The following is a 110,910-nucleotide window of genomic DNA, read 5'->3' on the forward strand; positions in this document are numbered from 1 at the left end:
CAGCAGCCGGGAGCGCGACCATGACGACAGGCAAGATCTTCGCGAATTGGGATGACAACCATTCGAGGCTCTGGAGCCATCAGCCGATCCGGCTCGAGCACACCATGCACCAGCAGCCGGCGTTCTCGATGGACGATCTCGCCATGCTGATCGAGCATTATCCGCGCGAGCATTGCAGCCTGGTCAAGACCGGCGCCAAGGGTTCGAGCCGGGGCTGGCGCGAGGGTGAGATCGGCAGGCTGCGTGGTCACCAGGTGATCGAGGCGATTTCGCGCGGCGGTCTTTGGCTCAACCTGCGCAACGTCACCGCGGTCGATCGCCGCTATCGCGACATGATCGAGCGGATGTTCAGTGAGATCGCAGAAAAGGTCCCCGGCTTCGATGCGCCGACCTATCGGGCCGGCATCCTGATTTCCTCGCCCGATGCGCAGGTCGATTACCGCGCTGATCTGCCGGGGCAGGGCCTGGTCCAGATCTCCGGCCGCAAGCGGGTCTACATCTATCCCAACACGCAGCCGTTCATCCGCCCCGAGCATCTCGAGAAGATCGCGCTGTTCGATGCCGAGGTCGCTATCCCCTACGAGCCCTGGTACGACTGGCACGCCCGGGTGATCGATCTCGAGCCCGGTCAGATGCTGAACTGGCCGCTGAATGCGCCGCATCGCGTCGAGAATCTCGACACCGTCAATATCTCGATGACGATCTCCTATGTGAACGACGACATCCGCCGCGCCCAGATCCTGCATCTCGCCAACGGCATGCTGCGGCATCGCTTCGGCTATGCGCCGCGCAGCCGCGGCATGCGCGGTCCGACCTTCTTCGCCAAGCAGGTGATGCAGAAGCTGCTGCGCGACAGCAAATGGGTGAAGCGCGAGCGCGCGGTGCGTCGTCCGATCGACTTCCGGCTCGACGAAAGCGATCTCGGCAAGATCGTCGACTTGCCCAAGGCGGCGTTGGAGGCCGCGTGAGCGAGCTGCCGGTTGCAGGTGCTGACATGACGATCTTGACGACAGCGGTCGAGAAATTCGGGGCGCGGGTCGCTAGCTATGCGGTCGGCTATCGCGTCGAACTGGTTTCCGATTGGGCGCAGGCCGCCGCCCGCTGGGGTGCATTCGAACCGCTGACCGCGTTCCAGCATCCGCAATGGTATGCGTCGTGGTACCGGGCCTTCGCGTCGACCGACAGGGTCGAGCCGCTGATCGCCGTCGTCGGCGATGCCGCAACCGGTGAACGCGCCGCGCTGCTGCCGCTGATCCGGCATCGGCAGGGTGGCCTCCACATCGTCGAATTCGCCGATCTCAACCTCACCGATTTCAACGCGCCGCTGCTCGGCCCGGCCGCACCGCGCGACGACGTCGCTGCTTGGCAGTTCTGGCGCGACCTGCAGGCCGCGCTGCGCCAGGCGCGCGGCGGTGCCGATCTCGTCCGTTTTCGCAAGATGCCGCTCAAGCTCGCGAGCCGTGCCAATCCGCTGGCACTGCTCGACGATGTCGGACCGTCGGTCGTCAACGGCAATTGCCTGACCATCGGCGACGATCACGACGCCTGGCGCGACGAGCTGGACCGCAAGGTTCGCAAGGAGCTGGGACGGACCTGGCGCGTATTCACGCGTGAACCGTCGGCGACGTTCAGGGTTGCCGCGGATACCGAGGAGGCGCTGCGGCTGCTGTCCAGCACGGAAGTGCAGCAGGGCGCGCGGCTGAACGGTCTCGGCCTCAATTACGTGCTCGACAATGCCGACTGCACCGCCTTCTATCGCGACCTCGTGCGCGAAGGCAGCGGCCGCGGCTATGCGGTGATGACCGCGCTCACCACGAGCGACGCGGTGGTGGCGACGCTGCTCGGCATCCGCACCGGTTCGCGCTACGTCATGATCCGCATCAGCAATGCCGGCGAGAAATGGTCGGCGTGCTCGCCGGGCCGGCTGATCATCGACCGCACCATCGCAGCGCTGCACAAGGACGGTGTGCGGGAGTTCGAGTTCTCGATCGGCAATTACAGCTACAAGCGGCGGTTCGGACCGCAGCGCACGCCGCTAGTCGATCTCGGCGCGGCCCTGAGCTGGCGCGGCCAGCCCCATGCGCTGCGCGACCGCGCCGTGCTGGCGCTGCGTCACTATCCTAGACTCTCAGCCCGGCTGAAGCAGGCGCTCGGCAAGGCGACGCCGACGCGCGAAGAGGATTGAGTTCCGGAATTGCTACGGTCGTAGTTGTGGAGGGTGGGCAAAGCGCTGGCATGCCCACCATCGCCAGCACACTTTGAGTGGTGGGCACGGCGCTTCGCGCCTTTGCCCACACTAGGCAGGACGGCATCCTTCAACCGAGCAATGCAGTCCCTCGCACGCTGTATCAGCCGTGCCACTTGGCGCTTGGCTCAGCCATGCAGCTTCTTCGCCGTCTCCGCGATCGCGCGGCCCTGGTAACGGGCGCCGGCGAGTTCGTTTTCGCTGGGCTGGCGGCTGCCGTCGCCGCCGGTGATGGTGGTAGCGCCATAGGGTGCGCCGCCGGTGACCTCCTCGAGCTTCATCTGGCCGGCAAAGCCGTAGTTCAACCCCACTACGGTCATGCCGAAATGCAGCAGGTTGGTGATGATCGAGAACAGCGTAGTCTCCTGGCCGCCATGCTGGGTCGCGCTCGAGGTGAAGGCACCGCCGACCTTGCCGTTCAGCGCGCCCCTGGCCCAGAGGGCGCCGGCCTGGTCGAGGAAGTTGGCCATCTGCGAGGACATCCGGCCGAAGCGGGTGCCGGTACCGACGATAACGGCGTCGTAGTTGGCGAGATCATCAATCTTGGCAATCGGCGCGGCCTGGTCGAGCTTGTAGTGCGAGGCTTTCGCGACTTCGGCCGGCACCAGCTCGGGCACGCGCTTGATGTCGACGGTGGCACCGGCTTCGCGGGCGCCTTCCGCGACGGCATTCGCCATCGCTTCGATGTGACCGTAGGCGGAGTAATAGAGGACGAGAACCTTGGCCATGATGGCCTCCTTGGTTGAGTAGATGGAGAAGCGTTGGGGGAGAGGCATGCGCGGATGTTCTTCCGCGCATGCAAGGTGAGGTGATCAGGCCGCGTCGACCAGGACGAGCTCGGTATCCTCGAGCGCGGTGATCTTCAGCTTGGCCTCGTCGCGGATCGCAGCACCGTCGCGGGCATTGACGCGGACGCCGTTGACCTCGACGCTGCCGGCCGCCGGCACCAGATAGAGGTGACGGGTCTTGTCGGCGGAATATTCCGCGCTCTCGCCGGCCTTCAGCGTGGTGGCGAGCACCCGCGCATTGGCGCGGATCGGCAGCGCATCATTGTCGCCGTCGATCCCGGAAGCGATGGTGACGAGCTTGCCGGAGCGGTCCGCCTTCGGGAACGGCTTGGAGCCCCAGGTCGGGTGACCGCCCTTCGTCGTCGGCTCGATCCAGATCTGGAAGATCTTGGTCTTGGACGGCTCCAGATTGTACTCGGAGTGGCGGATGCCGCTGCCGGCGCTCATCACCTGCACGTCACCGGCTTCGGTGCGTCCCTTGTTGCCGAGCGAGTCCTGATGCGTGATCGCGCCTTCACGGACATAGGTGATGATCTCCATGTTGGCATGCGGATGTGCCGGGAAGCCCGAGTTGGGTGCGATCTCGTCGTCGTTCCACACCCGCAACGCGCCGTGGTTGACATTGGCGGGATCGTAGTAGCTCGCGAACGAGAAGTGGTGCTTGGCCTTCAGCCAGCCGTGGTCGGCGCCGCCAAGTTCTGCGAATGGTTTCAGTTCGATCATGGTCATTCCCCTTGATGTCGGTGTTGAGCGGTAGCCGGGCGTCCACGCTCGGCGTTGGTGTTGCGATCAGGCGCCGAAGCCGCCGTCGACGTTGAGCACGGTGCCGGTCACGAAGGAGGCTTCCGGGCTTGCCAGGAACACGACGCCGGCTGCGACTTCCTCCGGGCGGCCGAAGCGTTGCAGTGCGTGCTGCAAGCGTTGCGTCTCGGCAAACTCGCCGCCGTCCTTCGGGTTCATATCGGTGTCGATCGAGCCGGGCTGCACCACATTCACGGTGATGCCGCGCGGTCCGAGGTCGCGCGCCGCGCCCTTGGTGTAGCCGACGACCGCCGCCTTGCTGGCGACGTAGTCGGCAAGCCCCGGGAACGAGGCGCGATCGGCCAGCATGGAGCCGACGGTGACGATGCGCCCGCCTTCAACCATCAGCTTCGATGCAGCGCGGATCGCGGTGATCACGCCATCGACGTTGATCGCTTCCTGGCGCGCAAGCGTCGCGGTGTCGGCCTTCGGGTCGTCGACCGCGCCGCCGGTTGCGACGCCAGCGTTGTTGACCAGGATGTCGAGCCGGCCAAAATCCTTGGCGACACTTTTCACCAGCTGATCGACGTCGGCTGACGAAGCCTGGTCGGCCTTGTAGGCGCGGGCATTGACGCCCTTGCCCTTCAATTCGGCGACGACGGCTTCCGCCTTCTCGGGAGAGGCGACATAGCTGATCGCGACGTTGGCACCTTCCGCGGCGAGCGCACGGGCGCTGGCGGCCCCGATGCCGCGCGAACCGCCGGTGACGAGAGCAACCTTGCCTGAGAGCTTCTTGGTCATCGGATTTCTCCATCGAGTGGTTTTGATGGCACTTGGATATGCCTCCGGCTGTGGTATAGAAATAGAAACTATCGAAACTCATTGTTTCCAAATTGGATGAGCGGGGACAGCGGCCATGTCGAAACTGCCGGACTTCGAGGCGCTCGCGATCTTCGCAAAAGTCGTGGAACTACGGTCGTTTGCAGCGGCGGCGACCGAGCTCTCGCTGTCCAAGGCTACGGTGTCGAAGGCGGTCAGCCGACTGGAGGAGCGGCTCGGGGCGCGGCTGTTTAACCGCACCTCACGGCGACTGGCGTTGACGGATGCCGGCCAGAAATTGTCGGAGCGCGCCGCGCGGCTGCTGGCCGATGGTGAGGCCGCGGAGAACGAGGCGCTGGCGCAATCGACCACGCCGCGCGGCCTGGTGCGGCTCGCAGTGCCGATGAGCTTCGGCATCAAGACGGTGGCGCCGCTGCTGCCGGAATTCATGGAGGCCTATCCGGAGGTCGCGATCGATCTGCATCTGAGCGACGCCACCGTCGATCTGATCGGCGAAGGCTTTGACGCCGGCCTGCGCATCGCGCGGCTACCGGATTCCTCGCTGATCGCCCGGCGGCTGTGCGGCATGCCGCGCTACACGGTGGCGGCGCCGTCCTACCTGAAGCGCTACGGCCGGCCGACCCATCCGATGCATCTCGCCGAGCACAAATGCTTCGGCTACGCCTACCTCTCCACCCAGGGTGCCTGGCACTACACCAACGCGGCTGGCGAGCAGGCGAGTGTGCGTCCGGCCGGCCAGCTGCGGGTCAACAATGGCGAGGCCGTGATGCCGGCGCTGCTCGCCGGCCTCGGCATCGCCGATCTGCCGGACTTCATCGTCGGCGATGCGATCGCGCGCGGCGAGGTCGAGGTGATCCTGAAAGGCTGGAAGCAGCCCGAGGCTGCCGTCCATCTGGTCACGCCGCCCGGCGGCCCGCGCCCCGCCCGCGTCGAGGTGCTCGCGGATTTCCTCGCCAGCCATTTCGCCAAGGGGAAGAAACGCGGGCCGTAGTACGTCGTGGCGGATCGATCGAAGACCGGTGCCGGGAACTTGGTTCCGGCGCGCGCGGCCTTCACATTTAGTTGTCCGTGCGAACGATCCTTGGCCGCATTCATTTGCGAGGTTGACGCAAATCGCCGCGCGGAACCCGCGCGTGCGTGGACCGAATCAAAACAAGGGCATTGGGCATGCAGAGGCAGCGGATTGTGCTGAGCTTGGCGATCGCGATTGGCGGCGCTGGCGCTATGGCGCCTGCGTTGTCGCAGGAGTATCGCGGCACATGGGAACAGCAGATGGCGTGCACGCCCGACGTAATGCGCTTGTGCAGCGATCAGATTCCCGACACCAACCGGATCGTCGCCTGCCTGCGGCAGAACACGGCGCTGCTCGGCAGTTCGTGCCGTGCGGTGTTCGAGTCGAATGCGCAACAACAGGCGCAAACCCAGGGGCGCGCACCCCGGCCGCAGATGCAGCAGCGGCCGCGCGCGCCGCAGCAGATGCAGCCGGCCCCGGTCACGCCGTCAGGGCCGTCGCCCTATGATGACGAAGACTAGAGCATGATCCGGAAAAGTGCGAAGCGGTTTTCCCTCGCGACAAACGCCAAAGGCGTTTGCGCGGAGATCATGCTCAAACAAGCAGCTAAAGCGCGCTGATGATTCAACCCGATCTCATCGCGCTTTAGGGCGCGGGACTGACTTCCGTCTGGGGCCGGACCTCGCAGACATCGACCCATTCGGCCGATGTCAATTCCGCCATCCGGTCCGGCGTGATGCGCACCGCGCTGTGCGTCGAGCCCGCGGCCGGCACCACGACGTCGAATGCTTTCAGCGACACGTCGCAATAGACCGGCAGCGGCGACTTCAGTCCGAACGGGCAGACCCCGCCGACTTCGTGGCCGGTGATGTCGGCGACCTCGTCGAGGCCGAGCATCTTCGGCTTGCCGCCGAACACGGCCTTCACCTTCTTGTTGTCCATTCGCGACGTGCCGGCGGCGACGATCAGCACCACGCGGTCGCCGACCCGCAGGCTCAGCGTCTTGGCGATCCGCGCCGGCTCGACGCCATAGGCTTCCGCCGCCAGCGCGACGGTCGAGGAGCTCACGGCAGATTCGATCACGGTGATATCGGGCGCCTTCTCGGCGAAGAAGGCGCGGACGGACTCAAGACTCATTCTATTTAGGACCTTGCTATTCAGGACCTCGCAGACACCAGCGCGGGAAGCTCGGAGAGACCGTGGATACGGTGATCGGGCACGACGCCGAGCTCATCCATCTGGGTACGCAGCGCCTTGAACATCGTCAATGGGGCGATCGTCTCGCTTTCGACGCAGGCCAGCGCCATCGCCTCCGGCGTCACCCGTTCGATCCAGGCGACGGTGAGGCCAAACGCCTTGGCGCCACAGGCGTCCCACGGATTGGAGGAAATGAACAGCACCCTCCGCCGGCGGCACCTTCAATACCTCCTCGATCAGCGTGTAGGCTTCGGGCGCCGGCTTGAACATCTGGTGCGCATCGACGCTGATGGTCGCATCGAGCAGCCGGTCGAGCCCCGAATTGCGCACCAGCGCATTCAGCATGTCAGGGCTGCCGTTGGAGAGGATCGCGAGCTTCTTGTCCTTCATCGCCTCGAGCGCGGCGACGGCATCCGGATACAACGCGAGGTGCTGATACTTGTCGATGATGCGAGCGAAGGTCGCTTCGTCATATTGCAGGCCAAGGCTGCGCAGCGTGTAGGCGAGGGAGGCGCGGGTGACGGCGGCGAAATCCTGATAGCGCCGCATCAGCGTGCGCAGCCAGGAATATTCGAGCTGCTTGATGCGCCAGACCTGGGTGATGATGTCGCCATAACCGGGGAACGCATCTTCGGTGATTTCGGCCACCGACTGGATGTCATAGAGCGTGCCGTAGGCATCGAAGACGATTGCCTTGATGGTCATTGTCATTCCCCTTCGTCCCGACCGCCGCGCGATCGGGACGCCGAGGGCGGTGCAGAGACCGCCTTATATACCCAAAATCTTGCGCGCGTTGGCCTTCAGCACCTTGGGACGGATCTCCTCGCGGATGTCGAGCTTGGCGAAGTCGGCAAGCCAGCGGTCCGGCGTGATGACAGGCCAGTCGGAGCCGAACAGCATCTTGTCCTGCAGGATCGAGTTGATGTAGCGCACCAGGATCGGCGGGAAATATTTCGGCGACCAGCCGGACAGGTCGATATAGACGTTCGGCTTGTGGGTCGCGACCGACAGCGCCTCTTCCTGCCAGGGGAAGGAGGGATGCGCGAGGATGATCTTGAGGTCGGGAAAATCCGCCGCGACGTCGTCCATGTACATCGGGTTGGAATATTTCAGCCGCATCCCCATGCCGCCGGGCATGCCCGAGCCGACGCCGGTCTGGCCGGTGTGGAACAGCGCTATCGCGCCGCCGTCATTGATCGCCTCATAGAGCGGATAGGCCATGCGGTCGTTGGCATAGAAGCCCTGCATGGTCGGATGGAATTTGAAGCCGCGGACGCCGTAGTCCTCTATCAGCCTGCGCGCCTCGCGGACGCCGAGCTTGCCCTTGTGCGGGTCGATCGAGACGAACGGAATCAGCACGTCGAGATGATCGGAGGCGACTTCGAGCATCTCGTGATTGTTGTAGCGGCGGAAACCGGTTTCGCGTTCGGCATCGACCGGGAAGATCACGGCGGCGATGTTCTTGGAGCGGTAGTAGGCCGCGGTCTCCGGCACGGTTGGCGGATGCTTGTGCGGCGATTTGAAGTAATCAGCCATCTGCGCCTGGAAGTCGTCATAGCCGTCGTCGCCATGCATGCCGCACGGCTCCTCGGCATGGGTGTGGATGTCGATCGCTGTGACTTTTTCAATGTCGGGCAGTTTGAGCTTGGGCATTCGGCTTCCCCGCGCGGCGTGTTTGTTGGTGATGGAAAATAATTATACTATATAACGATCTGCGCAAGCGCTCTGGCGCCGACGGCGCGAGCGGCCTGAGCCGAATTTGGTCGGCAAGTCCCGTTTGGACGGCGGATGGTGCCTGACACAAAGGCCGCGGGACGATTCGCTGCCGGTGAATACCGTCATCCAGCGTGACCGTCTGGCGGGGCGTTCGTCTGGATCATTGCCGCGGTCGCCATTTCCCAAGCGATCTCAAGAGTGTGGTGGGTCGATCCGTGCAGGTTCCAGGCTCGGACAGGCCTGAAAATCGACCCGTCTCGGTTGACATTTAACGGTCCGATGGCTTAGAACCCGGCCGTCCCGGGCGGAAGGCCGCTTGTCGGGATAAATCCCATTTTGCCAGCTGTTTGGCATCGATCAGGTACGGCCTCCAACACGGGCCTTTCGAAGTAACAGGATTGTCCCATGAAGGTCCGTAACTCGCTGAAGTCGCTGCGCGGCCGCCATCGCAACAACCGTCTGGTCCGTCGCAAGGGCCGCGTCTACGTGATCAACAAGGTCCAGCGCCGCTTCAAGGCGCGCCAGGGCTGATTGCGCGCGGATCGGCGGCTGATCCCGATCCATCCTTCACAGGTCTTTGACGCCGCGCTGCTTTGCAGTGCGGCTTTGTGCGTCTAGACTTCGGCCATGGGATATTTCCTCTCGCTTCCCCACCGCCGGTTCGCGATCCTGATCGCAGCCCTTCTGGCCGGACCTGTTTTGACCTTGCCTGTCGCGGCCGCCGCGCAGGACGATCCGCGGGTGGTCCCGCCGCCGAAAGCGCAGAAGAAACTGCCGGAAGCTCCGACCAAGCTGCCGAAGGTACCGGCCGACCGCACCCGTGGGCTGGATTTCCTGTTCGGCGCGCTGAAGGCAGCACCCGACGAGGACAGCGCCCGCCACGTCGAGGCGCGGATCTGGGCGCTGTGGCTGCAAACCCCGAGCGATACCGCGGCGCTGTTGATGGTACGGGCCAAGGCCGCGCTCGACGCCCAGAATATCGACGTCGCGCTGAAGCTGCTGGATGCCGTGATCAAGCTCCGGCCCGACTATGTCGAGGCCTGGAACCGGCGCGCGACGATCTACTACCTCAAGAACGACTACGTTCGTTCGCTGGGTGACCTACAGCAGGTGTTGACCCGTGAGCCCCGCCATTTCGGCGCGCTGGCGGGCGTCGGCATGATCATGCAGGACATGGGCGACGACAAGCGGGCACTGGACGCCTTCCGCAAGGCGCTGGCGGTTGATCCCTACCTCGAGAAGGTGCCACAGATCGTCAAGCAACTGACCGAGAAGGTCGAGGGCCGCGACATCTGATTGCATGCGATTGATCGCGATCGCGGTCGAATTGCCGCGAGGGGGCACGCGGCTCGCGAGCTTGCTCGCGGTACGGCCCGGCGAGGAGACTAGTGCAGGAGCTTGCCGCGGGACGCGCTGTCCTGGGCGATGGCAGCATAGAATTGCTGAAGCTCCGCCTCCAGGTGCTCATTCACGAGCAACAGGGCTTTCAGGGCGCCGCGCAGGTCGCCGTTACAGCTCGCCACGATCTGGTCGATGGCCGCATCGCTAGGGTCGGAAATCATGGTACTCCTCCGATTACTTCCCGTTGAACTCGTCTTCCCGTTGAACTCGGCGTGCGGACGCCGGGTTCCTGTGAATTCCGTGCAAAAGCCAAGGCCTGTTCCGGTCGCGTCGCAGGTTCGATGAAGCCGCGCGACTGATGGCGAAATTGCCACCAGCAAACGATGGAATTACTAATGACGCAGGGTTGAACCCGCTATCCACAGGCCAAGCGCATTGTGGACAACTGCGTTCTAAGCCCGGCTGAACCTTATCATTAGGCTAAAGGTTGATTGCCCTCGCCCACACGCAGCCGGCTGGGGAAGACATTTTTATGAAATCGATTGTTGCTGCGACGCTTTGCGTCGCATTGGGCGGCTGCGCGTCCGTGACGCGCGGCACCACTGAAACCATTTCCATTGCATCGACACCGGCAGGCGCGACAGCTGATATCGCAGGATTGGATATACCGACCGCCTGCGTCACGCCGTGCGCGATCCAGGCCAAGCGCAACGCCGACATCGTCGTGACGATCAGCAAGGACGGCTATCAATCGCAGATCATTCCCCTGACCAAGGACATCAGCGGATCCGGCGGCGCCGGGTTCGCCGGCAATCTGCTGCTGGGTGGCGTCGTCGGCATGGGCGTCGACGCAGCGACCGGGGCGGCGCTCGATCACAAGCCCAATCCGGTGATTGTGACGTTGCAACCGACGACGCCTCCGCCGCCCCCACCGCGGCCGCCGCGACGTCGGGAGAAGCCCGTCTCGTAAGCGCGAACTTCGCGCGCTGTTGGACTTCGCGCTGCAAAGCGCGCTAGCATTGAAACCGACGCGCATCTCCGCCGTAGCTCCGCGGTGCGCAAGCCCATTCGGATCGTCTTGATGCTCGCTTTGATCGTCGTGCTGGCGGTGGCCGGGCTGGCGCTGGCGACACAGCTCGGCGTTCAGCTGATCCAGCGCGCCTTTCCGCCACACGGCCGCATCATCGAGGTGTCCGGCGCGCGGCTGCATGTGGTCGAGCTCGGGCCGCGCGATGCCGCGGAGCCGCCGATCGTGATGCTGCATGGCGCAAGCTCCAACCTCCGTGCGATGCAGCCGCTCGGCGTCCAGATCGCCAAGGCACGTCGGGTGATCCTGATCGACCGGCCGGGCCATGGCTGGAGCACGCGCAACTGCGTCGCGGATTCGACGCCCGCGATCCAGGGCCGCATGATCGTGGAGGCGCTGACCAAGATCGGCGTCAGCAGGGCGATCGTGGTGGCGCATTCCTGGGCCGGTGCGCTCGCCCTGCGCATCGCGCTCGATCATCCGGACCGCGTCGCGGGCCTCGTGCTGCTCGCCCCCGTCGCCTATCCGTGGCGCGGCGGCGCCGGCCGCTATAATGACGTGATTTCGACGCCGCTGATCGGCCCGTTGCTTGCGCACACGATCACGCTGCCGCTGGGCTGTCTCGTTGCCGATTCGGGCGCGCGCGGCGTGTTCGCGCCGCAGCCGATGCCGGTCGATTTCATCAGCGACAGCGCGACATTGCTCTTGCTGCGCCCGCGCGAGTTCACCGCCAACGCGCGCGATCTGGTCACCTTGAAGGCCGCCGTCGTCGAACAGGCCCCGCGCTACGCGGAGCTCAAGATGCCGGTCACGATCATCTCCGGCGACGTCGACAAGACGGTCTCGACCGGCATCCATTCCCGGCCGCTCGCTGCCACCGCGCCGAACGCTGGGCTGATCGTGCTGCCCGATGTCGGCCACATGGTGCAGTACGCCGCGCCCGATCTGGTGGCATCCGAGATCGAGGCGATGGCCGAGCGGATGACGCCGCAGATGGTGACGGCGCAATAGCGGTCAGCCGTCTTCGAGCCGCGCGAATGTGATCCGGCAAGGCTTGCGCCATCAGGTGGCGCCAAACATCATATGAGCGCGCGGTTCTCCGATTTCATCAAAGGACGCCTCCCATGCGGATCGACAACATCGCCGACCTCATCGCCGAAACCCTTGCCCAGGCCGGCGTGAAGCGCATCTACGGTGTCGTCGGCGACAGCCTCAATGGCCTGACCGAGGCGTTGCGCAGGCGCGGCACGATCGACTGGCTGCATGTGCGCCATGAGGAGGTCGCGGCGTTCGCTGCGGCTGCCGAATCCCAGATCACCGGAGACTTGGCGGTCTGCGCAGGTTCCTGCGGCCCGGGCAATCTGCACCTCATCAACGGCCTGTTCGACGCGCACCGCAGCCGCACGCCGGTGCTGGCGATCGCAGCCCAAATTCCGTCGGCCGAGATCGGCGGCGGCTATTTCCAGGAGACCCATCCGCAGGATCTGTTCCGGGAATGCAGCCATTATTGCGAACTGGTGTCGGATCCGGCGCAGCTGCCCTACATGCTGGAGAACGCGATCCGCTCAGCGGTCGGCAAGCGCGGCGTCGCGGTGCTGGTGCTGCCGGGCGACGTCGCGATGCGGACGGCGCCGAAGCGCGACATCTCGCCGAATGCCGGGCTCTTGCCGCCGGCGCCGGTGGTGCGGCCGGCCGATGCCGAACTGAACGCGCTGGCCGCGCTGCTCAATGGCGCCAGGCGCGTCACGCTGTTCTGCGGCCGTGGCTGCGCCGGCGCGCATGACGGTCTGATCAAGCTCGCCGAGACTCTGAAGAGCCCGATCGTGCACGCGCTCGGCGGCAAGGAATATGTCGAATACGACAATCCCTATGATGTCGGCATGACCGGCTTCATCGGCTTCTCCTCCGGCTACGCCGCGATGCATGGCTGCGACGTGCTGCTGATGCTGGGCACCGATTTCCCCTACAAGCAGTTCTTCCCGACCGGCATCAACATCGCCCAGATCGATATCCGCTCTGAAAATCTCGGTCGCCGCTGCAAGCTCGATCTCGGCCTCGTCGGCGACGTCGGCGAGACCATCGCCGCGCTGTTGCCGAAGCTGACGGTGAAGACCGAGCGCAAGTTTCTCGACGCCAGCATCGCGCATTACAAGGACGCCCGCGCCGGTCTCGACGATCTCGCCCGCGGTAAGCCGGGCTCGAGCCCGATCCATCCGCAATATCTGGCACGGCTACTCAGCGAGCAGGCGACGGAAGATGCCGTGTTCACCGCCGATGTCGGCACGCCGACGATCTGGGCCGCGCGTTATCTGAAAATGAACGGCCGCCGGCGGCTGGTCGGCTCCTGGGTCCACGGCTCGATGGCCAATGCGATGGCGCATGCGATCGGCGCGCAGGCGGCGCAGCCGGGACGGCAGGTGATCTCGATGTCCGGCGACGGCGGCTTTGCCATGTTGATGGGAGATCTGATCACGCTGACCCAGGCCAGGCTGCCGGTGAAGGTCGTGATCTTCAACAACAGCGTGCTCGGCTTCGTCGCGCTGGAGATGAAGGCCGCCGGCTTCATCGAGACCGGGGTCGATCTGAAGAATCCGGATTTCGCGGCGATGGCCCGCGCCATGGGCATTCACGGCGTCAGGGTCCAGGATCCCGGCGAACTCGAAGGCGCGATCCGCGACGTGCTTGCGCACGACGGACCGGCGGTGCTCGACGTCGTGACCGCGACCCAGGAACTGTCGATGCCGCCGACCATTACGCTCGACCAGGTGAAGGGCTTCAGCCTGTGGGTGCTGCGCGCCGTGATGAGCGGCCGCGGCGACGAGGTGGTCGATCTCGCCAAGACCAATCTGTTGCCGCGCTGATCGCTGATTGCGGTAACACGTCCGCCCTGCCATCTGCGCAGGGCGGACGACGTCCGATACCGCCGATTACTGCTTCTGCTTGCCGTCCTTGTCGAACGACGACACGTAGGCCCACAGATTGTTGGCCTCGGTCTCGTTCTTGATGCCGGCGAAGGCCATCTTGGTGCCGGGGATCTTGGCCTTGGGATCCTTGATGTATTCGAGGAAGGTTTCCTTGTTCCAGGTGATGCCGGAGTTCTTGTTGGCATCCGAATAATTGTAGTCCGGCGCGGTACCGGAGTGGCGGCCGTCGAGGCCGTTGAGCTCGGGGCCGACCTTGTTCTTGGCGCCTTCGCCGATCGCATGGCAGGCGAGGCACTTGTTGAACGAGGTCTTGCCGGCAGCGGCATCCTGCGCCAGCGCGGAGGATGCGGTGGCCAGCGATGTGACGACCGCCAGCGCGCTCAAGGTCTTTAGGTTCATGGGGTTCTCTTCGTTTCGTCCCGGGAGGTAGTGTCTGGTTTGTGGCATGTCCGACTTGGACAGGACAAGCCACGAAACTTTGACAGGTTTCATGACCGCCCGCTTGCCCCAGAGAGAACTCGTCCTTGCCGGGTGGGGCAATCCGACCTTCGGCCGGGCCGACTGAAACAGGTGCAGACCTGATTGATTTGTCGTAACAAATCGGCAAAGGGCAAAAGCCCTCCGAGGGAACATTGATGTCCATCATGATGCCGGCGGCCGATCAGGCCGTGCTTGCACGCCGCGCCGAAATCGTGGCCGCCCTGCGCGCAATCGTCTCGGGCGAGGGCGTGATCGACAGCGCCGCCGAGATGCTGGCCTATGAATCCGACGGCCTGACCGCCTATCGGCAGCCACCGATGGTCGTGGTGTTGCCCGATACCACCGAGCAGGTGGCGAAGGTCCTGAAATATTGCCAGCAGCAAGGCATCAAGGTGGTGCCGCGCGGCTCCGGCACCTCGCTGTCCGGCGGGGCGCTGCCGCTTGCGGATGCCGTGCTGCTGGGCCTCGGCAAGTTCAAGCGGATCCGCGAAATTGACTTCGATAACCGTGTGGTTGTCACCGAGCCGGGCGTGACGAATCTGGCGATCAGCCAGGCGGTCGCCCATGCCGGCTTCTATTACGCGCCCGATCCGTCGTCGCAGATCGCCTGCTCGATCGGCGGCAATGTCGCGGAGAATTCCGGCGGCGTGCATTGCCTGAAATACGGCATGACCACCAACAACGTGCTCGGCTGCGAGATCGTGCTGATGAGCGGCGAGATCCTGCGCATCGGCGGCAAATCGGCCGAGAATGCAGGTTACGATGTGATGGGGATCATCACCGGCTCGGAGGGGCTGCTCGGCGTCATCACCGAGATCACCGTGCGCATCCTGCAGAAGCCGGAGACGGCGCGCGCGCTGATGGTCGGCTTCGCCGAGGTGGAAGCGGCCGGCGAATGCGTGGCCGCGATCATCGGTGCCGGCATCATCCCCGGCGGCATGGAGATGATGGACAAGCCCGCGATCCACGCCGCGGAGGCCTTCGTCCATGCCGGCTATCCGCTCGACGTCGAGGCGCTGCTGATCATCGAGCTCGACGGTCCCCAGGTCGAGGTCGACGAGCTGATCAAGCGGGTCGAGGCGATCGCGCAGGGCTGCGGCTCGACCTCCTGCCAGATCTCGACCTCGGAGGCCGAGCGCAATCTGTTCTGGGCCGGCCGCAAGGCGGCCTTCCCCGCGGTTGGACGCATCTCGCCGGATTATCTCTGCATGGACGGCACCATCCCGCGCGGCGCGTTGCCGAAGGCGCTGGCGCGGATCCGCGAACTCTCCGAGAAATACGGCCTCGGCGTCGCCAATGTGTTCCACGCCGGCGACGGCAATCTGCACCCGTTGATCCTCTATGATGCCAACAAGCCCGGCGAGATCGAGAAGGCGGAGGCGTTTGGCGCCGACATCCTGCGCTGCTGCGTCGAGCTCGGCGGCGTGCTCACCGGCGAGCATGGCGTCGGCATCGAGAAGCGCGATTTGATGCCGGAAATGTTCACCGAGATCGACCTCAACCAGCAGCAGCGGCTGAAGTGCGCCTTCGATGCGCAAGGCCTGCTCAACCCCGGCAAGGTGTTTCCGACGCTCCATCGCTGCGCCGAGCTCGGCCGCGTCCATGTCCACGCCGGCAAGCTGGCGTTTCCCGATATCCCGCGGTTTTAGTACCGCCGTAGCAGTCCGCTCGCGGCGCTCGCATCGCCATATGCAGCACAGGCCCTGTCGGGGTCTGCGATCAGCTCCGCTCGGACTTGCCTGAACGTCTTGCTGGCCGCTGCGGATACTTCGGAGCGGAATTGGCGCGGATCGTAGTCATTGCCGTCGTGGGCCTTGATGGCGGCGTCGAAGGCATTGATCATGGCCATCGCGGCGTTGGGGCTGCCGAGCAGTCTGGCGCCGAGTTGAACGCCCCCGGCACCATCGGTCTCATAGCCGGTGCATCGTTGTTCGAGCACCGCGGCCGCGGTCGCCAGCTGCTCGAGGAACGCCGCCTCGGCGTCGGTGAGCACGGCGGCACGCGCCTGTCCTGCCGCGATCGTCGCGAGCAGCGCGACGGCTGTCAGCCTGATTTTCACGGTGGATCTCCCTGCAGACGTCGAGGCCGGTCGTTACAATTCGACCGATCGTGCTAGCCAGCCGATAACCTTAACCGATGGTTGCGGCGCCATTGGCCAAGCGGCCGCCGCCGCATGCTGCGCAATAGCAGCGCGAACCCGTTTACATGGCCTTCAACTGTTGCTCGGTATTTTCCGGATATGCATGTCTTCGGCGACACCTCGATGCCCAGCATGGCCGATCGGCTGGCGCTTGCGCGCAATCGGCCCGCGGGCTTCGATTACATGCGGATCGTGCTGGCGGCGTCGATCATCGGCCTGCACAGCACCAACGTGACGCTCGGGCTCGGCCGGGCGCTGGAAATCCAGAGCACACTTCGAATCGGCGTCGCGATGATCCTCACGCTGTTCTTTGCGCTGAGCGGCTTCCTGGTGACGGCGAGCCTGCTCCGGTGCAAGAGCCTGATTTCGTTCCTCGGCCTGCGCCTGCTGCGGATCGCCCCCGCACTCGCGGTCGAGACCACGCTGTCGGCCGTCATCATCGGTCCGGCGTTCACCGAACTGCCGCTGGCGCAGTACTTCGCGGATCCGAAATTCCACGCCTATTTCCTCAATATCGTCGGCGACATCCATTACGAGCTGCCGGGCCTGTTCCTGCACAATCCGCTGCCGGAGCTGGTGAATTCCCAGCTCTGGACCGTGCCGTACGAATTATGGTGCTACGTCATCCTGGCGCTGCTTGCGGTCACCACGATCTGCTTCAACCGGGTGGCGTATCTCGTGTTCATGGTGATCGCGCAGATCGCTCTGGTCGGCTACGACATCGCGCGCTGGGACGAGGTGCCGATCCAGCTTCGCCCGCATCTTCTGGTGTTCTGCTTCCTTGCCGGCGTCGGGTTCTACCTCTGGCGCGACAAGGTGCCGGTCCACCGGACCTTGTGCCTGTTCGCGCTGGTGCTGTGCGCCGCCGCCTTGGCGACCGGACGCGGCGACGCGCTGGCGCCGGTGCCGGCCGCCTATATCGCCTGCTATTTCGGCGTGATGAACCCGCGGCGGAGCTGGATCGTCTCGTCGGGCGATTACTCCTACGGGCTCTATCTCTACGGCTTCGTCATTCAGCAATGCGTCGCCGCGTTCGGCCCGCCGGTGCAGCACTGGTATCTGAACGTCCTGATCAGCCTACCGCTCGCCTTCGGTGTTGCGGTGGCATCCTGGCATCTCGTCGAGAAGCATGCGCTTCGGCTTCGTGGCCGGGTCGAGATGTTCGAGACCGTGGCGCTGTCGCGGATTTCGATCGTCGGCTTCTGGCGCAAATCGCACGACCAGGCCGAACGAGAGGCTGTCGTCCAGCCCGGGCCGATCAATCCAGTTCGACCGATCGTCCTTCCGGCCGGTAACTCCTAACTATTGCTTGATGCTAATCCGGTGACGCATCACTTGGATTGCGCTCGTCCGCATCTGCACGCTTTGCGTTTATACCTTGTTAGCTTGTTTCTGGATAGTTGCTGATGGATTAGTTGTTTTGGAAGCGCAATGCAACCTGTGTTCAGTCTGGCCGATCAGTTAGCTCTTTCGCGCTGTCGGCCCGCGGGCTTCGACTATCTGCGAATCGCGCTGGCGGCCACCATCATCTGCCTGCACAGCGCGAACGTCGTCTTTGGCACCGACCGGGCGATGGAGATCCTGGGACATATCCGCATCGGGTCCGCAATGGTCCTTGCGCTCTTCTTCGCCTTGAGCGGGTTTCTGGTGACTGCGAGTTTGCTGAGGTGCAAGAGCCTGATTTCATTTCTCGGCCTGCGCGTGCTTCGCATTTTGCCCGCACTTGCAGTCGAGACGACACTCTCGGCTATCATCATCGGCCCGATCTCCACTGTGCTTCCGCTCGCGCAGTATGTCGCCGACCCGAAGTTTTATGCCTATTTTCACAATATCATCGGCGACATCCACTATGAGCTTCCGGGCGTCTTCCTGCGCAATCCGGTACCTTTTGCGGTGAATGCGCAGCTTTGGACGGTTCCGTACGAGCTGTGGTGCTACGTGATCCTGGCACTGCTCGCCGTGACCACGATCTGCTTCAACAGGGTACTTTATCTGGTGTTTCTGGTGCTCGCCCAGATCGGTTTCGCCTACCACGATATCTACCATTCGGACCTACAATATCTTCATCTTCGTCCGTCGCTGCTCGTGTTCTGCTTCCTTACGGGTGTCGGCTTCTATCTCTGGCGCGACAAGGTCCCATTCAACCGCACCGCGTTCCTGTTCGCGTTGACGCTGTGCGCGGCCGGGATGGCCACTGGATACACCGATGCGTTCATTGTTGGACCCACCGCCTATGTCGCGTGCTATCTCGGGCTCATGAATCCGCGGCGAAGCTGGATCGTGTCCGGCGACTACTCGTACGGGATGTATCTCTACGGAGTCGTCGTCCAGCAGTGCGTTGCTGCGGTGGGTGCTCCGGTTCAGCATTGGTATCTGAACATCCTGATCAGCCTGCCGATTGCCCTCGGCGTCGCGTTCGTGTCCTGGCATCTCGTCGAGAAGCCTGCGCTTCGCCTCAGGGCGCAGGTCGAACAGATCGAGGCGGCGGTGCTCTCCCGGATTTCGATCGCAACCTTCTGGCGCAAATCGCCCGAGCGTATCGAGTTGGATCCGACGCTCGGCAGCAGCCGCGCGCCGGTCTGACATTGCACCGCAGGGGAGGACCTGCGTCACAAGCCCTCCCGCGGCGCCGTGGGTCACAGCAGCGCGTATTGCGTCCGCTCGCGCTTGGCGAGCAGCGGCAGGGCCTGCTCGGCAATGTAGGTCTTGAAGTAGGCGCTCTCCGCATGCGCCTTGAATGCCGCCTCGTCCTGGAACAATTCGTAGAACAGGAATTGCGCCGGGTTGTCCTTGCCGCGGCCGATCAGGAACAGCTTGGTGCCGGGGTCTTTCTGCGCCTCGGGCAGGAAGCCGTCGAGAATTGCCGCAACCTTGTCGGCCTGTCCTTCCTTGGCTTCCCATTGCGCCACCACCAAGAGGCCGGCGGTGTTGATTGCATCGCTGATGGTTCGTGTGCTCATCGCATAGTGCTTCATTGGCAGTCCTCCGTTGCTTTGCTCCGATCGAGCTTGCGACGCGGCCCACGGCGAAATGCCGGCGATCGCCATGATCGCGGCGAACCAGCCGATGGCCGATCGTCGGGTAGGCATCATCGCCGTGGTGGTGACTTGCGAACGTTTCATGATCGCCTCCAGTTGATCCGCGCCAACCGGCTTGCCGGGGCCGCAACCCGAGAGATAGGGGATCGCTCGGCGAACCCGGTTCGGTGACGGTCGAATTGTCGATGTCGTGAAAAGAGTTCGACGATGACCGAAGTGTCGCGGCAGGAGAGGGGGGCACGCCGATCCCGCAACCGCCGGCCAAGCCCGGCTCGAGCCGTTCAGTTCCGGCATCGCCAAGGTGGAGACGTCAGGCGCGGCGAATTCCTGAGCTGGCGGGACGTTCCGGGCGGGGCCGGCTCGGCGGCCGTTCCGCGGCGGAAGGCAGTTACCCTGCCGTCCCGTCGCGATCACTCGTCGCATTCAGAGGCCTGCTCGGCACGCGCATTTGATTTTGGAGTCAAATTTCGATACCGCCTAGCGCGTGGAAACGCTCAGGGTCAGAGACGGCAAGGACGTCGAAGAGGTGGTGCGCGCGGCTGTCGCCAGCGAGCAGCCGCTCGAGGTCATCGGACATGGATCGAAGCGCGCCATCGGCCATCCGATGGCGACCAATGCGGTGCTCGACGTCTCCGTGCTGAACGCGGTCACCGCCTATGAGCCGAACGAACTGATCATCACCGTCGGGGCCGGCGCGCCGCTCGCCGACGTGCAATCCCTGATCGACGCCAAGAACCAGCAATTCGCCTTCGAGCCGATGGATACGTCCGCGCTGCTGGGCAGCGCGGGAGCCGGCACGATCGGCGGCATGATCGGTGCCGGCCTTGCGGGTCCGCGCCGCATCAAGGCCGGTGGGATCAGGGACCATCTGCTCGGGGCGCACGCGGTGTCCGGGTTCGGCGACAGTTTCAAGACCGGTGGGCGGGTGGTGAAGAACGTCACCGGCTATGATCTCTGCAAGCTGCTCACCGGTTCCTGGGGCACGCTCGCGGTCATGACCGAGGTGACGCTGAAGGTGATGCCGAAGCCGGAAGCCGAGCGGACGCTGCTGCTGCGCTCGCTCGACGACGTCACCGCCAACAAGGCGATGACGGCGGCGCTGGGGTCGCCCTTCGACGTCTCCGGCGCGGCGCATCTGCCCGGCTCAGTGCTGCGCTCCGGAACCGGCGCGCTCGCGGTCCTCGCAGCTGCCGGCCAGGCCGTCACGCTGGTGCGGCTCGAGGGGATTGCGGCGTCGGCGGCGCACCGGGCGGCTTCGCTCACGCAGGCGCTCTCGTCCTACGGGGCGGTCGACGTCCTCGCCGACGAGACCTCGGTTTCGATCTGGAGCGCACTGCGCGACGTGGAGCCATTCGCGGCCAGCGGCGCACTCGGCGCCTGGCCGGTGTGGCGCATCGTTTGCCCGCCGGCCATCGGCGGCGCGCTCGGAGAGGGGCTGACGCGCTCGACCGGCGGCGAGGTGATCTACGATTGGGGGGGCGGCCTGATCTGGGCCGCCGTGCCGCCGAGCGCCGACGCGCAGGCCGCGCTGGTCCGGGGCCAGGTCGAGGCGACCGGCGGGCACGCCAGCCTGATCCGCGCCACCGAGGATGTGCGCCGTGCGGTCGATGTGTTCCAGCCGCAGGCGGCCGGGCTTGCCGCGCTCGGCGAACGCATCAGGGCGAGTTTCGATCCGAGGTCGATCCTCAACCGCGGCCGGATGACGCGAGGCAGGGCTGCATGAAGACTGAATTCTCCCTGGCGCAGCTTGCCGATCCCGACATCAAGGAAGCCGACAAGATCCTGCGCGCCTGCGTGCATTGCGGTTTCTGCACCGCGACCTGCCCGACCTATGTCCTGCTCGGCGACGAGCTGGATAGCCCGCGCGGCCGCATCTACCTGATCAAGGAGATGCTGGAAAAGGACAAGCCGCCGACACCTGAGGTGGTCAAGCATATCGACCGCTGCCTGTCGTGCCTCGCCTGCATGACCACCTGTCCGTCGGGCGTGAACTACATGCACCTCGTCGACCAGGCCCGGGTCAGGATCGAGCGCGACTACCAGCGGCCGCTGACCGAGCGGCTGCTGCGGTCGGTGCTCGCCTTCGTGCTGCCGCGGCCCGGCATGTTCCGGATCAGCATGATTCTGGCGAGGCTTGCCCGTCCGTTCGCAGCCCTGCTGCCGACGCCGTCGGTCGGTGCGTCGAACCCGGGTCTGCTGCGGCGGATCAAGGCGATGCTGGCGCTCGCGCCGCACGGCCTGCCGCAGCCGGGGCCGTCTGCCGGAACCGTGTTTGCGCCGATCGGCCGGCGTCGGGGCCGGGTTGCGCTGCTGCAGGGCTGCGCGCAACAGGTGCTGGCGCCACGCATCAATCAGGCCGCGATCAGCGTGCTGACCCGGCATGGCGTCGAGGTGGTGCTGGTCAAGGACGAGCAATGCTGCGGCGCGTTGACCCATCACATGGGGCAAGACGACGACGCATTGGCGCGCGCGCGGGCCAACGTCACGGTGTGGCAAAGGGAAGCGGACACCGAAGGGCTCGACGCGATTCTGGTGACGACCTCGGGCTGTGGGACAGTTGTCAAAGACTACGGCTACCTGCTGCGCGAGGACAAAACATTCGCGGAGCCGGCCAGGCGAATCTCGGCGCTGACCAAGGATATCACCGAGTATCTCGCGGGCCTCGAGCTCGTGCCTTCAACGCAGAAAGGCGACATCACCGTCGCCTATCACTCGGCTTGTTCGTTGCAGCATGGACAGAAAATCACTCAACTTCCGAAAGAATTGCTTTCCAAGAATGGATTCGTGGTGAAAGATGTACCCGAGAGCCATTTGTGTTGCGGTTCGGCGGGGACCTACAACATTCTCCAGCCCGACATTGCGAGCAGATTGCGCGATCGCAAGGTCGCCAATATTGCGCTTGTCAAACCGGACATGATCGCTGCGGGCAATATTGGCTGCATGGTTCAGATTGCCGGCGGTACGTCAGTTCCTGTGGTGCACACGATTGAGCTTCTCGATTGGGCGACAGGAGGTCCCCGGCCAGGATTGAATTGATCGACTGCCACTCGAGCATGATCCGGACCTCAGCCTTGCCCTGACGCAATTTGTCTGACGCAATCTGAAGGACCGGCGCTTCCTCAGCCACAGACGCGAAGCGATCGCGCGGCCATCATGCCCGACAAGCGTAGCGGAGTGTGCCTCTCCCCGAGGTGCGGCTGCGGTCCGGCAAGCGATCACTTCAATGCGCCCGGTGGACCACATAGCGGCAACAGGAGGACCACGATGGCGAAGTCGAAGAAGGCGAAGAAAAGCAAGAAGGCCAAAAAGGCCAAGAAGGCAGTAGCGGCGAAGAAGAAGTCCGCGAAGAAGTCGGCCAAGAAGACTGCGAAGAAATCGGCGAAGAAGACTGCCAAGAAGGCAGCCAAGAAAGCCGCCAAGAAAACCGCAAAGAAAGCTGCTCCGAAGAAGGCCGCTGCCAAGAAGGTCGCGAAGAAGGCCGCCAAGAAGAGCGCTCCGAAGAAGGCCGCCGCGCCGAAGCCGGCCGCCACCGTCGCAGCTCCCCCGGCGCCCGAGCCTGCGCCGCAGCCGGCCTCGAGCTGGGCGACGCCGAGCCACGAACCTGCCTCGAGCTGGGGCACCTCCGAGGGCGAGCACCACTAACCGAACCTGGTTCGATCCCGGACCGGTTCAAACCGATCGAAGCCGCAGCGGACGCCGCTGCGGCTTTTTCCATGCCCGGGATTCGCCCGTGCTTTTACGGGCACGGCGATTCGTCCCAAACGCTGTCAGATCCGGTGGGCTGTTGCCTTGTCCCCACGTCAGGGGGCCTCCTCAACCGGAGCGGGAGCATCAACCTTGTGGTGCAAATGCAACACCTACGGACCAACGTGCGGCGAAACAGCCGGAACGCCTAAAAAGTCGGCAGCTGCATGTCTTTTTGGCTTCACGGTCCCGTGCACGGGCCTCAGATTGGCGACACGCGATTTAGTTGCAGTCCGTTATCGCGCGCCCTGGGGGGCACCGGAGCTGGGCTGTCTGGAACAGTAGATGGGGATCGTCATGAAGAAACTGGCTTTGTTAGCAACGGCGCTAGCAATGATTTCGAGCACGGCAATGGCAGCTGACATGGCGGTGAAGGCCGTCAAGGCGCCGCCGCCCGCTCCCTTCGATCCCTGGGATATCGCCTTCGGCGCCGGCATCATGAGCGACTACATCTTCCGCGGCGTCACCCAGTCGAACCACAATCCGTCGGTCACCGCCTATTTCGAGCCGCGCTACAACGTCAACAAGGACCTGCAGCTCTACATCGGCACCTCGACCGAAAGCATCTCCTTCGCCAACCGCGCCGCCGCCGAAGTCGACGTCTACGGCGGTATCCGCCCGACCTTCGGCGCCTTCGCCTTCGACATCGGTGTCTGGGGTTACCTGTATCCGGGTGGAACCTGCTACTTCGGCGCGCCCACCGACACCGCCGGCAATCCGCTCAGCAACCAGTGCGCCACCAACTTCCTGACGAACGGAAACGTCATGAAGAAGGACGTTTCGTTCTTCGAAGTCTACGGCAAGGCGACCTGGACCATCAACGACAACTGGGCGTTCACCATCAACGAGTACTACTCGCCGAACTTCCTCAACACCGGCGCCTGGGGCAACTACTCGTCGATCATCGGCAAGTATACCGCGCCCAGCACTGTGTTCGGCACCAGCGGCGTCGGCATGTATGTGTCGGGTGAGTTCGGCCGGCAGTGGCTCGGCACCTCCGACAGCTTCTACGGCGTCCCGGCATTCCCGAACGGCATCAAGTATGCCGACTACAACACCTGGAACATCGGCATCGGCTTCACCTACAAGGTGTTCACGCTCGATCTGCGCTATTCCGACACCGACCTGTCGAAGGGCAATTGCAGCGCCTTCACCAGCGACTTCACCGCCGGCGGCACCACCAACGTCACCCCGATCAATCCGGGCGGCACGGGCTCCAACTGGTGCGGCGCGGCGGGTATCGCCAAGCTCTCGGTCGACCTGACCGCGATGTCCAACCTGAAGTAATCTCTCCTTCCGGAGATCGAGAGGGCGGCAGAGCAATCTGCCGCCCTTTTTGTTTTTGGTGGGTCAGGGCCGCGGCTCAGGTCTCACCTCCCCGCCGGGGAGAGGTCGGCGCGAAGCGCCGGGTGAGGGCTCTCGCTCTCTCGATAGACCGTCGCCCCCTCACCCGATTTGCGCTGGATGATGCTTCGCATCACCGGGGCAAATCACCTCTCCCAAGGGAGAGGTGAACCGCGCCCGTGGTCAGTTTGATTCAATCTCACGACGCCCTACGACGCCGCCACCTTGACCGTGTCACGCAGGGCGAAGCGATCGCCGTCGCGGACCAGCGCGACGTTGCGCTGGTGGAAGGCGTCGAGCGTCGAGCGGTGGCCGATCGAAACCACCGTGGTATCGGGCAGCTTCTCGGCGATCAGCTTGTAGAGCGCGGCTTCCGACGGCTCGTCGAGCGAGGCCGTGGCCTCGTCCAGGAACAGGAATTGCGGCGCATGCAACAGCGCCCGCGCGATGCCGAGCCGCTGTTGCTCGCCGAGCGACAGCATCCGATTCCAGTGCGCCTGCTCCTCGAGCCGCGCTGCGAGCTGCGGCAGCCCGACCGCGGTGAGGACGTCGCGGACCCGTCCCGCGTCGAATTGCGGAGCCTCGCCCGGATAGACGACGGCGTCATGGAGCGAGCCGATCGGCAGATAGGGACGTTGCGGCAGCATCATCAGTTTGGCATCGGCCGGGATCTCGACCGCGCCGCTGCCGAACGGCCAGATGCCGGCCACCGCGCGGAACAGCGTCGACTTGCCGGCGCCGGACGGGCCGGTCACCAGCGTCCGCTCGCCGGGGCGGAAGCTGAAATGCTCGGCGGCGACCAGCGGCGTTCCGTTCGGCAGCTTGACCAGAAGCTGCGGCAGGGCGATCTCGCTGCCGGCGGCCGGCTTTTCGTGAATCGCGGCGGGATCGTCGGCCAGCTTTTCGGCGGCCCTGATCGAGTTCTCGAAGCCGTCGAGACGGGTGACGGTCGCGCGCCATTCGGCCAAGGTGCGGTAGGCCGTGACGAAGAACGAGAGCGCATCCTGCACCTTGCCGAATGCCTCGGCGATCTGGATCAAAGCGCCAAGTTGGACCGTCTTGCTGGCGAAATAGGCCGGGCCCGCCAACGCGAACGGAAACACCGCTGAGGCCTGCGCATAGCTGCCTGTGAAGGCGGTCAGCCGCTTGGTCCGGCTCATGATGCCGTACCAGTTGCCGATCACGCGGCTGAAGCGCTCCGACAGCCGCTCCCGCTCTGCACCCTCGCCCTTGAGCAGCGCGATCTGTTCCGAGTTCTCGCGCACCCGCATCAGGTTGAAGCGGAAATCCGCCTCCAGCCGCTGCTGGTCGAAGTTGAGATTGACCAGCGGCGAGCCGATCCACTGCGTCAGCATCGTCCCGAGCACGGCGTAGATGATCGCGCCCCAGACCAGGTAGCCCGGAATTGAAACGTCGACGCCGAACAGCAGCAGCGGCAGGATCGCCGACAATCCCCACAGGATCACCACGAAGGACGCGAGCGAGACGATCGAGTTCAATAGCCCGATGCTGATCGCCAGCGTTTGGCCAACGAACAGCTTGACGTCGTCGGTGATGCGCTGGTCGGGGTTATCGGCGGCATCGCCGACGAGTTGCATGCGATAGTGGTTGGCGCCGCGGACCCATTCGCGGAGATATTTGCCGGTCATCCAGTTGCGCCAGCGGATCTGCAGCCACTGGTTCAGGTAAAGCTGATAGATTTGAAGTATCACCGAAGCTGTGGCGATCAGGGTGAACACGAGCAATTCGCGTTTGAACGTGCTCCAGTCCTTGTCCTGAAGCGCGGTGTAGAAGCGGTTGCGCCATTGGTTGATCAGGACGTCGAGCCCGACAGACACCAGCTCCATCACGATCAGCGTCCCGAGCAGGATGCGGCCCGCCCATTTGTCCTCGGAGTTGAAATAGGGCGAGGCGATGCGCCACACCGTCGCGAGTGTCGAGCGGATGTTGTTCACAGATTATCGTCTCCGGGGAAGGGGCCGCAAAGGCCTGAAGAATCGGGACAATCGGAGTTAGCCTCGACTAAAGTCGTAGGTCTGGCATGCAAGCGTTGGCTTGTCCCGGCGATCGAGTCAACCCTAGCATGACGGCAATGGCGAGGGACGGGGGACCTTCGATTTTTCGCGAGGATGTGAGCGATCCTTACCGATCGTTCATTCGCGAGCCGGGGCTGTAGTTTTCCGACGGACTCCCGCAATCGCACCAGCGCGCCTGCCGGCACCGAGGCCGGCGCGCTGCATAAGAACATGGGGAGGACCCGAGATGAACACCTGGAATCAGATCTACAATCCGCTGGGCAATGCCGGGTTGTCGACCATAGCTGCCGCCGTTCCCGTGGTCACGCTGCTGGTCTTGATCGCCAGCGGCAAGGTGAAGGCGCATATCGCGGCCATCATCGCCGTGATCGTGACCAATCTGATCACGATCTTCGTCTTCACGATGCCGGCCGGCATGTCGATCCGCGCATCGATCCTCGGCATCGTGACCGGGTTCTTTCCGATCGGCTGGATCGTGCTCAACGTCATCTTCCTCTACCAGGTCACGGTGAGATGCGGGAAGTTCGAGCTGCTCAAGCGTGCGGTCGGCGGCGTCACCGAGGACCGCCGCTTGCAGCTGCTCCTGATCGCGTTCTCGTTCGGCGCCTTCTTCGAGGGCGCCTCGGGCTTCGGCACCCCGGTCGCGATCACCGGCGCGGTGCTGATCGGGCTCGGCTTCTCGCCGCTCGCGGCCTCCGGCCTGTCGCTGATCGCCAATACCGCCCCGGTCGCCTTCGGCGCGTTGGGCACGCCGATCCAGGGCCTCGCCTCGGTCACCGGCCTCGATCCCTATATCCTCGGTGCGATGGTCGGCCGGCAGCTGCCGCTGTTCTCGCTGATCGTGCCGTTCTGGGTGGTATGGGCGTTCGCGGGCTGGCGCGGCATGAAGGAAGTGTGGCCGGCGATCCTGGTCACCGGCGTATCGTTCGCGGTCCCGCAATATGTGATCTCGAACTACGTCAACCCCTGGATCGTCGACATCGGCGCCTCGCTGATCTCGATGGGCGCGCTGATCCTGTTCCTCAAGGTCTGGCAGCCGCGGCAGCTCTGGCTGTCGCCGGCGCTGCGCGGCCGCGATGAATCCGCGGCGACGATGGCCGCCGCTCCGCCGCTCGACAAGACGCCGCTGACCCAGGGCGAATTGTGGAGCGCGCTGCTGCCGTGGATCATCGTCTGCATCCTGATGCTGATCTGGGGCAATGGCGCGTTCAAGGCCTGGGCCAACGCCAACTTCACCTGGAACTACGCGGTCCCCGAGCTCGACAAGCTGATCTTCAAGGTGCCGCCGGTGGCCGCCAAGCCGACGCCGGAAGGCGCCGTGTTCAGCTTCACTTATCTGTCGTTCACCGGCACCGGCATGCTGATCGCCGCGATCATCTCAGGCCTCTTGATGGGCTTCTCGCCTGCAAAGCTGATCGCCGAATATGGCCGCACCATCCGCCTCTGCGCGATCTCGCTGATCACGATCTCGGCGATGCTGGCGATCGGCACCCTGACCCGGCTGTCCGGTGTCGACGCCACGCTCGGCCTCGCCTTCGCGGCGACCGGCGTGCTCTATCCCTTCTTCGGCACCTTGCTCGGTTGGCTCGGCGTGGCGTTGACCGGATCGGATACCGCGTCGAACGTGCTGTTCGGCAATCTGCAGAAGATCACGTCCGAGCAGCTCGGCCTGCCGCCGGTGCTGATGGCGGCGGCGAACTCATCCGGCGGCGTGATGGGCAAGATGATCGACGCGCAATCGATCGTGGTCGCCTCGACCGCGACCAACTGGTACGGCCACGAAGGTTCGATCCTGCGCTACGTGTTCCTGCACTCGATCGTGCTGGCCTGCCTGGTCGGTGTGTTCGTGACCCTGCAGGCCTATGTCTATCCGTTCACGGCGATGGTTCTGAAATAACGCGGCGAGGCATCGCCCGAACCAGCATCCCCGCGGGTTGAGAGCCCGCGGGGATTTTGCTTTTCAAGCGGTTTTTCTCGCGCGGCCCAGCTGGCCAAGCGCGGCCTCGTCCCATAGAAGGGCGGCGTCGCAATCCCAGGGAATGGCATGATGTCGATGAAGCGGAGTCTGAACGGCGGCATGGCCGCGCTGGCGGTCGTTGCAGCCGCGCTTGCGTCGGTTCCGGCGCAGGCCCAGGAAGAATTCCCGTTCGGCTTCGTGATGACGCTCGACGCCGCGCGCATGCCGGGCTCCAAGCGGATTCCCTCGATCGAGATCGGCGACAATGGCGAGGTGATCCTCGAGCTGTGGTGCGACGGTGGCAAGGGCCAGTTCTCGGTGGCCGGCAACACCATCGTGTTCGTTCCCGGCACGATGGAGAACCGCAGCTGCACGCCGGAACGGGCGCAGGCCGACAAGGACCTGCTCGCGGCGCTCAGCGACATCACGAGCTGGCGGCGGCAGGGTGATCAGGTCACGTTCATCGGAGCGAAGCAGCTGCGTTACGTGATCAACAGCAATTGAGGCGCACCCTCGCCGCTCAGGGCGTTGCGACCAATCCGCTCGCGGTGGCGACGATCCAGCGGTTGCCCCAGCGCACGATGGAATCGACCCGGCCGAGACCCGGGACGACGTCGCCGCGCGCAGCCATCTTGACGCCTTCCGGTCCCTCGAGCACGGCGGTGCCGTCGCGGACCTCGACCACCGACCATCCGGGGATGGTGCTCGGTCGCGTTTCGGGGGCCGTTGCCAGGGGCTGCTTCGGCCCCAGCGCCATGGCTTGCGCGTTCAGCGTCGTCGGCGCGGCGCCGAGCACTTGCGGACGCGCACTGGCAACGGATTTGGGAATGCTGCCGGTGACTGATGGATCCGCGTTGGATGCCGTCCGCCGCGGGCTCTCGCTCCGGCCTTCCGTTCTTGGGCTCGGCCGCGCCTCTGCAAGATGCGGGGCGGGCGCTTCCTTCTGGGCTACGGGGACCGTGGCAGGAGTTGTGAAGAAGTCGTGCCAGTTGGCGCCCCCGGTCCATCCCAGCACGAAGGCTGCGGCGAGCGCGGTGGCTGCCAAGAGCGCGGTGCCGATGCGGTCGGCGAACGGCTCCCGCAGCAGCAGGGCGGCGTCGTGATTTTCGCCTGAGACGTCCCAGAGGTCCGCCGTCTGCGCCGGCGAATGACCCTCCGTCACATCCGTTGGCCAGATGCTCCCAGGACTGATCGGCTCGCGGTCTTGCATGGCGTGACCTGTGTTCGGTGACGCAAAGGATGATCCTCGAAACTAAATCGAGCCTTAATTTTCGGTGACCGAACTGCGGCAGCACAAAGTCTTTTGGTCGCAGGGTCCCGTAGATTGACGGGGGCGGGGCGGCGGCCGACAGTTGGCCACGATCCGGCCAGCCGGCTCCGAACCGTGTCCAAAAAATGCGCAAGCCCGACGTCAGCATCGGCCCCGAAGACCCGACGCAGCCCGAGGTCCGGCGGCTGATCGCGTTGTCGGATGCCTATCTGGCCGCGTTGTACCCGCCCGACAGCAACCACCTCGTCGGCGCCGCATCGCTCGCCGTCCACGGCACGGTGTTTCTGGTCGCGCGGCGCGATGGCGAGGCGCTCGGCTCGATCGCCTTCCGCATCATCGCGCCCGGGCATGCCGAGATGAAGCGGATGTTCGTGCGTGCCGATGCGCGTGGAGCTGGGCTCGGCCGCCGCCTGCTCGAAGCGCTGGAAGCGGTTGCGCGCAGCCGGCAGATCGCACGCCTCAGCCTGGAGACTGGAATCCGGCAGCCGGAAGCGATCGCGCTCTATCGCGCCGCCGGCTACCAGGACTGTCGGCCGTTCGGCGATTACGCGCCCGATCCGCTCAGCCTGTTCATGACCAAGCGCCTCTGACCGCAACGGGTGCGTGCCGCACCTGGCGGTCGTTTCCGGCCGGGCACTGCACCCGGAGATGCAATGCCGGCCCAGCAGCGTTGGAGTGTGTTCAACCGGCGACGCGTCGGTTCAACCCGCGTAGCCACTCTGCTCGGGCAGACGGATGAGGCCGAGTTGCAGCATTGCGGTGATCGCGTCTTCCTGTCCGAGCTCTTCGGCGATCCGCCCGTCCCGCACGCGCAGCACGGTGGTGCCGGCGAACGTCATCTTGCGGCCGGACGCTGCGGGCAGCGAGCCGAGGCGGAAGTCGCTGAAGGCGGGTCCGGTGTGAGTGCCGCCGCCTTCCCAGCGGCCGACGACGAGATCGCCTTCCGCAACGAGGTCGCCGACGCCCCAGAAATTCAGATCCGGAAACGCCTCGCGAAACTCCGTGATGAACTGCGTGACCGCGGCGCGGCCCTTCTTCGGCTCGTGCATCGGGTAGTGCACCACAATGTCCGGCGTCGCGAGCTCCTCGATGATGTCCGGATTCCACGGGTTGCCCCAGAAGCCCGTGAACCATCGGCCGACCACATTCTTGTTTTGCTCTGACATCTCGTCGTCTCCATTTGCGCGTTGCCGGCATCGCGACCGGCGCTGTGTCGATGCGCGCATTAGGCAATGTGAGACGCTGGTCGGACCACCCGATTCCGGATCGGGTGTGCTGTCAGCATTCAGGCGAAATTCCGCTTGGTCGAGTTGATGCTTGGCGACCCTTCCCGAACGTCGTCGCGCGATCGGGAAGCGGGTGGCTCAGTGCCACACCGACTTGTCGGCGTCCCAGCGCTGGCCCTTGAACTCCTTGAGCAGCGCGTCGATCGCGCCGTTGTCGTCCCTGGTCTCGCTGCCTTCCTCGTCGCTGCTAGAATCGTCGGACAGGTTCAGCTTGGCGCCGGCGCTGTCGTCCGAGGTCGAGACGGTCGGGCTCGAGACCCACAGGATCAGCTTGTCGGAGCTGCCGGGCTTCTCCGGCGAGACAAGCGCGGTGATCTCGTAATTCTGGGTGAGGCCGAGCGCCGGATAGATCGCGCTGGGCCGCTTCAGCACCAGCTTGAGCTTGCCGGTGTTCGCATTCCAGGGTCGCCGAGGCGGATTTTGCGGCAAGCGTCTTCGCCAGCACGCCTGATATCGCGGTTGCCAGCTTGTCCTTGTTGATCTTGTCGCCGCTGGTCCAGTCGCTAGCGGCAAAGCGGATGGTGCGGTCCATCTCGACCACGCCGCTGGTCCAGCCGGCCGCGGTCACGCCGGGCACCGACTTCGCCTTGGCGAGCAGCGCGCCGGCGTGCTCGGGATCGACGGTGAGGTTGATGGTCTGCTCGCCGGAACGCATCGCATCACATGTCACCGACAGGCTCGAGGTGCCGATCTCGACGGCCTCGCCCTTCAGACTCTTGAGGAAATCGGCCGCCGCATCGAGCTTCACCCGCACCCCGATCGATTCCGGCGAGACGTCGGTGAAATCCTTCGGCTGCGGCGTGATGCCGTCCTCGGTGGCCTGGTTGTCCTGGAATTCCTTTTCGCTGAGATCCGAATTGTCGGTCGAGGCGACCTCGGTGACGGTCTGGCCGATCGTGATCTGGCCGCGGAATTCAAACCCGTCGCCGTTTTGCTTGCGGTTCAGCTTGATGGTGACCGGCTGCTTGTCGGCGACGCTCTGGGTGGTGCCGGACAGCGTCTGGCCGTTGATGGTGAGGTTGGCGACGAAGCGGTCCTTGCGGTCCGAGCCCTTGTCGGCGGGATAGCAGACGTCGAGCACCGCCGCGGTCACGGTCTTGCCCTGCCGCGTCTCCTTCAGGACGACGTCGGCATTGCCGTCCATCAGGCCATCGATCGAGGTGAAATAGCGCGTCTCGGGGCCGCCCGCCGGCGTCGCCTTCGATTGCAGTTTGATCTGGGCGACAGCGGGGGCCGAGGCGACGGCAAGACCGAGCAGCAGGAGCGGGAGCGCGCGCATACGATAAGTCCTCGAAGGGCAGAATCGGTTCCGTCGTAACTAGCAAACCTCCATGTCATTGGCCAAAAAAGAAGGCCGCCTGACGGCGGCTATCAATTTCGAACGATCTGACCTTTGGCACTGGCATGCCCGCCCGCAGAACGGCGTCGCCGATGTGCGGGCATGACGAACGGAGACGGGGCTCCGCGTCACGCACGATCATTAAGTTCCTCGCCGTTTTCCAGCCTGCCGCGCAGCGTGCTGACGACGCGGCTCATGGCTTCGATGTCCTTCATCGATAGTCCGTCGGCGAGGCCGTTCACCCAGGGCAGTTGCAGGCGCATCGCCGCATCGAAGGCCTGCTGCCCCTTGTCGGTCAGCACGACGAGCTGGGCACGGCGATGATGCGGGTTGGTCTCGAATGTGACGAGCCCGTCCCGTTCGAGGTCGTTGACGATCCGCTGCACGTTCTGTCTGGCCGCGCCGAGGTCGCGCGCCAGCCACGCCACCGGTTGCGGGCGCTCGGTGGCAACGATGGCGCCGAGAATCTGCCAGCGCGCGCTGGTCAGCCCGAGCCCGGCCACCAGCCGGTCGCCCGATGTGAACAGCAGGCTGTTCAGCCGAAACAGGTCGAGAATCAGGCTGCTCAGGGCTTCGCCCGCCGGCGTTCGTTTTGCATGAGGCATTTGTCACCATATATACCTATTGACATCATAGTGTCAATTATAATATGCACCCATCATAGCGGAATGACATCATAACACCAAATCAACGGAGCCCGCCCATGCCGCAGATGCGCCCCCTCGACCCCGCTTTCCCGATCGATCGCCAGCTCGCGGTCGAGGCCGGCAACGTCGTGCTGGTCAACCTGTTCACCCTCGATGCGGCCGACGAGGACACCTTCCTGAAAGCCTGGCAGGACGATGCCGCGATCATGAAGCGGCAGCCCGGCTTCATCTCGACCCAGCTGCACCGCGCGCTCGGCGACAGCCCGGCCTATCTGAACTACGCGGTCTGGGAATCCACCGCCGCCTTCCGCGCCGCGTTCATGAACCCCGAGTTCAGGGCCAAGCTGTCGGCCTATCCCGCCTCGGCGGTGGCGTCGCCGCATCTGTTCCAGAAGGTCGCGGTGGCTGACATCTGCGTGGCTTAGACATGTATCCGTGGCCGACCTCGGTCATCCCCGTCATTGCGAGCGAAGCGAAGCAATCCATCGTGCCGCATATGCGGAAGCGTGGATTGCTTCGTCGCTACCGCTCCTCGCAATGACGGGGCTGCAGATAATCCACCCCGCGATCGAGTCAAAGACCGCTCAACTATGCACCAGCATGCCGACGCCGAGCGTGGCGGCAGCAGCCAGGAAGGTGATGTCCAGGAAGCGCAGCGGCGCTTTTGGACGGCGACCGGCAGAACCGGAGACGACGTAATAGAGGCCGTAACCCGCGGCGACGACGGCAAACGTCAGTGTCTGCCGGATCCAGAACGTCAGGACGACCGCAAGATCATCGATTCTGTTCTGGGCATAGGCGCCGAGCGCGAGCGCTGCGCCGATCGCGTAGAACAGTGCCAGCGTTGATGTCAGTGATTTGGCGTCGCGGGACATCCGATGATCCTTACAGCTCGCTCGTCACCAGACTGCAAAAAAGAAGGCCGCCCGGAGGCGGCCTTCGATCTCGACATTGAGCGCGATCGGCTCAGAAGCCGCCCATACCGCCCATTCCACCCATGCCGCCGCCGCCCGGCATCACCGGCGCCGCGTCCTTCGGCACCTCGGCGACCATGGCCTCGGTGGTCACCAGCAGGCCGGCGACGGAAGAAGCGTCCTGCAAGGCGGTGCGCACCACCTTGGCGGGGTCGATGATGCCCTTGTCGACCATGTCGACATAGTCCTCGGTCTGGGCGTCGAAGCCGAAGGTCTCCGACTTGTTCTCGAGGATCTTGCCGACCACGATCGAGCCCTCGACACCGGCGTTCTCCGAGATCTGGCGGATCGGAGCTTCCAGCGCCTTGAGCACGATGTTGATGCCGGCCTGGACGTCGGCATTGTCGTTGGAGAGGCGGCCAACCGCCTTCTTGGCGCGCAGCAGGGCGACGCCGCCGCCCGGCACGATGCCTTCCTGCACCGCGGCGCGGGTCGCGTTCAGCGCGTCCTCGACACGGTCCTTCTTCTCCTTGACCTCGACCTCGGTCGCGCCGCCGACCTTGATGACGGCAACGCCGCCGGCGAGCTTGGCGAGGCGCTCCTGCAGCTTCTCACGGTCGTAGTCCGAGGTGGTCTCCTCGATCTGCGCCTTGATCTGGCCGACGCGGGCGTCGATGTCCTTCTTCTTGCCGGCGCCCTTGACGATCGTGGTGTTCTCCTTGTCGATCACGATCTTGCCGGCGCGGCCAAGCATGTTGACCGTGACGTTCTCGAGCTTCATGCCGAGGTCGTCGGAGATCAGCTGACCGCCGGTCAGGATCGCAATGTCTTCCAGCATCGCCTTGCGGCGATCGCCGAAGCCCGGCGCCTTGACGGCGGCGACCTTGAGGCCGCCGCGCAGGCGGTTGACCACCAGGGTTGCCAGCGCCTCACCCTCGACGTCCTCGGCGAGGATCAGGAGCGGACGGCCCGACTGCACCACGGCTTCCAGCACCGGCAGCATCGCCTGCAGGCCGGACAGCTTCTTCTCGTGCAGCAGGATGTAGGCATCCTCGAGCTCGGCGGTCATCTTCTCGGCGTTGGTGATGAAGTAGGGGCTGAGATAGCCGCGGTCGAACTTCATGCCCTCGACGATGTCGACCTCGGTCTCGAGCGACTTGTTCTCCTCGACGGTGATGACGCCCTCGTTGCCGACCTTCTGCATCGCCTGCGCGATCATCTTGCCGATCGCGGTGTCGCCATTGGCCGAGATGGTGCCGACCTGGGCGACCTCGGAGGAGGCGGCGACCGGCTTGGCGCGCTTCTCGATGTCCTTGATCACGGCGGCGACGGCGATGTCGATGCCGCGCTTGAGGTCCATCGGGTTCATGCCGGCGGCGACCGACTTGGCGCCCTCGCGCACGATCGCCTGCGCCAGCACGGTCGCGGTGGTGGTGCCGTCACCGGCGGTGTCGTTGGTCTTGGAAGCGACCTCGCGCAGCATCTGCGCGCCCATGTTCTCGAACTTGTCGTCGAGCTCGATCTCCTTGGCGACGGTGACGCCGTCCTTGGTGATGCGGGGCGCGCCGAACGACTTCTCGATGACGACGTTGCGGCCCTTCGGGCCGAGCGTCACCTTGACGGCATTGGCGAGCACGTCGACGCCGCGCAGCATGCGGTCGCGGGCGTCTCCGGCGAATTTTACGTCCTTGGCAGCCATTGTTTTGAACTCCTGGGAAAAGCGTCATCGCTTGCATAACGGCTTTGCCGTTATTGCTCGAGGAGCGGGCCCTTGGCCCGCGTCTCGAAGAATGAATTGTGGATGCTCACCCTTCGAGACGGCAGCTTCGCTGCCTTCTCAGGGGGGCGGAGAGAGGCGCGATCAGGCCAGCACGCCCATGATATCGGACTCCTTCATGATCAGGAGCTCCTCGTTGTCGAGCTTGACCTCGGTGCCCGACCACTTGCCGAACAGCACGCGGTCGCCGACCTTGAGGTCGATCGGGATCAGCTTGCCGGCCTCGTCGCGGCCACCCGGGCCGACGGCGACGATCTCGCCCTGCGACGGCTTCTCCTTGGCCGAGTCCGGAATGATGATGCCGCCCTTGGACTTCTCCTCGGCATCGATACGCTTGACCACGACGCGGTCGTGCAGGGGGCGGAAATTGGATTTAGCCATGACGTTCCCTCTTGAAGGTCCTCTTGGAGGCTCGGTTTCAGGTCCGGTTCATCGAGACCGGCGTTGAATGCCGGCCCGGTCGGCGCTGGGCAGGACGCCCAACGCATTTAGCAATCGTGGTGCAAGAGTGCTAATTGTGGGCCGGGGAATATGGCTTGGCGCAGTTTCTGTCAAGCAAACGGGTTAAGGCCTTGGTGAGGCCAATATAGGATGGTGGACCAGAAACCAAATCGTAGCGATGACGTAATTTTGTCAGACGTCATTGCTCCGTCTTAAGTTTTACGCTTGGCTGCATGACGGGTGCGGCCGGGACATAGTCGGGGGATACACATGATCAGGTCACTCAACGCGCGATTGGTCGCACGGTTCGCGGCTGTTTCGGCGCTGACGACACTTTTGGGGGCGTGCGGCAGCATGAGCCTGCCGTCGCTGTCGTCGAACCCCGAGCCGGCACCCGTCGAACCGGGCGTGGCCCCGGAGATGCCAGCCTCGATCCGCGCCGACGAGATCGTCGGCCGCTGGGGCCTCGCCTCATTCCAGAATCCCGCCGACCGCGCCCGCACCGAGGCCGCCGCCCGCGGCCAGTGCAAGCAGCCCTACGTGATCGGTGCCGGCCAGAACGGCGGCGTCATCATGCATCTGGCCGACCAGGCCACCCCGCAGGAACTGCGGCTGAAGGGTTCCCCGAGCGGCAAGAACTATATCGGCCCGCCCGGACCCGTGCCCGGCGAGCAGGACCGCGAGATCCTCTCGTTCGACGGCCGGGTCATGATCACCCGCTTCGTCGACAAGGACGCCGCCACCCGCTACGGCAACATGGTCTATGTCCGCTGCGCGCCGCGGGCGTAACGATCGGTGTCATTCCGGGACGATGCGAGCATCGAACCCGGAATCTCGATGTAATAAGGTCTCGATGTAACCCAACTTCGAGATTCCGGGTTCGGTCCTGCGGACCGCCCCGGAATGACGGACCAAATCAAACAAAAACGCCGGCCTTGGGGCCGGCGCTTTGTATTCTTCAGATGTGATCATTCAGTTGAACATCGCGTCGATGTCGTCCTGCGAGGCGTGGCCGGCGTCGCCGTCGAGCTTCGGGCCGTTGAGCAGGCGGGCATCGCCCTCGCGGGTGTCGACGATCGCAGGGACATGGCTCTTGATGGCGTCGACGCCGCCCCAGATGTTCATCATCTCGTTGATGTGCTGCTCGATGAACTTCATCGTCTGCATCACCTTGTTGATGCGCTGGCCGGTGAGGTCCTGGAAGTTGCAGGCCTCGAAGATCGAGACCACGCGCTCCTGAATATCTTCGCTGAGCAATTTCTGCTGGTCGGGGGTTACGTTCTTCGACAGCGCGGTCGCGGCCTGGTCGATCGCCTCGACCGCCTCGAGGATCTGCTGGGTCGCCTGTTCGGTGCCGCCGACCACGGCGCCGAGCTCGCCATTGACCTTGGCCATCTCCTCGCCGTTGAAGCTCTTGCCATGCAGCACGGCGATTTCGCGCTTGGTGCGGCTGATCGCGTCATGGATCAGGTCGAGCTCGACCTTGAGCTTCTCGCACTGCTCGACCTGCGCGCGGTAGGTCTCGAGCAGCGCGTGGGTCTCGGCGACTTCGCGGGCGACGGCGGCGTCGACGCTGTCCCCGGTGCGCTGCGCCGGTGCTGCGGCCATCTGGGCGCGGATCGAGCGAAGCTCGGCCATGATCTCGCGATGCATCGGACCGAGATCGCCGCCGGCAACTTCCGGCTCCGGCATCACGACTTCGCCCATCGCCTGTTCGACACGAAAACGCTTACGCTTCACTGACATGATTTTCATTCCCGCCCCTTCACTGAAGTCCGTTCTAGACAGGGCCGATTTAACGTCAGGTTCACGCCGGAACAGATTGACCACGCGGCGCGCGGCGGCCGCGATACCAGCGATTAACCATGCCGCCGCGGCGTTCACGCAAAATAAACGCTGTCCGGCAAAACCGCGCGTCCTTGCCGGGATGGTGAATCGAAACGGCCGTTACGTTTACCAAACCGATGCGGTTTTCATTGCTTATTGACCACGTGCAACGGCGCAGCGCGCGCCTCGCGCAGTCAGTCACGACGAAACCAGTACAGAGTACGTCGATGTTCAGGAAAACCACGCTTGCGCTGCTCGCCGGCGCTTCTTCGCTTGTTGCAATTCCCCAATATGCCATGGCGATCGACGCGGCGGCTCGGCCCGAGCCCACCGTGATCTACGCCAACCAGGGCGCACCGACGCCGCCGATGCGCACCGCCTATGTGCAGCCGCAGCGCTCCAACATGGGCGGCGGCTTCATCGAATTCCTGTTCGGCGATGCGCCCTCGTCGCAGGGTTATTCGCCGCAGTATCAGCAGCAGCCCGGCTATTACGGCAACCGCCAGCTGCCGCCTATGGATCCGCAGCAGCAGATGATCCGTCAGCAGGAGGAGGCCGCGGGCGATCCGACCCAGCGTCCGTTCGACCCGCGTTATGAGAAGCAGCTGGTCGACTACAGCGGCAAGGAAAGCGCCGGCACCATCGTCGTCGATACGCCGAACAAATTCCTCTATCTGGTCCAGGGCGACGGCCGCGCGCTGCGCTACGGCATCGGCGTCGGCCGTCCCGGCTTCACCTGGGCCGGCACCAAGACGATCTCGGCGAAGAAGGAATGGCCGGCCTGGACCCCGCCGCCGGAAATGCTGGCGCGCCGTCCCGATCTGCCGCGGCACATGGAAGGCGGCCCGGAGAATCCGCTCGGGGCGCGCGCGATGTATCTCGGCTCATCGCTCTACCGCATCCACGGCTCCAACGAGCCCTGGACCATCGGCACCAACGTCTCGTCCGGCTGCATCCGGATGCGCAACGAGGACGTCATCGACCTCTATGGCCGCGTCAATGTTGGCGCCAAGGTCGTCGTGATGTGAGTGTGTCGTCTACGTAGCCCGGATGAAGCGCAGCGAAATCCGGGACGGCGCCGCGGCTAGACCTGTCCCGGATTACGCTTCGCTCCATCCGGGGCTACGAGCAATCAAATAAAAACGGCCGCTCGATCAGAGCGGCCGTTGGTGTTCAGGCGCCACGCATACGCTTACGCGTAGTTGCTATCGTCGTCTCCGCCGCCGTCGAAGCCGTCGTCGTCATTGTCGAAGTCGTCGGAATCGTGGTCGTTGCTGTTGTAATTGTCGTCGTTGTTGTTCGAGGCCTGATCGAACAGGCCGGAGCGCGAGCCGCCGTCGCGGTTGGAGCCGATGTCGTTGACCCCGGCGTCGCGGGCTAGGTCGCTTGACGACTGGTCGCCGCCCCAGGGACGCGAACCGCCGCCGAGGCCGCCGGCATCGGCCAGCGATTGGTGGCCGCCACCCATCATGCCGCGGATGCTGGAGAGCAATAGCCCGCCGCCGACCACGCCGGCCGCGGCCGCAGCCGCCGTGCCGAGGAACGAGCCGCCACCGCTGCCGGGCGCGCCGCCGCCGAAAGCCGGGGGCTGCGGGCCGCCGTAAGGCTGGCCGTATTGCTGGGGCGGCTGCCCATAGTTCTGGCCATAGCCGCCGGCCTGCTGCATCGCCTGGCCCGAGTTCCAGACCGGGCGGCTGCCGCCGATGTCAGGCGCGCGCACCGGCGGCACCGAACCATGCGACTGGCCCTGTCCCTGACCGAAGATCGCATCGCGCATCGAATCGAGGAAGCCGCCTTGCTGTTGCGCGGGTTGCTGCTGGCCGACCGCGGCCTCGAGTTCCTGGATCCGGTCATGGGCGCGCTTCAGCGCCTCGTCCTGCACGAGGGCGGTCTGCACCAGCGCGTAGACCGCATTCGGCGCATTGCGCAGGCCCTGCATGATCGCGGACATGGCCTCGCTGTCGCGCGGGGCATTCTCCAGCTTGGCGAGCCGGTCGAAGAGATCGTCGATCAATTGGCGTTCTTGCGGTGTCATGGCGTTCTCCATCGCGTCGATCGAATCGGCGCGCCGCTCATGTAGGACGGGCTTTGTGGCGCTAGGAGTGGGGGGCCGAATTAAATTTCTGTATGCGACAATACGACCGGATGAACTTCGCAAACGTTGTCAGGCCAGTGTAACTTTATTCAGGGTGAGCAAGGCGGCGAAATCGTCGCTTGCCAGATAGGCATGCTCGGCCTCGCGCTGCGTCGTCAGCGGATCGAGGCTTTTCAGCGTGTCATCGACGAAACCGGGATGGCACATCACGAGCCCGTCCTCGGGCAGGCCCTCGAGGAAGCCGCGCATCAAGCCTGCGAAATCGGTCTCGCGTGTAAAGTCATAGGCGCCGGCGAAGGCCGGGTTGAAGCGCAGGCCGGAGCGCTGCGCCTTGATGCGGAATTGCGTGCTGAGCACGTTCAGCACCAGCGCCTTCGGCGCCGCGAGCTGCCGCGCCAGCGGACCTTCGCGGCCGCATTGCCGCACCCCGGCGTCGGGCGCGCGCTCCTTTACGGCGCGCAGGAAGCCGTCGCGCACCTGCGGGAACAGCTGCGCGTGCTGATGGCCGTCGACAAAATCGGGCGCGCGGCCGAACCAATCGTGGAACGCGTCGAGCTGCGCCAGCACCTCGGCATGAACCAGCTCGGGGTCGAGCCGATGCATCAGCCCGGCGCGCAACAGCCGCGGAAAGGGCAGGAACATGTCGCCGTCGAGCGGGCGGAAATGCATCGTCAGCGGCCGGAACGGCGCGGTCAGCGTCACGTGCAGCCCGATCGCGCAGCGCGGACTTTTCGCGACCGACGCCCTGAGCGCAGCTGCGGCTTCCCGGCCGATCGCCGGCGTCACCATCATCACCGAGGCCGCGTTGAGCCGGCCGCGCTCGATCAGGTCGCGGATCGCGCGGTTGACGCCGTCACTCAAGCCATAATCGTCAGCACACAGCCAGATCCGGCGCGGCGCAGGTTCGCTCATTCGGCAGCGGTCCGCTCGGAGGCAGCTTGCGCCGTGCTGCCGTCGGCGTGCTTCTCGGTATGCTCGGCGACGAAGTAGATCGGCCGCGCCTTCAATTCGGAGAGGATCTTGCCGATATATTCGCCGACGATCCCGATCATGATCAGCTGCACGCCGCCGATCGTCATCATGCCGATCATCAGCGACGGATAACCGGGGACCTGCTTGCCGGTGGTCAGCACCTCCCACAGGATCGACAGACCGAACAGGAAGGCGACGCCCGCGAGCAGCGCACCGAGCAGGCTGGCAAAGCGCAGCGGCGCCACCGAGAACGAGGTCAGGCCCTCGATCGACAGGCCGATCAGCCGGCCGGCATTGAAGGTGGTGACGCCATGCGCACGCGGCGCCGGTTCGTAATCGACGCGGATCTGCTTGAAGCCGATCCAGCTGGCGAGGCCCTTGAAGAAGCGGTTGCGCTCCGGCAATTGCCGCAACGCGGCGGCCGCGCGCGGCGACAGCAGGCGGAAGTCGCCGGCATCCTCGGGGATCTGCTGCCGCGCGCCCCAATTGATCAGCGCATAGAAGCCGCGCACCGACAGCCGCCGCAGCACCGATTCATTGTCGCGATGCGCCTTCGCCGTGTAGACCACGTCGTAGCCGTCATCGATCCAGTGCGCGACCAGCTGCTCGACCAGGGTCGGCGGATGCTGGCCGTCGCCGTCCATGAACAGCACCGCGCCGCGGCGGGCGTGATCGAGGCCGGCCATCAGCGCCGCCTCCTTGCCGAAATTGCGCGACAGCGACACCACCTGCAGGTCGAGCCCATCGGCGGGCAGGCCGCGCGCGATCGCGAGCGTAGCGTCGGCGCTGCCGTCGTCGACATAGACCACCTCGCAGCCGAGGCCGTAGCGGGCGCGCAGCGAGCGGGCGAGGTCGACCAGCCGTTGGTGCAGCGCGCTGAGCCCGGCGGCCTCGTTGTAGACGGGCACGACGATCGACAGACCCTGCGCGGCGGCGGTCTTGGCGGTTGTGGTCAGGCTGGAAACGTCAGAGCCCAGCATCATCGGTCAGGTTCCAGAACTTGAGCGTTTTCCAGCGAAGCGCACGTCCGGCTCGCATGAGGAAAACGCGTCAAAACGAAAGATCATGAACACAATATGGTACCGACCGCCGGCTGTCGCCAACATGAACAGCCCGGTCGACTCATTGTCGCAGGAACGCCTCAAGCTTGGCGAACAGCGGATTCTCGCGGTCGAACACGTAGTCCAGCGACACCACCGAGACGGTCTCGGCGCCGTGCTCGCGCAGGAAGCTGCCGAGCGCGTAGAGCTTGCCCGGTGGGCAGTGCAGCGTAAGCATGCCGGACGAGGTCGGCCCGCCGAACGGGGCGACCACGCCGAACCGGTTGTGGGCCTCGGACAGCAGCGCGTCGTTGCAGCCGGCGAAACGGGTGCGGACCTCGCGATACTTGCTGGCGCGGGCACGCGCGGCGATGTGGTCGAGGATGACGCGTGCGGTCTCGCGAGCGCCGGTCGACCAGTCGGCGTCCTTTGAGGCCACCAGATTGGCCTGGCTGCGCAGCATCACGCCGTCGTCCAGCACCTTGAGCCCGTTGGCGGCGAGCGTCGCTCCTGTGGTCGTGATGTCGACGATCAGTTCGGCGGTGCCGGCCGCGGGCGCGCCCTCGGTGGCGCCGGCGCTTTCCACGATGCGGTAGTCGCCGACGCCATGTTTGGCGAAGAAGCCGCGGGTCAGGTTGATGTATTTGGTCGCCACCCGCATGCGGTGATTGTGCTGCTCGCGGAAGCCGGAGGCGACATCGTCGAGATCGGCCATGGTGCGCACGTCGATCCAGGCCTGCGGCACGGCGACCACGACATTGGCATAGCCGAAGCCGAGGCCTTCGATCATCAGCACGCGCTTGTCGGGATCCGGGATGCTCTCGCGCACCAGATCCTCGCCGGTGACGCCGAGATGCACCGCGCCGCGGGCCAGATTGGCCGCGATCTCGCTCGCCGACAGATAGGCGATCTCGACATTGTCGACGCCCGGGATGATGCCGCGATAGTCGCGCGCGCCGCCGGCCTTCGATAAGGTCAGCCCGGCGCGGGCGAAGAAGCTCTCGGCGTTTTCCTGCAGGCGCCCCTTGGAAGGAACCGCGACGACGAAGGGCGTGCTCATTGGGCGCCTCCGCGCAGGGCCCTGCCGTGCCCGGTCATCGCCTCGATCCAGACCGAGAAGCCGACCGCGGGGATCGGGCTCGCTGATCCGAGCTGCGTCATCAGCCCATCATAGCGGCCGCCCGCGACCAGCGGCTCGCTGCCGTTGCCCCTGGCGTGCAGCTCGAATTCGAAGCCGGTGTAATAGTCGAGACCGCGGCCGAACGCGGTCGAGAACCGCGTCTTCTGTGTGTCGATGCCGCGCGCGGCCATGAAGCCGACCCGGCTCTCGAGCTGGTCGATCGCGGCGGCAAGATCGAGCCTGGCGTCGGCGGCGAGCGCGCGCAGCTGCGCCACCGCGTCGTCGGGATCGCCGGAAATGGCGAGGAAGCGCTTGATGATGGCAACCGCGTCGCGCGGCAGCGCGCCGGCCTTCAGCGTCGATTGCTCGAGGAAGCGGTCGGCGATCTCGGCCACCGAGCGGCCGCCGACATTGGTGGTGCCGGCGATCGACATCAGATCGGTGACCAGCGCCAGCGCCGCCTTGCGGTCGGAGCCGGCGAGCGCGGCGAGCACGCCCTCATATTCGTTGCGGCCCGGCGCGGTCGCCAGCGTCAGCTGCTCGATGTCGTCGGTCAGCGAAACCTTGCGGTTGAAATCCTTGATCAGCCGGCGGCGCCACACCGGGTAGAGCTCGAGCGCGTCGATCAGCGCGTTGAACAGCGCGACGTCGCCGGTGCGGATATCGACATCGGTCAGGCCAAACGCCGTTGTCGCCTCCAGCGCCAGCGCCAGCATCTCGGCGTCGGCCGCGGCGCGGTCCTGGCGTCCGAACGATTCGATACCGGCCTGCATGAACTGGCTGGGCTGGCCGTCGCGATAACGGAACACCGGCCCGAGATAGCTGAAGCCGGCCGGCTGGCCGGCGCGCGTGGAGGCGAGGTAGTCGCGCGCCACCGGGATCGTGAGGTCCGGGCGCAGGCAGAGCTCCTCGCCGCTAGAGTCGGTCGTCAGATATAGGCTCTTGCGGATGTCCTCGCCGGAGAGGTCGAGGAACGGCTCGGCCGGCTGCAGGATCGCGGGTTCGGACCTGAGGTAACCGGCCTGCGCGAACGAGGCCAGCAGCGCATCCGCCCAAGAGGCGGATCCGGCGGCGGATCGTGGTGCGGCAGCTTCGGTCATCTCGACGTCCAATGGCCTCGCAATCGCGTTTCGAGGCCGGTTCCATGGATGGTGTTGGCGGAGCCATTAGCATGCCCGATCCGTGGTTTCGACAGGGATCAGCCAAGTGGCTTAATGATTGGGTTCGTTAACGATTTTGCGACGGCTTGGCTAGGGCAGATGTTTGTTCTCGGCTTTCATCGGACAATCGTGCTGCAGGTTCCGTCATCCTGAGAGCTTGTGACGGATTCGGCTCCTGCGGAGTTTTTGGCGGCTGTTCGTCGCAGCAATTGGCAGGTTTGAGTTCGAGTTCGGCGATGACCCGTTGTTTAGGCTCTGGAGAGGCGGTTGCCTTGCAGGATGTTGTTGACGAGGGCGTACCAGAGCACGACGGCACGGACCTTTTCGATGCCGCGCACGGTCAATTGCCGCAGGTCCCAATTGCGCCAGCGGGCATGGATGCACTCGCAGATCGACCGGGACCTGTATCGGGCCTTGCCCTCTTCGCTCGCCATTCGCGCACGCCAGGCCAACACCCCCGGACCGTCGCCGCGCCGCGGTAGATAGGGATCGGTACCGTGCTTGGATTGAGTGGGCGGACAAAAGATATCGATGCCCTCGGCATAGGCCCATTCGATGTCCTCGGCACTGCCAAAGCCGCCATCGACGAGATGGTCCTTGGGCAACCCTCCGGGCCGCGCACGCTGCCGCTCCAGCATGGGGCGCATCAGGCCGCGATCGGATCCGATGTTGCAAATTCTGGTGTCGACGACGATCTGCTCCCCGGCCACGCTCGTCACCTGCACGTTGTAGGCGGGGCGGAAGCCGCCGTTCGCCATCTTCATGACCCGTGCATAGGCGTCCGTCGTGGAGGCCCGCGGCTCCTTCGGCGTCTTGCCGTTGCCGCGACTTTCTTCGCGCTCCTTGCGCTGCTGCTTGATCTCGGCGAGCGCCGTCTGCGCCGCCTTCACCCGCGCGCTGCGTTCCCGCGCGGCCCGCTCCTTGGCTGCCCGGGCACGCTTATTGCTGGCGTCCGAGCGTGTGTCGACCTCGCGCTTGAGGTCTTCCACCACGGCCTCAGCCTGCGCCAAATGCTTATCCAGCGTCGCCTCGCGCCGGAACGAGGCCGCCCCGGCGCTGGCCCGGACCCGCATGCCATCCTGCGCCAAGGTCTCCAGATCGACGAGACCGGCCTTTGCCAACGCTGCCAGATGCTCACTGAGCAGTCGGTCAAGCAGATCGGCGTTGCCGACCCGGAAGTCCGCCAGCAGGTGATAGTTCACCGACACCCCGCCGCACAGCCAGCGATAGGCATCGTGGCTCTCGCACAGCCGCTCCAACGCCCGCGCGCTGCCAACGCCTTCGCTGGCGGCATAGAGCCACAGCGCCAGCAAAAGCCGGGGCGAGGTCGCGGGGTGACCGGGACGATCGCCGCGAGCCTTGATCCGGTCCTCCAACTCACTCAGATCAAGCTCTTCGACATAAGACCAAATCAGCCGCACCGGATGGTCTTCCCCGATCAGGCTCTCAATATCAACCGCTCGCAGCGCAATCTGGTCGCGCTGGGGCTCACGCAGCCGCGGAGCGCCGGGCAAGCCCGCTTCGGCTGGTGGCTTCGCCTGCTCCGGCAGGTCCCCAAACAACTCATCGGCAGCCAACATCACCTCCCGCGAATCCATCATCGCCAGAGAATCACACCGCGCCGGCTTTCGGCTATAATGCTCGCTGAAACCCCAAAAAAATCACACCCTCTGAGGTGCGAGCGCAGCGAGCCTCGAAGGATCGACGGCCACCAGCCGGGCCGTGCATCCTTCGAGGCTCGCCGAAGAGGCTCGCACCTCAGGATGACGGGGAGGTGGTGTGTGGTCCATTTCCCCGCCAATCGCCCAGCACCGCCTGCACCAGCGCCAGCGCGGCGACGGCGGCGGTGTCGGCGCGCAGGATGCGCGGGCCCAGCGCGAGGCGGAGGATGCTGGGCTGGCGCAGCAGCAGCACGCGCTCCTCCTCGGCGAAGCCGCCTTCGGGGCCGATCAGGATATCAATCCCGGCATCCGTAATCTTTGCCGCTTGCAGCGCCCGCACCGGATCGGCGACCTCGGCCGCCTCGTCGCAGAACACCAGCAGCCGCGCCGGGGTGCGCCCCGCCAGGAAACGCTCGAGCGGCAGCGGGTCGGCCACCTCGGCAAGCGAGATGATGCCGCATTGCTCGGCGGCCTCGACTACATTGGCGCGCATCCGCTCGCCATTGACCCGCGACACCTGCGTGAAGCGCGTCAGCACCGGCACCAGCCGCGCGGCGCCCATCTCGACCGCCTTCTGCACCATGTAGTCGAGCCGGGCATGCTTCAGCGGCGCGAACACGCAAGTGACGTCGGGCAGGCGGTCCTGTACGCGGGTCAGTGCCGATATCGCCAGCGTGTCGGGCCGCTTGCGGCCACCAATCTCCGCGCGCCATTCGCCGTCGCGGCCGTTGAACACCAGCACGCTGTCGCCGGCGCCAAGCCGCAGCACGTTACCGAGATAATTGCTCTGGTCGCGCTCGAGCGTGACCGTTGTACCAGTGCCGAGCGGGGCGTCGACAAACAGGCGGGGGCTGCGAAAATCGTGTTCGGGCATGTTCTGGGTTTCCTGCGGCGTTCTAGCCCGGCGCGGCAGGTTAACCAAACCGGGTGACACCGTAGTCCCTCGGACTCGTCAGGAACCCGGCGGCCGACTAGTAAGGGGCTGTCGATATTATTGCTTCTGTCACCAGTACATTATTGGAAGTCCAAGGGGTCGCTTGCACGCGACCCCTTTTGCTTTTGGGCACGCATGCACGGCCGCGGGTGTCATCAAAAATCCTGTTCAGGCATCTTTGATGGTCCGGTTTTACCGCCGGTCGCCGCCTAAAGGCTTCAAATCCGGGAACAATTTAATGTGGGCGGTGTGGCCCTACGCCGCGCTGTCGCCCAAATCCACGGGTTGTTAAGGCGTCACAGGAATCGTAAAACGCCCCCAAAATTCGTTGCTTCGTTTTTGTTGCGCTGGGGTTGCCTGGACCTTTTGCCGGAGAAACACCCTCGATGATCCGCCGCCTGATCGTGCTGACCGTTGCTGCGACCGCCCTGTCGGTGGGGCACGCCGCTGCCCAGAGCGCTTTTCCGGCTCCGCTGCCCAACCAGCAGGGGCAGGCCGGCACGGCCTCGGATCCCGCGTTCCCGCCGGTCAACGGTGCACGTCCCGCCAGCCGGGCCGGCACCGCCTCGGATCCTGCATTCCCGCCGGTCAACGGCGCGCCGGCGGCCAGGGTCGGCGCGGCGCCGTCGCCATTTCCGAGCGGTGGCGCGGCTCCGATCGCCGGCGGCGGTCTGTCGTCTCCGCCGCCCCCGCCGGGCGCCGGTGCGGGTGGCGAGGCTGACGCCTGCATGAAGAATTTCGTTCCGCTGCGCGAGGATGCGGAAAAGCGCGGCAAGGCGATCAAGGCCGCAAGCGATCGCCACGCCAGCCCGCAGGAGGCCTGCAAGCTGATCGGCAATTACAGCCAGGCCGAGATCAAGATGATCAAATATGTCGACGTTAACGCGGCCAAGTGCGGAATTCCGCCGCAGATCGCCGACCAACTCAAGAACGGTCACAAGAATACCGAAGCGCTGCTGAAGAAAGTCTGCAACGTCGCCGAGCAGGCGGCGGCGCAGCCGCGCGGGCCTGCGGGGCCGTCGCTGAGCGACGTGCTCGGTTCGTCCGCCTCGCTGCCGGAAGCGACCCCGACCAAGAAGGGCGGCAGCACCTTCGACACGCTGAACGGCAACGTTCTCACCCGTTGATGGATCACCCATGAGCGACGTATCCGCCCGCGTTGCCGACTCCACGGGCAACTGGGTGGATACCCATGCACCGGTCTGGTCGCGGCCCTATCTGCGGCTGGCACGCTACGACCGGCCGATCGGCTCCTGGCTGCTGTTGATGCCATGCTGGTGGTCGGCGGCGCTCGCCGCCGGCGTCGCACACGACGTCCGCTCGCTGCCGCTGGTCGTGCTGCTGTTCTTCATCGGCGCCTTCGTGATGCGCGGCGCCGGCTGCACCTGGAACGACATCACCGATCGCGATCTCGACGCCAGGGTCGAGCGCACCCGGTCGCGGCCGATCCCGGCCGGGCAGGTCACCGTGGCGCAGGCGGTGATGTTCATGGTGCTGCAGGCGCTGATCGGGCTTGTCGTGCTGCTGCAGTTCAATCGCTTCGCGGTGCTGACCGGCATCGCCTCGCTCGTGATCGTCGCGATCTACCCGTTCATGAAGCGGATCACCTGGTGGCCGCAGGTCGTGCTCGGCCTCGCCTTTTCCTACGGCGCCCTGATGGGATTTGCGGTGACGCTCCAACGCATCGACACTGCGGCGATCGCGCTCTACGCCGGATCGATCGCCTGGGTGATCGCCTACGACACCATCTATGCCCACCAGGATGCCGAGGACGACGCGCTGATCGGCGTCAAGTCCACCGCGCGGCTGTTCGGTGCCCGCACTCATCGCGCGCTGATGATGTTCTACGGTCTCGCCGTGCTGCTGATCGGCACGGCATTCGCGCTGGCCGGCGCGCGCTGGCCGGCCTGGATCGGCCTTGCGGCGTTTGCGCTGCATCTTGTCTGGCAGGTCCGCCGGCTCGACACCAGCGATGGCGCGCTCTGCCTGCGCATCTTCAAGTCCAACCGCGACGCCGGCTTCATCCTGTTCGCGAGCCTGGTCGTCGACGCCGTGCTGCGCGCGGGGTAGCTCTCAATCCGTCGTCATTCCGGGGCGCGCGAAGCGCGAGCCCGGAATCCATCGGGCCGCAATACTCGTGGTGAAATGGATTCCGGGCTCGCGCCAAGTGGCGCGCCCCGGAATGACGGAGTGATGTCTTGAGTGGCGAACCACCTCACCGTCGTGAAGCTTGAAGCGCGAAACGAACTCAATCCCGCGCGATGATCTCGCGCTCGTCGCGATGCACGCTGGCTTCGTTGTGCTGGACGCCGGCGCGGCGGCGGACCAGGAATTTCGGGCGGCGGGCGCGGATTGCGTTGCGGCGACGGCGGCGCGGGGAAGGCGTTCGCGGTGCCGGCTCGGTCAGTTGCGGCAGGCGGAAGATGTCGCTCCAGGTCTGCCAGGCGGACGTGATCTCCTCGGCATCCGAGCTCGTGCCGAGCGGAATGGTGAGGGCGGGATCGCGGTGGACCAGCACCAGCATCTGCGCATCGTCGATGCCGCGCACCGCGACGCCGAGGAAATCGCTGACCCGAACATTGACCGCCATCCGCATGCCGCGAACGGCACGGCGCAGCACGACATGTTCGCGGTGAAGTTCGACCTGCCGCGTGCCGCCGTCCGCGCGCGAATCCTGCGCGTGGAAGGAGAGCGGAAGGGAAAGAGGGTCGAGCCGCATTGCGCAGCTCGACCCGGCGGAATTGATTCCGCTTGTTGGTGTTTGACGCCTCAAAGCTCTGTCTCCCCGCCGGGATTATGTTCCCGGTCGATGGGTGAGAGCCTAGCCGAGCGATGGCCGTTTCAGCTTAAAAAGCCTGGTTAATCTCTCCTCACCTCGCGCCATGATTGACAAGAGGTTGGCCCGCATGATTGACGAAGCCTTGCCCCGATCACTCAAATCTTTGTTGCCTGCGGGCGCAAAGTGCTTGAAATCCCTGTGAATCCGGCACATCTGGTGTGGTCTGTCACTTCGTTCCGGGCTCCCCTCAATCCGCAGGAATTCGTTCGTGAACTCTTCACCATCTGCATCGCGACACGGTGATACCTCCGATCTGTTCGATCAATCCGCGCTCAGCGACCTCGCGCAGCGCCTGGTCGACGCCGCCAAGCGCGCGGGCGCCGATGCCGCCGATGCCCTCGCGGTGCGCGGCGTCTCGCAGGGCGTCGAGGTGCGCGACGGCCGCGTCGAGGAGACCGAGCGCTCCGAGGGCGACGACGTCGGCCTGCGGGTCTTCGTCGGTCAGCGCCAGGCGGTGGTGTCGACCAATGAGGTCTCCGGCGAGGGGATCGCAAAACTCGCCGAGCGTGCGGTGGCGATGGCGCGCGTCGCGCCCGACGACAAATATGTCGGCCTCGCCGATCCCGCGCTCCTCGCGCATGATTTCCCTGATCTCGATCTGCTCGACCGCAAGGTCCCGACCACCGCCGAGCTCGAGCAGCGCGCCATCGAAGCGGAGGCCGCCGCGCTCGCGGTCAAGGGCGTCACCAAGTCCGGCGGTGCGTCGGCTTCCACCGGGATCGGCGGCATGGTCCTGGTGACCTCGACCGGCTTCCACGGTTCCTATCTGCGTTCCAGCCACGGCATCTCGACGACGGCGATTTCCGGCGAGGGTACCGGCATGGAGCGCGATTATGATTTCACCAGCGCGCCGCATGCCTCCGATCTCGATTCACCCACGACCGTCGGCCGCAAGGCCGGCGAGCGCGCGGTGGCGCGGTCCAATCCGCGCAAGGTCGAGACCTGCAAGGTGCCGGTGGTGTTCGATCCGCGGGTTGCCGGCTCGATCGTCGGCCATCTGGTCGGCTCGATCAACGGCGCTTCGATCGCGCGCAAGACCAGCTTCCTGAAGGACAAGCTTGGCGAGCAGCTGTTCTCCAAGGATATCCGCATTATCGACGATCCCCTGCGCGTGCGCGGCCTGCGCTCGCAGACTTTCGACGCCGAGGGCGTCAAAGTGAAGAGGATCGCGCTGATCGACGAAGGCGTGCTGACGACCTGGGTCTTGGACTCCGCGACCGCGCGCGAGCTCGGCCTGGTCACGACAGGGCACGCGCATCGCGGCGTGTCGTCGTCGCCGTCGCCCGGAACCTACAATCTGCATCTCGAACCGGGTGCGGTGACGCCGAAGGAGCTGATCTCCGACATCAAGCAGGGCTTCTATGTGACCGACCTGATCGGGTCCGGCGTCAACGGCGTGACCGGAGATTACAGCCGCGGCGCGTCCGGCTTCTGGATCGAGAATGGCGAGATCACCTATCCGGTCAGCGAGGTGACCATCGCCGGCCATCTGCTGCCGATGTTCAAGTCGCTGGTCGCCGCCAACGATCTGGAGTTCCGCTACGGCGTCAATTCGCCCACGCTGCGCATCGAGGGCCTGACGCTTGGCGGACGCTGAAACGGACGATTGGACCAAGGCGCGCGATGCCGCCTTGCTGACGCGATCGGTGCAGGAGGCGGGGCGGCTCGCGCTGTCGCTGTTCCGCACCGAATTGAAGAACTGGACCAAGGGCGCGTCGTCGCCGGTCTCCGAGGCCGACATCGCGGTCAACGACCTGCTGGAGCAGCAGCTGCGTTCGGCAACGCCCAGCTATGGCTGGCTGTCGGAGGAGAGCGCCGATAACGAGACGAGGCTCGGCAAGCGCTTCACCTGGATCGTCGATCCGATCGACGGCACCCGCGCCTATCTCGCAGGCCGCGAGGATTGGTGCGTCAGTGTGGCGCTGGTTGAGAACGCATCTCCGGTGCTCGCGGCGGTGTATGCGCCGGTGAGCGAGGAGTTCTTCTTCGCCGCCCGTGGGCAGGGCGCCACCCTGAACGATAGCGCCGTGCACGCAACCGCAGGCACCGAGTTCAATTTTCCCCGCATGGCCGGACCGAAGCCGCTGGTGCAGCGGCTCAGCCCGACCTCGGACGAGATCACGCTGTTTCCGCGGATCGGATCGCTGGCGCTCAGGCTTTGCCGTGTAGCACAAGGTCGACTTGACGCCGGCTTTGCGGGCGGGCAAAGCCGCGACTGGGATCTTGCCGCTGCGAATTTGATCGTGCAGGAAGCGGGTGGTAAGATGACGGAGCTCTCGGGGGACACGATTGAGTACAATCGCCGGGAGGTAACGCATGGGGTGCTGGTGGCAGCGGGACGCGAACGTCATGCACGCATTGTCGAGCATTTTCGTAGCCGCCCATTGCCGTGAGGCTCTACTGCATTGCCGATTGTGACAATCAGACTTGTTGCGACAGAGCCGTGACGACCAGACTTTCGACGATCAGACGATCAGACTTTGTGACGACCAAGACCTGTGACGACCAAGACTTCACTTCTTTGCCGGGCATCTCGTTAGGAAAACCACCATCATGTCAGACAATGCCCAGCCGCAGCTGCTTCACCTCGTCATCGGCGGCGAGTTGACCGATCTCGAGCACAACACCTTCAAGAACCTGGACGAGGTCGAGATCGTCGGCGTGTATCCGAACTACGCGACCGCCTACGCGGCCTGGAAGGCGAAGGCGCAGGCGACCGTGGACAACGCCCAGATGCGCTATTTCGTCGTTCACCTCCACCGGTTGCTCGATCCTGAGCAGGACACAAAGCATTCCCATTGAAACGACTTTTTCGCGATCTGCTGCGCAGCGGCTTCGTGCAGCGCGCGCTGGGGGTGCTTGCGGCCGAGTACCTGCGGCTGGTGTGGTACACCAACCGCTTCAGCTACCAGCCGCATGACGTGTACGGGATCGTCGAGCCATTGATGCCGGCGATCTTCGTGTTCTGGCACGGCCAGCATTTCATGACGCCGTTCATCAAGACCAAGGAGAGCTATCGCGCCAAGGTCCTGATCTCCCGCCACCGCGACGGCGAGTTCAACGCGCTGGCGGTGGAACGGCTCGGCATCGGGACCATCAGGGGTTCCGGCGACCATTCCGGCGCGTTCCATCGCAAGGGCGGCGTCGGCGCCTTCCTGGAGATGGTCCGGGCGCTGGAGGACGGCTGCAACATCGCAACCACCGCCGACGTCCCGAAGCGGGCGCGGGTGGCGGGACTCGGGGCCATCATGCTGGCGCGGGAGAGCGGCCGGCCGATCGTCCCGTTTGCGATGGTCACCAGCCGATTCATCCGGTTGAAAAACTGGGATTCGTCCACCATCAATTTGCCATTCGGGCGCGGCGCAGTGGTAGGTATTGAGCCGGTCTATGTGCCGCCCGATGCCGACGCCGCGACGATGGAAAAGCTTCGGCAGCACGTGGAGGATTTGCTCAACGAAGCGACCCGGCGCGCCTATGCAGCCGTCGGGCGGCCGGAGGCAACGCTTGGCTAACTCGCTCCCGATGACGTTGCGTGTCTACCGCAAACTGTCGTCCGCGATGGTGCCGGTCGTGCCTGCCCTGATCAAGCGGCGGCTCAAACTCGGCAAGGAAGATCCCGAACGGGTCGGCGAGCGACGCGGCATGAGCGCCGATACCAGGCCGCAGGGCCCGCTGGTGTGGATCCACGGTGCCAGCGTCGGCGAGGTGCTGGCGGCGGCCGGGCTGATCGAGCGGCTGCGCGCGCTCAATCTGCGCATCCTGCTCACCTCGGGGACGGTGACCTCGGCCGCGATCGTGGCCAAGCGCTTTCCGCCCGACGTGATCCATCAATATGTGCCGTACGACTCGCCGCGCTATGTCGCGCGCTTCCTCGATCACTGGCATCCGTCGCTGGCGCTGTTCATCGAGTCCGATTTGTGGCCGAACCTGATCCTGTCGAGCGCGGCGCGGCGGCTGCCGATGGTCCTGATCAACGGGCGGATGTCGCAGCGCTCGTTCCCGCGCTGGCGCCGCCTCTCCAACACCATCGGAGCGCTGCTCGGGCGGTTCGACATCTGCCTCGCGCAATCGAACACCGATGCCGAACGCTTCGCGGCGCTCGGCAGCCCCAATGTCGTCGTCACCGGCAATCTCAAGCTCGACGTCGCGGCGCCGCCGGCCGATCCGGCCAAGCTGGAGCGGCTGATGTCGGTGACGCGCGGCCGCGCGATCGTGGTCGCCGCATCGACCCATCCCGGCGAGGAAGAGATCCTGATCGAGGCGCACACGTCGCTCGCCAAGTTCTTCCCCGGGCTGCTCACGGTGATCGTGCCGCGGCACGCCCATCGCGGTGAGGCGGTCGCACAACTCGTGACCGATGCCGGCCTGCGTCCCGGCCTGCGCTCGCATGAGGATCTGCCGGTCGCGACCACGGATATCTACGTCGCCGATACGATGGGCGAGCTCGGCCTGTTCTATCGCCTGGCGCCGATCGTGTTCATGGGCGGCTCGCTGGTCGCGCATGGCGGCCAGAACCCGATCGAGGCGATCAAGCTCGGCGCTGTCATCGTGCACGGTCCGCACGTGTTCAACTTCACCGACGTCTATGCGGCACTCGATGACGGCGGCGGCGCGCGGCGCGCCGACGATCGCGACGCGCTGGTCAAGCAGCTCGGCCAGTTCCTCGCCGATCCCGCGGCACGCGATACGTCGTTGGCGGCCTCCGAGCGCGTGGTCGAGCAGCTCGGTGGCGCGCTGCAGCGCACGGTGACCGCTCTCGAGCCCTATCTGTTGCAGTTGCGGCTCGAGATGGGAGCCGCCAATGCGTGAGCCGGGCTTCTGGCACCGGCCGCCGTCCTGGACATCGCAACTGTTGAGCCCTCTTGCCACGCTGTACGGCGCGGTCGCCGCGCGGCGGATGCAGCGCTCCGGCAGCGATGCCGGCATTCCCGTGATCTGCGTCGGCAACTACCATGTCGGCGGCGCCGGCAAGACGCCGACGGTGCTGGCGCTGGCACATCTGCTGCGCGAGCTCGACGAGCGGCCGGTGGTGCTCAGCCGCGGCTATGGCGGCAGGCTCGCCGGCCCGGTCAAGGTCGATCGTCACCGCCACACGGCGGCCGATGTCGGCGACGAGCCGCTGATGATGTCGGCGAATCTACCTGTCGTGGTGTCGCGCGACCGCGCCGCGGGCCTGGCGCTGGCGCGGGCGCAGGACGCCAGCGTGATCCTGATGGATGACGGCTTCCAGAATCCGTCCGTCATGAAGGATTGCTGCCTGATCGTGATCGATGCCACGCGCGGCGTCGGCAACGGCCGCGTGATTCCGGCCGGCCCGTTGCGCGCGCCGCTGTCGCCGCAGCTGGAGCGCACCGACGCGCTGATCGTGGTGGGCGAGGGGAGCGCGGCGCAGCACATTGCGGCCGATCTTGCGTCCCGCGGCAAGCCGGTGTTGTCCGCACGCCTGAAGCCGGACCAGGCTTCGCTGGCGGCGCTAAACGGGATGCGTGCACTCGCCTTTGCCGGCATCGGCGATCCCGCGCGCTTCTTCAACACGCTGCGCTCGAGCGGCGTCGACGTGGTGCAAAGCAGGGCTTTCCCCGATCACCACGCCTTCAGCAAGGCGGAAATCGAGCAGCTCGCTGCGGATGCGAAGCGTGACGCCTTGACGCTGGTGACGACGGAAAAGGATCTGGCGCGCTTGCGTGGTCCGGACGGGACGCCGGCCTGGGCGCAGGCGATCGTGCCGTTCGCGGTGACGCTGCAATTCGAGGATGCGGCCGCACTGCGGCGCTGGGTGTCGGATCAGCTGTTCAGGGCAAGGGACAGGAGGTTGCGCAAATGAACCCGGCCTTGCGCCTACGCCTTGACCATGTCCGGATGGTGGCGCTGCAGCACGGCGGTCGGGGTGGCATAGGCCTCCTGCAGGTCAACGCTCCAGTACTTCAGCTCGTCGAGCGGGATCCGGACGTCGGTGACGGCACAACGCACGAAAGTGCCGGGCGAGATCACGCGGAAATCGCCGTCGAGATATTGCACCTGCGCTTCGCCATGGCCCGAGGGACCGAACTTGTTCAGCACGTCTAGACTCTCCGCCTTGCCCCTGATGAGGCAGCCTTAAATGGTCATCAAGCCGTCTATCACAGATAGGGGGGCATGTCCGCCCGTTAAACCACCGACTTGTGATGATTTGGCGGCAGAGGCGCATGGTAGCATTGCAGCCGTGGTCCGCTGTGTTTGCAGCGCCATAACGAGCCGGCCGGATCGGATGCGCCTCACCTCAGTTTTCATGTGCCTGGCGATGCTTGCCATGCCGGCCGCGGCCGCGGCCGCGGCGCCGCTTCCGGCCCCGCACCAGGTCGAGATCCCCGAGGGCAACCTCACGCTGCACGCACAGCTCTATCGGCCCGACGGCGACGGCCCGTTCCCGACCGTGATCGCGCTGCACAGCTGCGGCGGTCTCGCCGGCCATTCCGAGCAGGTCGCACCGCGCTACCGCGACTGGGCCGAGCAGTTGCTCGCGTCAGGCCATGCGGTGCTGCTGCCGGACAGCTACGGCTCGCGTGAGCTCGGCCCGCAATGCCGCATCCGGGAGCATCAGGTCCAGACCCGCCGCGCGCGGGTCGCCGATATCAACGCCGCGCGGCAGTGGCTGGTGCAGCAGAAATGGGTGGCGAAGAGCCGTATCAGCCTGATCGGCTGGGGCAACGGCGCCGCCGCCCTGCTGTGGGCGGTGCGGCCGCAGATGTGGTCGCGCAACGTCGAGCCGGATTTCCGCTCGGCGGTTGCGTTCTATCCGGATTGCCGCACCTCGTTCGGCCTCGGCTGGAGCGCGCGGGTTCCGACGCTGGTCCTGATCGGCGCGCGCGACGATGTCACGTCATCGTCGGCCTGCCATCAGATGGTCGACGGCGCGCATGGCCGCAGCGCGCTGGCGAAGATCGTGGTCTATCCCGACGCCTATCACGACTTCGATCGCGCCAATCTGCCGCTGCACGCGGTCGCGGCCTCCGATGTCGACGTCGCCGAGCGCGGCCATATCGGCACCGACGCGGACGCGCGCAAGGACGCGCAGAAGCAAGTCGCCGAGTGGCTGTCGCGCTAAAATAAACTGCCCTGATCGACCGGCTTGGTGACGCGCTTCGGCGCCGCCGGCTTTGCCTCGCGCGGAGGCTTCGGCGCACTCTCCGCTGGCACCGTCGCTTGGGGCTGATCGGCATTCGTGGTGGCGGCGACGCGGCCGTCGGCGAACTCGATCGACAGGCTGGCGTTGGGGCCGACCGCCGCGGCGGAATGCAGCGCGTGTCCCTGCGCGTCGCGCACCAGCGCGAAGCCGCGCGCCAGCACGCCGCGATAGGACAGGGCCGACAGCAGCTGGCTGCGATGGGCGACCCGCGCCTCAAGCCGCTGCAGCGTCGTCAGCAGCGCCCGGCGGGCGCGCTCGGCGAGGCGGTGGGTGCGCTCGAGATCGCGCGCGATCGCGTTGCGCTGGGCCTGCGCATTGGCGAGCCTGGAGGCCTTGAGCCGGATCTCGAGCCCATTGAAGCGCTCGCGGCGGCGATGCAGCAGCGCGCGCGCCGATAGCGCGATGCGCTCGCCCGATGCGGTGAGCCGCTGCCTGGCATGCGCGACCTGGCCGCGCAGCACGCCGATGGTCAGCCGCGAACTCGATGCGGCAAAGCGGCGGAAATGCGCGTGCGTGTTGGCCTTCAGCCCGCGCGGCAATCCTGCGGCGAGATGATCGAGCCGCTGCCGCGGGATCGCCAGCAGCTCGTTCGCTGCCGGCAGCGCCCGCGCCGCGGCGCGCAGCTCGGTGCGGCGGGCCTCCTGGGCGCGCTGCCAGCACACCATGGTGCGGCGGGCGAGCGCGGCAACCTCGACGAACAGCTCGCTCCGCACCGGCACCGCCATTTCGGCGGCGGCGGTCGGCGTCGGCGCGCGCTTGTCGGCGACGAAATCGATCAGCGTGATGTCGGTCTCGTGGCCCACCGCCGAGATCAGCGGGATATGGCTCTCGGCCGCGGCGCGGACCACGATCTCCTCGTTGAACGACCACAGGTCCTCCAGCGAGCCGCCGCCGCGCGCGACGATCAACAGATCGGGCCGCGGAATCCGGCCGCCCTCCGGCAGCGCGTTGAAGCCGCGGATCGCGGCCGCGACCTGCTCGGCGGAGCCGTCGCCCTGCACCTTGACCGGCCAGACCAGCACCCGGCGGGGGAAGCGGTCTTCCAGCCGATGCAGGATGTCGCGGATCACCGCGCCGGTCGGCGAGGTGACGACGCCGATCACCTCGGGCAGCCAGGGCAGCAGCTGCTTGCGGGCCTCGTCGAACAGGCCCTCGGCCGCGAGCTTCTTCTTGCGCTCCTCCATCAGCGCCATCAGCGCGCCGACGCCGGCCGGCTCCAGCGAATCGATGACGATCTGGTACTTCGAGGAGTTCGGATAGGTGGTCAGCTTGCCGGTGGCGATGACCTCGAGGCCCTCCTGCGGCTTGAACCGCATCCGGGCATGGGCGAACTTCCAGATCACCGCCTCGATCTTGGCGCTCTCGTCCTTCAGCGCGAAATAGCAGTGGCCGGAGGAGTGCGGCCCGCGAAAGCCCGTGATCTCGCCGCGGACGCGGACATGGCCGAACCGGTCCTCCACTGTCCGTTTCAGGGCGGAGGAGAGTTCCGAGACGGTGAATTCAGGCGCGTTGACGAGATTCGGAGCAGCGGTCATCTGGTCTATAGAATCGGGGTTTTCGACCCCGTGTGCAAGGCCCGGCCGCCGCGTTTCCGGCGTCGAATCACATATCCACATCTGATCGAACCGCGTGTTGCCGCGGTCGGGGAGCGTGCTAAACCGGACCAAACGGCGTTACAACCCCTCTGATCGGCGACACAGATGAACATCCTTCTGCTCGGTTCCGGCGGCCGCGAACATGCGCTGGCGTGGAAGATCGCCGCATCGCCGCTGGTTGAGAAACTGTGGTGCGCGCCGGGCAATGCCGGGATCGCGCGCGAGGCCGAATGCATCGCGCTCGATATCGCCGATCATCCTGCCGTGATCGAATTCTGCCGGCGCAATGCAGTCGATCTGGTGGTGGTCGGTCCCGAGACGCCGCTCGCCGCCGGGATCGTCGACGACCTCGCCGCCGTCGGCATCAAGGCATTCGGGGCCGAGCAAGCAGGCCGCCCAGCTCGAGGGCTCGAAGGGTTTTACAAAAGACCTCTGCAGCGAGTTCGACATTCCGACCGGCGCCTATCGCCGCTTCGACAATGCCAGGGACGCGACCGCCTATGTGCGTGCCCAGGGCGCGCCGATCGTGGTCAAGGCCGACGGGCTTGCCGCGGGCAAGGGCGTCGTGGTGGCGCAGACGCTGGCTGAGGCGGAAGCCGCGGTTGCGATGATGTTCGAGGGCGCGTTCGGCACGGCCGGCGCCGAGGTCGTGATCGAGGAATTCCTGTCCGGCCGCGAGATCAGCTTCTTCGCGCTGTGCGACGGCGAGACCGCGATCCCGCTCGCCACCGCGCAGGACCACAAGCGGGTGTTCGATCACGACAAGGGGCCGAACACCGGCGGGATGGGCGCCTATTCGCCGACGCCGTTCGTGACGCCTGAGCTGCACGACCAGATCATGGCGCGCATCATCCTGCCGACGGTGGCCGGAATGAAGAGCCGCGGCACGCCGTTCAGGGGCGTGCTCTATGCCGGCGTGATGCTGACCGCGCAGGGCCCGAAGCTGTTCGAATACAACGTCCGGTTCGGCGATCCGGAGTGCCAGGTGCTGATGCTGCGGATGATGTCCGACATCGTGCCGGCATTACTCGCCTCGATCGACGGGCAGTTGAAGAATTTCGATCTGCGCTGGTATCCCGACTCGGCGCTGACCGTGGTGATGGCGGCCAAGGGCTATCCCGGCGACTATATCAAGGGCACGCGGATCGACGGGCTCGATGACGCCGCTGAGGTCGATGGTGTCGAGATTTTCCACGCCGGCACGGTCGCGAAGGATGGCGCCATCCTTGCCAACGGAGGCCGCGTGCTGAACGTCTCTGCGATGGGCAAGACGGTGACCGAAGCACGCGACCGCGCCTACCAGGCCGTCGATCGCATCAAATGGCCTGATGGCTTCTGCCGCCGCGACATCGCCTGGCAGGCGGTGGAGGCGGAGCGGGCGAAGGGTTAGCCACCCACCGTCATTGCGAGGAGCGAAGCGACGAAGCAATCCATCCATCCCCGCGTGGAGAAGTGGATTGCTTCGCTCGCAATGACGGCGGGGGCTACAGCAGATCGCCGCCCGCGGCGCTTGCCGTGGTGCCGTGCTCGCGGAACGCCTTGATGACGTTCTTGCCGATCTTCCACTTGTGCACTTCATCCGGGCCGTCGACCAGCCGCTGCGAGCGCACCTGGGTGTACCATTTCGCCAGCGGCGTATCCTGGCTGAAGCCGAGCGCGCCGTGCAGCTGGATCGCGGTGTCGATCACCTTGTGCACCATGTGGGCGTGGAAGATCTTGGCGATCGAGTTCTCCTGGCGGATGTCCAGCCCTTTCTCGGCCTTGTAGGCGATGTGCAGCAGCATCAGCCGGCCGATATAGAGCTCGCTCGCGCAGTCGGCGAGCATGAACTGCACCGCCTGGCGGTCGGCCAAGAGCTGGCCGAAGGTCGAGCGCTTGGTGACATGGGCTGCCGCCATGTCGAGCGCGCGCTGCGCCTTGGCGACGTTGTGCATGCCGTGGCGCAGCCGGCCATAGGCGAGGCGGTGCTGGCCCATGTTGAAGCCGTTGCCCTCGCCGCCGAGCAGATTGTCGGCCGGCACTTTCAGGTCCTTGATCTCGATCTCGGAATGGCCGCCATGGATCACGTCGTCATGCGGGCCCTCGATCGCCATGTTGGCGACGTTGCGCTTGATGCGGTAGCCGGGGTTGGGCAGCTCGACGATGAAGGTCGAATATTGCTTGTGGCGCGGCGCGTTCGGATCGGTCTTCGCCATGACGAGCGCGAGGTCGGCGACGCTCGCCGACGAGGAGAACCATTTCTCGCCGTTGAGGATGTAGTTCTCGTTGCCGTCCTTCACCGCCGTGGTCTGCATCCCGGTGGCATCGGCGCCGGCGGCCTTCTCGGTCATCGAGAAGCAGATCCGCTTTTCGCCGTTCAGGAGAGGTTTCAGGAATTTCTCCTTCTGGTACTCGGTGCCGTGCGCCAGGATCGTCATCATCGAGGCGTCGTCCGGCCCCTGCGTGTTCATCGAGAGCGCGCCGAGCATGCTCTCGCCGAGCTCCATCTGCACCAACGCGTTGGCGAGCGGGCCGAGGCCCATACCGCCATACTCCTTCGGCACGAACGGGCACCACAGGCCCTGCGCGCGGGCCTTCTTGCGCAGCGGTGCCAGCACCTCGGCAAGCGGCTTGGTGTCGAGTTCCTTTTCCGCCGGAATGCACTCGTCGTGGACGAATTTGCGCACCTTCTCGCGGATCGCCTTGGCCTCGGCGGGGATCTCAAAATCGATCGACATGGCACTTCCTCGTTTCGTGTTGTTGTTGGCAGGACCTCAGGATGGCATAAACCAGGCCAGCGGCAACGCCGAACAAAGTTTGAAGCACGGCGCACGCGACCCGGGAGGAGCTACCGATGCCTGATCTCGCTGATCTTTTTCCCGGCTACGAGTCGAAATGGATCAATACCTCGCAGGGCCGCATCTTCGCTCGCGTCGGCGGCAAGGGGCCGCCCTTGCTGCTGCTGCACGGCTTCTCCTCGACCCATGTGATGTGGCACACGGTGGCACCGAAGCTCGACGACACCTTCACGCTGATCATCGCCGACCTGCCGGGCTACGGCTGGTCCGACATGCCCGACAGCGACAAGGACCATACGCCCTATACCAAACGGGCCTGGGCCAAGACCATGATCGAGGCGATGGAGCAGCTCGGCCATGTGCATTTCGCGCTCGCCGGCCACGACCGCGGCGGCCGCGTGTCGTATCGGCTGGCGCTCGATCATCCCGGCCGGCTGTCGAAGCTCGCGGTGCTCGACATCGCGCCGACCTATGATTACTGGCAGAGGCTCAATCGCCTGTCGGCGCTGAAGATCTACCATTGGGCGTTCCTGGCGCAGCCTTACCCGCTGCCGGAGACGCTGATCTCCAACAACGGCGAATTCTTCCTCAAGGAGAAGATGGCGAGCCAGACCCGGACCAGGACGCTGGAGGCGATCGATCCGCGCGCGCTCGCGCATTACCTTGCGCCGTTCCGCGATCCCGCCCGCATCCACGCGATGTGCGAGGACTACCGCGCCGGCGCCTATGCCGATTACGAGATCGACAAGGCCGACGTCGACGCCGGCAACAAGATCACGATTCCGATGCTGGCATTGTGGGGCGATGCCGGCGTCGCCAGCGCGGCGACGACACCGCTCGACACCTGGAAGACTTGGGCCACCAATGTCAGTGGCGCGCCGGTGCCATCAGGGCACTTCCTGCCCGAGGAAGCGCCCGACGCGACCGCAAAGCTGCTGCGGGAGTTTTTCCTGGCTGCATGATCCGTCATCCTGAGGAGCGCGGAACGCGCGTCTCGAAGGATGCACGGCCGGCTGGTGGCCGTCGATCCTTCGAGACGCCGCTTCGCGGCTCCTCAGGATGACGGGTTCAACATGTTGCACGCTGAGAATTTCGTAGCCCGGATGAAGCGAAGCGAAATCCGGGGTCGTCTCCGCAGCGCAATCTTTCCGGATTGCGCTACGCTCCATCCGGGCTACGGCATCACCGCCGCTCCCTGAAGAACTCGCGCAGCAGGCGCGCGGCCTCGCTCTCGCCCACCGCGCCGTAGATCTCCGGCACGTGGTGGCAGGTCGGCTGGGCGAAGAACCGGACACCGGACTCGACCGCGCCGCCCTTGGGATCCGCGGCGCCGTAATACAGCCTCCGAATGCGGGCGAAGGAGATCGCGCCGGCGCACATGGTGCAGGGCTCCAGCGTGACGTAGAGGTCGCAATCGACCAGTCGCTCGGTGCCGATGGCCTCTGCCGCCTGCCGGATCGCCAGGATTTCGGCATGCGCGGTCGGGTCGCGGTCGGTCAGCGTCCGGTTGCCGGCAGTGGCGATCACCTCATACCCCCGCACAATCACGCATCCGATCGGAACTTCGCCCGATTTTCCGGCATTTTCGGCGGTCTTTAGCGCCAAATCCATGAAAGAAGGGGCCGACATGCCTCGTATCATCGGAAGAAACCTGCTAGTAGCGTCGCCTTCAGCAAAAGTGGATGCCGGTTTTGCGTCAAACGCTGCCACGAGGGCGCGTACGCCCCGGTGACCCTTGCAACCCCAATTGAACGTCCAGTGAGAACATTCATGCCCCGCGACAGCGACAAAAACAACGATTCCCGCGGCCGGCGTGATCGGCCGGGCAGTGGCGGCCGAGACCGCGCCGGCGGCGGCAAGGGCCGTTCCGGCGCTGCCCGCGGACCGGACAAGAAATTCGCCAAGCGCGGTTTCGGCGGCAAGGACTTCGCCGGCAAGGGCGATGGCGAGAAGCGCCCGTACCGTCGTCGCGAAGACGGCGATGCGCCACGCCGCGATTTCGGCGACAAGCCCCGATTCAGCCGTGACGACCGCCCTCGCGGCGACCGGCCGTTCCGCGATCGGCCGGCGCGCGACGGCGATGGCGAGCGGCGCCCCTTCAAGCCGCGCGGCGAGCGCCGCGATTTCGAGGCGGGCGATCGTCCACAGCGCGGCGAGCGCGGGAGCTTCCGTTCAGAAGGCCGGTCGTCCGACCGCAAGTTCGGTGAGAAGCGATCCTATGGCGATCGCGAGAAGCGTCCCTACACGCCGCGTGGCGAGCGCGACGGCGAGAAGAGGTCCTTCGCGCCGCGCGGCGAGCGTGCCGAGCGCAAGTTCGACGACAGGAAGTTTTCCCGCGGCGATCGCGACAAGGGGTCGTTCCGCGACAAGGGCGAGGGCCGCCCGTTCCGCCGCCGCGAGGAGGGCGATGCACCGCGCCGCGATTTCGGCGATCGGCCGCGTTTCAAGCGCGACCGCGACTTCGAAGGTCGCGACCGCGGCGACGAGAAGCCGTGGCAAAAGCGGGATCGCAAACCGCGCGAGGATCGCGGTGGCGATGAGCCTCCGCGCTTCTCGCGGTCGCGCGACGATCGTGGCGGCGGCGAACGTCCGCGGTTCTCCAGATCCCGCGACGATCGTGAGCAAGGTGATCGGCCGAAGTTCAGCCGGCCGCGCTGGCAGCGCGATGAAGACGGTGGCGATAGCCGCCGCCGCGAGCGCCCCGAAGGCCGTACCGACTGGCAGGAGCATCCGCGCAGCGAGGGCCGCTTCTCCGACCGGCCGCGCCGCGACAATGAGGACGACAGCAGGATCTTTGCCAAGCGCCCGGCCTTCGGCGGCCGCGGCGCCTACCGTGAACGCGCCACTGACGACCGCCGCGAGCGCCCGGAGCCGAAGCCGAAGAAGTCGGGCGAGCGCATCGCCAAGGTATTGGCGCGCGCCGGCCTTGCTTCGCGCCGCGATGCCGAGGAGATCGTCACGCAGGGGCGCGTCACCGTCAACGGACGCGTGATCAACTCGCCGGCGCTCGACATCACCGACAATGACGTCGTGGCGGTCGACGGCAAGCCGTTGCCGCCGCGCGAGCGGACGCGGCTGTTCATGTATCACAAGCCGCGCGGGCTGATGACGACGCATGCCGATCCCGAGGGACGGCCGACTGTGTTCGACAATCTGCCGGAAGGCTTGCCGCGGCTGATCTCGATCGGCCGGCTCGATTTCAACACCGAGGGCCTGCTGCTGCTGACCAATGACGGCGGCCTGGCGCGGACGCTTGAGCATCCCGACACCGGATGGCTGCGGCGCTACCGCGTGCGCGCACACGGCGAGGTGACGCAGGCGCAGCTCGACCAGCTCAAGCACGGCGTCGAGGTTGACGGCGTCAAATACGGCCCGATCGAGGCTACGCTGGAGCGCGACCAGAGCTCCAACGTCTGGGTGGTGTTCGCGATCCGCGAGGGCAAGAACCGCGAGGTGCGCAACGTGATGGCGCATCTCGGGCTCGAGGTGAACCGGCTGATCCGGATCTCCTACGGCCCGTTCCAGCTCGCCGAGCTCGAGGAGGGCAAGGTCGAGGAGGTCAAGACGCGGGTGCTGCGGGAGCAGCTCGGTGAGAAGATCGCCAAGATCGCAGGCGCCGACTTCACGCGGCCGGAGCAGCGTGACGCCGGCGGCGATGCGCCTGCCAAGAAGCCCAAGGCCAAGCGCGAGACGATCAACGACCGCAAGGGCCGCCGCGTGCTGGTGCAGCGCACCGGCAGCGACGAAGCGCGCGCGCGCAACGAGGACGAAGCCAACGGTTACGGCCCGCCGCGCCGCCCCAAGCGCGGCTATCACGGCAAGCGCGATCTCAAGCCGCGGGACGAGTAACGGTCGATGCGCGTCGTCGGGGGCAGGCTGAAGGGCCGCAATCTCGCCTCGCCCTCGGGCCGCGAGATCAGGCCGACCGCGGACCGCCTGCGCGAGTCCGTGTTCAACATCCTCGTGCACGCCTACGACAATCCGATTGAGGACGCGCGCGTGCTCGATCTGTTTGCCGGCACCGGCGCACTCGGCATCGAGGCGGCCTCGCGCGGCGCCAGGTTCACGCTGTTCGTCGACAATGGCGCCGAGGCGCGCGCCTTGTTGCGCAACAATGTCGAGTCGCTCGGCCTCGGCGGCACCACCAAGGTCTATCGCCGCGACGCCACCGATCTCGGGCCGGCGCATCCGGTCGAGCCGTTCTCGCTGGTGTTTCTCGATCCGCCCTATGGCAAGGGCCTCGCCGAGAAGGCGCTCGCCTCGCTGCGCGACGGCGGCTGGCTGACGCCCGGCGCCCTGCTGGTAGTGGAGGAAGCGAAGGCCGCTTCATTCGCGGCGCCCGAGGGCTTCGAGGAGCTCGAGCGGCGCGCCTATGACGACACCGAGTTCGTGTTCTTGCGCAAAGCGTAACGTTGCCGCTTGTTATGCCGTCATCACCCGCGAAAGCGGGTGATCCAGTAATCCAGAGACGCCGCTGCTCGAATCGAAAAGCCGCGGCGTACTGGATCGCCCGGTCAAGCCAGGCGATGACCGCTGAGTAAGGGGACTTACCGCCGCCCGAACAGCTTCTCGATATCGCTCAGCTTCAATTCCACATAGGTCGGACGGCCGTGGTTGCACTGGCCGGAATTCGGGGTGTCTTCCATCTCGCGCAGCAGCGCGTTCATCTCTTCCGGCTTGAGTCGCCTGCCGGCGCGGACCGAGCCGTGGCAGGCCATGGTGGCGGCGACGTGCATCAGCCGGCGCTCCAGCGGCAGCGCCTCGTCCCATTCGGCCATGTGCTCGGCGAGATCGCGCAACAGGCCGGCGGCATTGGCCTTGCCGAGCAGCGAGGGCGTCTCGCGCACCGCGACTGCGCCGGGGCCGAAGGACTCGATCGCGAGCCCGAACGAGGCCAGTTCCTCGGCGCGGTCGAGCAGTTTCTCGACGGTCGCCTCATCAAGCTCGACGATCTCGGGGATCAAGAGCATCTGCCGCTGCACGCCGTTCTTCGCCAGCGAGGCCTTCAGTCTCTCATAGACGATGCGCTCATGCGCCGCGTGCTGGTCGACCACGATGAGGCCGTCGCGGGTCTGCGAGACGATATAGGTCTCGTGGATCTGGGGTGCGCGCCGCGCCGAGCGGACGGTCGAGCAGGTCGGGCGCGGGTGCCGCCTCGAAGCGGACATCGGCGGTCGGAGCGCCGACGTCGAAGGCCGCCTGCCCGGGCTCGGCGAAGGCGGCCGCGCCTTCGAAGCTGCGCATCGGACCAGCCGGATAGGACGGCGAGCTGCGCCAATCCCAATTGCCCGGGCGCGGCGGCGTGAAGGCGGGACGGAAGGCCTGCAACGTCGCGCCGTCGGCGGTGTTGGCCGCGGTGCGCCGGCCCTCGCGCGCGAGGCCTTCCTTCAGCGCGTGCACGATCAGCGCGCGCACCAGGCCGGCATTGCGGAAGCGCACCTCGGTCTTGGCCGGATGCACATTGGCGTCGACCTCTTGCGGGTCGCAGGTCACGAACAGCGCCACCACGGGATGGCGGTCGCGCGGCAGATAGTCGGAATAGGCCGCGCGCACCGCGCCGAGGATCAGCTTGTCGCGCACCGGGCGGCCGTTGACGAACAGATATTGCCCGAGCGCATTGGCGCGGGTCAGCGACGGCGCGGCGGCAAAGCCCTCGACCACGACGCCCTCGCGCTCGGCTCGCACCTCGATCGCGCTGGCGCGGAAATCCGCGCCGAGGATATCGCCGAGCCGGGTCAGCCGGCCGGGCCGCGCCGGGCAGGGCGGCGGCCCAGGTCACCGGCGCGCGCTCCTCGCCGGCCAGCGTGAAGGCAATGTCGGGACGCGCCATGCCGAGGCGCCGCACCACTTCGCGGATCGCCTCCGCCTCGGTGCGGTCGGTCTTGAGGAATTTCAGCCGTGCCGGTGTCGCGTAGAACAGTTCGTTGACCTCGACGCGGGTGCCCTGTCCGAGCGCGGCCGGCATGATCTCCGATTTCTCGCCGCCCTCGACCGAAAGCGACCAGGCATGCGGCTCGCTGGCATGCCGCGTGGTGATGCCGAGTTTTGCCACTGCGCCGATCGACGGCAGCGCCTCGCCGCGGAACCCGAGGGTGCGGATGCGCAGCAGGTCTTCGTCGTCGAGCTTGGAGGTGGCGTGGCGGTCGACCGCGAGCGCGAGGTCTGATCGCGTCATGCCGCCGCCGTCGTCGGTGATGCCGATCCGGCGCCGCCCGCCGCCATCGGTGAAGACGTCGATCCGGCTGGCGCCGGCGTCGATCGCGTTCTCGACCAGCTCCTTGACCACGCTCGCGGGGCGTTCGACCACCTCGCCGGCGGCGATGCGGTTGACGAGCTGTTCGGGAAGCTGGCGGACGGGCATGGATTGCGCGATTGGACGGGGCTCGAGGGCTTTGCGCCATTCTAATCGGCCCGCCGGCCAAATGCATGGGGCGACCCGCTCATCGCGGCCTTTAGCTGGGGATGGAGGCGGCCTATCGCCTTGAAGACGCTCACCTTCGCGTGTGTGCGCGCTACATCCTACGTGGCGATTGTGGGGCCTCCCGCGCGGGTATATCGTTTAGAAAAATCATAATTCGATCGGGAGGATAGCCATGTGCCATTTGTTCTCGCACCAGCCGCAGCGAAACTACGAATCGCAGACCCGGTCACTGCGGATCGGCGGCCATTGCACCTCGATCCGGCTGGAGATGTCGTTCTGGGACACGCTGGAGGAGATCGCGGCGAAAGAGGGGATGAGCGTCGCCAAGTTCGTCACCACGCTGTATGGCGAGGTCCTCAACCACCACGGCGAGGTCAACAATTTCGCATCGCTGTTGCGCTGCTGCTGTCTGATCTATCGCTCGCAGAGCACGGCTTCGGCTCCCGCATTCCAGGGCCAGCCCATCCTCGACGCCGCCGAATAGGCTTTCGGATTCATTACACAAAAAGGCAACGGCCTTGTCCTGGCGGGACAAGGCCGTTCGAGTTTGAGGGATCATATCTCCTTGCGCTGCATCGCGCCGGCGATGTGGTCGGCCTGCCGGATCGCCAGCGACACGATGGTCAGCGTCGGGTTGCACGCCGCGCCTGACGTGAACTGGCTGCCGTCGGAGACGAACAGGTTCTTGATGTCGTGGCTCTGGCCGAACTTGTTGACCACGCCGTCGCGCGGCTTCTCGCTCATCCGGTTGGTGCCCATGTTGTGGGTCGAGGGGTAGGGCGGCGTCGGATAGGTCACGGTGGCGCCGACCGCCTCATAGACCGCGGCGCCCTGCTTGTAGGCGTGGTCGCGCATCGCGATGTCGTTCGGATGATCGTCGAAATGCACGCTGGCGACCGGCATGCCGAACTTGTCCTTGATGGTCGGATCCAGCGTGACGCGGTTGGTCTCCTGCGGCATGTCCTCGCCGACCAGCCACATGCCGGCCATCCGCGGATAGCCTTCCATCGCGCTGGTGAAGCTGCGGCCCCAGGCGCCGGGATTGAGGAACGCCGCCATGAAGGGCAGGCCGAGCGACAGCGTCTCCATCTCGTAGCCGCCGACGAAGCCGCGCTTCGGGTTGTTGGCGGCCTCGTCGCGGATGATGCCGGCCATCGTGGTGCCGCGATACATGTGCACCGATTTCTCGAAGCTCGCATAGACGCTGCCGGTCATGTGCCGCATGTAGTTGCGGCCGACCTGGCCGGATGAGTTGGCGAGGCCGTCCGGAAACATGCTGGAGGCGCTGTTGAGCAGCAGCCGCGGGCTCTCGATCGAGTTGCCGGCGACCGCGACCACGCGCGCCTTCTGCCGCTGCATCGCGCCGGTCGCATCGGCATAGACCACGCCGGTGACCTTGCCGGATTGGTCGTGCTCGATCTTGATCACCATGCTGCCGGGGCGCACTTCGAGATTGCCGGTGGCTTCGCCCTTCGGGATCTCGGTGTAGAGCGTCGACCATTTGGCGCCCGACTTGCAGCCCTGGAAGCAGAAGCCGATCTGCTGGCAGGAGCCGCGGCCGTCGCGCGGCTCGCTGTTGATCGCCATCCGCCCGGTGTGCACCTCCTTGTAGCCGAGCTTCTTGGCGCCGGCCTCCAGCACCTTGAAATTGTTGTTGCCGGGCAGTCCGGGGATGCCGTTGGTGCGGGTGACGCCCATCTTGTTCTCGGCCTTGGCGTAATACGGTTCCATCTCGGCGAGCGTGATCGGCCAGTCGATCAGATTGGCGCCGGGGATGTTGCCGTAAGCCGACTTGATCTTGAACTCGTGCTCGTCGAAGCGCAGCGAGGCGCCGGCCCAGTGCACGGTGGAGCCGCCGACCGCCTTGACGATCCAGGCCGGAATGTTGGGGAAGTCCTTGTGGACGCGCCAGCTTCCGGACGTCGTGCGCATGTCCGACCAGGCGAGCTGGCCGAAGCTGTCCCATTCGTCGTTAATGAAATCCTGGTTCTCGATGCGCGGTCCGGCTTCCAGGATCACGACCTTGACGCCCTTCTGCGCCAGTTCATTGCCGAGCGTTCCGCCGCCGGCACCGGAGCCGACGATCACGACAACGCCGCTGTCATTCAGATCGAATTTTGCCATTGTGTCCTCCCGACGTTGTCCGTTCAAGCCTTCGGCAGCCAGTCGATGTCGGCGAAGCCGCGCTTGATGTAGCCGCCATGCTCGGCGGAGGAGCCCTCGTAGCCGAACCGCGGCCAGACCTCCTTGTTGTTGTAGAGCGAGGCGATCAGATCGCCGCGGATCTTCTGGAAGAACGCGCTCTCCTCGATCCGTTGCAGCAGCGCGACGCGATCGTTTTCCCAGGCAACCTGCACGTAGGGCATCTTGTGGCGGTCGTTGGCCTCCTGATCGAGCCGCGCGACGCCGTCATTGATCAGCGATTTGACGGCCGGATCCTTGGCCGCCTTGTCATCCCACGGCTTCACCGCCGTGATGTAGTAGCTGTCGCCGAGGAAATCGTGCGGATAGATGTCGCGCGCCATCTTCAGCAAGGTCTTCATCGTCGCCGGCGTCAGCGTGCCGGCCTCATCGGCCCACGCATCGGTGATGCCAAGCCCGGTCGATGTCGCGATCGCGACCGCGGGCGCGGTGGCGGCGGCGCCCTTGAGAAACACACGCCGGTCATATTTGCTGCGTCGATCGATTTCTCTCATTGGTTTCCTCCATAGACATTTTTTGTAATTGGATCAGCCGAACCGCCCGCCGCGCTGGATCACCTCGATCTTGTAGCCGTCGGGATCTGCGACGAAGAAGAAGCGCGCCAGCGTCTTGCCGTCGTGCTTGAAGTCGCGCAGCGGCCCGGGCGACAGCTTCTCCTGCTCGAAGCGCGCGTGCTCGGCGTCGACGTCGTCGACGACGACGGCGAGATGGCCGTAGCCGTCGCCGAGCGTGTAGGGCTCCTTGCGATCGAAATTGACCGTGAGCTCGACCTCGAACGGCGAGGACGGATGCCGCAGATAGATCAGCGCAAAGTCTGGAAAGCGCAGATTGTCCGCGATCTCGAGGCCGAACGCGCGATGATAGAAGTCGAGCGCCTTGGCCTCGTCGAACACGCGGATCATCGAATGCACGGGCTTTGCCATTCAGTTCAATTCCTTCAAATAGGCGATGATCATGGCGCGGGTTTCCGGCTTGGCTTGCCGATAGGCCATCACGGCGCCGGGGATCACCTCTTGCGGATTGGTCAGCCAGGCATCGAGCCTGGCGTCGTCCCAGACGAAATCGGCCTTGGCGAAGCCGGCGGAATATTTGAAACCGTCAGCCTGGCCGGCATGGCGGCCGACGACCTTGTAGAGCGACGGTCCTTGCCGCACCGGATCCGACGCATTTGACGTGTGGCAGGTCGCGCATTGCTGCTTGAACAGCGTCGCCCCATCGGGCGGCTTGGCGGCGGGCAGCGGCATCTGCGCATTCGCGATTTGCACTGCAAGCATTGCGCTGCAAAATCCCAACGCCATCGTCCATCCTGCGCGCAGCTTTGTCATATGCATCACCGCCTTTGTGCGATGACTGTAGGAGGCCGACATCGGCCGTTGGTAGTAGCGGGCTGTTTCACAGCAGAACAAAGCTGGGCGATGATCTGGCGCGGAACCGTTGGTTGCCGCATATGCGGACGACAAATCCGCAAAATGACCGCGAAATCCCTGCACGATCACCACACGACGCAGCTTGCATTGCGTGTGCGCCGTTTGCGGAAATTCAGTCTCGCGCGATGGGATCTTGGGTCGGCGCTGCAAACGGCGCGCACCTGCGCCGCTCCGTCCATCGTCAATCACAGTCCAGGAGAAATGGATGACGTTTGCAAAAACCAGCGTGCTCGCCCTTGCCATCTCGGCCGCCATCGCCGGTCCGGTCCTGGCACAGGGAACGGCCACCCCGAATACCCAGCTTCGCGGCGGTGCAGCGGGCAGCGGCACCATCCAGCAGGGCGGCGGCATGTCCGGCAGCGGCGATGAGGAGATGGCGGCGCAGCCGACCTCGCCGAGCCAGAAGAGCGGGGCCACAGTCAAGTCGGGCAGCAAGGGAACGGTCGGCAGCAGCAGCGGCCACGCGACGTCACCGAAGTCCGGTGGTTCCGAGATGGCGCCGGGAGCGAAGAAGTACTGAGCGTTTTCGGATTCCGGATGCAGCGCCGCGTATGCGCTGCATCCGCAGTCCTTAGTCGTCGAAACGGCGGGTGCCGCGGCCGGCCTTGATGTCGCTGCGGCGCTTCTTGCCTTCGAGCCGGCGCTGCTTGGAGCCGAGCGTCGGCCTGGTCGGCCGCCGCGGTGTCGGCCGCACCATCGCCTCCTTCAGCATTTCGACCAGCCGCTCGATCGCATCGGCGCGGTTGCGCTCCTGGGTGCGAAACCGGAACGCCTGGATCACGATCACGCCGTCCTTGGTCATGCGGCTGCCGGCGAGCCGCGCCAGCCGCTGCGCCGCGTCCGGCGGCAGCGCGATCTTCGTCGTGTCGAAGCGGAGCTGCGCCGCGGTCGAGACCTTGTTGACGTTCTGTCCGCCCGGACCGGAGGCGCGGACAAACACGATCTCAATGTCGTTCTCGTCGATCGTAAGGTCGCGGGACACCCGCAGCATGACGTCACCCGGTGGAGGGAAGAATCGGCAGGCCGCAGGATAGCGGGTTTGTGCCGGGCGTGCTTGCGCTGCGTGGATGCAGCGTTGGTTGGGTCTGCGGTCGGCGTGCGCGGCTTACCCCTCTCCCCAACCCTCCCCTGCTTGCGGGGGAGGGTGGGGAGAGGGGTGGCCACAACGGTGGTGCGAAGAAGTGGGCGCGCCGAGAGCGCGTTAGTTGGCTGCCTTCGGCGGCGCCGACACGGGCTGCGCGGCGGCTTGCGGGGCGCGGCCGACGATCACGGTGAGCAGGCCATCGCCCCAGAGCTTCTTGGACACCCGCTTGACGTCGTCGAGCGTCACCGCATCGACGATGGCGCTGCGCTTCTCGATGTAGTCGATCGGCAGCTTGTCGAGCTGGTATTGCAGCATCGCCTGCGCGAGCTTTGAGGAGGTGTCGAGCGCCAGCATCTGCGAGCCCTTCAGATAGGACTTCGCCTCGTCGAGCTCCTGCTGGGTCGGACCTTGTTCGGCGATCCGGCGCACTTCCGCATCGATCGCATCGACGGTCTCGCCGGCGCGGTCGGCGCGGGTGCCGGTGTTGCCGATGAACAGCGCGGAGTGGTCCATCCAGACCAGCGCTTCATAGACCGAATAGGCCAGCCCGCGCTTCTCGCGCACTTCCTTGTAGAGCCGCGACGACAGCCCGCCGCCGCCGAGAATGTGGTTCACCACATAGGCCGCCATGAAATCCGGGTCGTGCCTGGCGATGCCGGGGCCGCCGAAGGTGACGACGGTCTGCGGCACGTCGAGCGGCACGAAGGCGCGCTGCGGCGGCTTGGTCGCCACCACATCGGCGATCGGCGTCAATTCGGCCTTCGCCGGCAGGGCGCCGAAGGTCTTGTCCAGCAGCTTGCCGAGCGTATCGGGATCGACGTCGCCGACCACCGCGATGCGCAGCGTGTCCTTCGCGATGATGCGGCCTGTATAGTCCTTCAGGTCCGATATCTGGATTGTCGGCACGCTTTCCAGCGTGCCGGTGGCCGTCCGGGCATAGGGATGATCGCCGAAGGCGAGCTCGAGGAACTTGCGGCCGGCCAGCGAGGACGGATTGGTCGATTCGCGACGCAGGTTCGAGATCACCTGGGCGCGGATGCGCTCGACGTCCTTCGGCTCGAAGTGCGGCGAGGTCAGCGCCATCCGCAGCAAGTCGTAGGCTTCGTCCTTGTTGTCCTTGAGCATGCGCAGCGAGCCGCGGAATTGATCGCGGTTCGACTGGAAGCTGAGCTCGATGGCGCGGCGCTCGAGCCGCTCATGATAGGTCTTGGAATCAAGATCGCCGGAGCCCTCGTCGAGCAGGTCGGCGACCAGATTGCCGACGCCGGGCTTGCCGGGCGGATCTTGGCTGGCGCCGCCGCCGAAGGAATATTCCATCGCGATCAGCGGCACAGTCGCATCCTGCACGAACCACGCCTCGATGCCGCCGGGCGAGACCAGCCGCTGGATCTTGGCCGCGGCCTGCGAGGGTGCCGATGTCAGCGCCAGCAGCGCGGCGCTGGCGCCGCCGATCAGCGCCGCACGGCGGGTGAGGGAATAGGTCACGAGCGCTTCTCCTCGCGTTTCGGCGCAGTATCCTTGATCAGATAGCCGGTCACCGACCGCTTCTTGTCGAGCCAGGTGGCGGCAGCGGCGCGTACCTGATCGGCGGTGACGGCGCGAATCCGGTCCGGCCAGTTCCTGATGTCGTCGATGCTGAGCCCGGTGGTCAGCGCGCCGCCATACCAGCGCGCCAAGGTTGCCTGGTTGTCCTGGGCGTAGATCGCTTCCGCAATCAGCTGGGTCTTGACCCGCTCGAGATCCTCGGCGCGCGCCGGGTTCTGCGCGAGATCGGCGATCACCTTGTCGACCGCGTCCTCGATCTGCGCGAACTCGACGCCGGGCTTCGGCGTCACCGAGATCGAGAATTGCGACGGATCGAGCGCGGTGCCCTGGTAGCCGGCGCCGGCCGAGATCGCGAGGCCCTTGTCGATCACCAGCGTGCGATAGAGGTAGGAGTTGGCGCCGCCGCCCATCAATTGCGCGAGCACATCGAGCGCCTGGCTCTCGCCGGCTGCCGCCGTCGTCGCCGAGGGCACCAGATAATAGCGGCGCAGGCTCGGCTGTTCGACGCGCGGATCCGACAGCGTCACGGTGCGCGGCGCGGCCGGCGTCGGCTCCTGCGGCCGGACGCGCTTCTCGGCAATCGCCTTCTGCGCCGGGATCGGGCCGAAATTCTTCTCGACCAGCGGGCGGATATCCTTGACGTCGACGTCGCCGGCGATGACCAGGATCGCGTTGTTCGGCGCGTAGAAGCGGCGGTAGAAAGCGAGCGCATCCTCGCGGTCGAGCTTCTCGATCTCCTGGTGCCAGCCGATCACCGGCCGGCCGTAGGGATGGTTGAGATAGAGCGCGGCCATGATCTGTTCGGTCAGCCGCGCATCCGGGTTGTTGGCGACCCGCATGTTGTATTCCTCGAGCACGACGTCGCGCTCGGGCAGCACGTTCTCGTCCTTGAGGATCAGGCCGGTCATGCGGTCGGCCTCGAACTCCATCATGGTCGGCAACTGCTCGCGCGGCACGCGCTGGAAGTAGCCGGTGTAGTCGTTGGAGGTGAAGGCGTTCTCGTTGCCGCCGACCCGCAGCACGGTCTGCGAGAACTCGCCGGCCGGGTGCTTCGACGTGCCCTTGAACATCAGATGCTCGAGGAAATGCGCGAGGCCCGATTTCCCCGGCGTCTCGTCGGCGGAGCCGACCTTGTACCAGATCATCTGCGTCACGACGGGCGTGCGGTGATCGGGGATCACCACGACCTGCAGGCCGTTGTCGAGCGTGAAGCTGGCGGGACGTTCCGAGGTGACGGTGGTCTGGGCGCGGAGGCTGGCGCCCGACAGCGGGATGGTTGAAACAAATGCGGCGGCGAGCAGGGCAATCGATCGGCGAGAGCGCATCATGATCCTTGTGAAAGCCCGGCCACACGGTCGGGGCGCGAAAGCAAGCCATCGTACACGGTCGTGCCCGTGCCGGTCGTCACGAAGCGGAGAAAGCCGCGTCCCTTCGCATTAAGCTTTGCTCATGTCAGGCTCCGCCGAGGCGGGCCACGCCATCACTGGAGCGGCTTGCCGGTCATCACGTCGTATTGGCCTTCTTGCCCCTTCGGCATCATCGGTCCGGTGCCATAGGCGAAGCCCGACGACGGCGTCTGATAGCCGGGCGGCGGTTCGGTCAGGGATTCGCGGGTCGGCTCGCCCTTGAACGGCTTGGACTCGCTGCTGTTGCCCTTGAACATGCCGAGCAGGCCGCCTGTGTAGCCGAGCTGGTTCGGCATCAGCGACGGATTCGGGTTTCCGCCGGGCTCGAGCGGCTCCTTGCGGCCGTCGGTGGCCGTCTGCTGCTTGCGGCCGGCCTCGATCTCGGCCGGGGTCAACGCCACCGCCGACTGCCACGGCTCCTTCTTGACTTCCTTCTTGCGCGCGGCAATCGCAGCCTTGCGTGCGGCGATATCGGGGTCCTTCGGCCAGTTCGGCGCATTGACCTGGGTGGCCGAGGAGGGCGGCGGCAGATCGAGCTTCGGCGGCACCACCAGCGGCGAGCGCTCGCGGTAGTCGATGCCCTTGCTGGCCGCGCTCTTGGCGCCGAGCCCGGTCATCAGATTGTCAACGATCCGCTCTTCGAAGGTCAGTCCGTCATCGCCGTCGTCGTCATCGTCGCCGGCGCGCACGGGGCCTGCCGTCATGACCAGGCCGATCCCGGCCGCAACGAACGCCAGGCGCAGGCCGCGCATCAGCGGCAGGCGGGACGTCTCGATCAGGTAGCCGCGGGTTTTGGTGTTGCGCATCGCGCTCTTCCCATCTCAAAATTCGCCAAAGCGATCACTGGCTTAGCGCGCAGTTCCGCTGGGTGCAGGTCAACCGCCGACCGGCTCGTATCGGCCGGGATCAGGGCGCTTTTACGGCGGGGGCCCCCAGCACGGAATCATACAATAGGGCTGCCACACCGGCAACGATCGCCACGTCGGCGAGGTTGAAGATGTACCAATTGAAGGTTTTTCCGCCGATCTCGACATGAAACAGGGCAAAATCGACCACCGCGCCATAGGCGAAGCGGTCGATGCCGTTGCCGATGGCGCCGCCGATGATCAGGCCGAGCGAAACTGTCGCAAGCCAGGTCCGCGACCGCGCCATCCAGATCGCCAGCGCGATCACGGCGGCGGCCTTGATCACCATCAGCAGGATCTGGGCGGATGGGGTCTCGCTCTGGAACCAGCCGAAGCTGATGCCGGGATTCCAGGCCAGCACCAGGTCGAAGAACGGCGTCACCCGCACCGGGGCGTGACGCCCGATGTCGAGGACATGGAGCAGCCAGAGCTTGGAGGCCTGGTCGGCGATCAACGTTGCGATGGCGGCGATCACGCCCGCGCGGAGCGGAGAGGTCATTGGCTGGCTGCCGCCACAGAGCACTCTGTCGTCCCCGCGAAAGCGGGGATCCATAGCCACCGGCGGATGTTGTTTGAGGGGCTTGGGGTCATCGGTAGCGGTTCACGTCGAAGGCCGGTGGTTATGGGTCCCTGCTTTCGCAGGGACGACGATGGATGGATATCAGGCGCTAACCCCCAGCGCCTTCCATTCGCGCAGCGCTTGCGCGTCGCGCGGCGAGACGTCGGGATATTCGGGATCCACGCCGACGGTGGGGAGGATCTTCCACGAGCGCGCGCATTTGGTGCCGACCGCCTTCTCGACGACGACGGCAACGCCGGGCACCGCATCGAGGCGGAAGGCGCCCGTCGGGGCCTCGCCGTCGCGCACCTCGTAGTTCGAAGTGATGCAGACCTCGGCGAGGTCGATGCCGAACAGCGTGGCCAGCATCGCGCGGTCGGCGACGTAGATCACCGGCGATGCCTCGAGCGAGGAGCCGATCCGCTTGGCGGCGCGCTCGAGCTCCAGCGCGCCGGTGACGACGCGGCGGACGTTGCGGATGGTCTCCCACTTCGCGGCGAGCGCGTCGTCGCGGAACTGCTCGAGACCTTCGGGGAACAGCGTGAGATGCACCGAAGGCTCGGCGTTCGGCCGGTACATCCGCCAGGCTTCGTCTGACGTGAAGCTCAGGATCGGCGCCAGCCATTTCAGGATCGCGTCGCACAAGAGGTCGATCGTGGTCAGCGCCGCCTTGCGCGCCACCGAGGACGGCGGATCGCAATACAGCGTGTCCTTGCGGATATCGAAGTAGAACGCCGACAGTTCCGAGTTCATGAAGGCGGCGAGGCTTGCGACCACGGTCTTGTAGTCGAATGCGGCATAGGCCCGGCGGATGGTCTCGGCATGGCCGGCCAGCTCGTGCAGCATCAGCCGCTCGAGCTCGGGCATCTCGGCAACGGCGACCTTCTCGGTCGGCTTGAAGTGATGCAGCGTGCCGAGCATCCAGCGGATCGAGTTGCGCAGCTTGCGATAGGTCTCGATGGTGTTCTTCAGGATCTCCGGACCGATGCGCTGGTCGTCGGCATAGTCGGTGGCGCAGACCCACAGGCGCAGGATATCCGCACCGGAATCCTTGATCACCTTCTGCGGCTCGACGGTGTTGCCGAGCGATTTCGACATCTTGCGGCCGTTCTCGTCGAGCGTGAAGCCGTGGGTCAGCACGATGTCATACGGCGCGCGGCCGCGGGTGCCGGCGCTTTCCAGCAGCGACGAGTGGAACCAGCCGCGATGCTGGTCGGAGCCTTCCAGATACATCACGGTGTCATCGCCGCCATCGATCTTGCGGACGATGTTGCCGAGCGTCGGGAAGTGCTGGCGATCCTCCAGCACGAAGGCATGCGTGGAGCCGGAATCGAACCAGACGTCGCAGATGTCGTCGACCTTCTTCCAGTTCTCGGACGCGCGATCCCCAAGGAAGCGCTCGCGGGCGCCGTCCATGTACCAGGCGTCGGCGCCTTCCTCCATGAACGCCTCGGTGATGCGCTGGTTGACGACCTCGTCCTGCAGGATCTCTGCCGAGCCGTCGGCATTCTCGCGCACGAACACCGCGATCGGCACGCCCCAGGCGCGTTGCCGCGAGATCACCCAGTCGGGGCGGTTGGCGATCATGCCGTTGATGCGGTTCTCGCCGGCCGGCGGCACCCATTGCGTGACCGAGATCGCGTGCAGCGCACGGGCGCGCAGCGTGTCGCCCTTCTTCGCATGGCCGTTCTCCGCGATGGGCGTAGCCCCGGGCTTGCCCGGGGCGTCCAAGATGGGTTTATCCATCGCGATGAACCATTGCGGCGTGTTGCGGAAGATCACCGGCTTCTTGGAGCGCCAGGAATGCGGATATTGGTGCTTGAGGCGGCCGCGCGCCAAGAGCTTGCCGGCCTCGACCAGGGCCTTGATCACGGCCTCGTTGGCGTCGCCCTTCTCGCCCTTGTCGTTGAGCACGCGCTTGCCCGTGAAGCCCGGCGCCTGCGCGGTATAGGCGCCGTTCTCGTCGACCGTATAGGGGATCGCGGTCGGGATGCCGCGCGCATCGAGCTCGCGGGTATTGGCCGTCCAGACATCGAAGTCCTCGCGGCCGTGGCTCGGCGCGGTGTGCACGAAGCCGGTGCCGGTGTCGTCGGTGACATGCTCGCCTGACAGCAGCGGCACGGTGAATTCGTAGCCGCCGCCGAAGCCACGGAGTGGATGGGCGCATTCCACCGCGTCCAGCGTGTCGCCGGGGATATCGCGGACCTTCTCATAGGACGTCACGCGCGCCTGCTTGAACACTTCTGCGGCGAGCGCATCGGCCAGGATCAGGAGATCGCCGGTCTTGGCCCAATTGTCGGCGGGCGCATCCGTCACCTTGTAGAGGCCGTAGGCGATCTTTGGCGAGAACGAGATCGCGCGGTTGCCGGGCAACGTCCACGGCGTGGTGGTCCAGATCACCACCGAGGCATCAGCAAGCGCGCCATGCGCCGGCGAGGTGACCGGGAATTTCACCCACACCATGTCGGAGGTGTAGTCCTCGTATTCGACCTCGGCTTCGGCGAGCGCGGTCTTCTCGACCACGCTCCACATCACCGGCTTGGAGCCGCGATATAGCGTGCCGTTGGCGGCGAACTTCATCAGCTCGCGGGCGATCTGTGCCTCGGCCGGATAGCTCATGGTCAGGTAGGGGTGGGCCCAGTCGCCGATGATGCCGAGCCGCTTGAACTCCTCGCGCTGCACGTTGATCCAGTGCGTCGCATAGGCGCGGCATTCCTTGCGGAATGCGACCATCGCGGTGGAGTCGCGGAAGTCGGGCTTCTGCTTGCCCTTGGAGCGGTAGTTCTCCTCCTCGATCTTCCACTCGATCGGCAGGCCGTGGCAGTCCCAGCCCGGCACGTAATTGGAGTCGAAGCCGAGCATCTGCTGGCTCTTGGTCACGACGTCCTTGAGGATCTTGTTCAGCGCGTGCCCGATATGGATGTTGCCGTTGGCGTAGGGCGGGCCGTCATGCAGCACGAATTTGGCGCGGCCCTCGGCTTCCCGGCGCAGCTTGTCGTAGAGGCCGATGTCGTTCCAGTATTTCAGGATTTCCGGCTCGCGCTGGGGCAGGCCGGCGCGCATCGGGAATTCCGTCTGCGGCAGGTAAAGGGTCTTGGAATAGTCGTTAACGTCGGTCTTTTGCGGCTTGTCGGACATGAAAGCTCTGATTTGGCAGGTGCGGGCGCGGATACGCGATCAATCGCGGGTGAAAACGGCGAAAGTCCCGGTCTTGCGCCGAGCCTTCAGGCTCAGGCGGAAGCCGGGCCGCTAATCGGTATGATGCGCCGCGAAAACATCGGGTTTCCATAGCAGCCGGACGGGGAAATCGCAAAGCCCCGATTGCCCCGCGGGCTGTTCCGGGGGAGCCGCCGCCCGCTAGGCGCACAGACATTCAACGTCGTCCTGGCGAAAGCCAGGACCCATTACCCCAAGGGCATGTTTATTGCGGTGCTGGGGCCACCATCCCGCTTCCGACCAAACTCAGTGGTAATGGGTCCTGGCTTTCGCCAGGACGACGGGAATGGGGAGACTGCTCGTTCTATCCCTGACCGTCACTAACCGGCGCGCGGCCGGGCCGGATTTCCGGCCACGATCGCCCCCGGGGCGACGTCCCGCGTCACCACGCTGCCGGCTCCGACCAGGGCGCCGTCGCCGATGGTGACGCCGGGCAGGATGATGGCACCGCCGCCGATCCAGACGTCGCTGCCGATCCGGATCGGGCGGCCGAATTCGAGGCCCGCGCGCCGGGTTTCGGCATCGCGCGGGTGGTCGGCGGTATAGATCTGCACCGCGGGGCCGATCTGGGTGCGATCGCCGATTGTGACCGCGACGACGTCGAGGATCACGCAATTGAAGTTGAGGAACACGCCGTCGCCGAGGCGGATATTCGTGCCGTAGTCGCAGAAGAACGGCGGGCGGATCACGGCATCCTTACCGACGCCTGCGAAGCGCTCGGCGAGCAGCGCATGCAACTCGGCCGCCGAACAGGCGCCCGACGCATTGTAGCGGGCCATCCAGTGTTCCGCCGCGGTATGGTCGGCGGCGAGCTCCGCATCCGGGCGATACAACTCGCCCGCCAGCATTTTCTCTTTCTCTGTCTTCAACCAATCACTCCGAGCTGCGGGAACGCGTCCGGCGCGGCGGCGAGAAGCGCGCGCGCCTTGGCGCTGTCGTCATCCATCTGGCGTATCAACGCCTCGATGGTGTCGAATTTCAGCTCTTCGCGAATGAAACCGATGAATGCGACATCGAGGAGCGTGTCGTAGAGATCGCCCTTGAAATCGAACAGGAACACTTCGAGCAGCGGCGCACCGTTGTCGAACGTCGGACGGCGCCCGAAGCTTGCGACGCCGTCGAACCGCACCTTGTCGTTCTCCTTGTCCTCACCTTGGGCCTTGCCGACCCGCACCGCATAGATGCCGTGCTTCAGGCCGCAATGCTTGTCGAGGCGGATGTTGGCGGTGGGATAGCCGAGGTCGCGGCCGCGCTTCTCGCCATGGATCACCTTGCCGGTGACGAACCACGGCCCGCCCAGCATCGTGGTGGCATCGCTGACCTGGCCTTCGGCGAGTGCCATGCGGATGGCGCTGGAGGAGACCGGGCGCTCCTCGATATCGACATGGGCCTGCACGTCGACCTCGATGCCGAGCCGCGGCGCTTCGCTGACCAAGAGGCTCGGCGAGCCGACCCGGCCCTTGCCGAAATGGAAGTCGTAGCCGACGGCAATGCCGCTGATGCCGAGCCGGCCGATCAGGTCATGGTGAATGAAATCCTGTGCCGAGGTCCCGGCGCGCGCCTTGTCGAAGGTCATGACCACGGCACCGGCGAGCCCGGTGGCTGCGAGCAGACGCAGCTTGTTGGTCTCGTCCGTGAGACGGAATTGCGGGGTGTTCGGGCTGAAGAAGCTGCGCGGATGCGGCTCGAAGGTGACGGCGAGCGCGGGCACGCCGCGCGCTCTGCCCATCGCCAGCGCCGCGCCGATCACGGCGCGGTGACCGAGATGGACGCCATCGAAATTTCCCATCGCGACCACGGCGCCCTTCGGAATGGCGCTTTCGGGCGTGGTGTCGCGGATAACGGTAAAGCCGGTGCTCATGTCAGGTGTTCTTCAAGGATTCTTAAGCATGATTGGTGCGCGGCGGACCGTGACGCGGCGGCCGCGTGGAAGTCAAGCTTAGCGAAAATCGCGTCAAATCCGTAACAATCCGGGTTCAGCCGGTTAACGCGCTGTTTAACGCCTGCTGTTAGTCGTTGGCGGAAAGCTGCGTTCGTGCAGAAGCCAAGTTGCGTCAGTGTTTTGGGGGAAAAGATGGCGGTTGATTTGTCCATGCCGGTTCTGGTGGTTGATGATTACAGCACCATGATCCGCATCATCCGGAATCTTCTCAAGCAGCTTGGATTCGAGAACATCGACGACGCCTCCGACGGCTCCGCGGCACTCAACAAGATGCGCAGCAAGAAGTATGGCCTGGTGATTTCCGACTGGAATATGGAGCCGATGACCGGCTACGACCTGCTCAAGGAAGTCCGCGCCGATCCCAATCTCGCGACCACGCCCTTCATCATGATCACGGCGGAATCCAAGACCGAGAACGTGATCGCGGCCAAGAAGGCCGGCGTGAACAACTACATCGTCAAGCCGTTCAACGCCGCCACGCTGAAGACCAAGATCGAGGCGGTCTTCCCCGACATGGCGACGGCGTAAGACGCGCGTCCATCGTCGCATCGACCAAAATTCAAAGCATGCCCGGGCGAAGCGCGGCTTCGCACTGGCTAGCTGTGTCCTCATCCTCACCTGTCATCGCCCGGTTCAACCGGGCGATCCAGTACGCCGCAGCCCGTCGGCTCAAGCACGATCGCCTCTGGAATACTGGATCACCCGCATGCGCGGGTGATGACACTGGATGGCACCCGCACGATTTCGGAATATTAGAAAGATAACCCTGAGTTGCCCGACGTGTCAAGGCGACCGGTGGAACTTCCGGGCCACGGGCTCCTTTGCATGGGGTTGTTCCTCGAGTTTTGGTTGCATGCCCCTTCACCTCGCCCCGCTTGCGGGGAGAGGTCGGATTGCATCGCAGATGCAATCCGGGTGAGGGGGTACAGGTCTAACCGCGTTCGTTACTCGCGGAAGCAGCCCCTCACCCCAACCCTCTAAGAGCGAGCTTCGCTCGTCTCGACCCCGTGAAGAACGGGGAGAGGGAGCGCAGAGAGTTCGCCGTTACCACTTCAGTTCGCGCATCAGCGCCCGCGGCGGATGGCCGAACAATTCCTTGATCGAGGCCGCATCGAGCTGCTCGATACCCTCGAACTGTTCGGAATGGATGCCGCGGGTGACGAACAGAAGGTCGATGCCAAAGTTGTGGGCGCCGGTGAGGTCGGTGCGCACGGAATCGCCGATCGCCAGCACGCGGCCGAGTTCGGTCGGATGGCCGCGGTGCTCGGTGGCCAGCGCCATGGCGCGCTCGTAGATCGGCCGGTGCGGCTTGCCGTAGAAGATCACCTCGCCGCCGAGCTCGCGATAGAGTTCAGCGACCGCACCGGCGCAGTAGATCAGCCGGTCGCCGCGCTCGACCACGATATCAGGATTGGCGCAGACCAGCGTCAGCTTGCGCGCGAGCGCCTTGAGCAGCGTGTCGCGATAGTCCTCGGCGGATTCGGTCTCGTCGTCGAACAGGCCGGTGCAGATGATGTAGTCGGCCTGCTCCAGCGGCACCATGGTGGCGTCGAGGCCGCGATGGATCGAGCTGTCGCGCTCCGGACCGATCCAGAAGATCTTCTGGCCGGGATGGTCAGCCACGAAATGCCGCGTCAGGTCGCCCGAGGAGACGATCGCGTCATAGGTCTCGTCCGCGACGCCGAGCTTGCGCAGCTGGCGCTGCACGGAATCGGCCGGGCGCGGCGCGTTGGTGATCAGGATGACGGTGCCGCCGCGCTGGCGAAAGGTGTGCAGGGCCTCGCAGGCCTCGGGAAAGGATTCGAGCCCGTTGTGCACGACGCCCCAGATGTCCGACAGCACGACGTCGACGTCGCCAGTGAGGTCGCGCAGCCGCTCCACGAAACGCAGTGAATTCATGACGCGATCCGCCGGCTCGAGCCGCCGTTCCGATCAAATCGGAACGGCGCTCGCGGTTCTTGTTTTGACGCGTTTTCTTTACGCGAACCGGCGCCCACTTCGCTCGAAAACGCTCTAATTCGGGCCGAGCGCGCGGCGCGCCAGTGCGGCGCTGCCGGTTGCGCGCGGCGGCGCTGCGGGGCTGGAGACGGATGCGGATGTGCTGGCGCCATTAAGGTCCTGGGGGTTGGCCTGCGGAGCCTCGGCGGTAGCAGATGCCCCCTCCGGCCGCAACGGCCGCGGCGGTGCGAACAGGAAGCCCTGGCCGAACCGGACATCGTAGTCGAGCAGATCGACCACCGAACGCTCGCCCTCGATCCGTTCGGCGATCAGGTCGATGCCGTAGCGGCCGAGCAGGTCGGACAGGTCGGACGGATGGATATCCGACGTCGCGCTCCGGTCGGCGTCGAGCAGCAGCGCCGCCGGCACCTTGATGAAGCGGACGCCGCGGTCGGCGAGCTCGCGCGGCTCGAGGCGGAGGTCGCTGACATGGTCGATCGAGAAGCGGAAGCCGCGCTGCGCCAGCGCCGCGAGGTTCTCGCTTTCGACCGGACCGAGATGGCGGAAGGTCGCCTGCTTGAACTCGAGCACGAAGGACGGCGCCAGCGCGCGGTTGGCTTCGAGGAAGTCGAGGCATTGGCTGAAGTGCGCCGGGCTCGCGAGCGTCGACGCCGAGACGTTGCAGAACACGCCGACATCCTTGCTGCGGATCATCAGGCGGCGCAGCACCTGGACGCAACGGAGCATCACCATGTGATCGATGCGGCCGATCAGGCCGGCGGCCTCGGCGGGCTCGATGAAATCGTCGGCGGCAAGCACTTGGTCGCGCTCGTCGCGCAGCCGCGTCACCGCCTCGTAATAGCGCACCTTGCGCTGCGGCAGCGTCACCATCGGTTGCAGGTAGATGTCGAGGCGGTTGGCGTCGATGGCCTGCTTGATCGCGCCGACCAGCTGGCTCTGGGTCCGCGAGATCGCCGGCGCAGGCGCGGGGGGCGGTGCCGGCGCAAACACCGCGGTCGGAGCCGGCGCGGCCGGTTGCAATAGATCGTCGCGCGGCGCGGCGACCGGCTGCACTGCCGGGCCTGCCGCCAGGAGATCCTCATGATGGGCTACGGATGCCGCGAGCTGCCGCACCAGGCCGCCGAGTTCGCTGATCTCGCCGGCCATGCCCTGCATCCGGTCGGTGCCGGTGGAGTTGGCCGAGGCGACGCGGCCCTCGACCGCGGCCAGCCGGCGGCCGAATTCGGCGACCTGGCGGGCGAGGTCGGCGGTGCCGCGCGACAGATCCGCGATCTGGCCGCCGACATCGCTGCGGTCTCGCAACCGCATCGAGACTGCATTGTAGAGGATCAGGCAGGTGAGGGCGGTGAGCGCCACGATCGCCGATTCCGATCCGCTGATGCCCGCCACCGAATACAGCACGAAGCCGAGCGAGGCTGCGACCAGCACCATGCAGATGGCGATGAAGATCGTCGAAATGCGAATCATGTCGCGCGCCCGCGCCCTCTCTCCGAACGTCCCCGGAGCGCGACCTTAGCACCATTGTTGATTCGACGGGCGAGTGATCTTCGGAACCGGCTGGAACTGCACACGATTTTCGCCCCACCCAGATCGGGCTCCGTCGATCAACGGAGTCAGCGGTCAGAGGTCGGCGCCGGCGATCCAGAACACCTCGCCCTCGGAGTCCTCGGTGTCGAGCCAGAGCAGCGGCAAATTGGGGTAGGCGGCCTCGAGATTGTCGCGGCCGCGGCCGATCTCGCAGAGCAGACCGCCCTGCGGCGTGAGGTGTTGCTTGGCCTGATCGAGCAGGCGGCGGACGATATCGAGCCCGTCGGCGCCGCCGTCGAATGCGATCTTCGGCTCGGCGCGGCATTCGCGCGGCAGCGCCGCCATGCCGTCGGCATCGACATAGGGTGGGTTCGAAATGATCAGGTCGTAGCGCTTGGCGCCGAGCGGCTTGAACAGGTCGCCGCGATGGAGCGTCAGGCGATCGTCGAGGCCGTGATCGGCGACGTTGCGCGCGGCGACTTCGAGCGCATCCTTTGAGATATCCACCGCATCGACCGTGGCATTGGCAAAATGCCGGGCGGCCAGGATCGCGAGGCAGCCGGAGCCGGTGCAAAGGTCGAGCACGCGTTCGACATCCGCGGGATCGCCGATCAGCGAGGTGCCGTCCTCATCGCCGCTGAAATGCGAGTCCAGCAATTCGCCGATGAAGGAGCGCGGCACGATGGTGCGCTCGTCGACATAGAACGGCAGGCCGCGCATATAGACCTTGTTGACGAGATAGGCGGCCGGCTTCCGCGTTGTGATCCGCCGCTCGATCAGGTCGAGAATCTGCTTGGCTTCGGCGACGGTGACGCGCGCGGTGGCAAAATTCTCGAACTGGTCGGGATGCAGATGCAGCGTCTCGCAGATCAGGAACGCGGCTTCGGCCAGCGGATCGGTGGTGCCGTGCGCGAATACGAGCTTGGCGGCGTTGAAGCGGCTCACCGCGTAGCGCAGGAAATCGAACAGGGTATGAAGCTCGCCGGCGCCGACCTTCGGAGGTTTGGGCGCGGCTGGGCTGCGCCTGGCCGGCGCTTTGCTGCGCTTGGCCATCAGGATTTGGTCCAGCGCGCGGCGGCCGCGTCGTCATGGTCGCGCGCTTCGATCCAGCTGGCGCCGCGCGCGCTTTCCTCGCGCTTCCAGAACGGCGCGTTGGTCTTCAGATAGTCCATCAGGAACTCGGCTGCCTCGAACGCGGCCTGCCGGTGCGCCGAGGCGGTTACGACCAGCACGATGTTCTCGCCCGGCGCGATGCGGCCGAAGCGATGGACGACGGTGAGGCCCTGCAACGGCCAGCGCGCCAGCGCCTCGTCGGCATGGCGCGCGATCTCGGCTTCCGCCATGCCTGGATAGTGCTCGAGCGTCAGTGCCGCGATCGGCTCACCCTGTTCGCTGCCGCGGCAGATGCCGCTGAAGCTGACCACCGCGCCGACATCGGTGCGGCCCTTGCTCAAGGCCGCAATCTCCTGTGCGACGTCGAAGTCGGCTTGCTGGATGCGAATGGTCGCTGTGACAGTCATTGGAAGATTTAACCGCCGGTCATCGGCGGGAAGAACGCGATCTCGCGCGCGCCGGAGATCGCCGCATCCGCCTTGACGTGGGCATGGTCGATTGCAGCGCGGATCACCGTAGGCTTCTCGAACGCGTAGGCGTAGGCGTCGTCGCGCGCAGCAAGCCAGCCGATCAGCTCGCCGATGGTGCGCACCTCGGCCGGCGGCTCGACGATCTCCTCGGCCTTGCCGATCCGTTCACGCACCCAGGCGAAATATTTCAGCTTCATCCCTCATCCTCCTTGATGAGGTGGTGGATGCCGGCGCGGAAGTAATCCCAGCCGGTGTAGATCGTGAAGATCGCCGACATCCACAGCAGCACGATGCCGATCAACGTGGTGGCCGGGAACACCTGCTCGCCGCCCGCCTCGCCGGCGATCAAAAAGCCGATCGCCACGAGCTGGATCGTCGTCTTCCATTTCGCAAGCTTGGTGACGGGCACGCTGACGCGGAGCCCCGCGAGATATTCGCGCAGGCCCGAGACCAGGATCTCGCGGCACAGGATCACGATCGCGGCCCACAGCGTCCAGCCATGGATCGAATTGTCGGCGGCCAGCATCAAGAGGCTGGAGGCGACCAAGAGCTTGTCGGCGATCGGGTCGAGCATCCGGCCGAATGCGGACTGCTGGTCCCACATCCGGGCGTAATAGCCGTCGAGATAGTCGGTGATCCCCGCCGCAATGAACACGGCCAGCGCCACCCAGCGCAGCCACAACGGGCCGTCCAGGATCGACTGCCAATAGACGCAGCCAATCACCACCGGAATGGCGGCGATCCGGGCGTAGGTCAGGATATTCGGGAGGGACAGGGTCTTGGTCTGTCCCCGGGTCGTGGCGATGTTCATCCGTTCTACCAATACCGCTGAAGCGAGAAGGTCAACCGTGCGGGCGCCAAAGCGCGGCGAGATTACGCGGAATCATCATGGCGCCTTAGCTCGTTGTTTAAGCATGATCTTTTCGTAACATTGCCGCACGCTTTGCCGCATCATGCCCTAGATGCCCCGTCGCAGGCGACGCCCTGATGACTCGCCTTTGGTTTAACCCGGCTGGGCGTGGAAAAACTCGAAAATCTTGCGGGCGCTCTCGGCGCTGACGCCGGGAACCTTGCCGAGGTCGGCGATCGAGGCCCGCTCGATCTCCTTGAGCGTTCCGAAGTGGTGCAGCAAGGCACGTTTGCGCGACGGGCCGATGCCCGGGATCTCCTGCAGGCCGGCCTCGCGGATGTCCTTCTTGCGCAGCTTGCGGTGCGAGCCGATCACGAAGCGATGGGCCTCATCGCGCAGCCGCTGGATGAAATACAGCACCGGATCGCGCGGCTCCAGCTTGATGGCCTCTCGGTCCGGCATGAACAGGGTTTCGCGACCGGCATCGCGCTCCGGTCCCTTGGCCACCGCCATCAGCGAGACCTGGGTCAGCCCGAGGGTCTCGAAGATCTCCCGGACCGCGTTGAGCTGGCCGCGGCCGCCATCGATGATCACGAGGTCGGGCCATTGCGGGAACGAGTCGTCGTCCGCCTTCTCGGTCTCCTTGGTCTTGGCAGTCTCGCCTTCCGGCGGCTTGAGCAGCCGCTTGAAACGGCGTTCCAGCACCTCGCGCATCATCCCGTAATCGTCTCCGGGCGTCAGGCCCTCGGACTTGATGTTGAACTTGCGGTACTGGTTCTTCATGAAGCCGTCGGGGCCCGCCACGATCATCGCGCCGACCGCGTTGGTGCCCTGGATGTGGCTGTTGTCGTAGACCTCGATGCGCTTCGGCGTGCGCGGCAGGCCGAGCGTCGTGACCATGCCCTCCAGCAGCCGGCTCTGGGTTGCGGTGTCGGCGAGCTTGCGGCCGAGCGCCTCGCGCGCATTGGTCAGCGCGTGGCCGATCAGCTCCTTCTTCTCGCCGCGCTTGGGCACGGAGACCTCGACCTTGGATCCGGCCTTCACCGACAGCGCGTCCGCGAGCAGCGCGCTCTCCTCGATCTCGTGCGACAGCAGGATCAGCTTCGGCGGCGGCTTGTCGTCGTAGAATTGCGCGAGGAACGACGACAGCACCTCCTCCGGCGTAAAACTCTTCTCGGCCTTCGGGAAATAGGCGCGGTTGCCCCAGTTCTGGCCGGTGCGGAAGAAGAACACCTCGACGCAGGAATAGCCGCCTTCCTGGTGGATCGCGAACACGTCGGCCTCTTCGACCGTACGCGGATTGATGCCCTGCTGCGACTGGATCGCCGACAGCGCCGCGAGGCGGTCACGGTACAATGCCGCGGTCTCGAACTCGAGCTCGCCGGAGGCCTTCTCCATCTCGGCCGCGAGCAACTCCTTCACCGCATGGCTGCGGCCGGAGAGGAACTCGGTCGCTTCGCGCACCAGCTCGCTATAGCCGGGAAAATCGATCTCGCGCGTGCAGGGGCCGGCGCAGCGCTTGATCTGGTAGAGCAGGCAGGGCCGGGTGCGGCTCTCGAAGAAGCCGTCGGTGCAGGAGCGGATCAGGAAGGCGCGTTGCAGTGCCGTGATCGTGCGATTGACCGCGCCGGCATTGGCGAACGGGCCGAAATAGCGGCCGGGCCTGGACTGCGCGCCGCGATGCTTGAGGATCTGCGGCGCCCAATGGTCGCCCGAGATCAGGATATAGGGAAACGACTTGTCGTCGCGCAGCTGCACATTGAAGCGCGGGCGGAGCTGCTTGATCAGATTGGCTTCGAGCAGCAGCGCCTCGGTCTCGGTCATGGTCGAGACGATCTCGACATGGGTGGTCGCCGCGATCATGCGCAGGATGCGCGCCGGCAACGGCGCATTGGCGCGCGCATAGGACGACAGCCGCTTTTTGACGTTCTTCGCCTTGCCGACGTAGAGCACGTCATTGGCGGCATTGAGCATGCGGTAGACGCCGGGCGAAGTCGGGGCGAGGCGCACCGCGTTCTCGATCGCGGCGTGCCCGACCGACAGTGTTCCCTCGGCGACCGCCTCGACGGTGTCCTCGGACGCCTCGGGCAGGCGCGCGTCATCCTCCTCCTCGGCGGCGGAGGTTTCGGGATCGACGTCGCTGGTGTCGAGCGCCAGGCCGTCCTGCGGCAGGTCGGACTTTGAACCGCGCCGTGGCTTGTCGGCAGCTTTGGAGGCCGGCGCCGGGCGCTCGGGAGAATCGTGAACCATGGGCCGTAAACTAAGCGCTTGGGGGACCGCTCGCCAGCGTTGGCGGCATCGGAAAACAGCCCCGATCGCAGCAGGTTACCGACCCTGCGCCGTGGCAGCAGCTGGCGGGTAACACATTGTTAAGACTGATGAGCGGGCCGGTAACCGGGCTTAACAGCCCTTTAACTTAAAACTCTCGATAAACCTTAGCGAAAAAGTGGAATTCCGTAACCACGTAGGCCCCGGCCTGCGGGCTGCGGCAGTTGCGTGGTGGAGAGTACCCATGACCCGGTTTGTTGCGCGTGCGCTGGCACTGATCGTCGCAGGCTGGACGACCTCGGCGGCGGCGGCCGACCTCAATTATGGTTCGCCCTACACCGTCTATCAGCCGCTCAATGCCTATAGCTGGGCCGGCCCCTATCTCGGCGGCAATGCCGGCTATGGCTGGGGCTCGGTAGAGAACAACCCGACCAAGCCGTCCGGCTTCGTCGGCGGCGTGCAGGCCGGCTACAATTTCCAGAACGGCTCTCCCTGGGTGTTCGGTCTCGAGGCCGATATCCAGGGCACGACTGCGGACGACCGGTTCGCGCCCTGGAAGTTCTCCAACCCGTGGTTCGGCACGGTGCGCGGCCGCGCCGGCTATGCGGTCAACAACGTGCTGTTCTACGCCACCGGCGGTCTCGCCTTCGGCGAACTGCGCGGCGAGACCTTCGGCATCACGGAGTCCCACACCAACGCGGGCTTCACCGTCGGCGCCGGCGCCGAAATGGGCTTCGCCCCGCATTGGAGCGCCAAGATCGAGTATCTCTATGTCGATCTCGCCAACAGCAACTTCACCATCACCGGCGGCGCGTCGAACGGCTACAGCTTCAGCCTGGTTCGCGCCGGCATCAACTATCACTTCTGAGAACAAGAAGACGTCGACCATCAACTCCCGGCTGCGCCCTGCGCGGCCGGGTTTTTCTTTGTGCCGACGATCTGCATATTGCGCGCAGCAGCATGCACGCCGCCCCGTTCGCGAAGCCGACCAGCCGGCCGCACGCTTTGAGCGTGCGGCACGGCCAGTCGCGTCCGCATCATGCAGGGTGGTCATGCAGCGAGCGCGCGCCGCGCGCTCCGCAGTCAACTCACACGCAACGCTTCAGTCGGTGGTCATCACGAGCCGCGCACCGCGAGCGCTCATCATGAAACCACCAGGTTGACCGCCTTCGGGCCCTTGCCCTTCTTGTCCGGCTCAACCTCGAACGTAATGCGTTGTCCTTCAGTCAGGTCCTTCAATCCTGCCCGCTCGACAGCGGTGATGTGAACGAACACATCGCGGCCGCCATCATCAGGCTTGATGAAGCCGTAGCCACGCTCTCCGTTGAAGAACTTGACTGTCCCAGTCATGGCCATCGGGAAAACTCCTCCCCCGTATTGCTCCACCGCTACGCGCACGTCGCGTAGCGGTTGACCGACATTCGCTTGTCGGAAGCTTGGCCACCTGAGCAGGCCGGCGTCACGCCGCCGGTCTGCCTGGATTTTATTTCGGCCTTGTCACTCCGCCGCAACCATTCGCGGAAGCGGAACGTAAAGCCAGTCGTAACAGGATGAGCATAATACGGTTCCGCGCAAATTGCCTATGCTCAAAATCGAACTTTTCAGTGGGTGCTTTTCGATCAAGCTTTAGGCGTCTCTAGTTTGAAGCGCGCCGCGCCGCCTTGACCGAGCGGCTTCTCGAGTTCGGGCAGGATGATCTTCAGCTCGCCCGCGAGCGTCCACGGCGGATTCACTATCAAAAGGCCGGTGGAAACGAGGCCTGCGCCCGCTTCTTGCGGCGCCACACTGAATTCCAGACGCAAGCATTTTCCGGCAGGTCGGCTGCTCATTGCAGCAGCAGCCACGCTGCGCGCGAGCTCGTCGGTGGCCCTCCGGGTTTTTACGGGGTACCACAAAAGATATGCACCGGTCGGCCACTTCGCGAACGCCTCCGTGAAAGCACGGGCCAGCCGCTCGAACTCGTCCTTCGCTTCGAATGGCGGATCGATCAGCACCAGGCCGCGACGCTCGTTCGGCGGCACGAATGCGGGCAACGCGGTCCAGCCGTCGAGATCGACGACGCGTGCCTGCGCATCGCGCCGCAACGCGTCGATCAGTTGCTTGCGTGCGGTCGGTTCGACCTCGCAGGCCGTGAGACGATCCTGAGGGCGCAGCAGCGCCCGCGCGATCAGCGGCGAGCCGGGATAGGCTTTCAACTCGCCGCGCGGATTGAATGCCCTGACGATGTCGAGATAGGGCGCGATCAACGGCAGCGCCTTGTCGGAGAGTCGCGCCTGCATCAACCGCGCGATGCCGCTGAGCCATTCGCCGCCGCGCTCGGCTTCGCTCGATGTCAGGTCATAGAGGCCGGCGCCGGCATGGCTGTCGATGACACGGAACGGCGCCTGCTTCTCCTGCAGATAGGTCAGCATCCGCACCAGCACGATGTGCTTGATGACATCGGCAAAGTTGCCGGCATGAAAGGCGTGGCGGTAGTTCATGCGGTTATCGCGCTGCGCTCCGAGAGGGATGCGCATGTTGTACTTCGTCATGCCCGGGCTTGTCGCGGGCATCGACGCCTGATCTTGCCGGATTCGCGAGGGCGAGAATGGCCGGAACAGTCAGCGCGGACACTGCGCGGCGCGCCTCCGCCCGGCCATGACGGGGAGGGATCAGCCGCCGCGCACCGGCGGCATCAGCACCTGATCGCGGCGGCAGGCACGGCGATCGATTTCCTCGCAGGAGCGGAATTGCAGATCCTTGCTGAGGCAGATCCGTACCTCGCTGAGGCGCCGGCTGTCGCAGGTCACCGAGATCGCGGAGTTGCTGAGTCCGGGATTGGCCTTGATGAAGGCCGTCTCCAACTCGTCGGGCGCGATCGTCTTCGGTTCCGTCAATTGCACGAATTCCTCGGGGATCTTCACCGCGGCGCGGGCCTTGCGGATCGCTTCGAAATAGGCGCGCTCGCCGAGGCCGGAGCAGGTGCCGTGCTTGTCCCACTCGTTGTAGATCAGCCCGGGCGCCGGCATCAGGTCGAGCATCGAGGTCATGATGTTGCGGGCCAGCCGCGGCGAGGGCCGCTGGCAGTATTCCGGGAAGCCACGTTCATATTGCGGCCACAGCCCGTGCACCACGAAGGAGTAGGGCCGGCCGCCACACTGTGCCTGGGTCCCGCGGCCATTGTTGCCCCGCTCGCTCGCCGCCTCGCAGAACGAAGGCGACCATGACAGCGACAGCACATAGAAATCGAATTCGCCGGGCGCGTTCTGGCGGCGATCCTGGGCCGAAGCCCCAACCGCGCCACAGAGAACAACGACAGCGGAAATCAGGAATCGGGAAATTGTGTCCAACCGAGGCATCAAACGCTCCCCCTCACGCGATCGTCCCGCAGCCTAACAGGCATTTGGAACATTTCAAGAACAAAAGCCGCCGGCTTTGATGGCGGCGGCTTCTGTTTCAGCAATCTGGTCTGGATATCAGGGCCGGGCGGCCTTGCAGGACGGGTTGTAGGCCCAGTTGCGGTCGAGCCCGGCGACACACCATTCGACGCCCTGGTCGATGCCGGCAAAGCCGCCGTCCTCGATGATCGAATAGTGCACCTTGCGCACCTTGCCGTCGCTCAGCAGCGCATCGCCCGAGCAATAGCGGCGCGGGATATTGTCGGACTGCCAGGGGCGGAAGGCGGTTTCGTGGATCCGGCTGAAGCCGGTGATGACCAGCGGCGAATTCCAGAAGGTGGCTTCCTTCTCGTGGAATTGATCGCTGATGGTCGCCAGGGCCTTTTCGCAGGGGGCGACATTGCCGTCATAGCGCGGGCCCGACAGCCAGAAATTCAGTTCGAACGGATTGGCGGCCTGCGCCGTGCCCCCGAAAGCCAGCGTGCCGACCACGAGTGCGGCGCCGAGGCCAAGCGTGTGGCCGAGTTTGTTGCGGGAGTTGAACAGGTTGCGCATGGGAATCCACCCGATTATCCGATGCGGCGGACGGTGCCGCGAAGCCCCGGCAAGGTCAAGTGCAGCGCGGCAACACCTGTCGAGAAGTCCACTTCCGGCTGCCGGCTCGTTCTTTTCACGGTCGCCGGCGCACTCTATGTTGGGCCCAAGCGAAATGGAGTCTGCGATGCGAAGGAAATTGGCCGCGTGCCTGGTTGCCGTTAGCGGGATGCTGGCCGTGGGTCCGGCGCAAGCCGATTGGCTGCAGCCGGTGCCGCCGTTCAAGGGCAACGATACCGGCGGTATCATCGCCTATTCGCTGGCAGCCCAGACCGATGCCCGGCAGCTCGCCGTCGACCACTGCGCCTCCTACGGCAAGGTGGTCAAGTTCCTGGCGGTGCAGCGCTACCCGGGCGGCTACATCTCCTTCGCCTGTCGCTGGGTGCCGTATGGCGCCGCCGAGAGGCCGGTGCGCACGCTCTACTGAGCGCGCCCTTTAACTCTCCGATCGTTGAGCCGGGAGCCAACCGCATGACCCGACAGCTTGCCTTGCTTGGTTCTGCTGTGTGCCTTGCCCTGTCCACCGGCGCGGCAAGTGCCGTCGACCTGCCGATTCGCAAGGCCGGGCTGTGGGAGATGAAAATGGTGCGCACCGGCGGGCCGATGCCGGAAATCACCATGCAGCACTGCACCGACGAGACCACCGACAAGGAGATGAGCGCCGCGGCCTCGCCGATGGCCAAGGAGGTCTGCTCCAAGCAGGACATCCAGAAGACCGCGACCGGCTATGTCAGCGACAGCGTGTGCAGCGTCGCGGGCATGTCGATGCAGAGCCATGCCGAGATCGTCGGCGATTTCAATTCCGCCTACACGGTAAAGAGCACCTCGCATGCCGAGGGCGGTGCGGCCGGCGCCCGCGACACCACGATGACCATCGAGGCGAAATGGCTCGGCGCCTGCAAGGCCGACCAGAAGCCCGGTGACATCATCATGCCCGGCGGCATGAAGATGAACGTCAAGGACATGGAAAAGCTGAAGAGCCTCCTGCCCAAGCAGAAGTAGGGCGCCGCGCATTCGGTTGCGCGCCTGAATATAACGACCCCTGATGCCGAGTGGTTGTTGCACTTCGCATCTCCCTCATTGCTAGCAGTTCGCGACGAGAATTGCGGAGCAATCTTGTGCTGAGGGCGGTGTGCAATCCATCCGATGCCTTCCTGAGCGGCGCCACCGGGTCCGCGCAGAGCGCGGCCCGATGACAGGCTCCGCGCGTCTCGAAGGGTCGACGGCCGGGCTGGTGGCCGCGCATCCTTCGAGGCTCGCACCTTCAGAATGACGGTCTGGGAAATTGTAGCGAGCGGCCTCCCACGCTGTCGTCCTGGCGAAAGCTCATAACCACCGAATTCGATTGAGAGCGCGATAGTGGCCCAGCGTCGCACGACAGCAAGCGATTTGGGTAATGGCTCCTGGCTTTCGCCAGGACGACATTGAATACAATCGCACTCTCTCAGGATGACGGTTCACCGCCGCGCGTTCGTGCGCTCCTTGGCGCGATGACGTCGACGGGATGCGACATCATTGAGCGATCGGCTTCGCGTTTCGCGTTCGAGCGACGACGCGCGTCGCATTCGCTGCAAGCTCGCTGCGACAACGTGTCGTTTTGAATCGTTCAAATGCGTACATCTTGAATCGTTCCAGTGTTTCGCATCGTGTGCGCTTCAAGCAATTCTATTTTGCGCGTGTGGAATTTCGCGCACCCCGTCGATAGAAGTCCGCCGCAATCGATGTCGCGTCATGAGGAAGGTGCGCCTCGATCGAGATCAGTCTGGGCGCGTGGGGATTTGTTCGGTGGGAATGATTTGGTATCGAAGCAAGCGCGGCTTGCTTGGATCAACGGCTGCGATCAATGCAGCGTTTCTTGGTTCGGTGATGCTTGGAGCAGCGGGTGCGAACGTCGCCAGTGCTCAGGCGCAGACCAGTCCTCCACAAAACAATGCCAGCGTGCTTCCGGCCGTGACAGTGGACCAGCCCGGTGCGCCGAAGAAGCGCGCTGCGGCGGCTTCCAGTCAGAGCACCAGGTCTTCGCGCGCGGTCACGGCGAGCCGACGCAGCCGTGTTGCGACACCCGGCCAGAGCGAGGCGCCGCGCTCGCAGGGCACCGCAGGCAATATCGGTACGACGACCGGTTACGTCGCAACCGGCAGCAGCGCCGGCACCAAGACCAACACTGCGCTGATCGAAACGCCGCAGTCGCTTTCGGTCGTGACCCAGAAGGAGCTCCGGGATCGCAACGTTCAGACCCTCAAGGACGCCGTCAACTACACGCCCGGCGTGACGACCACGGCGTTCGGCTACGATCCGAGGTTCGACAGTTTCTACATCCGCGGTTTCGATGCGACCTATACCGGAATCTATCGCGACGGCCTGCGCCAGGGCGGCGGCAACTTCGCGATCCCGAAGATCGAGCCATACGGTCTCGACAGCGTGTCGATCCTGCGTGGTCCGGCCTCGGGCCTCTACGGTCTCGGTTCGCCCGGAGGCATCGTGGATGTCACCACCAAGCGGCCGACCCCGACGCCGTTCGGCGAGGTGCAGCTGCAGGCCGGCACTTACGATCGCTACCAGGGCAGCTTCGATCTCGGCGGCCCGGTGCCCGGCAGCGATCAACTGTACTACCGGCTGACGGGTTTGCTGCGCGAGGCAAAGACCTGGTATCCCGGCAACGACGACGATCGCACCTACATCGCGCCGGCGCTGACCTGGCGGCCGGACGCCGATACGTCCTTCACCATCCTCAGCGAATACCAAAGCAGCCGAACCGCCGCCAGCATCGGCAATTTCCGCACGCCCGACGGACAATTGACCAACATCTACTCGAATGATCCGGCGTTCAGCGCGATGGATCAGAAGCAGTATCGCATCGGCTATGCGTTCGAGCACAATGTCGACGACGTCTGGACGGTGCGGCAGAATTTTCGTTTCTATCAGGTCGACACCGACGCGAAATACACCCAGATCGACTCGATCGACTATGGCACCAATCTCGCGTCGCGCTCCGCCTGGCGGATCCTGGATAGCTTCAACACGGTCACGCTCGACAACCAGGCCGAGGCCAAGTTCATGCTCGGCGCGGTCAAGAGCACGGTGCTGTTCGGCGTCGACTACGGCCATTCCTACTACAACGACAAGATCGGTTACGGCGCGGCGCCGGACCTCAATCTCCTGACGATGAACTACGGCGCGCAGGCGATCGCGACGCCGGCTTTCTCGATCTTCAACAAGCAGTCGACCGACGAGGTCGGGGTGTATGCGCAGGAGCAGGCCAAGCTCGGCAGCTTCGTTCTGACCCTCAATGGTCGCCAGAGCTGGGTGTCGCAGACCACGACCGCGGGCCTCGACGGCGTGCCGTCGACGCAGAGGGCCAATGCCTTCACCGGCCGTGCGGGCCTCGCTTACGCCTTCGACGACGGCATCGCGCCCTATGTCAGCTACGCGACGTCATTCGCACCGCAAGTCGGCGTCGACGTATCCGGGACACCGTTCAAGCCGACCACCGGCGCGCAGAAGGAAATCGGCATCAAGTACCAGATGCCGCAGCTTCCGGTGCTGTTGACCGCGGCGGTGTTCGACATCACGCAGGACAATGTGCTGCGCACCGATCCCAACAACATGGCGTTCCAGGCCGCGACCGGGCAGGTCGAATCCAAGGGCGTCGAGCTCGAGGCGAAGCTGGCGCTCAAGCAGGGATTCGATCTCACCGCGGCCTACACGCATCTCAACGTCGTGATCACGCAGGGCAATCCGGACACGACCGGCAACGAGCTGTCGGGCATTCCGCGGGATTCCTTTGCCGCCTTCGGCAAATACACCTTCCAGTCCGGCGTTCCCGTCGAGGGGCTCGGGCTTGGCCTCGGCGTCCGCTATATCGGGACCAACTTCGGCAACGACCAGAATACATTCCAGAATGCGGCGACGACGCTGTTCGATGCCGTGATCGACTACGATCTGGGCAAGCTCGACCGGCGATTTCTCGGCGCCACCGCGCGCCTGAACGCGACCAATCTGTTCGACACGCAGTACCAGACCTGCCAGTCCGGCTACTGCTATTCCGGCGAACGACGGCAGGTGATCGGCACGTTGTCTTATCGCTGGTAGCTCTTGTTGTTCGGATGCGTTTTCTTCACGCGAACCGGCGTCCACTTCGCTCGAAAACGCTGTGCTACACCGGCACCCGCACCGTGGCCCGCAGGCCGCCCATCGGGCTCTCGCTGAGCAGGATATCGCCGCCATGCGAGCGCGCGATGTCGCGAGCGATCGCGAGCCCAAGCCCGCTGCCGCCCTCGTCCTGGTTGCGCGCATCGTCGAGCCGCAGGAACGGCTTGAACACTTCCTCGCGCATGTTGGCGGGGATGCCGGGGCCGTCATCGTCGACCGTGATGTTGAGGTAGCGGTGGTCGCGTTGGCCGGTGATCGAGATCGTGTTGGCATGGCGCGCCGCATTCGACACGAGGTTGGCGAGGCAGCGCTTGAACGAGGCCGGCTTCACCGTCACGATCGGCAGGCCGTGGAACGCGACGGTTGCGGTGTGGCCGTGGCGCTCGGCGTCGCTGCGTAATTCCTCCAGCGCCATCGCCATGTCGGTCGGCTGCGCGACCTCGCCGGAATCGCCGCGCGCAAACGCGAGATAGTCTTCCAGCATCATCGACATCTCGTCGACGTCCTTGCGCATCGCGTCGATCTCGGGGCCTTCGCCGATCAGGGCGAGCTCGAGCTTGAAGCGGGTCAGGATGGTGCGCAGATCGTGCGAGACGCCGGCGAGCATCGCGGTGCGCTGCTCGATCGAGCGCTCGACGCGCGCCTTCATCTCGATGAAGGCCTGCGCCGCGCGCCGCACCTCGCGCGCGCCGCGCGGCCGGAAATTTGGGGCCTCGCGGCCCTTGCCGAAACTTTCCGCGGCGTCGGCGAGCCGCAGGATCGGCTTGATCTGGTTGCGCAGGAACAGCACCGCGACGATCAGCAGGATCGTCGAGGTGCCGAGCATCCAGAAGATGAAGATCTCCGAATTGGAGGCATAGGCCGCGCTGCGCTGGGCGAAGATCCGCATCACGGAATCGTCGAGCTGCACGCGGATCTCGACCAAATTGGACTTGCCGACGGTGTCGATCCAGAACGGGCGGCTGATCTGGCGGCCGAGCTGCACCGACAGGGTCTGGTCGAGCAGCGAGAAGAACGGCTTCGGCCCCGGCGGTGGCATGTCGCCGGCGGGGAGGAAATCGACCACCAGCTGCAGCTTCTGCGCGATGCCGCGCAGCTGCGCGCGATCCTTGTCCTGCGGATAGATCTTGTAGACGTCGATCAGCGCGGCAATGTCGGACACCACCGCGGCCGACAGGCGCCGCGTCACCGTGTTCCAGTGCCGCTCCATGAACACGAACGCCACCACGGTCTGCAGGATCACCATCGGCACGATCATGATCAGCAGCGCGCGGGCGTAGAGGCCCGTCGGCATCCAGCTCTTGAACGCGTTGCCCATCCAGCCGTTCGCCTTCGAGACGCGCTGCGAGGCGTTCTTGATCAGGGTCAGGCCGGAATCGAGCGTGCTCATGGCTGGATCTTACGGCGAGGCGACCAGTCGATAGCCGATGCCGCGCACCGCCTGCAGGAACAGCGGATTGGCCGGATCGTGCTCGATCTTGCGCCGCAGCCGGTTGATCTGCACGTCGACCGCGCGTTCGTTGACGGTGCCGCCGGAGGTCAGCGCGGCGCGCGGCACGGTCTCGCCGGGCGCGCTGGCCAGGATGCGCAGCATCTCGCGCTCGCGGTCGGTGAGATGGACGATCTCCTCGCCCTGGCGCAGCTCGCTGCGCTCGATGTGGAAGATGTAGGGGCCGAACGCGATCTGCTCGACGGTGACGACCTGCGGCGGCGCCGTGCGCTTGAGGATGTTGCCGATGCGCAGCACCAGCTCGCGCGGCTCGAACGGTTTTGCCACGTAGTCATCGGCGCCGATCTGCAAACCCTCGATGCGGGCTTCCGCCTCATGTCGGGCGGTCAGCATGATGATCGGCACCGTCGAGGAGGTGCGGATGAAGCGGGCGAGGTCGAAACCGTTCTCGCCGGGCATCATCACGTCGAGGATCAGGAGGTCGAAATGCAGTCCGAGCAGCTTGGCGCGCGCATCGGTGGCGCTCATTGCCGTCGTGACGCGATAGCCTTCGCCGGAGAGAAAGCGCGACAGCAGGTCGCGAATACGGCGGTCGTCGTCGACCAGAAGCAGATGCGGCGCGTCGTCGGCCGGCTCGATCGGCGCGCGCATCATGGTTGCAGCCTGCACCAGGTTCACTCCCTTGCTTTCTTGCCGCCGCCGAAGATCGCTTCGAGCACCTTGTCGGGGTCGTCGCGATCGATCATCGCGCGGAGGAATTGGCGAACCGTCTCGATGCCGGCCGGATCGATGCCGGCGACGGCGCGGTTGATGCGGTCGGTCTGCAACCCTGCGAGCTTGGCGACCAGCGCCTCGCCTTTCGGCGTCGCGTAGAGCAGGCGCTGCCGGCGGTCATTGTTGCCGGTCTTCTGCACGATGTAGCCCTCGTCCAAGAGTTGCTTGAGCACCCGCCCGAGCGATTGCTTGGTGATGCGCAAGACGTCGAGCAGGTCGGCGACCTTCAGGCCGGGATAGCGGGTGACGAAGTGGATGACGCGGTGGTGGGCGCGGCCGAAGCCGAACGCCTCCAGCTCCTGGTCGGCGTCACCGACGAAGTCGCGGTAGGCGAAGAACAACAGCTCGATGATGTCCCAGCGCAGGTCGCGCCCGCCCGCCGCAGAAGCGTGGTCATCTCCCTGCGAATCGGGCTTGGCAGCCATGCCTGAGAAATTTATGTCAGTCATATTGACGTATCTTGGGTTCAATGTTACAAAACTGCCTGTCACGACGAAACATTAGGTCGTTTTGTCCCTGACAGCGTTTGAGACGGCCTGAAAGAGCCTGTGAGGCGGTTTGGGCCGCAAATTGGACTACCGTGCGATTGTCGAGCGGCATTTCGGCAAACATACTGGACTTCAGCACTCCGCAAAAGCATGTCTAGCCGGCATGTTGGCGATGGAAACCGGCCCCGCGGCCGGAGGTGGTGAGGTCCGGACCAGCCGAGCCGTGAGGCTCCGGGGGAAACAGGCCGGCGCCCGACCTCGCGCCGGTTCCGACAGCGGAAAGCAAGAAAAATGACTTTGAAATTCGACATCCAGCCTTCGCCGAACGCGACGTCCGACAAGGACCGCGCAGCGAAGCTCGTGGACCCGGGCTTCGGCCGCGTCTTCACCGATCACATGGCGATCGTGCGCTACAGCCAGGGCAAGGGCTGGCATAGCGCCCGCGTCGAGGCCCGTGCGAATTTTCCGCTCGATCCGGCCGGCGCGGTGCTGCACTACGCCCAGGAAATTTTCGAAGGTCTCAAGGCCTACAAGCGCGACGATGGCGGCATCAACCTGTTCCGCCCCGACGCCAATGCCCGCCGCTTCCGCGATTCGGCCGATCGCATGGCGATGGCGCCGTTGCCCGAGGATCTGTTCATCGAAGCGGTCGAGCAGTTGGTGCGGATCGATCGCGCCTGGATCCCGGGCGGCGAGGGCAGTCTCTATCTGCGGCCGTTCATGATCGCGAGCGAGATCTTCCTCGGCGTCAAGCCATCGGCGGAATACATCTTCTCAGTGATCGCCTCGCCGGTCGGCTCCTATTTCAAGGGCGGCCCGGCACCGGTGTCGATCTGGGTGTCGGAGAATTACACGCGCGCCGCAATTGGCGGCACCGGCGCCGTCAAGTGCGGCGGCAATTATGCCGCGAGCCTGCGCGCGCAGGCCGAGGCGATCGAGCGCGGCTGCGACCAGGTCGTGTTCCTCGACGCGGTCGAGCGCCGCTATATCGAAGAGCTCGGCGGCATGAACATCTTCTTCGCATTCGACGACGGCTCGCTCTCGACGCCGCCGCTCGGCACCATCCTGCCCGGCATTACCCGCGACTCGATCATTGCGCTCGCCAAGGATGCCGGCACAAGCGTGCGCGAGGAGCCCTACACGATCCAGCAGTGGCGCGCGGATGCCGCCAGTGGCAGGCTGAAGGAGGCGTTCGCCTGCGGGACTGCTGCCGTGATCTCGCCGATCGGCAAGGTCTGCTCGGCGAGCGGCGACTTCCAGATCAGCGGCGGTCTCGCCGGCCCGGTCGCCATGGGCCTGCGCAAGAAGCTGGTCGACATCCAGTATGGTCGCACCAACGATCCGCATAACTGGATCAGAAGCGTCCAGTGACGGACGCCACGTCATTCCGGGGCGATGCGTAAGCATCGAACCCGGAATCTCGAGATTCCGGGTTCGCGTCTTTCGACGCGCCCCGGAATGACAGCCCTGGACGCACCGGTTGCCGCGTTGCGCGCCGGCTGGTAAATGCCGCCAATGGCCGAGAAACCCAAAAAACCCCAGAAACTGAAGGCGCGCCTGCCGCGCGGGCTGGAAGATCGCGGCCCGGCTGCGATCAATGCCACGCGGGCGATGGTCGAGAAGATCCGCGCCGTCTACGAGCTCTACGGCTTCGAGCCGGTGGAGACGCCGGCGATGGAATATACCGATGCGCTCGGCAAGTTCCTGCCTGACCAGGACCGTCCCAACGAGGGCGTGTTCTCGTTCCAGGACGATGACGAGCAGTGGATCTCGCTGCGTTATGACCTGACCGCGCCGCTGGCGCGCTATGTCGCGGAGAACTTCGACGCGCTGCCGAAGCCGTACCGGTCGTATCGTTTCGGCTATGTCTTCCGCAACGAGAAGCCGGGTCCCGGCCGGTTTCGCCAGTTCATGCAGTTCGATGCCGACACGGTCGGTTCGGCGACGCCGGCGGCCGATGCCGAGATCTGCATGATGGCAGCCGACACGATGGAAGCGCTCGGCATTCCGCGCGGCTCCTATGTCGTCAAGGTGAACAACCGCAAGGTGCTCGACGGCGTGCTCGAGGCGATCGGCCTCGGCGGCGACGACAATGCAGGCCGCAGGCTCACCGTGCTGCGCGCGATCGACAAGCTCGACAAGTTTCCCGCAGACGAGGTCCGCAAGCTGCTTGGTCCCGGACGATGGGATGGCGGCGAAGAGGGCAAGGGCGACTTCACCAAGGGCGCCGAGCTGAGCCCGGCGGATGCCGATATCGTCCTCGCCGTCACGCAGCAGCGCGACGATTGGAAAGATGCCATCGCTGCGGCCGAGACCTATTTGGCGAAGAGTGAGGTTGGTCAGGCCGGCGTGAGCGAGCTGGAAGAGATCGCCAAGCTGGTCGCGGCGTCCGGCTATGGCGCGGACCGAATCCGCATCGATCCCACCGTCGTTCGTGGCCTCGAATACTACACCGGCCCGGTTTACGAGATCGAGCTGCTGCTCGACACCAAGGACGAGAAGGGCCGCCCGGTGCGGTTCGGCTCGGTTGGTGGCGGCGGCCGCTATGACGGCCTGGTCTCGCGCTTCCGCGGCGAGCCGGTGCCGGCGGCCGGTTTCTCGATCGGCGTGTCGCGGCTGCAGGCCGCGCTGACGATGCTCGGCCAGCTCGACGCGAGCGCCGTGTTCGGCCCCGTCGTCGTCACCGTGTTCGATCGCGACCGTGTCGCCGACTACCAGAAGATGGTCGCGCAGCTGCGCCAGGCCGGCATCCGTGCCGAGCTCTATCTCGGCAATCCGAAGAACATGGGCAACCAGCTCAAATATGCCGACCGCCGCAACTCGCCCTGCGTCATCATCCAGGGCTCGGATGAGAAGGCGCGCGGCGAGGTGCAGATCAAGGACCTGATCGATGGCGCCAAGGCAGCGGCCGCGATCGCCTCCAACCAGGAATGGCGCGAGACGCGTCCGGCGCAGTTCTCCTGTGCGGAGGCCGAGCTGGTCACCAAGGTCCGCGAGGTCTTGGCGCGGCACGACGTGAACTGGGGATAGCTGGTTTGTCATGCGCGGGCTTGACCCGCGCAGCCATCTTCAAAAAGATGGCGCGCCAGCCAGACCGGCAGACGACCGGTTTGCGCGTCAACAACAACCAGGGAGAACTTCCGATGCCTGAGATCACCGTGAGCATGGCCGCCGGCCGCACCGATGAGCAGAAGCTCGGCATGATGCGCGACATCACCCAGGCGCTGGTGAAGAATCTCGGCGTCGATGCCGATGCGGTCGTGATCCAGATCAACGAAGCGCCGCTGCATCACAAGATGAAGGGCGGCAAGTCCTTCGTCGAGCGCGCCGCCGCGGCGAAGAAGTAGCCCTCATCTCTCCACGGGTCGTCCCTGCGAAAGCAGGGACCCATAACCACCGATGTCGGTTGTTATGCTCGCTGGGGCCCCAGCCTTCGTGACATCAGGCATTCGTGGTTATGGGTCCCGGCTCAAGGCCGGGACGACACCTGTTCTGAGGCGCCAATGGATGCACGCGACTTCATCAAGATCGGCATGAGCGCCGAGCGCATGCTGGTGGTGCCGCCGGAGCGCACGGTCGGGCATTTCGTACCCGGCATGCCGATGGTCTATGCGACGCCGATGATGATCCTCGACATGGAGATGGCGTCGGGCGATGCCATCCGCGCCGCGTTGCAGCCCGGCTGGGTCACGGTCGGCACCGAGGTCGACATCCGCCATCTCGCGGCCGCGCTTGTCGGAGCCACGGTGCGGACCACCTCAAAGGTGATCGCGGTCGAGCGCCGCGTGATCCGCTTCGAGGTCGACGCCTTTGAGGGCACGCGCAAGCTCGGCGAAGGCCGCCACGCTCGCGGCTTGATCAATGTCGAGAGCTTTAACAAGCGGCTGGCCGGGATGTCGGGGCAGGCTTCGTAAGAGCACCGCAGGGTGGGCAAAGCGAGCGTGCCCATTTTCGTTTGCTGCTCGCAATCACGCTACAACACTTGTTCGGACGTCATCCTGATGAGCGCGCAGCGCGTCTCGAAGGATGGGCCACGGGCCGTGCACCCTTCGAGGCTCGCTCCGCGAGCACCTCAGGATGACGGGACGAGGAGTGATCGGGTAGCGAAAAATTACTTCGCCAATTCCTTCGAACGCCTGGTCGCCGCCGCAATCGCACGGGTCATCAGCGGCTGCAGGCCGTCGCTTGCCATCAGCACTTCGAGCGCCGCGGCGGTGGTGCCGCCGGGCGAAGTGACGTTCTGCCGCAACGTCGCCGACGGCTGATCGGAGCGATGCAGCAGTTCGCCGGAGCCGGCGACGGTGGCGCGCGCCAGCGTGGTTGCGAGTTGCTCGGGCAGGCCGGCGGCAACGCCGGCGCGGGCGAGCTCCTCGGCGAGCAGGAAAACATAGGCCGGGCCGGAGCCGGAGACAGCCGTCACCGCGTCCATCAGGCCTTCGTCGTCGACCCATTCGACCAGCCCGGTCGCCTTCAGCAGCGCATCGGTCATCGCGCGCCGTGCGGCAGTGACGCGCTTCGACGGCACCGCAACCGTGATGCCGCGGCCGATCGCCGCCGGCGTGTTCGGCATCGCGCGCACCACCGCGCCCCCGACCACCTCTTCCAGCGCCGCGATGGTCGTGCCGGCCATGATCGAGACCACGAGCGTCGAGGGGCCGACGAGCGCCTTCAGTGCGGCGCCGGCATCGCGGAACGATTGCGGCTTCACCGCGACCACCAGCGTGTCGACCGTACCGAGCTCTCTCGCCTGCGGATTGAGGCGCACGCCCTTCGCGGCCAGCGCGGAGATCTCGGGCGACAGATGCGGATCGATCACCGCGACCTGCTTGGGTGCGAGGCCCTGCGCGAGCCAGCCGGTCAGCATGGCGCCGCCCATCTTGCCCGCGCCCGCGAGCGCGATGGTGCCGGAAGTATTCGTCAATGCGCTGCTTGTGCTCACGGGAGGCTCCACAAACTCTGTGTCGTCCCTGCGGAAGCAGGGACCCATAACCACCGGAGGTTCTAGTGAAGCGAGAACCGAGCCACAAGCAGTTTACTCAACCACTGGGGCCGCGGAGTATGGATCCCTGCTTTCGCAGGGACGACATCGAATATGTGGAACGAAACCCTTACGCCTCGCCCTCGGTATCGAACATCGCCGCCGCCATCGCCTCGGTGGTCGACTTGCCGGCCCACACCACGAACTGGAACGCCGGATAGTAGCGCTCGCAGGCGTGGATCGCGTTGACCACCATGGCCTCGCATTGCGAGGTGGAGGCGGTGAGGCCGCCGGGCAGCACCAGCGCCTGACGATGCATCACCATGCCGGTGTGGGTCCAGAGGTCGAAATGGCCGACCCACAATTGCTCGTTGATCGCGGCGACCAGCCGCTGCACTTCGGCGCGGCGCGCCTGCGGCATCTTCATGTCGAAGGCGCAGGCGAGATGCAGCGCCTCGATCTCGCCCATCCAGGTGAACGAGAGCTGATAGTCGATCCAGTCTCCCTTGGAGACGATCGTCACCTCGTCTTCGCCGGAACGCTCGAACGCCCAGTTGTTGTCGGTGGCGATATCCTCGACCACCGCAAGCGGGTTGTTCCGGGAATCGATAATGCTTTCGAGGAGGGACATGCCGTCTCGGACCTTATTCTTATGATCGCTTGATACGCACACGGAAGCCGGCACTTGCGACATACTGCGTCGTGGCCGAGTACAGCTCCTTGACCGGGCTTCCGGATGCCCCTGGACCTGACGCCGATGAAGTGATGTGATTTGCGGAATCCGCGCAACCGCACGCCGAGTCCGTCCACAGCCAAAGCGCGCATCGTCCACAGCTGATCTCCGCCACATCTGTGATTTGGAGAACAAATCGGAATCTCCGCATTCGAGTAACGGTTTGTTAACCATTTGCGGCCGCTTCGCTGCACGTGTGAATCAGCGCTTCGGCCCCTCCGGTCAGCCGGCCTAGAGCCGCAACGCGGGCATGGGGACATGCCATTTCCCCATGCCAAAGGACCTTGCCCCGCTGTCGCGGTTTGGTCATATTTCGTCTCAGGCGCGTCCATCCCGGGCGTGCCGATGTTCTCAGGGCGGGGTGAAAATCCCCACCGGCGGTAAGGGCGATGAGCCCAAGCCCGCGAGCGCCTCGTTCCGCGAAGCGGGACAAGGGTCAGCAGATTCGGTGCAATTCCGAAGCCGACGGTTACAGTCCGGATGAAAGAGAACGGTTGCGGCAGCCAACGCGATTTTCGCGTGGGCGTGTCGTTGTCCGTATGCCCTGATTCTGGTCCTGAAAGAGGAAAGCCATGAATCAGATGTTGCAAGACACTGAAGTTCAACACGCCGAAGTCCAAACATCCCCAGCAGAAAGCGCTCCCGACACGCCGGCAACTCCGCCGGTGCCGGAGCATCCGCATTTCGCTAAGCCGCAGCGCGTTGCCTTCGTGCAATCGTCCTGGCATCGCGACGTGGTGGAGGAGTGCCGCATCTCCTTCCTGAAGGAGATCGAGGCACGCCACATCACCAATGTCGACGTGTTCGAGGTGCCGGGCTCGTTCGAGATCCCGCTGCATGCGCAGCTGCTGGCGAAAACGCGGCGCTACACCGCGATCGTCGCGGCCGGGCTCGTCGTCGATGGCGGCATCTACCGCCATGAATTCGTCGCCGACACCGTGATCAAGGGGCTGATGGATGTGCAATTGCGCACCGAGGTGCCGGTGTTCTCGGCGGTGCTGACGCCGCAGCAATTCCACGAGACCGAGGTGCATTACGAGTTCTTCCGCAAGCATTTCGTGATCAAGGGGATCGAGGTCGCGGAAGCCTGCGCCAACACGCTGCACAGCCTGGAGCGTTTGCGCGGCCAAGTCGCGGCGGGGATTCCCGGGTAACGCGTCGGAGCTTCGAAGGTCTAACACAAAAGCGGTCCCGGCATGCACGCCGGGATCGCTCTCGCCCGCCGCATGTTCGGCTATGCTCGCAGGCATAAATCAAAACACGCGGGAGGTGCCCATGACCGAACACCATTCTTCCGACTGGCTCGGTCTGTCGGGCCGCGTTGCCGTCGTCACCGGCGGAGGCGGCGGCATCGGCCGCGCCACCGCGGTCAGCTTCGCGCGGGCCGGCGCCAAAGTCGCTGCGCTCGATCGCGACGAGCGCTCCCTTGCGGAGACCAAAGCCAAGCTGCGCGAGTTCGGCGACGGCCATCTCGTCGCAAGCTGCGACACCACCAGCGAGGACAATGTCGCAGACGTCGCCGACACCGTCGCGCGCACGCTTGGTCCGTGCGACATCCTGGTCAACACCGCGGCCGTGCTGCGTCCCGGCGGCCTCGACACGCTGCCGCTCGCCGAATGGAACGCGGTGCTGGCGGTCAATCTCACCGGCTATTTCATCTGCGCGCAGGCGTTCGGCCGCCAGATGCGCAAGGTCGGGCGCGGCAGCCTGATCCATGTCGCCTCGATCGCCGCCAGCAATGCGCAGGGGCAGAGCGGCGCCTACAGCGTCAGCAAGGCCGCCGTCGTGATGCTCTCGCAGCAGCTCGCTGCCGAATGGGGGCCGCACGGCATCCGCAGCAATGTGGTCAGCCCCGGCCTCGTCGTCACGCCGATGAGCCAGGCGTTCTACGATACGCCGGGAGTTACCGAGCGGCGCACCGCCGTGGTGCCGATGCGCCGGATCGGTGCGCCGCAGGACATGGCGGACGCGACGTTGTTCCTGGCCAGCGACCGCTCGTCCTACGTCAATGGCGAGGAGATCATCGTCGATGGCGGCTATGCGCGGACGCTGATGAACCACGTTCCGCGGCCGGGGTTTTAAGAAGGCCGCATCTGCAAATTCAATGTCGTTCCGGCCTTGAGCCGGAACCCATAACCACCAATGCGAATTGATTTACGACGCTGGGGCCCCAGCGCGCTTCAACAACTCGATCCTGTGGTTATGGGGTCCCTGCTTTCGCAGGGACGACAGCAGCGAGTTAATCAAACTACGCCGTAGGGTGGGCAAAGCAATAGCGTGCCCACATCCCAAGCGCGGGCTTGATGGTGGACACGGCCAATCGCGCCTTTGCCCACCCTACAGAGCCGTCATTAGTCGAATAGGCTGGAGACCGACTCTTCCGCGGCGGTGCGGCCGATCGCTTCGGCGATCAGGCCGGCGATCGAGATCTGGCGGATGTTCGGCGCCTTGTTGACGGCTTCCGTCGGCAGGATCGAGTCGGTGATGACCAGCTCCTTCAGCCGCGACGAGGCGATGCGCGCGGCGGCGCCGCCCGACAGCACGCCGTGGGTGATGTAGGCCGAAACCTCCTTGGCGCCGTGCGCGATCAGCGCCTCGGCCGCATTCACCAGCGTGCCGCCGGAATCGACGATGTCGTCGACCAGGATGCAGTTGTAGCCGGCGACGTCGCCGATCACGTTCATCACTTCGGACTCACCGGGGCGCTCGCGGCGCTTGTCGACGATCGCCAGCGGGGTATTGATGCGCTTGGCGAGGCCGCGGGCACGCGCCACGCCGCCGACGTCGGGCGACACCACCATCACCTTGGCGAGGTCGAACTTCTCCTTGATATCGCGCACCATCAACGGCGCAGCGAAGAGGTTGTCGGTCGGGATGTCGAAGAAGCCCTGGATCTGGCCGGCATGCAGGTCGAGCGTCATGACGCGGTCGACGCCGGCGTGCGAGATCAGGTTGGCGACGAGCTTGGCCGAGATCGGGGTGCGCGAGCCGGACCGGCGATCCTGCCGGGCATAGCCGAAATACGGCACCACCGCGGTGATGCGGCGCGCCGAGGAGCGGCGCAGCGCGTCGGTGATGATCAAAAGCTCCATCAGATTGTCGTTGGCGGGAAACGACGTCGATTGCAGGATGAACATGTCCGAGCCGCGGACGTTCTCCTGGATCTCGACGAAGATCTCCATGTCGGCGAAGCGCCGGACCACGGCCTTGGTCAGTTCGATGCCAAGGCCCTTGGCGATGTCCTGCGCCAGCGCAGGATTGGAGTTGCCGGCGACGAGCTTGATTGATCCGTTCTTTGCCGACATCGATGCTTCCCCCCGCGCCTTGCTGGATACGACGTTCAGCATCTCAAGTCCTTACAGAACCGGCGGGTTTTCGGTGCGCGAGGGAATATCAGGCAGGCGGCCGCGCTGGCAACCCATTAGCCCGTCTTCACTGCGTTTTCCTGGGCAAAAAACGCCTTTTCCCGGGAGATACCGGGGGTTAGTCGGCGGAATAGCTGAGCGCCACGGTCTCGGCGGGCGCCGGGACGCTGACCATGGCAGGCCCGCGCAGGTCGGGAGCCGCCGGGGCCGGCGCCGGGCCATCGGTCGGACCGCCATTGATCATGCTGGTAAGGCCACTGAGGCCGGCCTGGGCGATCCTGCGCAGCACCAGATCGTCTGCGGCGGCCCAGGCGTCGCGGCCGGCCTTGCCGGCGGGTTCTTCGCCGGAGAGCCGGAGCGCACGTTGCTGGTTGCTGTCGTAGACGTCCCACACCCACGCGATCATGGTGCGGCCGCGCACCACCTGCGCCGACAGATAGCTGCGCACGCGATAGGCCGCGGTGCCCTGGCGCGACACGATCGACAGGCTGCGCAGCTTGGATTCGCTGTCGAGCACGCCGACCATGCGGTCGAACACCTGGGGGGGCGGGCCGTCGATCGATTCGAAGGCGACGGTGGCGCCGCCGCCGCTCGCCGGCGTGGCCATGGCGTAGGAGTCGGCCACGTTGCCGCCGGCCGCGCAGCCGCCAAGCGCGCATGCGATCGCCAGCCATCC

Annotated in this window: 107 protein-coding genes, 4 pseudogenes and 1 riboswitch (1 of these 112 cut by a window edge); of the genes and pseudogenes, 48 read left to right on the top strand and 63 right to left on the bottom strand. The window is 65.3% G+C overall.

Annotated elements, in window-relative coordinates; genetic code table 11:
• The first annotated feature begins 20 nt into the window (after nt 1-20).
• Together ACVMB0_RS14370 and ACVMB0_RS14375 are read left to right on the top strand one after the other, a co-directional pair.
• Nucleotides 21-968 (top strand): hypothetical protein, encoded by a 948-nt coding sequence (locus tag ACVMB0_RS14370; RefSeq protein WP_461346674.1) that lies wholly within the window; start codon nt 21-23, stop codon nt 966-968.
• Nucleotides 969-994: 26 nt separating this feature from the next.
• Entirely contained in the window at nt 995-2,185 is a 1,191-nt protein-coding gene (locus ACVMB0_RS14375) for a GNAT family N-acetyltransferase (RefSeq protein ID WP_461346675.1), read from the top strand.
• Between the two features lie 188 nt (nt 2,186-2,373).
• Here the strand turns inward: ACVMB0_RS14375 and wrbA are convergent, their stop codons facing one another.
• From wrbA to ACVMB0_RS14390, 3 genes are all read right to left on the bottom strand, one after another.
• Nucleotides 2,374-2,973: an NAD(P)H:quinone oxidoreductase gene (gene wrbA / locus ACVMB0_RS14380; RefSeq protein WP_461346676.1), complete on the bottom strand. Its 600-nt coding sequence runs from the start codon at nt 2,971-2,973 to the stop codon at nt 2,374-2,376.
• 84 nt (nt 2,974-3,057) lie between these two features.
• Nucleotides 3,058-3,756, bottom strand: a complete 699-nt coding sequence (locus tag ACVMB0_RS14385) for a pirin family protein (RefSeq protein ID WP_456750216.1) — start codon at nt 3,754-3,756, stop codon at nt 3,058-3,060.
• 66 nt (nt 3,757-3,822) lie between these two features.
• Entirely contained in the window at nt 3,823-4,575 is a 753-nt protein-coding gene (locus ACVMB0_RS14390; protein ID WP_456750215.1) for an SDR family NAD(P)-dependent oxidoreductase, read from the bottom strand.
• Nucleotides 4,576-4,690: 115 nt separating this feature from the next.
• On the opposite strand from ACVMB0_RS14390, the gene ACVMB0_RS14395 reads away from it, so the two are divergent.
• Together ACVMB0_RS14395 and ACVMB0_RS14400 are read left to right on the top strand one after the other, a co-directional pair.
• Nucleotides 4,691-5,605, top strand: coding sequence for a LysR family transcriptional regulator (locus ACVMB0_RS14395; RefSeq protein WP_461346677.1), 915 nt, complete (start codon nt 4,691-4,693; stop codon nt 5,603-5,605).
• Nucleotides 5,606-5,799: 194 nt separating this feature from the next.
• A complete protein-coding gene (locus ACVMB0_RS14400; protein ID WP_461349652.1) occupies nt 5,800-6,147 on the top strand; it encodes a hypothetical protein in 348 nt (115 codons plus the stop codon).
• A gap of 124 nt (nt 6,148-6,271) precedes the next feature.
• On the opposite strand, the gene ACVMB0_RS14405 is transcribed toward ACVMB0_RS14400, so the two are convergent.
• The 3 genes and pseudogenes from ACVMB0_RS14405 to ACVMB0_RS14415 form a co-directional block, all read right to left on the bottom strand.
• Nucleotides 6,272-6,763 carry a YbaK/EbsC family protein gene (locus ACVMB0_RS14405; protein WP_461346678.1) on the bottom strand — a complete coding sequence of 164 codons (492 nt, stop codon included), beginning with the start codon at nt 6,761-6,763 and terminating at the stop codon, nt 6,272-6,274.
• A gap of 20 nt (nt 6,764-6,783) precedes the next feature.
• A pseudogene (locus ACVMB0_RS14410) lies at nt 6,784-7,528 on the bottom strand (haloacid dehalogenase type II).
• Between the two features lie 63 nt (nt 7,529-7,591).
• On the bottom strand, nt 7,592-8,476 hold the full coding sequence (locus ACVMB0_RS14415; RefSeq protein ID WP_461346679.1) for an amidohydrolase family protein: 885 nt from the start codon (nt 8,474-8,476) through the stop codon (nt 7,592-7,594).
• 468 nt (nt 8,477-8,944) lie between these two features.
• On the opposite strand from ACVMB0_RS14415, the gene ykgO reads away from it, so the two are divergent.
• Nucleotides 8,945-9,070, top strand: a complete 126-nt coding sequence (gene ykgO, locus ACVMB0_RS14420) for a type B 50S ribosomal protein L36 (RefSeq protein ID WP_002718645.1) — start codon at nt 8,945-8,947, stop codon at nt 9,068-9,070.
• 96 nt (nt 9,071-9,166) lie between these two features.
• Nucleotides 9,167-9,835, top strand: coding sequence for a tetratricopeptide repeat protein (locus ACVMB0_RS14425; protein ID WP_461346680.1), 669 nt, complete (start codon nt 9,167-9,169; stop codon nt 9,833-9,835).
• 89 nt (nt 9,836-9,924) lie between these two features.
• Here the strand turns inward: ACVMB0_RS14425 and ACVMB0_RS14430 are convergent, their stop codons facing one another.
• Complete coding sequence (locus tag ACVMB0_RS14430; RefSeq protein WP_456750208.1) at nt 9,925-10,101, bottom strand: hypothetical protein; 177 nt, start codon at nt 10,099-10,101, stop codon at nt 9,925-9,927.
• Nucleotides 10,102-10,412: 311 nt separating this feature from the next.
• Here ACVMB0_RS14430 and ACVMB0_RS14435 point away from each other — a divergent pair, with 311 nt between their 5' ends.
• The 3 genes from ACVMB0_RS14435 (at nt 10,413) to poxB (ending at nt 13,768) form a co-directional block, all read left to right on the top strand.
• Entirely contained in the window at nt 10,413-10,850 is a 438-nt protein-coding gene (locus ACVMB0_RS14435) for a peptidase associated/transthyretin-like domain-containing protein (RefSeq protein ID WP_456750207.1), read from the top strand.
• Between the two features lie 111 nt (nt 10,851-10,961).
• Nucleotides 10,962-11,918, top strand: a complete 957-nt coding sequence (locus ACVMB0_RS14440; protein ID WP_461346681.1) for an alpha/beta fold hydrolase — start codon at nt 10,962-10,964, stop codon at nt 11,916-11,918.
• Between the two features lie 113 nt (nt 11,919-12,031).
• The gene (poxB, locus tag ACVMB0_RS14445; protein ID WP_461346682.1) at nt 12,032-13,768 is read left to right on the top strand and encodes a ubiquinone-dependent pyruvate dehydrogenase; all 1,737 of its coding nucleotides are present in this window, start codon (nt 12,032-12,034) and stop codon (nt 13,766-13,768) included.
• A 66-nt stretch (nt 13,769-13,834) separates the two neighbouring features.
• On the opposite strand, the gene cycA is transcribed toward poxB, so the two are convergent.
• The gene (gene cycA / locus ACVMB0_RS14450) at nt 13,835-14,230 is read right to left on the bottom strand and encodes a cytochrome c-550 CycA (RefSeq protein WP_173638599.1); all 396 of its coding nucleotides are present in this window, start codon (nt 14,228-14,230) and stop codon (nt 13,835-13,837) included.
• Nucleotides 14,231-14,466: 236 nt separating this feature from the next.
• Here cycA and ACVMB0_RS14455 point away from each other — a divergent pair, with 236 nt between their 5' ends.
• Nucleotides 14,467-15,960, top strand: coding sequence for an FAD-linked oxidase C-terminal domain-containing protein (locus tag ACVMB0_RS14455; protein ID WP_461346683.1), 1,494 nt, complete (start codon nt 14,467-14,469; stop codon nt 15,958-15,960).
• On the opposite strand, the gene ACVMB0_RS14460 is transcribed toward ACVMB0_RS14455, so the two are convergent.
• The gene (locus ACVMB0_RS14460; protein ID WP_461346684.1) at nt 15,957-16,370 is read right to left on the bottom strand and encodes a hypothetical protein; all 414 of its coding nucleotides are present in this window, start codon (nt 16,368-16,370) and stop codon (nt 15,957-15,959) included. The genes ACVMB0_RS14455 and ACVMB0_RS14460 overlap by 4 nt on opposite strands.
• 213 nt (nt 16,371-16,583) lie before the next feature.
• Here ACVMB0_RS14460 and ACVMB0_RS14465 point away from each other — a divergent pair, with 213 nt between their 5' ends.
• Together ACVMB0_RS14465 and ACVMB0_RS14470 are read left to right on the top strand one after the other, a co-directional pair.
• A complete protein-coding gene (locus ACVMB0_RS14465) occupies nt 16,584-17,753 on the top strand; it encodes an acyltransferase family protein (protein WP_461346685.1) in 1,170 nt (389 codons plus the stop codon).
• Between the two features lie 129 nt (nt 17,754-17,882).
• Complete coding sequence (locus tag ACVMB0_RS14470) at nt 17,883-19,034, top strand: acyltransferase family protein (RefSeq protein ID WP_461346686.1); 1,152 nt, start codon at nt 17,883-17,885, stop codon at nt 19,032-19,034.
• A 53-nt stretch (nt 19,035-19,087) separates the two neighbouring features.
• Here ACVMB0_RS14470 and ACVMB0_RS14475 read toward each other — a convergent pair whose 3' ends face one another.
• Nucleotides 19,088-19,573, bottom strand: a complete 486-nt coding sequence (locus ACVMB0_RS14475) for a putative quinol monooxygenase (protein ID WP_461346687.1) — start codon at nt 19,571-19,573, stop codon at nt 19,088-19,090.
• Nucleotides 19,574-19,973: 400 nt separating this feature from the next.
• Here ACVMB0_RS14475 and ACVMB0_RS14480 point away from each other — a divergent pair, with 400 nt between their 5' ends.
• From ACVMB0_RS14480 to ACVMB0_RS14495, 4 genes are all read left to right on the top strand, one after another.
• Entirely contained in the window at nt 19,974-21,212 is a 1,239-nt protein-coding gene (locus ACVMB0_RS14480; RefSeq protein ID WP_461346688.1) for an FAD-binding protein, read from the top strand.
• Nucleotides 21,209-22,525, top strand: coding sequence for a glycolate oxidase subunit GlcF (gene glcF, locus ACVMB0_RS14485; protein WP_461346689.1), 1,317 nt, complete (start codon nt 21,209-21,211; stop codon nt 22,523-22,525). Before ACVMB0_RS14480 ends, glcF begins: the two co-directional genes overlap by 4 nt.
• Before the next feature lie 228 nt (nt 22,526-22,753).
• Entirely contained in the window at nt 22,754-23,131 is a 378-nt protein-coding gene (locus ACVMB0_RS14490) for a histone (RefSeq protein ID WP_461346690.1), read from the top strand.
• Between the two features lie 399 nt (nt 23,132-23,530).
• Nucleotides 23,531-24,520 (top strand): TorF family putative porin, encoded by a 990-nt coding sequence (locus tag ACVMB0_RS14495; protein WP_456750195.1) that lies wholly within the window; start codon nt 23,531-23,533, stop codon nt 24,518-24,520.
• A 266-nt stretch (nt 24,521-24,786) separates the two neighbouring features.
• Here ACVMB0_RS14495 and ACVMB0_RS14500 read toward each other — a convergent pair whose 3' ends face one another.
• Complete coding sequence (locus ACVMB0_RS14500) at nt 24,787-26,532, bottom strand: ABC transporter ATP-binding protein/permease (RefSeq protein WP_456796725.1); 1,746 nt, start codon at nt 26,530-26,532, stop codon at nt 24,787-24,789.
• Nucleotides 26,533-26,839: 307 nt separating this feature from the next.
• On the opposite strand from ACVMB0_RS14500, the gene ACVMB0_RS14505 reads away from it, so the two are divergent.
• Both ACVMB0_RS14505 and ACVMB0_RS14510 read left to right on the top strand, forming a co-directional pair.
• Nucleotides 26,840-28,510 carry an L-lactate permease gene (locus ACVMB0_RS14505; RefSeq protein WP_461346691.1) on the top strand — a complete coding sequence of 557 codons (1,671 nt, stop codon included), beginning with the start codon at nt 26,840-26,842 and terminating at the stop codon, nt 28,508-28,510.
• Nucleotides 28,511-28,657: 147 nt separating this feature from the next.
• On the top strand, nt 28,658-29,074 hold the full coding sequence (locus ACVMB0_RS14510; protein WP_456750193.1) for an META domain-containing protein: 417 nt from the start codon (nt 28,658-28,660) through the stop codon (nt 29,072-29,074).
• A gap of 16 nt (nt 29,075-29,090) precedes the next feature.
• Here ACVMB0_RS14510 and ACVMB0_RS14515 read toward each other — a convergent pair whose 3' ends face one another.
• Entirely contained in the window at nt 29,091-29,732 is a 642-nt protein-coding gene (locus ACVMB0_RS14515) for a hypothetical protein (RefSeq protein ID WP_461346692.1), read from the bottom strand.
• 233 nt (nt 29,733-29,965) lie between these two features.
• Between ACVMB0_RS14515 and ACVMB0_RS14520 the strand changes: the two genes are divergently transcribed.
• Complete coding sequence (locus ACVMB0_RS14520; protein WP_461346693.1) at nt 29,966-30,430, top strand: GNAT family N-acetyltransferase; 465 nt, start codon at nt 29,966-29,968, stop codon at nt 30,428-30,430.
• A gap of 111 nt (nt 30,431-30,541) precedes the next feature.
• On the opposite strand, the gene ACVMB0_RS14525 is transcribed toward ACVMB0_RS14520, so the two are convergent.
• The 3 genes and pseudogenes from ACVMB0_RS14525 to ACVMB0_RS14535 all read right to left on the bottom strand — a co-directional run bounded on the left by ACVMB0_RS14525 (nt 30,542) and on the right by ACVMB0_RS14535 (nt 33,070).
• Nucleotides 30,542-31,006 (bottom strand): ester cyclase, encoded by a 465-nt coding sequence (locus ACVMB0_RS14525; protein ID WP_456750191.1) that lies wholly within the window; start codon nt 31,004-31,006, stop codon nt 30,542-30,544.
• 198 nt (nt 31,007-31,204) lie between these two features.
• Nucleotides 31,205-32,405, bottom strand: a pseudogene (locus ACVMB0_RS14530) (hypothetical protein).
• 188 nt (nt 32,406-32,593) lie between these two features.
• Nucleotides 32,594-33,070 (bottom strand): MarR family winged helix-turn-helix transcriptional regulator, encoded by a 477-nt coding sequence (locus ACVMB0_RS14535; RefSeq protein WP_461346694.1) that lies wholly within the window; start codon nt 33,068-33,070, stop codon nt 32,594-32,596.
• A 98-nt stretch (nt 33,071-33,168) separates the two neighbouring features.
• Between ACVMB0_RS14535 and ACVMB0_RS14540 the strand changes: the two genes are divergently transcribed.
• Nucleotides 33,169-33,537 carry an antibiotic biosynthesis monooxygenase family protein gene (locus ACVMB0_RS14540; protein ID WP_461346695.1) on the top strand — a complete coding sequence of 123 codons (369 nt, stop codon included), beginning with the start codon at nt 33,169-33,171 and terminating at the stop codon, nt 33,535-33,537.
• 159 nt (nt 33,538-33,696) lie between these two features.
• Here ACVMB0_RS14540 and ACVMB0_RS14545 read toward each other — a convergent pair whose 3' ends face one another.
• The 3 genes from ACVMB0_RS14545 to ACVMB0_RS14555 all read right to left on the bottom strand — a co-directional run bounded on the left by ACVMB0_RS14545 (nt 33,697) and on the right by ACVMB0_RS14555 (nt 36,184).
• Entirely contained in the window at nt 33,697-33,987 is a 291-nt protein-coding gene (locus ACVMB0_RS14545) for a hypothetical protein (protein ID WP_461346696.1), read from the bottom strand.
• Nucleotides 33,988-34,078: 91 nt separating this feature from the next.
• The gene (gene groL / locus ACVMB0_RS14550; RefSeq protein ID WP_461346697.1) at nt 34,079-35,725 is read right to left on the bottom strand and encodes a chaperonin GroEL; all 1,647 of its coding nucleotides are present in this window, start codon (nt 35,723-35,725) and stop codon (nt 34,079-34,081) included.
• A 162-nt stretch (nt 35,726-35,887) separates the two neighbouring features.
• Entirely contained in the window at nt 35,888-36,184 is a 297-nt protein-coding gene (locus ACVMB0_RS14555; protein ID WP_456750186.1) for a co-chaperone GroES, read from the bottom strand.
• A gap of 330 nt (nt 36,185-36,514) precedes the next feature.
• Between ACVMB0_RS14555 and ACVMB0_RS14560 the strand changes: the two genes are divergently transcribed.
• Complete coding sequence (locus tag ACVMB0_RS14560; protein ID WP_456750185.1) at nt 36,515-37,033, top strand: hypothetical protein; 519 nt, start codon at nt 36,515-36,517, stop codon at nt 37,031-37,033.
• Between the two features lie 183 nt (nt 37,034-37,216).
• On the opposite strand, the gene ACVMB0_RS14565 is transcribed toward ACVMB0_RS14560, so the two are convergent.
• Together ACVMB0_RS14565 and ACVMB0_RS14570 are read right to left on the bottom strand one after the other, a co-directional pair.
• Nucleotides 37,217-37,990, bottom strand: a complete 774-nt coding sequence (locus tag ACVMB0_RS14565; protein ID WP_461346698.1) for a protein phosphatase CheZ — start codon at nt 37,988-37,990, stop codon at nt 37,217-37,219.
• Between the two features lie 61 nt (nt 37,991-38,051).
• Nucleotides 38,052-38,315 carry a hypothetical protein gene (locus ACVMB0_RS14570; RefSeq protein WP_461346699.1) on the bottom strand — a complete coding sequence of 88 codons (264 nt, stop codon included), beginning with the start codon at nt 38,313-38,315 and terminating at the stop codon, nt 38,052-38,054.
• On the opposite strand from ACVMB0_RS14570, the gene ACVMB0_RS14575 reads away from it, so the two are divergent.
• Entirely contained in the window at nt 38,299-39,099 is an 801-nt protein-coding gene (locus ACVMB0_RS14575) for a L,D-transpeptidase (RefSeq protein ID WP_461346700.1), read from the top strand. The genes ACVMB0_RS14570 and ACVMB0_RS14575 overlap by 17 nt on opposite strands.
• 164 nt (nt 39,100-39,263) lie before the next feature.
• Here ACVMB0_RS14575 and ACVMB0_RS14580 read toward each other — a convergent pair whose 3' ends face one another.
• From ACVMB0_RS14580 to ACVMB0_RS14610, 7 genes are all read right to left on the bottom strand, one after another.
• Nucleotides 39,264-40,106: a DUF2076 domain-containing protein gene (locus ACVMB0_RS14580; RefSeq protein ID WP_461346701.1), complete on the bottom strand. Its 843-nt coding sequence runs from the start codon at nt 40,104-40,106 to the stop codon at nt 39,264-39,266.
• Between the two features lie 129 nt (nt 40,107-40,235).
• On the bottom strand, nt 40,236-41,078 hold the full coding sequence (locus ACVMB0_RS14585; RefSeq protein ID WP_461346702.1) for a ChbG/HpnK family deacetylase: 843 nt from the start codon (nt 41,076-41,078) through the stop codon (nt 40,236-40,238).
• A complete protein-coding gene (locus ACVMB0_RS14590; protein WP_456750179.1) occupies nt 41,075-42,121 on the bottom strand; it encodes a glycosyltransferase family 2 protein in 1,047 nt (348 codons plus the stop codon). Before ACVMB0_RS14590 ends, ACVMB0_RS14585 begins: the two co-directional genes overlap by 4 nt.
• Before the next feature lie 139 nt (nt 42,122-42,260).
• Nucleotides 42,261-43,238: an ATP phosphoribosyltransferase gene (gene hisG, locus ACVMB0_RS14595; RefSeq protein WP_461346703.1), complete on the bottom strand. Its 978-nt coding sequence runs from the start codon at nt 43,236-43,238 to the stop codon at nt 42,261-42,263.
• Nucleotides 43,235-44,398 carry an ATP phosphoribosyltransferase regulatory subunit gene (locus tag ACVMB0_RS14600; protein ID WP_461346704.1) on the bottom strand — a complete coding sequence of 388 codons (1,164 nt, stop codon included), beginning with the start codon at nt 44,396-44,398 and terminating at the stop codon, nt 43,235-43,237. Before ACVMB0_RS14600 ends, hisG begins: the two co-directional genes overlap by 4 nt.
• A gap of 308 nt (nt 44,399-44,706) precedes the next feature.
• The gene (locus ACVMB0_RS14605) at nt 44,707-46,038 is read right to left on the bottom strand and encodes an IS1182 family transposase (RefSeq protein ID WP_456756372.1); all 1,332 of its coding nucleotides are present in this window, start codon (nt 46,036-46,038) and stop codon (nt 44,707-44,709) included.
• 178 nt (nt 46,039-46,216) lie between these two features.
• Nucleotides 46,217-46,993, bottom strand: a complete 777-nt coding sequence (locus ACVMB0_RS14610; protein WP_461346705.1) for a 16S rRNA (uracil(1498)-N(3))-methyltransferase — start codon at nt 46,991-46,993, stop codon at nt 46,217-46,219.
• 446 nt (nt 46,994-47,439) lie between these two features.
• Here ACVMB0_RS14610 and ACVMB0_RS14615 point away from each other — a divergent pair, with 446 nt between their 5' ends.
• Nucleotides 47,440-48,180 carry a hypothetical protein gene (locus ACVMB0_RS14615; protein WP_456750175.1) on the top strand — a complete coding sequence of 247 codons (741 nt, stop codon included), beginning with the start codon at nt 47,440-47,442 and terminating at the stop codon, nt 48,178-48,180.
• Nucleotides 48,181-48,190: 10 nt separating this feature from the next.
• Nucleotides 48,191-49,123: a 4-hydroxybenzoate octaprenyltransferase gene (gene ubiA, locus ACVMB0_RS14620; RefSeq protein WP_456750174.1), complete on the top strand. Its 933-nt coding sequence runs from the start codon at nt 48,191-48,193 to the stop codon at nt 49,121-49,123.
• A gap of 178 nt (nt 49,124-49,301) precedes the next feature.
• On the opposite strand, the gene ACVMB0_RS14625 is transcribed toward ubiA, so the two are convergent.
• On the bottom strand, nt 49,302-49,826 hold the full coding sequence (locus ACVMB0_RS14625; protein ID WP_461346706.1) for a DUF6101 family protein: 525 nt from the start codon (nt 49,824-49,826) through the stop codon (nt 49,302-49,304).
• 274 nt (nt 49,827-50,100) lie between these two features.
• On the opposite strand from ACVMB0_RS14625, the gene ACVMB0_RS14630 reads away from it, so the two are divergent.
• The 6 genes from ACVMB0_RS14630 to lpxK all read left to right on the top strand — a co-directional run bounded on the left by ACVMB0_RS14630 (nt 50,101) and on the right by lpxK (nt 55,716).
• The gene (locus tag ACVMB0_RS14630) at nt 50,101-51,489 is read left to right on the top strand and encodes a TldD/PmbA family protein (protein ID WP_461346707.1); all 1,389 of its coding nucleotides are present in this window, start codon (nt 50,101-50,103) and stop codon (nt 51,487-51,489) included.
• The gene (locus tag ACVMB0_RS14635) at nt 51,476-52,285 is read left to right on the top strand and encodes an inositol monophosphatase family protein (protein ID WP_461346708.1); all 810 of its coding nucleotides are present in this window, start codon (nt 51,476-51,478) and stop codon (nt 52,283-52,285) included. The genes ACVMB0_RS14630 and ACVMB0_RS14635 overlap by 14 nt, the downstream gene beginning before the upstream one ends.
• A 160-nt stretch (nt 52,286-52,445) precedes the next feature.
• Entirely contained in the window at nt 52,446-52,694 is a 249-nt protein-coding gene (locus tag ACVMB0_RS14640) for a DUF4170 domain-containing protein (protein ID WP_050628541.1), read from the top strand.
• The gene (locus tag ACVMB0_RS14645; protein ID WP_456750170.1) at nt 52,691-53,404 is read left to right on the top strand and encodes a lysophospholipid acyltransferase family protein; all 714 of its coding nucleotides are present in this window, start codon (nt 52,691-52,693) and stop codon (nt 53,402-53,404) included. Before ACVMB0_RS14640 ends, ACVMB0_RS14645 begins: the two co-directional genes overlap by 4 nt.
• Nucleotides 53,367-54,701, top strand: a complete 1,335-nt coding sequence (locus ACVMB0_RS14650; RefSeq protein WP_461346709.1) for a 3-deoxy-D-manno-octulosonic acid transferase — start codon at nt 53,367-53,369, stop codon at nt 54,699-54,701. The genes ACVMB0_RS14645 and ACVMB0_RS14650 overlap by 38 nt, the downstream gene beginning before the upstream one ends.
• Entirely contained in the window at nt 54,694-55,716 is a 1,023-nt protein-coding gene (gene lpxK / locus ACVMB0_RS14655; RefSeq protein ID WP_461346710.1) for a tetraacyldisaccharide 4'-kinase, read from the top strand. The genes ACVMB0_RS14650 and lpxK overlap by 8 nt, the downstream gene beginning before the upstream one ends.
• Before the next feature lie 14 nt (nt 55,717-55,730).
• On the opposite strand, the gene ACVMB0_RS14660 is transcribed toward lpxK, so the two are convergent.
• Nucleotides 55,731-55,952: a DUF2093 domain-containing protein gene (locus tag ACVMB0_RS14660; protein WP_456750167.1), complete on the bottom strand. Its 222-nt coding sequence runs from the start codon at nt 55,950-55,952 to the stop codon at nt 55,731-55,733.
• A 229-nt stretch (nt 55,953-56,181) separates the two neighbouring features.
• Here ACVMB0_RS14660 and ACVMB0_RS14665 point away from each other — a divergent pair, with 229 nt between their 5' ends.
• Nucleotides 56,182-56,976, top strand: a complete 795-nt coding sequence (locus ACVMB0_RS14665) for a dienelactone hydrolase family protein (protein WP_461346711.1) — start codon at nt 56,182-56,184, stop codon at nt 56,974-56,976.
• Here ACVMB0_RS14665 and xseA read toward each other — a convergent pair.
• Complete coding sequence (gene xseA, locus ACVMB0_RS14670) at nt 56,973-58,592, bottom strand: exodeoxyribonuclease VII large subunit (RefSeq protein WP_461346712.1); 1,620 nt, start codon at nt 58,590-58,592, stop codon at nt 56,973-56,975. The genes ACVMB0_RS14665 and xseA overlap by 4 nt on opposite strands.
• A 165-nt stretch (nt 58,593-58,757) precedes the next feature.
• On the opposite strand from xseA, the pseudogene purD reads away from it, so the two are divergent.
• Nucleotides 58,758-60,042, top strand: a pseudogene (purD, locus tag ACVMB0_RS14675) (phosphoribosylamine--glycine ligase).
• Nucleotides 60,043-60,136: 94 nt separating this feature from the next.
• Here the strand turns inward: purD and ACVMB0_RS14680 are convergent.
• Nucleotides 60,137-61,369: an acyl-CoA dehydrogenase family protein gene (locus ACVMB0_RS14680; protein WP_021077295.1), complete on the bottom strand. Its 1,233-nt coding sequence runs from the start codon at nt 61,367-61,369 to the stop codon at nt 60,137-60,139.
• Between the two features lie 116 nt (nt 61,370-61,485).
• On the opposite strand from ACVMB0_RS14680, the gene ACVMB0_RS14685 reads away from it, so the two are divergent.
• A complete protein-coding gene (locus ACVMB0_RS14685) occupies nt 61,486-62,391 on the top strand; it encodes an alpha/beta fold hydrolase (protein ID WP_461346713.1) in 906 nt (301 codons plus the stop codon).
• A gap of 220 nt (nt 62,392-62,611) precedes the next feature.
• Here ACVMB0_RS14685 and ACVMB0_RS14690 read toward each other — a convergent pair whose 3' ends face one another.
• Nucleotides 62,612-63,070 (bottom strand): nucleoside deaminase, encoded by a 459-nt coding sequence (locus tag ACVMB0_RS14690; protein WP_456756296.1) that lies wholly within the window; start codon nt 63,068-63,070, stop codon nt 62,612-62,614.
• Nucleotides 63,071-63,199: 129 nt separating this feature from the next.
• Here ACVMB0_RS14690 and ACVMB0_RS14695 point away from each other — a divergent pair, with 129 nt between their 5' ends.
• Both ACVMB0_RS14695 and rsmD read left to right on the top strand, forming a co-directional pair.
• On the top strand, nt 63,200-65,278 hold the full coding sequence (locus ACVMB0_RS14695) for a pseudouridine synthase (protein ID WP_461346714.1): 2,079 nt from the start codon (nt 63,200-63,202) through the stop codon (nt 65,276-65,278).
• A gap of 6 nt (nt 65,279-65,284) precedes the next feature.
• The gene (gene rsmD / locus ACVMB0_RS14700) at nt 65,285-65,839 is read left to right on the top strand and encodes a 16S rRNA (guanine(966)-N(2))-methyltransferase RsmD (RefSeq protein ID WP_461346715.1); all 555 of its coding nucleotides are present in this window, start codon (nt 65,285-65,287) and stop codon (nt 65,837-65,839) included.
• Between the two features lie 137 nt (nt 65,840-65,976).
• Here the strand turns inward: rsmD and mutL are convergent.
• Nucleotides 65,977-67,790: pseudogene (gene mutL, locus ACVMB0_RS14705) on the bottom strand (DNA mismatch repair endonuclease MutL).
• A 232-nt stretch (nt 67,791-68,022) separates the two neighbouring features.
• Here mutL and ACVMB0_RS14710 point away from each other — a divergent pair.
• Complete coding sequence (locus ACVMB0_RS14710) at nt 68,023-68,334, top strand: ribbon-helix-helix domain-containing protein (RefSeq protein WP_456750158.1); 312 nt, start codon at nt 68,023-68,025, stop codon at nt 68,332-68,334.
• A 71-nt stretch (nt 68,335-68,405) separates the two neighbouring features.
• On the opposite strand, the gene ACVMB0_RS14715 is transcribed toward ACVMB0_RS14710, so the two are convergent.
• The 4 genes from ACVMB0_RS14715 to ACVMB0_RS14730 are packed head-to-tail and all read right to left on the bottom strand — an operon-like array spanning nt 68,406 to nt 71,296.
• Nucleotides 68,406-69,974 (bottom strand): GMC family oxidoreductase, encoded by a 1,569-nt coding sequence (locus ACVMB0_RS14715; protein ID WP_461346716.1) that lies wholly within the window; start codon nt 69,972-69,974, stop codon nt 68,406-68,408.
• Nucleotides 69,975-69,997: 23 nt separating this feature from the next.
• Nucleotides 69,998-70,546 carry a gluconate 2-dehydrogenase subunit 3 family protein gene (locus ACVMB0_RS14720; protein WP_456796717.1) on the bottom strand — a complete coding sequence of 183 codons (549 nt, stop codon included), beginning with the start codon at nt 70,544-70,546 and terminating at the stop codon, nt 69,998-70,000.
• Between the two features lie 33 nt (nt 70,547-70,579).
• A complete protein-coding gene (locus ACVMB0_RS14725; RefSeq protein WP_456750155.1) occupies nt 70,580-70,975 on the bottom strand; it encodes a VOC family protein in 396 nt (131 codons plus the stop codon).
• Nucleotides 70,976-71,296, bottom strand: coding sequence for a c-type cytochrome (locus ACVMB0_RS14730; RefSeq protein WP_456798921.1), 321 nt, complete (start codon nt 71,294-71,296; stop codon nt 70,976-70,978).
• Between the two features lie 388 nt (nt 71,297-71,684).
• On the opposite strand from ACVMB0_RS14730, the gene ACVMB0_RS14735 reads away from it, so the two are divergent.
• The gene (locus tag ACVMB0_RS14735; protein ID WP_456750154.1) at nt 71,685-71,999 is read left to right on the top strand and encodes a hypothetical protein; all 315 of its coding nucleotides are present in this window, start codon (nt 71,685-71,687) and stop codon (nt 71,997-71,999) included.
• A 51-nt stretch (nt 72,000-72,050) separates the two neighbouring features.
• Here ACVMB0_RS14735 and arfB read toward each other — a convergent pair whose 3' ends face one another.
• The 8 genes from arfB to ACVMB0_RS14775 form a co-directional block, all read right to left on the bottom strand.
• Nucleotides 72,051-72,470: an alternative ribosome rescue aminoacyl-tRNA hydrolase ArfB gene (gene arfB / locus ACVMB0_RS14740; RefSeq protein WP_461346717.1), complete on the bottom strand. Its 420-nt coding sequence runs from the start codon at nt 72,468-72,470 to the stop codon at nt 72,051-72,053.
• 210 nt (nt 72,471-72,680) lie between these two features.
• On the bottom strand, nt 72,681-74,048 hold the full coding sequence (locus ACVMB0_RS14745) for a M16 family metallopeptidase (RefSeq protein WP_461346718.1): 1,368 nt from the start codon (nt 74,046-74,048) through the stop codon (nt 72,681-72,683).
• Nucleotides 74,045-75,436: a M16 family metallopeptidase gene (locus tag ACVMB0_RS14750; RefSeq protein WP_461346719.1), complete on the bottom strand. Its 1,392-nt coding sequence runs from the start codon at nt 75,434-75,436 to the stop codon at nt 74,045-74,047. The genes ACVMB0_RS14745 and ACVMB0_RS14750 overlap by 4 nt, the downstream gene beginning before the upstream one ends.
• Before the next feature lie 152 nt (nt 75,437-75,588).
• Nucleotides 75,589-76,320 carry a hypothetical protein gene (locus ACVMB0_RS14755; RefSeq protein WP_461346720.1) on the bottom strand — a complete coding sequence of 244 codons (732 nt, stop codon included), beginning with the start codon at nt 76,318-76,320 and terminating at the stop codon, nt 75,589-75,591.
• Nucleotides 76,321-76,420: 100 nt separating this feature from the next.
• Complete coding sequence (gene lspA, locus ACVMB0_RS14760) at nt 76,421-76,918, bottom strand: signal peptidase II (protein WP_461346721.1); 498 nt, start codon at nt 76,916-76,918, stop codon at nt 76,421-76,423.
• 162 nt (nt 76,919-77,080) lie between these two features.
• Nucleotides 77,081-80,116, bottom strand: a complete 3,036-nt coding sequence (gene ileS / locus ACVMB0_RS14765) for an isoleucine--tRNA ligase (protein ID WP_461346722.1) — start codon at nt 80,114-80,116, stop codon at nt 77,081-77,083.
• A gap of 398 nt (nt 80,117-80,514) precedes the next feature.
• Nucleotides 80,515-81,042 carry a sugar O-acetyltransferase gene (locus ACVMB0_RS14770; RefSeq protein WP_461349653.1) on the bottom strand — a complete coding sequence of 176 codons (528 nt, stop codon included), beginning with the start codon at nt 81,040-81,042 and terminating at the stop codon, nt 80,515-80,517.
• Between the two features lie 17 nt (nt 81,043-81,059).
• On the bottom strand, nt 81,060-82,055 hold the full coding sequence (locus ACVMB0_RS14775; RefSeq protein ID WP_461346723.1) for a bifunctional riboflavin kinase/FAD synthetase: 996 nt from the start codon (nt 82,053-82,055) through the stop codon (nt 81,060-81,062).
• A 213-nt stretch (nt 82,056-82,268) separates the two neighbouring features.
• Here ACVMB0_RS14775 and ACVMB0_RS14780 point away from each other — a divergent pair, with 213 nt between their 5' ends.
• The gene (locus ACVMB0_RS14780; protein WP_050402761.1) at nt 82,269-82,664 is read left to right on the top strand and encodes a response regulator; all 396 of its coding nucleotides are present in this window, start codon (nt 82,269-82,271) and stop codon (nt 82,662-82,664) included.
• Nucleotides 82,665-83,180: 516 nt separating this feature from the next.
• Here ACVMB0_RS14780 and ACVMB0_RS14785 read toward each other — a convergent pair.
• From ACVMB0_RS14785 to uvrC, 7 genes are all read right to left on the bottom strand, one after another.
• The gene (locus ACVMB0_RS14785) at nt 83,181-84,035 is read right to left on the bottom strand and encodes a TIGR01459 family HAD-type hydrolase (protein ID WP_461346724.1); all 855 of its coding nucleotides are present in this window, start codon (nt 84,033-84,035) and stop codon (nt 83,181-83,183) included.
• Nucleotides 84,036-84,149: 114 nt separating this feature from the next.
• On the bottom strand, nt 84,150-85,562 hold the full coding sequence (locus ACVMB0_RS14790; RefSeq protein WP_461346725.1) for an EAL domain-containing protein: 1,413 nt from the start codon (nt 85,560-85,562) through the stop codon (nt 84,150-84,152).
• 153 nt (nt 85,563-85,715) lie between these two features.
• Entirely contained in the window at nt 85,716-86,675 is a 960-nt protein-coding gene (gene prmB, locus ACVMB0_RS14795; RefSeq protein WP_461346726.1) for a 50S ribosomal protein L3 N(5)-glutamine methyltransferase, read from the bottom strand.
• Nucleotides 86,675-87,142: a molybdenum cofactor biosynthesis protein MoaE gene (locus tag ACVMB0_RS14800; protein WP_456750143.1), complete on the bottom strand. Its 468-nt coding sequence runs from the start codon at nt 87,140-87,142 to the stop codon at nt 86,675-86,677. The genes prmB and ACVMB0_RS14800 overlap by 1 nt, the downstream gene beginning before the upstream one ends.
• Nucleotides 87,143-87,150: 8 nt before the next feature.
• A complete protein-coding gene (moaD, locus tag ACVMB0_RS14805) occupies nt 87,151-87,402 on the bottom strand; it encodes a molybdopterin converting factor subunit 1 (RefSeq protein ID WP_456750142.1) in 252 nt (83 codons plus the stop codon).
• Nucleotides 87,399-88,016 carry a CDP-diacylglycerol--glycerol-3-phosphate 3-phosphatidyltransferase gene (gene pgsA, locus ACVMB0_RS14810; RefSeq protein WP_461346727.1) on the bottom strand — a complete coding sequence of 206 codons (618 nt, stop codon included), beginning with the start codon at nt 88,014-88,016 and terminating at the stop codon, nt 87,399-87,401. The genes moaD and pgsA overlap by 4 nt, the downstream gene beginning before the upstream one ends.
• Nucleotides 88,017-88,208: 192 nt before the next feature.
• The gene (gene uvrC / locus ACVMB0_RS14815) at nt 88,209-90,305 is read right to left on the bottom strand and encodes an excinuclease ABC subunit UvrC (RefSeq protein WP_461346728.1); all 2,097 of its coding nucleotides are present in this window, start codon (nt 90,303-90,305) and stop codon (nt 88,209-88,211) included.
• A gap of 262 nt (nt 90,306-90,567) precedes the next feature.
• Here uvrC and ACVMB0_RS14820 point away from each other — a divergent pair, with 262 nt between their 5' ends.
• Nucleotides 90,568-91,191: an outer membrane protein gene (locus ACVMB0_RS14820; protein ID WP_456750140.1), complete on the top strand. Its 624-nt coding sequence runs from the start codon at nt 90,568-90,570 to the stop codon at nt 91,189-91,191.
• Between the two features lie 275 nt (nt 91,192-91,466).
• Here the strand turns inward: ACVMB0_RS14820 and ACVMB0_RS14825 are convergent, their stop codons facing one another.
• The 4 genes from ACVMB0_RS14825 to ACVMB0_RS14840 all read right to left on the bottom strand — a co-directional run bounded on the left by ACVMB0_RS14825 (nt 91,467) and on the right by ACVMB0_RS14840 (nt 94,255).
• Nucleotides 91,467-91,679 (bottom strand): cold-shock protein, encoded by a 213-nt coding sequence (locus ACVMB0_RS14825; RefSeq protein WP_016844477.1) that lies wholly within the window; start codon nt 91,677-91,679, stop codon nt 91,467-91,469.
• 263 nt (nt 91,680-91,942) lie between these two features.
• Nucleotides 91,943-92,803 (bottom strand): 23S rRNA (adenine(2030)-N(6))-methyltransferase RlmJ, encoded by an 861-nt coding sequence (locus tag ACVMB0_RS14830; protein WP_461349654.1) that lies wholly within the window; start codon nt 92,801-92,803, stop codon nt 91,943-91,945.
• 171 nt (nt 92,804-92,974) lie between these two features.
• Entirely contained in the window at nt 92,975-93,661 is a 687-nt protein-coding gene (locus ACVMB0_RS14835) for a ribonuclease T2 family protein (RefSeq protein WP_461346729.1), read from the bottom strand.
• Between the two features lie 117 nt (nt 93,662-93,778).
• Entirely contained in the window at nt 93,779-94,255 is a 477-nt protein-coding gene (locus ACVMB0_RS14840) for a hypothetical protein (protein WP_461346730.1), read from the bottom strand.
• Between the two features lie 166 nt (nt 94,256-94,421).
• Between ACVMB0_RS14840 and ACVMB0_RS14845 the strand changes: the two genes are divergently transcribed.
• The 3 genes from ACVMB0_RS14845 (at nt 94,422) to ACVMB0_RS14855 (ending at nt 98,386) form a co-directional block, all read left to right on the top strand.
• Nucleotides 94,422-94,721, top strand: coding sequence for a hypothetical protein (locus ACVMB0_RS14845; protein WP_461346731.1), 300 nt, complete (start codon nt 94,422-94,424; stop codon nt 94,719-94,721).
• Between the two features lie 44 nt (nt 94,722-94,765).
• Nucleotides 94,766-95,296, top strand: coding sequence for a DUF3617 domain-containing protein (locus ACVMB0_RS14850; protein ID WP_461346732.1), 531 nt, complete (start codon nt 94,766-94,768; stop codon nt 95,294-95,296).
• 948 nt (nt 95,297-96,244) lie between these two features.
• Nucleotides 96,245-98,386 (top strand): TonB-dependent siderophore receptor, encoded by a 2,142-nt coding sequence (locus ACVMB0_RS14855; protein WP_461346733.1) that lies wholly within the window; start codon nt 96,245-96,247, stop codon nt 98,384-98,386.
• A gap of 64 nt (nt 98,387-98,450) precedes the next feature.
• On the opposite strand, the gene ACVMB0_RS14860 is transcribed toward ACVMB0_RS14855, so the two are convergent.
• The 3 genes from ACVMB0_RS14860 to ACVMB0_RS14870 are packed head-to-tail and all read right to left on the bottom strand — an operon-like array spanning nt 98,451 to nt 101,119.
• The gene (locus ACVMB0_RS14860; RefSeq protein WP_456750135.1) at nt 98,451-99,836 is read right to left on the bottom strand and encodes an ATP-binding protein; all 1,386 of its coding nucleotides are present in this window, start codon (nt 99,834-99,836) and stop codon (nt 98,451-98,453) included.
• Between the two features lie 9 nt (nt 99,837-99,845).
• Nucleotides 99,846-100,550 carry a response regulator transcription factor gene (locus tag ACVMB0_RS14865; RefSeq protein ID WP_456756291.1) on the bottom strand — a complete coding sequence of 235 codons (705 nt, stop codon included), beginning with the start codon at nt 100,548-100,550 and terminating at the stop codon, nt 99,846-99,848.
• A 20-nt stretch (nt 100,551-100,570) separates the two neighbouring features.
• A complete protein-coding gene (locus ACVMB0_RS14870; protein ID WP_461346734.1) occupies nt 100,571-101,119 on the bottom strand; it encodes a MarR family winged helix-turn-helix transcriptional regulator in 549 nt (182 codons plus the stop codon).
• A gap of 330 nt (nt 101,120-101,449) precedes the next feature.
• Here ACVMB0_RS14870 and ACVMB0_RS14875 point away from each other — a divergent pair, with 330 nt between their 5' ends.
• The 4 genes from ACVMB0_RS14875 (at nt 101,450) to ACVMB0_RS14890 (ending at nt 105,072) form a co-directional block, all read left to right on the top strand.
• Nucleotides 101,450-102,529: a branched-chain amino acid aminotransferase gene (locus tag ACVMB0_RS14875; protein ID WP_461346735.1), complete on the top strand. Its 1,080-nt coding sequence runs from the start codon at nt 101,450-101,452 to the stop codon at nt 102,527-102,529.
• A gap of 144 nt (nt 102,530-102,673) precedes the next feature.
• A complete protein-coding gene (hisS, locus tag ACVMB0_RS14880) occupies nt 102,674-104,188 on the top strand; it encodes a histidine--tRNA ligase (protein WP_461346736.1) in 1,515 nt (504 codons plus the stop codon).
• 113 nt (nt 104,189-104,301) lie between these two features.
• Nucleotides 104,302-104,505, top strand: a complete 204-nt coding sequence (locus ACVMB0_RS14885) for a tautomerase family protein (RefSeq protein WP_018269806.1) — start codon at nt 104,302-104,304, stop codon at nt 104,503-104,505.
• A 156-nt stretch (nt 104,506-104,661) separates the two neighbouring features.
• The gene (locus tag ACVMB0_RS14890) at nt 104,662-105,072 is read left to right on the top strand and encodes a thioesterase family protein (RefSeq protein WP_461346737.1); all 411 of its coding nucleotides are present in this window, start codon (nt 104,662-104,664) and stop codon (nt 105,070-105,072) included.
• A 197-nt stretch (nt 105,073-105,269) separates the two neighbouring features.
• Here the strand turns inward: ACVMB0_RS14890 and proC are convergent, their stop codons facing one another.
• Both proC and ACVMB0_RS14900 read right to left on the bottom strand, forming a co-directional pair.
• Entirely contained in the window at nt 105,270-106,145 is an 876-nt protein-coding gene (gene proC, locus ACVMB0_RS14895) for a pyrroline-5-carboxylate reductase (RefSeq protein WP_461349655.1), read from the bottom strand.
• Nucleotides 106,146-106,266: 121 nt separating this feature from the next.
• Complete coding sequence (locus tag ACVMB0_RS14900; protein WP_229185331.1) at nt 106,267-106,767, bottom strand: type III secretion system chaperone family protein; 501 nt, start codon at nt 106,765-106,767, stop codon at nt 106,267-106,269.
• A gap of 445 nt (nt 106,768-107,212) precedes the next feature.
• A riboswitch (FMN riboswitch) is annotated at nt 107,213-107,365 on the top strand.
• Between the two features lie 76 nt (nt 107,366-107,441).
• Here ACVMB0_RS14900 and ACVMB0_RS14905 point away from each other — a divergent pair.
• Together ACVMB0_RS14905 and ACVMB0_RS14910 are read left to right on the top strand one after the other, a co-directional pair.
• Nucleotides 107,442-108,023 (top strand): 6,7-dimethyl-8-ribityllumazine synthase, encoded by a 582-nt coding sequence (locus ACVMB0_RS14905; protein ID WP_461346738.1) that lies wholly within the window; start codon nt 107,442-107,444, stop codon nt 108,021-108,023.
• Between the two features lie 121 nt (nt 108,024-108,144).
• On the top strand, nt 108,145-108,951 hold the full coding sequence (locus ACVMB0_RS14910; RefSeq protein WP_461346739.1) for an SDR family NAD(P)-dependent oxidoreductase: 807 nt from the start codon (nt 108,145-108,147) through the stop codon (nt 108,949-108,951).
• Between the two features lie 269 nt (nt 108,952-109,220).
• On the opposite strand, the gene ACVMB0_RS14915 is transcribed toward ACVMB0_RS14910, so the two are convergent.
• Nucleotides 109,221-110,174, bottom strand: a complete 954-nt coding sequence (locus ACVMB0_RS14915) for a ribose-phosphate pyrophosphokinase (protein ID WP_028344316.1) — start codon at nt 110,172-110,174, stop codon at nt 109,221-109,223.
• 178 nt (nt 110,175-110,352) lie between these two features.
• Nucleotides 110,353-110,910, bottom strand: partial view of a hypothetical protein gene (locus ACVMB0_RS14920; protein ID WP_461346740.1) — the 3' portion only. 63 nt of this gene lie beyond the right edge of the window; the window shows 558 of its 621 coding nt (coding positions 64-621); its start codon lies off the right edge, out of view; it ends in the stop codon at nt 110,353-110,355.

Source organism: Bradyrhizobium sp. USDA 4451, from assembly GCF_054822585.1.

Excerpts from the sequence above, each read along its gene's own strand:
- ACVMB0_RS14835 (WP_461346729.1), bottom strand. The coding sequence starts at position 93,661 with ATGCCTCGGTTGGACACAATTTCCCGATTCCTGATTTCCGCTGTCGTT.
- ACVMB0_RS14555 (WP_456750186.1), bottom strand. The coding sequence starts at position 36,184 with ATGGCTAAATCCAATTTCCGCCCCCTGCACGACCGCGTCGTGGTCAAG.
- rsmD (WP_461346715.1), top strand. The coding sequence starts at position 65,285 with ATGCGCGTCGTCGGGGGCAGGCTGAAGGGCCGCAATCTCGCCTCGCCC.
- lspA (WP_461346721.1), bottom strand. The coding sequence starts at position 76,918 with ATGACCTCTCCGCTCCGCGCGGGCGTGATCGCCGCCATCGCAACGTTG.
- ACVMB0_RS14785 (WP_461346724.1), bottom strand. The coding sequence starts at position 84,035 with ATGAATTCACTGCGTTTCGTGGAGCGGCTGCGCGACCTCACTGGCGAC.
- proC (WP_461349655.1), bottom strand. The coding sequence starts at position 106,145 with ATGGGTCCCTGCTTCCGCAGGGACGACACAGAGTTTGTGGAGCCTCCC.
- ACVMB0_RS14820 (WP_456750140.1), top strand. The coding sequence starts at position 90,568 with ATGACCCGGTTTGTTGCGCGTGCGCTGGCACTGATCGTCGCAGGCTGG.
- ACVMB0_RS14590 (WP_456750179.1), bottom strand. The coding sequence starts at position 42,121 with ATGATGCTGGGCTCTGACGTTTCCAGCCTGACCACAACCGCCAAGACC.
- ACVMB0_RS14840 (WP_461346730.1), bottom strand. The coding sequence starts at position 94,255 with ATGCGCAACCTGTTCAACTCCCGCAACAAACTCGGCCACACGCTTGGC.
- ACVMB0_RS14565 (WP_461346698.1), bottom strand. The coding sequence starts at position 37,990 with ATGTCAGTGAAGCGTAAGCGTTTTCGTGTCGAACAGGCGATGGGCGAA.
- ACVMB0_RS14690 (WP_456756296.1), bottom strand. The coding sequence starts at position 63,070 with ATGATACGAGGCATGTCGGCCCCTTCTTTCATGGATTTGGCGCTAAAG.
- ACVMB0_RS14490 (WP_461346690.1), top strand. The coding sequence starts at position 22,754 with ATGGCGAAGTCGAAGAAGGCGAAGAAAAGCAAGAAGGCCAAAAAGGCC.
- uvrC (WP_461346728.1), bottom strand. The coding sequence starts at position 90,305 with ATGGTTCACGATTCTCCCGAGCGCCCGGCGCCGGCCTCCAAAGCTGCC.
- ACVMB0_RS14905 (WP_461346738.1), top strand. The coding sequence starts at position 107,442 with ATGAATCAGATGTTGCAAGACACTGAAGTTCAACACGCCGAAGTCCAA.
- ACVMB0_RS14680 (WP_021077295.1), bottom strand. The coding sequence starts at position 61,369 with ATGTCGATCGATTTTGAGATCCCCGCCGAGGCCAAGGCGATCCGCGAG.
- ACVMB0_RS14560 (WP_456750185.1), top strand. The coding sequence starts at position 36,515 with ATGATCAGGTCACTCAACGCGCGATTGGTCGCACGGTTCGCGGCTGTT.
- ACVMB0_RS14575 (WP_461346700.1), top strand. The coding sequence starts at position 38,299 with ATGTTCAGGAAAACCACGCTTGCGCTGCTCGCCGGCGCTTCTTCGCTT.
- ACVMB0_RS14800 (WP_456750143.1), bottom strand. The coding sequence starts at position 87,142 with ATGACTGTCACAGCGACCATTCGCATCCAGCAAGCCGACTTCGACGTC.
- prmB (WP_461346726.1), bottom strand. The coding sequence starts at position 86,675 with ATGGCCAAGCGCAGCAAAGCGCCGGCCAGGCGCAGCCCAGCCGCGCCC.
- ubiA (WP_456750174.1), top strand. The coding sequence starts at position 48,191 with ATGAGCGACGTATCCGCCCGCGTTGCCGACTCCACGGGCAACTGGGTG.
- ACVMB0_RS14640 (WP_050628541.1), top strand. The coding sequence starts at position 52,446 with ATGTCAGACAATGCCCAGCCGCAGCTGCTTCACCTCGTCATCGGCGGC.
- ACVMB0_RS14730 (WP_456798921.1), bottom strand. The coding sequence starts at position 71,296 with ATGCCGCTGCCCGCCGCCAAGCCGCCCGATGGGGCGACGCTGTTCAAG.
- ACVMB0_RS14585 (WP_461346702.1), bottom strand. The coding sequence starts at position 41,078 with ATGAGCGAACCTGCGCCGCGCCGGATCTGGCTGTGTGCTGACGATTAT.
- ACVMB0_RS14370 (WP_461346674.1), top strand. The coding sequence starts at position 21 with ATGACGACAGGCAAGATCTTCGCGAATTGGGATGACAACCATTCGAGG.
- ACVMB0_RS14735 (WP_456750154.1), top strand. The coding sequence starts at position 71,685 with ATGACGTTTGCAAAAACCAGCGTGCTCGCCCTTGCCATCTCGGCCGCC.
- ACVMB0_RS14455 (WP_461346683.1), top strand. The coding sequence starts at position 14,467 with ATGTCCATCATGATGCCGGCGGCCGATCAGGCCGTGCTTGCACGCCGC.
- ACVMB0_RS14790 (WP_461346725.1), bottom strand. The coding sequence starts at position 85,562 with ATGATTCGCATTTCGACGATCTTCATCGCCATCTGCATGGTGCTGGTC.
- ACVMB0_RS14860 (WP_456750135.1), bottom strand. The coding sequence starts at position 99,836 with ATGAGCACGCTCGATTCCGGCCTGACCCTGATCAAGAACGCCTCGCAG.
- glcF (WP_461346689.1), top strand. The coding sequence starts at position 21,209 with ATGAAGACTGAATTCTCCCTGGCGCAGCTTGCCGATCCCGACATCAAG.
- ACVMB0_RS14710 (WP_456750158.1), top strand. The coding sequence starts at position 68,023 with ATGTGCCATTTGTTCTCGCACCAGCCGCAGCGAAACTACGAATCGCAG.
- ACVMB0_RS14755 (WP_461346720.1), bottom strand. The coding sequence starts at position 76,320 with ATGCGCAACACCAAAACCCGCGGCTACCTGATCGAGACGTCCCGCCTG.
- ACVMB0_RS14475 (WP_461346687.1), bottom strand. The coding sequence starts at position 19,573 with ATGAAACGTTCGCAAGTCACCACCACGGCGATGATGCCTACCCGACGA.
- ACVMB0_RS14470 (WP_461346686.1), top strand. The coding sequence starts at position 17,883 with ATGCAACCTGTGTTCAGTCTGGCCGATCAGTTAGCTCTTTCGCGCTGT.
- ACVMB0_RS14750 (WP_461346719.1), bottom strand. The coding sequence starts at position 75,436 with ATGATGCGCTCTCGCCGATCGATTGCCCTGCTCGCCGCCGCATTTGTT.
- ACVMB0_RS14495 (WP_456750195.1), top strand. The coding sequence starts at position 23,531 with ATGAAGAAACTGGCTTTGTTAGCAACGGCGCTAGCAATGATTTCGAGC.
- ACVMB0_RS14885 (WP_018269806.1), top strand. The coding sequence starts at position 104,302 with ATGCCTGAGATCACCGTGAGCATGGCCGCCGGCCGCACCGATGAGCAG.
- hisS (WP_461346736.1), top strand. The coding sequence starts at position 102,674 with ATGGCCGAGAAACCCAAAAAACCCCAGAAACTGAAGGCGCGCCTGCCG.
- ACVMB0_RS14395 (WP_461346677.1), top strand. The coding sequence starts at position 4,691 with ATGTCGAAACTGCCGGACTTCGAGGCGCTCGCGATCTTCGCAAAAGTC.
- ACVMB0_RS14775 (WP_461346723.1), bottom strand. The coding sequence starts at position 82,055 with ATGAGCACCGGCTTTACCGTTATCCGCGACACCACGCCCGAAAGCGCC.
- arfB (WP_461346717.1), bottom strand. The coding sequence starts at position 72,470 with ATGCTGCGGGTGTCCCGCGACCTTACGATCGACGAGAACGACATTGAG.
- ACVMB0_RS14610 (WP_461346705.1), bottom strand. The coding sequence starts at position 46,993 with ATGCCCGAACACGATTTTCGCAGCCCCCGCCTGTTTGTCGACGCCCCG.
- ACVMB0_RS14695 (WP_461346714.1), top strand. The coding sequence starts at position 63,200 with ATGCCCCGCGACAGCGACAAAAACAACGATTCCCGCGGCCGGCGTGAT.
- pgsA (WP_461346727.1), bottom strand. The coding sequence starts at position 88,016 with ATGAACATCGCCACGACCCGGGGACAGACCAAGACCCTGTCCCTCCCG.
- ACVMB0_RS14685 (WP_461346713.1), top strand. The coding sequence starts at position 61,486 with ATGCCTGATCTCGCTGATCTTTTTCCCGGCTACGAGTCGAAATGGATC.
- ACVMB0_RS14545 (WP_461346696.1), bottom strand. The coding sequence starts at position 33,987 with ATGTCCCGCGACGCCAAATCACTGACATCAACGCTGGCACTGTTCTAC.
- poxB (WP_461346682.1), top strand. The coding sequence starts at position 12,032 with ATGCGGATCGACAACATCGCCGACCTCATCGCCGAAACCCTTGCCCAG.
- ACVMB0_RS14605 (WP_456756372.1), bottom strand. The coding sequence starts at position 46,038 with ATGTTGGCTGCCGATGAGTTGTTTGGGGACCTGCCGGAGCAGGCGAAG.
- cycA (WP_173638599.1), bottom strand. The coding sequence starts at position 14,230 with ATGAACCTAAAGACCTTGAGCGCGCTGGCGGTCGTCACATCGCTGGCC.
- ACVMB0_RS14440 (WP_461346681.1), top strand. The coding sequence starts at position 10,962 with ATGCTCGCTTTGATCGTCGTGCTGGCGGTGGCCGGGCTGGCGCTGGCG.
- ACVMB0_RS14405 (WP_461346678.1), bottom strand. The coding sequence starts at position 6,763 with ATGAGTCTTGAGTCCGTCCGCGCCTTCTTCGCCGAGAAGGCGCCCGAT.
- wrbA (WP_461346676.1), bottom strand. The coding sequence starts at position 2,973 with ATGGCCAAGGTTCTCGTCCTCTATTACTCCGCCTACGGTCACATCGAA.
- ykgO (WP_002718645.1), top strand. The coding sequence starts at position 8,945 with ATGAAGGTCCGTAACTCGCTGAAGTCGCTGCGCGGCCGCCATCGCAAC.
- ACVMB0_RS14580 (WP_461346701.1), bottom strand. The coding sequence starts at position 40,106 with ATGACACCGCAAGAACGCCAATTGATCGACGATCTCTTCGACCGGCTC.
- ACVMB0_RS14845 (WP_461346731.1), top strand. The coding sequence starts at position 94,422 with ATGCGAAGGAAATTGGCCGCGTGCCTGGTTGCCGTTAGCGGGATGCTG.
- lpxK (WP_461346710.1), top strand. The coding sequence starts at position 54,694 with ATGCGTGAGCCGGGCTTCTGGCACCGGCCGCCGTCCTGGACATCGCAA.
- ACVMB0_RS14415 (WP_461346679.1), bottom strand. The coding sequence starts at position 8,476 with ATGCCCAAGCTCAAACTGCCCGACATTGAAAAAGTCACAGCGATCGAC.
- ACVMB0_RS14615 (WP_456750175.1), top strand. The coding sequence starts at position 47,440 with ATGATCCGCCGCCTGATCGTGCTGACCGTTGCTGCGACCGCCCTGTCG.
- ACVMB0_RS14390 (WP_456750215.1), bottom strand. The coding sequence starts at position 4,575 with ATGACCAAGAAGCTCTCAGGCAAGGTTGCTCTCGTCACCGGCGGTTCG.
- ACVMB0_RS14425 (WP_461346680.1), top strand. The coding sequence starts at position 9,167 with ATGGGATATTTCCTCTCGCTTCCCCACCGCCGGTTCGCGATCCTGATC.
- ACVMB0_RS14375 (WP_461346675.1), top strand. The coding sequence starts at position 995 with ATGACGATCTTGACGACAGCGGTCGAGAAATTCGGGGCGCGGGTCGCT.
- ACVMB0_RS14535 (WP_461346694.1), bottom strand. The coding sequence starts at position 33,070 with ATGCCTCATGCAAAACGAACGCCGGCGGGCGAAGCCCTGAGCAGCCTG.
- ACVMB0_RS14780 (WP_050402761.1), top strand. The coding sequence starts at position 82,269 with ATGGCGGTTGATTTGTCCATGCCGGTTCTGGTGGTTGATGATTACAGC.
- ACVMB0_RS14600 (WP_461346704.1), bottom strand. The coding sequence starts at position 44,398 with ATGACCGAAGCTGCCGCACCACGATCCGCCGCCGGATCCGCCTCTTGG.
- ACVMB0_RS14505 (WP_461346691.1), top strand. The coding sequence starts at position 26,840 with ATGAACACCTGGAATCAGATCTACAATCCGCTGGGCAATGCCGGGTTG.
- ACVMB0_RS14865 (WP_456756291.1), bottom strand. The coding sequence starts at position 100,550 with ATGATGCGCGCGCCGATCGAGCCGGCCGACGACGCGCCGCATCTGCTT.
- ACVMB0_RS14510 (WP_456750193.1), top strand. The coding sequence starts at position 28,658 with ATGATGTCGATGAAGCGGAGTCTGAACGGCGGCATGGCCGCGCTGGCG.
- ACVMB0_RS14900 (WP_229185331.1), bottom strand. The coding sequence starts at position 106,767 with ATGTCCCTCCTCGAAAGCATTATCGATTCCCGGAACAACCCGCTTGCG.
- ACVMB0_RS14520 (WP_461346693.1), top strand. The coding sequence starts at position 29,966 with ATGCGCAAGCCCGACGTCAGCATCGGCCCCGAAGACCCGACGCAGCCC.
- ACVMB0_RS14830 (WP_461349654.1), bottom strand. The coding sequence starts at position 92,803 with ATGAACTACCGCCACGCCTTTCATGCCGGCAACTTTGCCGATGTCATC.
- ACVMB0_RS14875 (WP_461346735.1), top strand. The coding sequence starts at position 101,450 with ATGACTTTGAAATTCGACATCCAGCCTTCGCCGAACGCGACGTCCGAC.
- ACVMB0_RS14850 (WP_461346732.1), top strand. The coding sequence starts at position 94,766 with ATGACCCGACAGCTTGCCTTGCTTGGTTCTGCTGTGTGCCTTGCCCTG.
- ACVMB0_RS14915 (WP_028344316.1), bottom strand. The coding sequence starts at position 110,174 with ATGTCGGCAAAGAACGGATCAATCAAGCTCGTCGCCGGCAACTCCAAT.
- ACVMB0_RS14715 (WP_461346716.1), bottom strand. The coding sequence starts at position 69,974 with ATGGCAAAATTCGATCTGAATGACAGCGGCGTTGTCGTGATCGTCGGC.
- ACVMB0_RS14890 (WP_461346737.1), top strand. The coding sequence starts at position 104,662 with ATGGATGCACGCGACTTCATCAAGATCGGCATGAGCGCCGAGCGCATG.
- ACVMB0_RS14870 (WP_461346734.1), bottom strand. The coding sequence starts at position 101,119 with ATGACTGACATAAATTTCTCAGGCATGGCTGCCAAGCCCGATTCGCAG.
- ACVMB0_RS14430 (WP_456750208.1), bottom strand. The coding sequence starts at position 10,101 with ATGATTTCCGACCCTAGCGATGCGGCCATCGACCAGATCGTGGCGAGC.
- ACVMB0_RS14540 (WP_461346695.1), top strand. The coding sequence starts at position 33,169 with ATGCCGCAGATGCGCCCCCTCGACCCCGCTTTCCCGATCGATCGCCAG.
- ACVMB0_RS14725 (WP_456750155.1), bottom strand. The coding sequence starts at position 70,975 with ATGGCAAAGCCCGTGCATTCGATGATCCGCGTGTTCGACGAGGCCAAG.
- ileS (WP_461346722.1), bottom strand. The coding sequence starts at position 80,116 with ATGTCCGACAAGCCGCAAAAGACCGACGTTAACGACTATTCCAAGACC.
- ACVMB0_RS14435 (WP_456750207.1), top strand. The coding sequence starts at position 10,413 with ATGAAATCGATTGTTGCTGCGACGCTTTGCGTCGCATTGGGCGGCTGC.
- moaD (WP_456750142.1), bottom strand. The coding sequence starts at position 87,402 with ATGAAGCTGAAATATTTCGCCTGGGTGCGTGAACGGATCGGCAAGGCC.
- groL (WP_461346697.1), bottom strand. The coding sequence starts at position 35,725 with ATGGCTGCCAAGGACGTAAAATTCGCCGGAGACGCCCGCGACCGCATG.
- ACVMB0_RS14385 (WP_456750216.1), bottom strand. The coding sequence starts at position 3,756 with ATGATCGAACTGAAACCATTCGCAGAACTTGGCGGCGCCGACCACGGC.
- ACVMB0_RS14720 (WP_456796717.1), bottom strand. The coding sequence starts at position 70,546 with ATGAGAGAAATCGATCGACGCAGCAAATATGACCGGCGTGTGTTTCTC.
- ACVMB0_RS14910 (WP_461346739.1), top strand. The coding sequence starts at position 108,145 with ATGACCGAACACCATTCTTCCGACTGGCTCGGTCTGTCGGGCCGCGTT.
- xseA (WP_461346712.1), bottom strand. The coding sequence starts at position 58,592 with ATGACCGCTGCTCCGAATCTCGTCAACGCGCCTGAATTCACCGTCTCG.
- ACVMB0_RS14525 (WP_456750191.1), bottom strand. The coding sequence starts at position 31,006 with ATGTCAGAGCAAAACAAGAATGTGGTCGGCCGATGGTTCACGGGCTTC.
- ACVMB0_RS14665 (WP_461346711.1), top strand. The coding sequence starts at position 56,182 with ATGCCGGCCGCGGCCGCGGCCGCGGCGCCGCTTCCGGCCCCGCACCAG.
- hisG (WP_461346703.1), bottom strand. The coding sequence starts at position 43,238 with ATGAGCACGCCCTTCGTCGTCGCGGTTCCTTCCAAGGGGCGCCTGCAG.
- ACVMB0_RS14825 (WP_016844477.1), bottom strand. The coding sequence starts at position 91,679 with ATGGCCATGACTGGGACAGTCAAGTTCTTCAACGGAGAGCGTGGCTAC.
- ACVMB0_RS14650 (WP_461346709.1), top strand. The coding sequence starts at position 53,367 with ATGCAGCCGTCGGGCGGCCGGAGGCAACGCTTGGCTAACTCGCTCCCG.
- ACVMB0_RS14465 (WP_461346685.1), top strand. The coding sequence starts at position 16,584 with ATGGCCGATCGGCTGGCGCTTGCGCGCAATCGGCCCGCGGGCTTCGAT.
- ACVMB0_RS14770 (WP_461349653.1), bottom strand. The coding sequence starts at position 81,042 with ATGCTGGCGGGCGAGTTGTATCGCCCGGATGCGGAGCTCGCCGCCGAC.